Annotated in this window: 103 protein-coding genes and 4 pseudogenes (2 of these 107 running past the window's edge); 63 read left to right on the plus strand and 44 right to left on the minus strand. The window is 57.3% G+C overall.

The window, feature by feature from the left end:
• Positions 1-105, minus strand: the 5' portion of a protein-coding gene (locus F568_RS22680; RefSeq protein WP_019018695.1) for an ATP-binding protein. The gene continues 2,295 nt to the left of window position 1, outside the view; only the first 105 of its 2,400 coding nucleotides appear in the window; it begins with the start codon at positions 103-105; its stop codon lies beyond the left edge, outside the window.
• 56 nt (positions 106-161) lie between these two features.
• Entirely contained in the window at positions 162-416 is a 255-nt protein-coding gene (locus F568_RS23900) for a hypothetical protein (RefSeq protein WP_019018696.1), read from the minus strand.
• Positions 417-577: 161 nt separating this feature from the next.
• Between F568_RS23900 and cysM the strand changes: the two genes are divergently transcribed.
• The 5 genes from cysM to ppc are packed head-to-tail and all read left to right on the plus strand — an operon-like array spanning position 578 to position 8,695.
• The gene (gene cysM / locus F568_RS0110585; RefSeq protein WP_019018697.1) at positions 578-1,474 is read left to right on the plus strand and encodes a cysteine synthase CysM; all 897 of its coding nucleotides are present in this window, start codon (positions 578-580) and stop codon (positions 1,472-1,474) included.
• Positions 1,475-1,476: 2 nt separating this feature from the next.
• On the plus strand, positions 1,477-2,835 hold the full coding sequence (locus F568_RS0110590; protein ID WP_026300476.1) for a 23S rRNA (uracil(1939)-C(5))-methyltransferase: 1,359 nt from the start codon (positions 1,477-1,479) through the stop codon (positions 2,833-2,835).
• Between the two features lie 51 nt (positions 2,836-2,886).
• On the plus strand, positions 2,887-5,148 hold the full coding sequence (relA, locus tag F568_RS0110595) for a GTP diphosphokinase (protein WP_019018699.1): 2,262 nt from the start codon (positions 2,887-2,889) through the stop codon (positions 5,146-5,148).
• Positions 5,145-5,987, plus strand: a complete 843-nt coding sequence (gene mazG, locus F568_RS0110600) for a nucleoside triphosphate pyrophosphohydrolase (RefSeq protein ID WP_019018700.1) — start codon at positions 5,145-5,147, stop codon at positions 5,985-5,987. The genes relA and mazG overlap by 4 nt, the downstream gene beginning before the upstream one ends.
• Before the next feature lie 59 nt (positions 5,988-6,046).
• Positions 6,047-8,695 (plus strand): phosphoenolpyruvate carboxylase, encoded by a 2,649-nt coding sequence (ppc, locus tag F568_RS0110605; RefSeq protein ID WP_019018701.1) that lies wholly within the window; start codon positions 6,047-6,049, stop codon positions 8,693-8,695.
• A 44-nt stretch (positions 8,696-8,739) separates the two neighbouring features.
• Here ppc and F568_RS0110610 read toward each other — a convergent pair whose 3' ends face one another.
• From F568_RS0110610 to F568_RS0110620, 3 genes are read right to left on the minus strand one after another with little or no spacing between them, the layout of a single operon-like run.
• Entirely contained in the window at positions 8,740-9,624 is an 885-nt protein-coding gene (locus F568_RS0110610) for a ketopantoate reductase family protein (RefSeq protein ID WP_019018702.1), read from the minus strand.
• Positions 9,621-11,564 (minus strand): DNA topoisomerase III, encoded by a 1,944-nt coding sequence (locus F568_RS0110615; protein WP_019018703.1) that lies wholly within the window; start codon positions 11,562-11,564, stop codon positions 9,621-9,623. The genes F568_RS0110610 and F568_RS0110615 overlap by 4 nt, the downstream gene beginning before the upstream one ends.
• Before the next feature lie 57 nt (positions 11,565-11,621).
• Positions 11,622-13,532: a hypothetical protein gene (locus tag F568_RS0110620; protein WP_019018704.1), complete on the minus strand. Its 1,911-nt coding sequence runs from the start codon at positions 13,530-13,532 to the stop codon at positions 11,622-11,624.
• Positions 13,533-13,671: 139 nt separating this feature from the next.
• Between F568_RS0110620 and F568_RS0110625 the strand changes: the two genes are divergently transcribed.
• Positions 13,672-15,495: an SEC-C domain-containing protein gene (locus tag F568_RS0110625; protein ID WP_019018705.1), complete on the plus strand. Its 1,824-nt coding sequence runs from the start codon at positions 13,672-13,674 to the stop codon at positions 15,493-15,495.
• A 25-nt stretch (positions 15,496-15,520) separates the two neighbouring features.
• Here F568_RS0110625 and F568_RS0110630 read toward each other — a convergent pair whose 3' ends face one another.
• Positions 15,521-16,891: an AmpG family muropeptide MFS transporter gene (locus tag F568_RS0110630; protein ID WP_019018706.1), complete on the minus strand. Its 1,371-nt coding sequence runs from the start codon at positions 16,889-16,891 to the stop codon at positions 15,521-15,523.
• A gap of 164 nt (positions 16,892-17,055) precedes the next feature.
• Between F568_RS0110630 and rfaH the strand changes: the two genes are divergently transcribed.
• Positions 17,056-17,598 carry a transcription/translation regulatory transformer protein RfaH gene (gene rfaH, locus F568_RS0110635; protein WP_156817407.1) on the plus strand — a complete coding sequence of 181 codons (543 nt, stop codon included), beginning with the start codon at positions 17,056-17,058 and terminating at the stop codon, positions 17,596-17,598.
• Between the two features lie 60 nt (positions 17,599-17,658).
• The gene (locus F568_RS0110640; protein WP_019018708.1) at positions 17,659-18,168 is read left to right on the plus strand and encodes an FKBP-type peptidyl-prolyl cis-trans isomerase; all 510 of its coding nucleotides are present in this window, start codon (positions 17,659-17,661) and stop codon (positions 18,166-18,168) included.
• A 237-nt stretch (positions 18,169-18,405) separates the two neighbouring features.
• On the opposite strand, the gene F568_RS23905 is transcribed toward F568_RS0110640, so the two are convergent.
• The 7 genes from F568_RS23905 to F568_RS0110675 form a co-directional block, all read right to left on the minus strand.
• Complete coding sequence (locus tag F568_RS23905) at positions 18,406-20,499, minus strand: putative bifunctional diguanylate cyclase/phosphodiesterase (protein ID WP_019018709.1); 2,094 nt, start codon at positions 20,497-20,499, stop codon at positions 18,406-18,408.
• Between the two features lie 138 nt (positions 20,500-20,637).
• A complete protein-coding gene (locus F568_RS22690) occupies positions 20,638-22,128 on the minus strand; it encodes a putative bifunctional diguanylate cyclase/phosphodiesterase (protein WP_019018710.1) in 1,491 nt (496 codons plus the stop codon).
• Positions 22,129-22,318: 190 nt separating this feature from the next.
• Positions 22,319-22,882, minus strand: a complete 564-nt coding sequence (locus tag F568_RS0110655) for a lytic transglycosylase domain-containing protein (RefSeq protein WP_156817409.1) — start codon at positions 22,880-22,882, stop codon at positions 22,319-22,321.
• Between the two features lie 25 nt (positions 22,883-22,907).
• Positions 22,908-24,629: a proline--tRNA ligase gene (locus F568_RS0110660; protein ID WP_019018712.1), complete on the minus strand. Its 1,722-nt coding sequence runs from the start codon at positions 24,627-24,629 to the stop codon at positions 22,908-22,910.
• A gap of 84 nt (positions 24,630-24,713) precedes the next feature.
• A complete protein-coding gene (locus tag F568_RS0110665; protein ID WP_019018713.1) occupies positions 24,714-25,610 on the minus strand; it encodes a carbon-nitrogen hydrolase family protein in 897 nt (298 codons plus the stop codon).
• Positions 25,610-26,209, minus strand: coding sequence for a GNAT family N-acetyltransferase (locus F568_RS0110670; RefSeq protein ID WP_019018714.1), 600 nt, complete (start codon positions 26,207-26,209; stop codon positions 25,610-25,612). The genes F568_RS0110665 and F568_RS0110670 overlap by 1 nt, the downstream gene beginning before the upstream one ends.
• Before the next feature lie 180 nt (positions 26,210-26,389).
• Positions 26,390-27,595, minus strand: a complete 1,206-nt coding sequence (locus F568_RS0110675; protein WP_019018715.1) for a benzoate/H(+) symporter BenE family transporter — start codon at positions 27,593-27,595, stop codon at positions 26,390-26,392.
• Between the two features lie 99 nt (positions 27,596-27,694).
• Here F568_RS0110675 and F568_RS0110680 point away from each other — a divergent pair, with 99 nt between their 5' ends.
• Complete coding sequence (locus F568_RS0110680) at positions 27,695-28,264, plus strand: helix-turn-helix domain-containing protein (protein ID WP_019018716.1); 570 nt, start codon at positions 27,695-27,697, stop codon at positions 28,262-28,264.
• 11 nt (positions 28,265-28,275) lie between these two features.
• Here the strand turns inward: F568_RS0110680 and F568_RS0110685 are convergent, their stop codons facing one another.
• The 4 genes from F568_RS0110685 to F568_RS0110700 all read right to left on the minus strand — a co-directional run bounded on the left by F568_RS0110685 (position 28,276) and on the right by F568_RS0110700 (position 32,928).
• On the minus strand, positions 28,276-29,019 hold the full coding sequence (locus F568_RS0110685; protein WP_019018717.1) for a DUF3307 domain-containing protein: 744 nt from the start codon (positions 29,017-29,019) through the stop codon (positions 28,276-28,278).
• Complete coding sequence (locus tag F568_RS0110690) at positions 29,016-29,657, minus strand: hypothetical protein (RefSeq protein WP_019018718.1); 642 nt, start codon at positions 29,655-29,657, stop codon at positions 29,016-29,018. Before F568_RS0110690 ends, F568_RS0110685 begins: the two co-directional genes overlap by 4 nt.
• Before the next feature lie 407 nt (positions 29,658-30,064).
• A complete protein-coding gene (locus tag F568_RS23910) occupies positions 30,065-31,000 on the minus strand; it encodes a GGDEF domain-containing protein (RefSeq protein WP_019018719.1) in 936 nt (311 codons plus the stop codon).
• A 113-nt stretch (positions 31,001-31,113) separates the two neighbouring features.
• Entirely contained in the window at positions 31,114-32,928 is a 1,815-nt protein-coding gene (locus F568_RS0110700) for an ABC transporter transmembrane domain-containing protein (protein WP_019018720.1), read from the minus strand.
• Positions 32,929-33,143: 215 nt separating this feature from the next.
• On the opposite strand from F568_RS0110700, the gene F568_RS0110705 reads away from it, so the two are divergent.
• From F568_RS0110705 to F568_RS0110725, 5 genes are all read left to right on the plus strand, one after another.
• Positions 33,144-33,575, plus strand: a complete 432-nt coding sequence (locus tag F568_RS0110705) for a DUF4383 domain-containing protein (protein ID WP_019018721.1) — start codon at positions 33,144-33,146, stop codon at positions 33,573-33,575.
• A gap of 67 nt (positions 33,576-33,642) precedes the next feature.
• On the plus strand, positions 33,643-34,086 hold the full coding sequence (gene trxC / locus F568_RS0110710; protein WP_026300478.1) for a thioredoxin TrxC: 444 nt from the start codon (positions 33,643-33,645) through the stop codon (positions 34,084-34,086).
• Between the two features lie 151 nt (positions 34,087-34,237).
• Positions 34,238-35,440 carry a nicotinate phosphoribosyltransferase gene (gene pncB, locus F568_RS0110715; RefSeq protein ID WP_019018723.1) on the plus strand — a complete coding sequence of 401 codons (1,203 nt, stop codon included), beginning with the start codon at positions 34,238-34,240 and terminating at the stop codon, positions 35,438-35,440.
• Between the two features lie 26 nt (positions 35,441-35,466).
• Positions 35,467-36,351, plus strand: coding sequence for an FRG domain-containing protein (locus F568_RS22700; RefSeq protein ID WP_019018724.1), 885 nt, complete (start codon positions 35,467-35,469; stop codon positions 36,349-36,351).
• Positions 36,352-36,430: 79 nt separating this feature from the next.
• The gene (locus F568_RS0110725) at positions 36,431-37,177 is read left to right on the plus strand and encodes an SDR family oxidoreductase (protein ID WP_019018725.1); all 747 of its coding nucleotides are present in this window, start codon (positions 36,431-36,433) and stop codon (positions 37,175-37,177) included.
• A gap of 90 nt (positions 37,178-37,267) precedes the next feature.
• Here F568_RS0110725 and F568_RS0110730 read toward each other — a convergent pair whose 3' ends face one another.
• Complete coding sequence (locus F568_RS0110730) at positions 37,268-38,239, minus strand: helix-turn-helix domain-containing protein (RefSeq protein WP_019018726.1); 972 nt, start codon at positions 38,237-38,239, stop codon at positions 37,268-37,270.
• A gap of 218 nt (positions 38,240-38,457) precedes the next feature.
• Between F568_RS0110730 and F568_RS22705 the strand changes: the two genes are divergently transcribed.
• The gene (locus F568_RS22705) at positions 38,458-38,910 is read left to right on the plus strand and encodes a 2,4'-dihydroxyacetophenone dioxygenase family protein (RefSeq protein WP_019018727.1); all 453 of its coding nucleotides are present in this window, start codon (positions 38,458-38,460) and stop codon (positions 38,908-38,910) included.
• A 67-nt stretch (positions 38,911-38,977) separates the two neighbouring features.
• On the opposite strand, the gene F568_RS0110740 is transcribed toward F568_RS22705, so the two are convergent.
• Positions 38,978-40,282, minus strand: a complete 1,305-nt coding sequence (locus F568_RS0110740) for a glycerophosphodiester phosphodiesterase family protein (RefSeq protein ID WP_019018728.1) — start codon at positions 40,280-40,282, stop codon at positions 38,978-38,980.
• Between the two features lie 107 nt (positions 40,283-40,389).
• Positions 40,390-41,295, minus strand: coding sequence for a cation diffusion facilitator family transporter (locus F568_RS0110745; protein WP_019018729.1), 906 nt, complete (start codon positions 41,293-41,295; stop codon positions 40,390-40,392).
• Positions 41,296-41,420: 125 nt separating this feature from the next.
• On the opposite strand from F568_RS0110745, the gene F568_RS0110750 reads away from it, so the two are divergent.
• The 9 genes from F568_RS0110750 (at position 41,421) to F568_RS0110790 (ending at position 48,908) form a co-directional block, all read left to right on the plus strand.
• Positions 41,421-41,960 (plus strand): O-acetyl-ADP-ribose deacetylase, encoded by a 540-nt coding sequence (locus tag F568_RS0110750; RefSeq protein WP_019018730.1) that lies wholly within the window; start codon positions 41,421-41,423, stop codon positions 41,958-41,960.
• Positions 41,961-42,099: 139 nt separating this feature from the next.
• Complete coding sequence (locus tag F568_RS0110755; protein ID WP_019018731.1) at positions 42,100-42,417, plus strand: antibiotic biosynthesis monooxygenase family protein; 318 nt, start codon at positions 42,100-42,102, stop codon at positions 42,415-42,417.
• Positions 42,418-42,508: 91 nt separating this feature from the next.
• Positions 42,509-42,859 (plus strand): VOC family protein, encoded by a 351-nt coding sequence (locus F568_RS0110760; protein WP_019018732.1) that lies wholly within the window; start codon positions 42,509-42,511, stop codon positions 42,857-42,859.
• 154 nt (positions 42,860-43,013) lie between these two features.
• Positions 43,014-45,206: an OsmC domain/YcaO domain-containing protein gene (locus F568_RS0110765; protein WP_019018733.1), complete on the plus strand. Its 2,193-nt coding sequence runs from the start codon at positions 43,014-43,016 to the stop codon at positions 45,204-45,206.
• Positions 45,207-45,278: 72 nt separating this feature from the next.
• Positions 45,279-45,818 (plus strand): GNAT family N-acetyltransferase, encoded by a 540-nt coding sequence (locus F568_RS0110770; protein WP_229804107.1) that lies wholly within the window; start codon positions 45,279-45,281, stop codon positions 45,816-45,818.
• Between the two features lie 142 nt (positions 45,819-45,960).
• Positions 45,961-46,233 carry a GNAT family N-acetyltransferase gene (locus tag F568_RS22710; protein ID WP_229804142.1) on the plus strand — a complete coding sequence of 91 codons (273 nt, stop codon included), beginning with the start codon at positions 45,961-45,963 and terminating at the stop codon, positions 46,231-46,233.
• Positions 46,234-46,254: 21 nt separating this feature from the next.
• Positions 46,255-46,866 (plus strand): class I SAM-dependent methyltransferase, encoded by a 612-nt coding sequence (locus F568_RS0110780; RefSeq protein WP_019018736.1) that lies wholly within the window; start codon positions 46,255-46,257, stop codon positions 46,864-46,866.
• 283 nt (positions 46,867-47,149) lie between these two features.
• Positions 47,150-48,037 carry a hypothetical protein gene (locus F568_RS25410; protein ID WP_019018737.1) on the plus strand — a complete coding sequence of 296 codons (888 nt, stop codon included), beginning with the start codon at positions 47,150-47,152 and terminating at the stop codon, positions 48,035-48,037.
• 232 nt (positions 48,038-48,269) lie between these two features.
• Positions 48,270-48,908, plus strand: a complete 639-nt coding sequence (locus F568_RS0110790) for a glutathione S-transferase family protein (RefSeq protein WP_019018738.1) — start codon at positions 48,270-48,272, stop codon at positions 48,906-48,908.
• Between the two features lie 26 nt (positions 48,909-48,934).
• On the opposite strand, the gene F568_RS26080 is transcribed toward F568_RS0110790, so the two are convergent.
• Positions 48,935-49,495 carry a bactofilin family protein gene (locus F568_RS26080; RefSeq protein ID WP_019018739.1) on the minus strand — a complete coding sequence of 187 codons (561 nt, stop codon included), beginning with the start codon at positions 49,493-49,495 and terminating at the stop codon, positions 48,935-48,937.
• A gap of 173 nt (positions 49,496-49,668) precedes the next feature.
• On the opposite strand from F568_RS26080, the gene F568_RS22725 reads away from it, so the two are divergent.
• On the plus strand, positions 49,669-50,244 hold the full coding sequence (locus tag F568_RS22725; RefSeq protein WP_019018740.1) for a bactofilin family protein: 576 nt from the start codon (positions 49,669-49,671) through the stop codon (positions 50,242-50,244).
• A 125-nt stretch (positions 50,245-50,369) separates the two neighbouring features.
• Here the strand turns inward: F568_RS22725 and fabF are convergent, their stop codons facing one another.
• Complete coding sequence (gene fabF / locus F568_RS0110805) at positions 50,370-51,635, minus strand: beta-ketoacyl-ACP synthase II (protein ID WP_019018741.1); 1,266 nt, start codon at positions 51,633-51,635, stop codon at positions 50,370-50,372.
• 90 nt (positions 51,636-51,725) lie between these two features.
• On the opposite strand from fabF, the gene F568_RS0110810 reads away from it, so the two are divergent.
• The 7 genes from F568_RS0110810 (at position 51,726) to F568_RS24950 (ending at position 58,936) form a co-directional block, all read left to right on the plus strand.
• Complete coding sequence (locus F568_RS0110810; RefSeq protein WP_019018742.1) at positions 51,726-52,388, plus strand: TetR/AcrR family transcriptional regulator; 663 nt, start codon at positions 51,726-51,728, stop codon at positions 52,386-52,388.
• Between the two features lie 119 nt (positions 52,389-52,507).
• Positions 52,508-53,191, plus strand: coding sequence for a DNA-3-methyladenine glycosylase I (locus F568_RS0110815; protein WP_019018743.1), 684 nt, complete (start codon positions 52,508-52,510; stop codon positions 53,189-53,191).
• An 875-nt stretch (positions 53,192-54,066) separates the two neighbouring features.
• A complete protein-coding gene (locus F568_RS0110820) occupies positions 54,067-56,244 on the plus strand; it encodes a KAP family P-loop NTPase fold protein (RefSeq protein ID WP_019018744.1) in 2,178 nt (725 codons plus the stop codon).
• Positions 56,245-56,656: 412 nt separating this feature from the next.
• A complete protein-coding gene (locus F568_RS0110825; protein ID WP_019018745.1) occupies positions 56,657-57,346 on the plus strand; it encodes a hypothetical protein in 690 nt (229 codons plus the stop codon).
• Positions 57,347-57,400: 54 nt separating this feature from the next.
• A complete protein-coding gene (locus F568_RS0110830; protein ID WP_019018746.1) occupies positions 57,401-57,787 on the plus strand; it encodes a hypothetical protein in 387 nt (128 codons plus the stop codon).
• On the plus strand, positions 57,784-58,101 hold the full coding sequence (locus tag F568_RS0110835; protein WP_019018747.1) for a hypothetical protein: 318 nt from the start codon (positions 57,784-57,786) through the stop codon (positions 58,099-58,101). Before F568_RS0110830 ends, F568_RS0110835 begins: the two co-directional genes overlap by 4 nt.
• Before the next feature lie 79 nt (positions 58,102-58,180).
• Complete coding sequence (locus tag F568_RS24950; RefSeq protein ID WP_156817410.1) at positions 58,181-58,936, plus strand: hypothetical protein; 756 nt, start codon at positions 58,181-58,183, stop codon at positions 58,934-58,936.
• Between the two features lie 184 nt (positions 58,937-59,120).
• On the opposite strand, the gene F568_RS0110845 is transcribed toward F568_RS24950, so the two are convergent.
• The 5 genes from F568_RS0110845 to F568_RS0110865 are packed head-to-tail and all read right to left on the minus strand — an operon-like array spanning position 59,121 to position 65,727.
• Positions 59,121-60,020, minus strand: coding sequence for a hydroxymethylglutaryl-CoA lyase (locus F568_RS0110845; protein ID WP_019018749.1), 900 nt, complete (start codon positions 60,018-60,020; stop codon positions 59,121-59,123).
• Positions 60,021-60,040: 20 nt separating this feature from the next.
• On the minus strand, positions 60,041-62,098 hold the full coding sequence (locus F568_RS0110850; protein WP_019018750.1) for an acetyl/propionyl/methylcrotonyl-CoA carboxylase subunit alpha: 2,058 nt from the start codon (positions 62,096-62,098) through the stop codon (positions 60,041-60,043).
• Positions 62,095-62,925, minus strand: coding sequence for an enoyl-CoA hydratase-related protein (locus tag F568_RS0110855; RefSeq protein WP_019018751.1), 831 nt, complete (start codon positions 62,923-62,925; stop codon positions 62,095-62,097). Before F568_RS0110855 ends, F568_RS0110850 begins: the two co-directional genes overlap by 4 nt.
• Positions 62,926-62,937: 12 nt before the next feature.
• Positions 62,938-64,545 (minus strand): carboxyl transferase domain-containing protein, encoded by a 1,608-nt coding sequence (locus F568_RS0110860; RefSeq protein WP_019018752.1) that lies wholly within the window; start codon positions 64,543-64,545, stop codon positions 62,938-62,940.
• 12 nt (positions 64,546-64,557) lie between these two features.
• The gene (locus F568_RS0110865) at positions 64,558-65,727 is read right to left on the minus strand and encodes an isovaleryl-CoA dehydrogenase (protein WP_019018753.1); all 1,170 of its coding nucleotides are present in this window, start codon (positions 65,725-65,727) and stop codon (positions 64,558-64,560) included.
• Between the two features lie 302 nt (positions 65,728-66,029).
• Between F568_RS0110865 and F568_RS0110870 the strand changes: the two genes are divergently transcribed.
• Together F568_RS0110870 and F568_RS0110875 are read left to right on the plus strand one after the other, a co-directional pair.
• Positions 66,030-66,662 carry a DUF1326 domain-containing protein gene (locus F568_RS0110870; RefSeq protein ID WP_019018754.1) on the plus strand — a complete coding sequence of 211 codons (633 nt, stop codon included), beginning with the start codon at positions 66,030-66,032 and terminating at the stop codon, positions 66,660-66,662.
• A 131-nt stretch (positions 66,663-66,793) separates the two neighbouring features.
• Entirely contained in the window at positions 66,794-67,462 is a 669-nt protein-coding gene (locus F568_RS0110875) for a DUF2182 domain-containing protein (protein ID WP_229804104.1), read from the plus strand.
• A 69-nt stretch (positions 67,463-67,531) separates the two neighbouring features.
• Here the strand turns inward: F568_RS0110875 and F568_RS0110880 are convergent, their stop codons facing one another.
• Both F568_RS0110880 and F568_RS0110885 read right to left on the minus strand, forming a co-directional pair.
• A complete protein-coding gene (locus F568_RS0110880) occupies positions 67,532-68,881 on the minus strand; it encodes a uracil-xanthine permease family protein (protein WP_019018756.1) in 1,350 nt (449 codons plus the stop codon).
• Between the two features lie 77 nt (positions 68,882-68,958).
• Complete coding sequence (locus F568_RS0110885; RefSeq protein WP_019018757.1) at positions 68,959-70,314, minus strand: 8-oxoguanine deaminase; 1,356 nt, start codon at positions 70,312-70,314, stop codon at positions 68,959-68,961.
• A gap of 241 nt (positions 70,315-70,555) precedes the next feature.
• Between F568_RS0110885 and F568_RS0110890 the strand changes: the two genes are divergently transcribed.
• The 11 genes from F568_RS0110890 (at position 70,556) to F568_RS0110940 (ending at position 80,691) form a co-directional block, all read left to right on the plus strand.
• Positions 70,556-70,756, plus strand: coding sequence for a hypothetical protein (locus F568_RS0110890; protein ID WP_019018758.1), 201 nt, complete (start codon positions 70,556-70,558; stop codon positions 70,754-70,756).
• A gap of 108 nt (positions 70,757-70,864) precedes the next feature.
• On the plus strand, positions 70,865-71,641 hold the full coding sequence (locus F568_RS0110895; RefSeq protein ID WP_019018759.1) for an AraC family transcriptional regulator: 777 nt from the start codon (positions 70,865-70,867) through the stop codon (positions 71,639-71,641).
• Between the two features lie 149 nt (positions 71,642-71,790).
• Positions 71,791-72,870 (plus strand): TRAP transporter substrate-binding protein DctP, encoded by a 1,080-nt coding sequence (gene dctP / locus F568_RS0110900; RefSeq protein ID WP_019018760.1) that lies wholly within the window; start codon positions 71,791-71,793, stop codon positions 72,868-72,870.
• 78 nt (positions 72,871-72,948) lie between these two features.
• On the plus strand, positions 72,949-73,521 hold the full coding sequence (locus F568_RS0110905) for a TRAP transporter small permease (RefSeq protein WP_019018761.1): 573 nt from the start codon (positions 72,949-72,951) through the stop codon (positions 73,519-73,521).
• A complete protein-coding gene (locus F568_RS0110910; protein ID WP_019018762.1) occupies positions 73,518-74,795 on the plus strand; it encodes a TRAP transporter large permease in 1,278 nt (425 codons plus the stop codon). The genes F568_RS0110905 and F568_RS0110910 overlap by 4 nt, the downstream gene beginning before the upstream one ends.
• Before the next feature lie 7 nt (positions 74,796-74,802).
• Positions 74,803-75,831 (plus strand): histone deacetylase family protein, encoded by a 1,029-nt coding sequence (locus F568_RS0110915; protein ID WP_019018763.1) that lies wholly within the window; start codon positions 74,803-74,805, stop codon positions 75,829-75,831.
• A 57-nt stretch (positions 75,832-75,888) separates the two neighbouring features.
• On the plus strand, positions 75,889-76,248 hold the full coding sequence (locus tag F568_RS0110920) for a RidA family protein (RefSeq protein ID WP_019018764.1): 360 nt from the start codon (positions 75,889-75,891) through the stop codon (positions 76,246-76,248).
• Position 76,249: 1 nt separating this feature from the next.
• Complete coding sequence (gene lhpI / locus F568_RS0110925) at positions 76,250-77,233, plus strand: bifunctional Delta(1)-pyrroline-2-carboxylate/Delta(1)-piperideine-2-carboxylate reductase (RefSeq protein WP_019018765.1); 984 nt, start codon at positions 76,250-76,252, stop codon at positions 77,231-77,233.
• Positions 77,230-78,405 carry a histone deacetylase-like amidohydrolase gene (locus F568_RS22730; RefSeq protein ID WP_019018766.1) on the plus strand — a complete coding sequence of 392 codons (1,176 nt, stop codon included), beginning with the start codon at positions 77,230-77,232 and terminating at the stop codon, positions 78,403-78,405. Before lhpI ends, F568_RS22730 begins: the two co-directional genes overlap by 4 nt.
• A 16-nt stretch (positions 78,406-78,421) precedes the next feature.
• Positions 78,422-79,726, plus strand: coding sequence for a D-amino acid dehydrogenase (locus F568_RS0110935; RefSeq protein WP_019018767.1), 1,305 nt, complete (start codon positions 78,422-78,424; stop codon positions 79,724-79,726).
• A gap of 26 nt (positions 79,727-79,752) precedes the next feature.
• Positions 79,753-80,691 (plus strand): branched-chain amino acid transaminase, encoded by a 939-nt coding sequence (locus F568_RS0110940; RefSeq protein WP_019018768.1) that lies wholly within the window; start codon positions 79,753-79,755, stop codon positions 80,689-80,691.
• 312 nt (positions 80,692-81,003) lie between these two features.
• Here the strand turns inward: F568_RS0110940 and bioA are convergent, their stop codons facing one another.
• Positions 81,004-82,281, minus strand: coding sequence for an adenosylmethionine--8-amino-7-oxononanoate transaminase (gene bioA / locus F568_RS0110945; protein WP_026300479.1), 1,278 nt, complete (start codon positions 82,279-82,281; stop codon positions 81,004-81,006).
• 174 nt (positions 82,282-82,455) lie between these two features.
• Here bioA and F568_RS0110950 point away from each other — a divergent pair, with 174 nt between their 5' ends.
• The 12 genes from F568_RS0110950 (at position 82,456) to F568_RS24390 (ending at position 93,736) form a co-directional block, all read left to right on the plus strand.
• On the plus strand, positions 82,456-82,836 hold the full coding sequence (locus F568_RS0110950; RefSeq protein WP_019018770.1) for a histone-like nucleoid-structuring protein, MvaT/MvaU family: 381 nt from the start codon (positions 82,456-82,458) through the stop codon (positions 82,834-82,836).
• A 358-nt stretch (positions 82,837-83,194) separates the two neighbouring features.
• On the plus strand, positions 83,195-83,464 hold the full coding sequence (locus F568_RS0110955; RefSeq protein WP_229804099.1) for a hypothetical protein: 270 nt from the start codon (positions 83,195-83,197) through the stop codon (positions 83,462-83,464).
• Between the two features lie 189 nt (positions 83,465-83,653).
• Positions 83,654-84,397, plus strand: coding sequence for a Wzz/FepE/Etk N-terminal domain-containing protein (locus F568_RS0110960; RefSeq protein WP_019018772.1), 744 nt, complete (start codon positions 83,654-83,656; stop codon positions 84,395-84,397).
• A 317-nt stretch (positions 84,398-84,714) separates the two neighbouring features.
• A complete protein-coding gene (locus F568_RS0110965; protein WP_019018773.1) occupies positions 84,715-85,509 on the plus strand; it encodes a Wzz/FepE/Etk N-terminal domain-containing protein in 795 nt (264 codons plus the stop codon).
• On the plus strand, positions 85,506-86,837 hold the full coding sequence (locus F568_RS0110970; protein WP_019018774.1) for a UDP-glucose dehydrogenase family protein: 1,332 nt from the start codon (positions 85,506-85,508) through the stop codon (positions 86,835-86,837). The genes F568_RS0110965 and F568_RS0110970 overlap by 4 nt, the downstream gene beginning before the upstream one ends.
• A gap of 435 nt (positions 86,838-87,272) precedes the next feature.
• Positions 87,273-88,337 carry a dTDP-glucose 4,6-dehydratase gene (gene rfbB / locus F568_RS0110975; RefSeq protein ID WP_019018775.1) on the plus strand — a complete coding sequence of 355 codons (1,065 nt, stop codon included), beginning with the start codon at positions 87,273-87,275 and terminating at the stop codon, positions 88,335-88,337.
• Entirely contained in the window at positions 88,334-89,248 is a 915-nt protein-coding gene (rfbD, locus tag F568_RS0110980; RefSeq protein ID WP_019018776.1) for a dTDP-4-dehydrorhamnose reductase, read from the plus strand. The genes rfbB and rfbD overlap by 4 nt, the downstream gene beginning before the upstream one ends.
• A gap of 13 nt (positions 89,249-89,261) precedes the next feature.
• On the plus strand, positions 89,262-90,140 hold the full coding sequence (gene rfbA / locus F568_RS0110985) for a glucose-1-phosphate thymidylyltransferase RfbA (RefSeq protein WP_019018777.1): 879 nt from the start codon (positions 89,262-89,264) through the stop codon (positions 90,138-90,140).
• Positions 90,141-90,686 carry a dTDP-4-dehydrorhamnose 3,5-epimerase gene (gene rfbC, locus F568_RS0110990; RefSeq protein ID WP_019018778.1) on the plus strand — a complete coding sequence of 182 codons (546 nt, stop codon included), beginning with the start codon at positions 90,141-90,143 and terminating at the stop codon, positions 90,684-90,686.
• Positions 90,674-92,017 (plus strand): oligosaccharide flippase family protein, encoded by a 1,344-nt coding sequence (locus tag F568_RS0110995; protein WP_019018779.1) that lies wholly within the window; start codon positions 90,674-90,676, stop codon positions 92,015-92,017. The genes rfbC and F568_RS0110995 overlap by 13 nt, the downstream gene beginning before the upstream one ends.
• Positions 92,018-92,028: 11 nt before the next feature.
• On the plus strand, positions 92,029-92,850 hold the full coding sequence (locus F568_RS24385; protein WP_083933019.1) for a sulfotransferase family protein: 822 nt from the start codon (positions 92,029-92,031) through the stop codon (positions 92,848-92,850).
• 22 nt (positions 92,851-92,872) lie between these two features.
• Positions 92,873-93,736 carry a sulfotransferase gene (locus tag F568_RS24390; protein WP_156817411.1) on the plus strand — a complete coding sequence of 288 codons (864 nt, stop codon included), beginning with the start codon at positions 92,873-92,875 and terminating at the stop codon, positions 93,734-93,736.
• Positions 93,737-94,007: 271 nt separating this feature from the next.
• Here F568_RS24390 and F568_RS24955 read toward each other — a convergent pair whose 3' ends face one another.
• Both F568_RS24955 and F568_RS26350 read right to left on the minus strand, forming a co-directional pair.
• Positions 94,008-94,154 (minus strand): hypothetical protein, encoded by a 147-nt coding sequence (locus F568_RS24955; protein ID WP_156817412.1) that lies wholly within the window; start codon positions 94,152-94,154, stop codon positions 94,008-94,010.
• 1,056 nt (positions 94,155-95,210) lie between these two features.
• Positions 95,211-95,438, minus strand: coding sequence for a DDE-type integrase/transposase/recombinase (locus F568_RS26350; protein ID WP_083933021.1), 228 nt, complete (start codon positions 95,436-95,438; stop codon positions 95,211-95,213).
• A gap of 340 nt (positions 95,439-95,778) precedes the next feature.
• Here F568_RS26350 and F568_RS24960 point away from each other — a divergent pair, with 340 nt between their 5' ends.
• Positions 95,779-96,918, plus strand: coding sequence for a hypothetical protein (locus tag F568_RS24960; protein WP_156817413.1), 1,140 nt, complete (start codon positions 95,779-95,781; stop codon positions 96,916-96,918).
• Positions 96,812-97,675: a glycosyltransferase family 2 protein gene (locus tag F568_RS22735; protein ID WP_040476174.1), complete on the plus strand. Its 864-nt coding sequence runs from the start codon at positions 96,812-96,814 to the stop codon at positions 97,673-97,675. The genes F568_RS24960 and F568_RS22735 overlap by 107 nt, the downstream gene beginning before the upstream one ends.
• 2 nt (positions 97,676-97,677) lie before the next feature.
• On the opposite strand, the gene F568_RS24965 is transcribed toward F568_RS22735, so the two are convergent.
• Together F568_RS24965 and F568_RS24970 are read right to left on the minus strand one after the other, a co-directional pair.
• The gene (locus F568_RS24965) at positions 97,678-98,001 is read right to left on the minus strand and encodes a hypothetical protein (protein ID WP_019018787.1); all 324 of its coding nucleotides are present in this window, start codon (positions 97,999-98,001) and stop codon (positions 97,678-97,680) included.
• A gap of 51 nt (positions 98,002-98,052) precedes the next feature.
• Complete coding sequence (locus F568_RS24970; RefSeq protein ID WP_156817414.1) at positions 98,053-98,286, minus strand: helix-turn-helix domain-containing protein; 234 nt, start codon at positions 98,284-98,286, stop codon at positions 98,053-98,055.
• A gap of 188 nt (positions 98,287-98,474) precedes the next feature.
• Between F568_RS24970 and F568_RS0111040 the strand changes: the two genes are divergently transcribed.
• From F568_RS0111040 to F568_RS0111055, 3 genes are all read left to right on the plus strand, one after another.
• Positions 98,475-99,278 (plus strand): glycosyltransferase, encoded by an 804-nt coding sequence (locus tag F568_RS0111040; RefSeq protein ID WP_019018789.1) that lies wholly within the window; start codon positions 98,475-98,477, stop codon positions 99,276-99,278.
• Between the two features lie 745 nt (positions 99,279-100,023).
• Positions 100,024-100,974 carry an NAD-dependent epimerase/dehydratase family protein gene (locus tag F568_RS22740; RefSeq protein WP_051087957.1) on the plus strand — a complete coding sequence of 317 codons (951 nt, stop codon included), beginning with the start codon at positions 100,024-100,026 and terminating at the stop codon, positions 100,972-100,974.
• Positions 100,971-101,537: a sugar transferase gene (locus tag F568_RS0111055; protein ID WP_019018791.1), complete on the plus strand. Its 567-nt coding sequence runs from the start codon at positions 100,971-100,973 to the stop codon at positions 101,535-101,537. The genes F568_RS22740 and F568_RS0111055 overlap by 4 nt, the downstream gene beginning before the upstream one ends.
• Positions 101,538-101,827: 290 nt before the next feature.
• Here F568_RS0111055 and F568_RS24405 read toward each other — a convergent pair.
• From F568_RS24405 to F568_RS22755, 7 genes and pseudogenes are all read right to left on the minus strand, one after another.
• A pseudogene (locus F568_RS24405) lies at positions 101,828-102,765 on the minus strand (integrase core domain-containing protein).
• A gap of 29 nt (positions 102,766-102,794) precedes the next feature.
• Positions 102,795-103,228 (minus strand): annotated as a pseudogene (locus F568_RS24410) (IS5 family transposase); the annotation flags it as partial.
• A gap of 353 nt (positions 103,229-103,581) precedes the next feature.
• Positions 103,582-103,685: pseudogene (locus F568_RS26355) on the minus strand (IS5/IS1182 family transposase); the annotation flags it as partial.
• Positions 103,684-103,830 (minus strand): annotated as a pseudogene (locus F568_RS26360) (IS5/IS1182 family transposase); the annotation flags it as partial. The pseudogenes F568_RS26360 and F568_RS26355, both read right to left, overlap by 2 nt.
• A 129-nt stretch (positions 103,831-103,959) precedes the next feature.
• The gene (cysN, locus tag F568_RS0111085) at positions 103,960-105,864 is read right to left on the minus strand and encodes a sulfate adenylyltransferase subunit CysN (protein ID WP_019018796.1); all 1,905 of its coding nucleotides are present in this window, start codon (positions 105,862-105,864) and stop codon (positions 103,960-103,962) included.
• A complete protein-coding gene (cysD, locus tag F568_RS0111090) occupies positions 105,864-106,766 on the minus strand; it encodes a sulfate adenylyltransferase subunit CysD (protein WP_019018797.1) in 903 nt (300 codons plus the stop codon). Before cysD ends, cysN begins: the two co-directional genes overlap by 1 nt.
• A 40-nt stretch (positions 106,767-106,806) precedes the next feature.
• A complete protein-coding gene (locus F568_RS22755) occupies positions 106,807-107,595 on the minus strand; it encodes a helix-turn-helix domain-containing protein (protein ID WP_169338673.1) in 789 nt (262 codons plus the stop codon).
• Positions 107,596-107,731: 136 nt separating this feature from the next.
• Here F568_RS22755 and F568_RS0111100 point away from each other — a divergent pair, with 136 nt between their 5' ends.
• Positions 107,732-109,459, plus strand: a complete 1,728-nt coding sequence (locus F568_RS0111100) for an SLC13 family permease (protein ID WP_019018799.1) — start codon at positions 107,732-107,734, stop codon at positions 109,457-109,459.
• A 520-nt stretch (positions 109,460-109,979) separates the two neighbouring features.
• On the opposite strand, the gene F568_RS0111105 is transcribed toward F568_RS0111100, so the two are convergent.
• The 3 genes in view from F568_RS0111105 to F568_RS0111115 are tightly spaced (each overlapping or abutting the next) and all read right to left on the minus strand, a layout consistent with a single transcriptional unit that may run on beyond the window.
• Entirely contained in the window at positions 109,980-112,319 is a 2,340-nt protein-coding gene (locus F568_RS0111105; RefSeq protein ID WP_019018800.1) for a tyrosine-type recombinase/integrase, read from the minus strand.
• A complete protein-coding gene (locus F568_RS0111110) occupies positions 112,307-114,679 on the minus strand; it encodes a hypothetical protein (RefSeq protein WP_019018801.1) in 2,373 nt (790 codons plus the stop codon). The genes F568_RS0111105 and F568_RS0111110 overlap by 13 nt, the downstream gene beginning before the upstream one ends.
• On the minus strand, positions 114,679-115,343 hold the 3' portion of the coding sequence (locus tag F568_RS0111115; protein ID WP_019018802.1) for a hypothetical protein. 139 nt of this gene lie beyond the right edge of the window; 665 of the gene's 804 nt are visible here — the last part of the coding sequence; the start codon falls outside the window, past its right edge; its stop codon occupies positions 114,679-114,681. The genes F568_RS0111110 and F568_RS0111115 overlap by 1 nt, the downstream gene beginning before the upstream one ends.

A 115,343-nucleotide genomic window follows, 5' to 3' on the forward strand; every position in this document is an offset into this window, starting at 1 on the left:
ATTGCTGCGTACACCACGCGAATCACCTTGCGGCGTAATCGCTGGCAGTGGCTTGATAAATCGCCAGCTTTTCTCAACATCCATCAAGACGGGGTGTTCAGGCATTGGCAACTCAGGGGCTGATTGCGTCGTACCCATATGCAGCAAGGGAGCCCCGGATTTCATCCTGAGAGTGACGGACTGGATCCCCTGAAGGTCGAGGAGGCTTGCGTGAGATCTTCAAGGGAGGCGCGGTCGCCGGTATTAAGCGCACTGGCCAGGGACGGTGAGAGGAGGTCGATGGCCTCTTCCATTCGCGTCTGGAGCATGGTGGAACGCTGCTGACTGTCCTGCACCAGCAGATAGCCGGTATACAGGAGTGTCAACAGCAGTGGGACACCAAGAGTGAGCGCGAACAGGCGGTTTTTCAAGGCCATGGGAGATCCAGCGACGATAATCAGGGCAACAGTATGCCACAGAGTTCAAGCCCTCCTGTCCAGTGCAGGGTGGCATGGATATAATGTCGGCAATGAATTTATCTGCCCAGTCGCCGTTTTTTCGAGAGGCCTCTGGCCTCTCGGTTAGTAAGGATAAGCCCATGCAGTTTCCCACACTTGAGGATGTCGTCGGTAATACGCCCCTGGTGCGTCTGCAGCGTATCGGCGCTGGCCGCAACAATACCATTCTGGCCAAGCTCGAGGGCAACAATCCGGCAGGTTCGGTCAAGGATCGTCCGGCACTGTCCATGATTGGAGAAGCTGAGGCGCGCGGTGAAATTGTGCCGGGCGACACTCTGATCGAGGCGACCTCGGGCAACACCGGTATCGCCATGGCCATGGCGGCTGCCATCAAGGGGTATCGAATGGTGCTTGTCATGCCGGACAATGCTTCGAGCGAACGCAAGCAGGCCATGGCGGCCTATGGCGCCGAGCTGATTACCGTGACCAAACAACAGGGCATGGAAGGGGCTCGCGATCTTGCACAGGCGATGATCGATCGGGGAGAAGGCAAGCCGCTCAATCAGTTCGCCAATCCTGACAATCCGATGGCGCATTACCGGACGACCGGTCCCGAGTTGTGGCAACAGACCGAAGGGACTTTAACTCACTTCGTCAGTTCGATGGGAACCACCGGCACGATCATGGGTGTTTCCCGCTTTCTCAAGGAGCGTAATCCGGCCATTCAGATTGTCGGGCTGCAGCCGGAAGATGGAGCCAGCATCGCCGGCATTCGTCGTTGGCCCAAGGAATATCTGCCGAGTATCTTCGACGCCAGCCGAGTCGATCAGGTGCTTGATATCGGCCAACCCGAAGCCGAAGAACATATGCGGCGCTTGGCCAGGGAGGAAGGCATTCTGGCTGGCGTCTCTTCCGGTGGGGCACTGGCTGGAGCCTTGAGAATCGCCGAGCAGGTCGAGAATGCCGTGATCGTGTTTATTGTCTGTGACCGCGGTGACCGATACCTCTCCACTGGCCTCTTCGCCCCGGAAATTTGAGCATGGCCATGTTAGGTAAGCGCCGCCCGGCCAATCCGAAAAAATTGCCTAAGCGCCATTCTTCCCCCGTATCTCCTTCTGACGAGCCGGGCGTCATGGTGACGCGCCTGGCCCATGATGGGCGGGGTGTTGCTCGCGATGCCGAGGGGAAGACGTTGTTCATCGATCGTGCGCTGCCTGGGGAGCGGGTAAGTGTCGCCGTTCACCGAAGCCGCAAGCGTTTCGACGAGGCGCATGTTCGGGAATGGCTGGTCACCTCGCCCGAACGGAACGCTCCGGCCTGCCCTCACTATGAGCGCTGTGGTGGCTGCAACCTGCAGCACCTAGCCTTGGACGCACAACGACGACACAAGAGCGAGGTGCTTGTCGACCAATTGGCGCGCCAAGGATTGTCCTTGCCGGGTGAGCCCATGATTCTCGCCTCAGAGAGCTTGGGTTATCGCAGGCGTGCACGCATCGGCGTCAAGGTCGATGCACAGGGGCGGGTGCATCTGGGGTTTCGTGAGCGCAACAGCCACCATCTCGTCGATATCGCTACCTGTCCGGTGTTGGTGCCCGAGCTGAATGAACTGTTGCCTTCGTTACTCGAGTGCCTGGGGCAGCTCCAGTCGCCGCGCCTGGTTGGGCATGTGGAAGTGGTAGCCGGTGATACGCAGGCGGCGGTCGTCATCCGCCAGTTGCGCGACGATCCGGTGGACTGGCTGCGATGGCAGAGGTGGGCCGATGTCCGGAACGTTGCCATGGGCCGGCTTGTCGGGCGTGACGATCCTCGACTCGAGTGGTACGGCAGTACGCCTGACCTAGGTTACACACTTATAAGCAGAGACCATCGTCTGCGACTGGCCTTTTCTCCGGGTGACTTTCTTCAGGTCAATGCTGAGGTCAATCAGCAAATGGTGTCGTTGGCACTCGACTGGTTGCAGCCGGCCTCTACCGATCGGGTAATTGATTTGTTTGCGGGGGTAGGGAACTTTACGCTGGCGCTGGCGCCACATGTGGCGGAAGTCATTGGCATCGAAGGCAGCCCGGATATGGTGGCGCGTCTGAAAGGCAATGCGCAGGACAACGGTTTGAACAATATTGAGGCAAGGCAAGCCGATCTGGGACAGGCGCTGGAACTTGGATCGCTTCCCGACCTTGTGGTGATGGATCCGCCGCGTGATGGCGCCGAAGCGGTTTGTCAGACGCTTGGGGGGCAACCGGTACCGCGTATTCTCTATGTGTCATGCGATCCAGCGACACTAGCCCGCGATGCGGCACATCTGGTGCATGCCGGTTACCACATCACGCGCGCAGCCGTCGCCGACATGTTTGTTCAAACGGCGCATCTTGAGTCCATGCTCCTGTTCGAGCGTGGGTAGGGTTTGCAATGTTCCAGCCAAGACGGGCAGGAACAGGAGGGGTCCAATAACATGGTCAAGGTTCGCGAAGACCAGCCATTGACCGCCACGGGCGGTGTCGATATCGGGGTTTGGCTTGATCGCTTGAATGCCGATGTCTCCCTGCGTGACGTCGACGAGATGCGTGCAGCGTGCGATCTTGCCGAGCGCTTGGCGAGCGAGGCGGAGAAACCCCACAAGGCCTGGCTCGAGGATGGCTCCAGCTTCCGGACCGGGCTGGAAATGGCCGATATTCTCAGCGACTTGAAGCTAGACCAGGAGGCACTTGAAGCCGCCGTGCTGTACCGGGCTGTGCGTGAAGGGCGGATCTCTCTACAGGCGGTGGAAAAACGCTTTGGTGGGGGGGTGGCCCGGCTCATCGAAGGCGTGCTCAATATGGCGGCAATCAGCCAGCAGCAGGCGCCGAGTCATGGCATGTCCCAGCATAACCAGCAGGACAACCTGCGCAAGATGCTGGTCACCATGATCGACGATGTACGGGTTGCCCTGATCAAGATTGCCGAGCGGACCTGTGCCCTGCGGCAAGTTCGAGAAGCGCCTCGCGACAAGCGCCTGCGGGTGGCCCGCGAAGTGTTCGATATCTATGCGCCGTTGGCGCATCGCCTCGGTATCGGTCAGTTGAAGTGGGAGTTGGAAGATCTTTCCTTCCGTTACCTGCACGAGGACGATTACAAAACGATTGCCAAGCTTCTGGCCGAGAAGCGTCTGGATCGCGATCATTACATTCAGGATGTCGTTTCCCGACTAGAGCACTTGCTTGAAGAGCACGGCATCTCCCGCTACCAGGTCGATGGCCGGGCCAAGCATATCTATTCCATCTGGCGCAAAATGAAGCGCAAGCGCATCGATTTCTCGCAAGTCTACGATGTGCGTGCTGTGCGTATCCTTGTCCCGGAAGTGACTGATTGCTACACCGCGCTGGGCATCGTGCACTCCCAGTGGCGCCACGTGCCCAACGAATTCGACGACTATATCGCCAACCCCAAGAAAAACGGTTACCAATCGCTGCACACGGCACTGATAGGCCCTGAGAATAAGGTACTGGAAATTCAGATTCGCACCTTCGCCATGCACGAAGAAGCGGAGTTGGGGGTCTGTGCCCACTGGCGTTACAAGGGGCATGACATTAACGCCAAGAGTCGGGGCTACGAAGAAAAAATCGCCTGGTTGCGGCAGGTACTCGAGTGGCAGGATGAAGTCGGTGACCTGGGGGACCTCAAGGTGGGGTTGTCCAGCGATGTGGCGCCGGATCGTATCTACGTGTTTACCCCTGATGGTCATGTCATTGACCTGCCGCGGGTTGCGACGCCCATCGACTTTGCCTACCGGGTGCATACCGAGATTGGACACCGCTGCCGTGGGGCCAAGATCAATGGCCGTATTGTACCACTGACCTACAAGCTAAAGACCGGCCAGCAGATTGAGATTCTGACTGCTACCAAGGGGGGGCCCAGTCGCGACTGGCTCAACCCCTCACTGGGCTTCGTCAAGACTTCGCGTGCACGTGCCAAGATCCAGGCCTGGTTCAAACACCAGGCACGGGACCAGAATCTCGAGGAAGGACGGGTTCTGTTCGAAAAGGAATTTCGACGCCTGGACCTCGAAGGCTTCGATCTCGATACGCTGGCCAAGTCGGTCAATTATCAATCGCCAGATGACATGTACGCTGCCATCGGCGCAGGCGATCTGCGTATCGGTCAGGTACTTCATCAGGCCCAGCAGCTCTTTGGAGATACCGAGGACGAAGATCAGCTCGATCGACTGCTGACAAAACCCCGGCGCAGCGGGAAGGTCAAGGATGACGGTATCACCGTGCTTGGTGTCGGCAACCTCAAGACAGCGATGGCCAATTGCTGTCACCCCGTGCCCGGCGATCAGATCGTCGGCTATATCACTCAAGGGCGCGGCGTCACCATACACCGGCAGGATTGTCCAAATATCCTGCAACTTCGCGCCGAAGAGCCGAGGCGTATCGTCGATGTGGAGTGGGGGACGCAAGCGCATACGCAATATCCGGTCGACATCGAGATCGATGCATGGGATCGGTCGGGCCTGCTGCGCGATGTAACCAGTGTACTCACCCATGAGCGCGTCAATGTGCTGGCGGTCAATACGGTGACGAACACGACCGATAACATCGCCCGCTTGAAGATTACCCTTGAGGTTGATGGACTGGAGTCGTTGGGTCGTATCTTCTCACGCATCCAGCAACTGCCCAACGTCATCGACGTCAAGCGCTTGCGTAGTGGCGTCAGCAAAAAGGCCGCTTCATGAGCGACACGTCACGTTATTCGTTACAAGATCTATTGGCCCTCATGGCCGTGCTTCGTGACCCTGAGCAGGGCTGCCCGTGGGATATCAGGCAAGACTGGGGCTCCATCGTTCCGCATACTATCGAGGAAGCCTACGAAGTAGCAGATGCCATTGAGCGTCGGGCCTATGATGAGCTTCCTGGCGAACTGGGCGATCTGTTGTTCCAGGTGATTTATTACAGCCAGTTCGCCAAGGAAGAAGGGCGCTTCGACTTTCATGACGTGGTTGACGCCCTGACCACGAAAATGATTGCACGACATCCACACGTATTTCCAGATGGTACGCTGACATCGCGTCGGCAGGGCATCGATGCTGCTCAGGTCGAGACAGCTCAGGTGAATTCCCGGTGGGAAGCGCTAAAGGCCGAGGAGCGTCAGGCGCGTGATGCAGTATCGGTGCTCGATGACGTACCTCGGGCCCTGCCGGCGCTGTCACGCGCCGCCAAGCTGACCAAGCGGGCCTCAAGGGTCGGCTTCGATTGGCCCGATACCCGTGGGATACTGGATAAGATTCGCGAAGAACTCGACGAAGTCGAGGAGGCGTTGGCAGCGGATGATGACGTTCATGCCCGAGAGGAAGTCGGTGATCTGCTGTTTGCTGTCGTCAACCTGGCACGGCGACTCAAGGCCGATCCCGAACAGGCCCTTCGCGCTACCAATGCCAAGTTCGAGCGCCGTTTTCGGTACGTGGAAAAGGCACTGGCGCAGTCGGGGCGGGCGCCTTCTGATGCCAGCCTGGAAGATATGGATGCCCATTGGAATGACGCCAAACGTCTCGAGAACCACTCAGGAAACGATTAGGCGTTCCCGCTGTAGCGGTATCGGTCCAGTGATGAAGCTACCAGTCCAAGGAGAGCTGCATGAGTGATGACCTACATGAATCGCTTCGCGAAAATGTCCGCGTTCTGGGCGACAGTCTAGGACATACCATCGCCGACGATTTGGGCGATGCTTTCGTCGACAAGATCGAGACTATTCGCGCCTATGCCAAACGTGGCAGGCAAGGTGATGCACAAGCACAGCGCGAACTCAAAGATTACCTGCGTGGTTTGCCCGATCAAGATCTGCTGCCTGTAACACGGGCCTTCAACCAGTTCCTCAACCTCGCCAACATCGCTGAGCAGCACTACCGCGCACGCTTTCGCCGCGTAGAGGACTACAAGCCCGGTTTTCAGCCGGTGCTTGGCGAATTGTTGAACCGAATCCGCGAATCCGGGCATAGTCCGAGGCATATCGTTGAAACTCTGGCGGGCATGCGGGTCGAGCTGGTGCTTACCGCGCATCCAACCGAGGTCATTCGACGCACGCTGATTCAAAAATACGATGCAATCGATGAATGCCTGACACTCATGGAGAGCGCGGCGGACTATCCCGAGAAGGCGACACGAGCACATGCCCGGCTGAACGAGCTGATCGCTCAGGCCTGGCATACCGATGAGATTCGCCATGAGCGCCCCACTCCCGTGGACGAAGCTAAATGGGGCTTTGCTGTCATCGAGAACTCGCTCTGGGAAGCCGTGCCCAACTTTCACCGAGACCTGGACAATCTGCTGCTCGAAACCGCCGGTGAACGTTTGCCCTTGGATGCTGCTCCGTTGCGTTTTGCGTCCTGGATGGGCGGGGATCGGGATGGCAACCCCAACGTGACAGCAAAGGTGACGCGCGAGGTGCTCCTGCTGGGACGTTGGATGGCCGCCGATCTCTATCTGCGCGATCTGGAACAGCTCAAGGGCGAGCTGTCGATGTGGAAAGCCAACAGTGCACTAAAGGCTGAGGTAGGCGATGACCCTGAGCCTTACCGGGCATTGCTCAAGCGCTTGGTGATGCGTGTCGAGGCGACCCGGGACTGGGCGCAAGCCACCCTCGACGGCGAGAAATACGATGGTGGCCCTATCATCGAGACCCGCGATCAGCTCTATGCGCCGCTACTGGCCTGTTATCGCTCGCTGTGCGATGTAGGCCTCGACTCGATTGCCAATGGCGCGCTACTCGATACGCTGCGGCGTATCGCCGTCTTCGGTGTCACCCTGGCCAAGCTCGACATTCGTCAGGAAGCGGGCCGCCATGCCCTGGTCTTCGATGAGCTCTGCTCTTATCTAGGCTTGGGGCATTACCATGAGTGGGATGAAGAAAAGCGGCAAGCATTCCTGCTGGCGGAGCTCGAGTCCCCACGTCCATTGATTCCGCGTCGCTGGGAATGCTCCACCGAAACGCGCGAGGTCATCGATACCTTCCGCGTAATTGCCAATGAGCAACGAGAAGCGTTGGGGACTTACATTATATCGATGGCGGCGCAGCCATCCGATGTGTTGGCCGTGGCCCTGTTGATGAGGGAGGTAGGGGGCGACGTACGCCTGCCGATCGCACCGTTATTCGAAACTCTCGACGATCTCGATCACGCCAGTGAGGCTATCGATAAGCTGCTGTCGTTGCCCGGCTACCGGCGGCTCATCGGTGATCGTCAGGAAGTCATGATCGGCTATTCAGACTCCGCCAAGGATGCCGGCCAGTTGGCTGCCGCCTGGGCGCAATACCGGGCGCAAGAAACCCTTGTCGAGGTCTGTCGCAAGCATGGTGTCGACTTCACGCTTTTCCATGGCCGTGGAGGTACCGTGGGGCGCGGCGGCGGTCCGGCGCATGCCGCTATCCTTTCCCAGCCGCCAGGCTCGGTCAACGGTAGTCTGCGTGTGACCGAGCAGGGCGAGATGATCCGCTTCAAGTTCGGTCAGCCGGATATCGCCCTGCGTTCGATGGAAATCTATACCAGTGCCGTGCTCGAGGCGACACTCCTGCCGCCTCCATCACCCCAGCCGGAATGGCGCGAAGAAATGAACCGGCTAGCCAGCATTGCGCATAAGGGCTATGTCGGTGTGGTACGCGAAAATCCGGATTTCGTACCCTATTTCCGGGCTGTGACCCCGGAAGAGGCGCTGGGTCGCTTGCCGCTCGGGTCACGCCCTGCCAAGCGCCGTCAGGAAGGCGGCGTCGAATCTCTGCGGGCAATTCCATGGATCTTCGCCTGGACTCAGATCCGCCTGATGCTGCCGGCCTGGCTGGGCAGTGGCGAGGCCTTCGCCACCCGGATGGAAGAAGAAAGCGGTCTCGAGCGGCTGCGGGAGATGCGGCAGCGCTGGCCGTTCTTCGGTACCTATCTCGACATGTTGGAAATGCTGCTAGCGAAGGCGGACATCGAGATTGCCGCCTACTATGAGCATCGTCTGGTCGATGAACCTTCGCTGAAGGCGTTGGGCCAGCAGCTTCGGGATCGGCTGGTGCGCCTGCATGGGGTTCTACTGGAAATCCTGGACCAGCGCGAATTGCTCGAGGGCACGCCGTTGATCCGACAAGCGATTGAAGTGCGTAATCCTTATATCGACCCATTGCATGGTCTACAGGCCGAGCTATTGCAGCGCAACCGAGACGCGGACGGTGCCATCAGCCCAGCGCTGTCACGGGCGCTGATGGTGACTATGGCGGGGATCGCCGCCGGTCTTCGCAACACCGGTTAAGACACGCTATGTGCACGTCGAACCTTTCGAACGCCGGGTATAAGCTATCCCGGCGTGTTCTGGTAAAGCGCTGTCAGGGCCGGCGTGTCGATTCGATGGCGTTTCGCGGCGTCGATCAAAGGACCAAGGATGGCGTCGCGCTCGGTGGGGCGGCCAGCGATCACGTCTTGCAGCATTGAGGCGCGGTTATTGGCAGTGGCTTCGATCACGTTCCAGACTTGGCGCGGCCATCCGATATCCGGGGCATCGATTCCCTCGGCGGCCATTAGCGTAACGAGATCATCGATGATGGCATCGACCATGGGCCGGAAAGGGCGGTCGCGTAATTGACCGTTCAGGATGCGGTAGCGGGACACGAGCGGGTTGATAGCGGCATTGACGGCGAGCTTGTGCCAGAGTCTACGACGTATGTCATGACAGGGTTCGGTGGATAGATCTGCGACGGTGAGGGTGGTCGCAACATGTTCGGCGAGGTCGTAGTAACGCCCGTCCAAATGGCCGATATAGGTATGGCCATGGCCGGCATGCACCACACTATCGGAGCCCACAGTGTAAGCGCCTTCGCTGGTAGTGGCGCACAGCACCGGACCGCGCCATCGGCGCGTGATAGGTTCCTGGATTTGGAAACCGTTCTGCCACAGTACGATTGGCGTGTCGTCGGCAATCCGCTGTGCAAGGTGCTCCAAGGCCTCGTTAGCAGCATAGGTCTTGGTAGTGAGATGCACCATGCGCGGGCGCTCCGGGGCCTGCTCGACGGTGATGCGCGGCACATAGCGGATTCGGCTTCCACCCTCGGGCGTGCTCTGCATGAACGGCTGTTCACTAGCCTGGCGTCCAATCACGGCCAGTGGCACGTGCCCTGAGAGGTGAGCAGCCAGCAAGCGTCCCAGAGCGCCGGGGCCGAGGATCAGCCAAGTACCGTTGCTCATGCCTCCTCCTTGTGCTTGCTGCGGGTTCGTTTCGTGGCGCGCCGCTTTGTCGAAAACCCTTTGGTGCCGCTTCGCCCTGCCTTGCGCGCCTTGGGCCTGGTCGGAGCCTCGAATCCCTTAGCGCTGCTCAGCGCCTGACGCATACGACCTGCGTCGGCACTGGCTAGCAGAGTGCGTAGGTCACCAAGCAGGGCGTCGAGAAAGGGGGCGGCCTGATCGGTACCTTCGGCAATGGCACGCAGCCGTTGCTCCCACAGGGCGGTGCGCTCAGGACGCGTCGCGGCTTCTGGCAAGGCGGCGATCAATGCCTGGCCTGTGCGGGTGGCGCGCAGTGCGCTGCTCTGGCGAACGATGAAGCCGCGGTCGAGTAGGGTTTCGATGGTGCCGGCGCGGGTAGCTTCGGTGCCCAGCCCGTCGGTATCGCGCAATGTGCGCTTGACTGCGTCATCTTCCACATAGCGGGCAATGTTCATCATTGCCTTGATAAGGCTAGCATCTGTGAACGGTTCTGGAGCGCGCGTCTGCTTGTTTTCTACCGCATGCCCGACGACGCGTGCCGCTTCTCCCTGGCGCAGTGGTGGTAGCGGTGGTGCCTCGTCGCGGGTCGTGAACAGGGGTTTCCAGCCTGGCACTAGGATTTCACGCCCTTGGGCACGAAAACGCTCGTCGAGTACCGCGAAGTCGGCTTTGACTTCACGTGCTTCCAAGTGCGGATAGAACTGTGCAAGGACATTGCGCACGACGAGACGAAAAACGTTGGCCTCGGTAGCGGACAGGCGTGAAAAGTCTGGGCGTGCACCGGTCGGTGCCAGAGCATGGTGGGCACCGACCTGCTTGTCATTCCAAGCCTTGGAGCGCAGCGAAAAATCAGCGCCTCCAAGCCATCCGGCTAACTGGTCGTCGCCGTGGCAGGCGCCTTCCAGGGTGCGGCGGGCCTCAGCCAGATGGCCTTGGGGAAGGTAGCGGCAATCCGAACGTGGGTAGGTAATCAAGCGATGGCGCTCATACAGTGCCTGGCAGGTATCGAGCACGGTTTTCGCAGAAAGCTTATAACGCCGAGCGGCATCGACCTGAAGTGCCGAAAGAGAATAAGGCAAAGGAGCAGCCTGACGTTTCTTTTGGGCATCAAGGGCGGTCACGTTGCCTATGGCACCAGGCAGGCGTGATGCCAGCTCATCGGCGGGTTCGCGCTTGAGTAGACGGCCCTGGTCGTCGAGGGGCTGGCTGTCGTCGGGTTGCCACCAGGCACGTACCTTTCCGTGCTCGACCTGAAAATCGGCCCAAAGGACATGGAATGGTCGTGGAACGAAGTCAGCGATCTCGCGGTCACGCCTTGCCACCAAGCCCAGTACGGGCGTCTGCACGCGGCCGACCGAGAACACTCCGTCATGGCCGGCCTGGCGTCCTGTCAGGGTCCAGGCACGCGAAAGGTTGATGCCATAGAGCCAATCGGCCCGGGAGCGTGCCTCTGCAGCGTGATACAGCGTCTGATATGCCTGGTTGTCTTCCACCCTCTCGAGCGCGCGCTGTACGGCAGGCCGGTTGAGGTCGCTGATCAACAGCCGGGCGATTGGGCCACGCCAGCCGAGATAGTCGATGACTTCCTGAACGAGCAACTGTCCTTCGCGATCAGGATCGCCAGCATGTATGACACTGTCGGCCTGCTTGAGTAGCGAGCGCAATACCTTGATCTGGCCACGAGCGTTATGCCGAGGCGTAAGCATCCAGCGCTCGGGCACGATCGGTAGATGATCCAGCCGCCATTGCTTGTAACGCGGATCGTAGGCATCCGGGGTTGCCTGTTCAAGCAGGTGGCCCAGGCACCAGCTGACCTGAGTGTCCCCGACACGGAGCGAGCCTTCCTCGCGGGCAACAGGCCCGGGCAGGGCGTCGGCAATAGCGCGGGCGAGGCTGGGTTTCTCGGCAATGATCAGACGCATGGCAAACTCATCCGCAAACGATCTGTATATTCTTCCAGTCTTTGCTCTTCTTGCCAATTAGCGCAATACACGACGAGCTTTGACCAAGGCGCGATACCAGTCGCGCTGGGGGGCGCTCACCAGCGGCGGACGTTGGCTCAGGTAACTGACAGGCCGGGTAGGGTTGCGTGATTGCTGAGACAGGTAGTTGGAGAGCATGTTGAGAGTCGCCTCGCGCGCGCCGTAGTGGTTGATGAGAAAGTCCTTGGCGGCCGGGTCGAGGTCGACACGGTAATGCCTGACCAGAGCCAAGGCTAACGACTCGGCCGGACGTGAGAGGTCGACATCTATCTCCTTGACCATGGCCGCCCCTAGGGCGGCCTTGGCGGCGGCGGAAAGGTTGAGTTCCAACTGGCCGAAGTCGGCGGCATTGGTACTGTTGATGGCGCGCTGTACTTCTGGCCGGGAAAGCTGAATGTGCGGTTCCAGTGCCAGGGCGATCTCGATCGCCAGACGCTTGGCCGCATCTATGCCCATTGTCAGCAGGCGATCATGCTCGATCCGTGAGCCATTACGGAGGTAGTCCACATCACCGTCCACTTCGCCCAGATACTTGGCCAAGTGCTTGCAGACTTCGGCCTTGGCAGCATCATCCAGCGCGATGACATGCTCGCGTATGCGCAGCCCTCGACGCCCTGGTCCCAGGCGCAGGCGCGTCTTGCTATCGGTTAGGCCTGCGGTCACGTTTTCCCAGCGCTGAGCCGCCTTGAGCACCTGAGCGTGATCGCGCCCGACCTGGGCGTAGGCATTGTAAGCCGTGCGGTACAGGCGGATGGCGTTGGCCAACTGGTCGGCCTTATGACGTAGCTGGCCCTTACGATCGATCTGGCCGTTGGCTATCGCGTGGGCCAAATGCTGGGTCTGTTCAGCCAGTGCGTCGATTGCCTGAACAGCGCGCTGTTCAAGGATTTCGGCACGAAGGCCTGTGGCGGCATCCTCAATCAGAGTACCAGACTGTTCGGCAAGATAGGCGGTCAGCGCCTTCAAGCGCGAAAGCCCCGTTGCCTGGGCGATACGATAGCGTGCACGTGCATTTTCGAGTGCGTCCAGCGCTTGGGCCAGACGCCAGCGGCCGCGGTATTCGAAGGTCAGCATGGGGATGCGACGCCCGCTGATCAGCTCGAACGCCAACACGATCATTTCCTCAACATCCTGTAGCGTCATCAACAGCTCGTCGTCCTGCTCGATGGCGGCGAGAACGCGTTCGATAAAGTTGTCGTCGCGCACCACGCCGTGACGAATATTTGGCGCCTGGCCTTCGAAGCGTTGACGCAACAGGATCGTGGCATCGGGGGCTATTTCGGCCAGCTCGGCAAACTGGGGGTCGAGCGTGTCCTGATACAGACCCATCAGGTCACGGATACGTGCTTGTAATCCAACTCGGCGATAGATCTCGATCTGAGCGATAACGCGAGCGCTATCGCGATCATCGAGCAACTCGATGGCGGCCAGCTCCACGCCCTCCGGCGAGAGATCCTGCTTGCGCAACAGCATGGCGGCGGCCTCACGGCGCCTGGCATCTCCTTCAAGACTTTCGACGATCAGGTTGCGGGTGACCAGCAGAAGCTCGGGCAAGCTGCTGATGACTCTCTCTATCTTGAGTGCGGTACGTTCCGCCTTGCGCCCGCCGGCCAGGTTATGAGCCAGGTTGGCGATGATACCCGCCGCCCCGGTGATGACCGTATAGGAAATAAAGAAGATATAGTTCTCGGCCGTGGGGGCCTTGCCGTAGCCCAGCAGGTAACCGCCCCAGGCGCCGAGCAAAGTAACCGGGCCTGCGGTCCAAAGTATCTGCAGCAGGCTGACGGTCCATGGCACTTTTTCGACCGCTGAGGTGATGCGACGGATTTCGTCACGCCCTTCACGCTCGAGGCGCACCTGAGGGGTTTCTGAATGAGATCGGGCAGGGCGACGAAACGGCAGGTGCAACTGGCTGATCCTTGTACGATACGACGGCAGGGAAGGCCCTAACCTAGCATCGCCGAGAGATGGCCGCCAGCGCTGCGGCGTGGTGAGTGCTGACCGGTCGGCATGCTAGACTATGGCGGTTTTCATGAGGAGGGGTGCGATGCTGGCAATGTGGGTTGAGCAATTGCTGGGGTATGCCGCAGGCGCGCTCGAAACGATTCGTAGCGACGAATATTACCCAGAGCTAATGGCCTGGGCGCGGGGCGAGGGTGTAAAGCATTTGGGCGGGAACCTGGCCTTGGCGCAAGCGCTGGCCCCGGAGTTGTGGAATCAGACACCACTGGAACGGCTCGATTTCGATTACGAGGCGTTAGCGTTGCCTGGCCGGAATGAACCTTGTTGGTGCGATTCTGGCCGCAAGACCAAGCAGTGCTGTGGCGCCGTGACGCTTCCTGGCCCGATACCGCCACATTTGATGTGGATGCTTTCGCTGCGTGAATGGAAAGGTGACACATTGAAAGCGGCGCTGGAAAGCGGGCGCGCGCCTGCTCAGGCATTGCTCGAAGCCGGGCTGATCGCTGCCGAGGGCGGTCAGCGTGGCCGTGCCCAGCAGATTCTCGAGGCATTATTCGATACCAGCGATTGGAGCCGGCTGCCAGAGCAGACCGAACCAGCCTTCGAACTGCTCACCGATATTTATCAGGAGCGCGGTTTTCATCGCAAGAAGGCGGCACTGCTCGATGCGATCCTAGAGAGGGGACCGCTCTTCTTGCGTGGCGTGGCGCTTGAACGCCTATGTCTGATGCATCTCGACAGCGACGACCTGGCCAGTGCGCGCGAAGCCTTTGTACGGGCCCAACAGACCCTGCCCGACTCCCCGACACTCGCCTACATCGAGGCCATGCTGCTGCTGCATGAAGGCCACGCCGAAGAAGCGCGCGAGCGGGCTCGATTCTGGTTCCGACGGCTGGCTCGTCGCGGCGACCTCGATCCCGAGCAGCTGCAGTTTCTGGCCGATCTGGCGGAAAACCCGGGCGCGACCCTGGCTGAGCAGATGGTCAATTCCGAAGAGGCGCTAGCCGAGCCCTTGACCGGTCTCCAGGCCCTGCTTGAAGCCTTGTCCGGCGCGCCGCGTCTAACCTTCAAGCATGCTGCCGATGGGCGCCTCGAGTATCGTACTTCGGCGCGCGAGGATACCTTGTTCGCCGCTTGGCAGAATCATTTCAATGCGCTGGTCGATGAAGAGGCAGCGTTGGGCTTTCAAGAGGATCCCTGGCCTTATGCCGGCGATTGGTTGCCGGAGCTCTGCGCGCATCCGGAGTGGTTGGATTCCCCTCAGGTAGTCCAGACCCTGGCGATGGCTTTGGCCAGCCGCTTCGGCAGCCTGCCGTGGATGGCAGATACCTTCTTCGCGCCGTTGGCGGGACGCTTCGAGCGCTGGCTGACGCAAGTCGAAGCGGAGGGTGGACGCTTTGCCTGGGACGATGCCGACAATGCCTTGCTGCTGAGGACGGGCCTGGCGCTGGTGGTCGGGATGGAGCGTGGGGATCGCCAGCGTTCACGCCAACTTGCCGAGCGCCTGCTGGTACTGGATGACGAGGACAGCCTTGGCCTGCGTGAACTGGTACTCGACCAGCTACTGCGCGAAGGTCGTGAAGAAGAGGCCCTGCAACTCAGTGACCAGGCGGAGCCGGGTGGCCAAGCCCCTCTGCTGGGTGTGCTCATGGGCCGTGTACTTGCCCTTTATCGCCTCGAGCGACTGAGCGAAGCCCAGGCGACATTGCGTGAGGTCCATGAACTGAATATCCATGCCATCGCCATGATGTGTGCCGAGAATCCCCGGCCGGTACCGTTGGCCCTGGAAGTTCCAGAGCCGGGCACCAAGGCCGAGGCCTGGCAATACCGCGCCTTGATGCGCGACCAATGGGCGGCGACGCAAGGCGCACTGGGCTGGTTGGCGGAGCAACGCCGTCAGCTCATCTAGGCGTATCACCGCATGAGCAGTCGCGTTATGTGTCACTAACGGCGTTGCCTGCAGGTACTAGCGTGCGATCACGAGCGATGTACCAAGCCAGTACGATGGCAGGCAAGCCAAGCAGCGAGGCCAGCAGAAAGAAAGTCACGTAGCCCTGACTGGCTACGACGATGCCCGAGAAGCCGCCGATGAACTTTCCCGGAAGGGTCATCAATGACGAAAACAGTGCGTACTGGGTTGCCGTGTAGGCACGCGAGGTCAGGCTCGATAGAAAAGCGATGAACACCGTACTGGCCAGTCCATTGGCCAGGTTATCGCCCATGATGGTTACGATCAGCATTGGCAACTCTGCGCCAACCGACGCCAGGACGGCAAAAAGAAGATTGGTCAGCGCTACGATCAGTGCCCCGGCAACCAGCATCGGCCCGATGCCGTAGCGCACCACGAGCAGGCCGCCCAGTATCCCACCGGAAACACTCATCAGGATGCCGAATACCTTGGTCACGTTGGCAATCTGGGAAAGCGAGAAGCCCAGATCGATATACAGCGGATTGGCCATGGCAGCCATCGACAGGTCGCTGATGCGATAGAGTCCCACCAGCAGCAACAGCAACAGCGCCTTGCGTCCATAGCGGCGAAAGAAATCCGTGAACGGACAGACTATTGCACCGATGGTCCACGCACCCACGCGTCGCCATAGGCGTGGCTGTCCTCGTGTCGTACGTAAAAAAGCGCGAACCTGGGGCTCATGTATCAGCTGGACTCCCAGCGATGACCGGGGAGGTTCGGGACGCAGCAACACGGTCAGCATGCCGACACCGACCAGCATGGCCATGGTCAGGTAGGCCCAGTACCATGAGGCCAGGTCGGCCACATAGAGCGCACCGGCTCCCGCTGCCAACAAGCCGCCCCGGTAGCCAATGATATATGTCGATGCCATGGCTGCCTGGATCTCTTCGGCGGCGGACTCGATGCGAAACGCATCGATGACGATATCCTGGGTTGCTGAGCCGAATGCCACTAGCAACGCAAAGCCGGCGACTGCCGCCAAGCTCGCCGTGGGGTCGACATGCGCCAACCCAACCAGACCGCCCGCGATGGTCCCCTGAGCAAGAAGCATCCAGCCACGGCGCTGCCCGAGCAGACGAGTCAGGCCGGGCAGGGGCAGCCGATCGACCACTGGCGCCCAGAAGAACTTGATCGAGTAAAGCATACCGATCCAAGAGAAGAAGCCGATCGCAGCCACCTCGACATTGACGTCGCGAAGCCAGGCGGTCAATGTCGAGAACACCAGCAGGAAGGGGAGGCCCGCCGAGAACCCCAAGAACAGCATGGCGATGACAGGTGCCTTGAAGTAGACGAGCAAGGCGTCTAGCCAGGACCGGGATTGGGGGCGGTTAATCAAGAAGTTTCTCCTACCCGAAAAGGCGTGAATGCTGCATGCCGATAATGCAGGTTGCAATGGTAAACTGCGGGGTAACTTACGTTGTTCATCCCGGGCAATTCAATGCCATGCCGTTGTCAGTCTGCTGGCAATGGGCCATGAAGCCATGACATTTGCGGAGCATTATGAGTGATCAGATGGATGATCGCAGCCTGAAAGGACAAGACGCGATCCCGAGATGGTATGTGATTCAGTGCAAGGGGGGAGAATCCTTTCGTGCCGCAGAGCATCTGGGTAACCAGGGCTACCAGGTTTTTCACCCCGTTCTTCAAGTTCAGAAGAAGCGGCGCGGCAAGCTCTGCTGGAGTGAAGAACCGCTGTTTCCGTACTATCTTTTCATTCGCCTGGATCGTGTCGCCAGTAACTGGCGTCCGATCCGTTCCACTCGAGGCGTGCTCAAACTGGTCGGTTTCGGTGACGATCCGCTACCGGTCGAAGACCTTCTGGTCGATGTCCTGCTCGAAAAAGCCAGTCGAGAAGCGGGGACTCACGAGACCAACGTTTATTTCCGGGCCGGTGAAATCGTCGAGATCACCGAGGGGCCATTCCGGGCGCTTCAGGCGGTCTTCGAGAGTCAGAAAGGCGAGGAGCGCGCCATTGTCCTGCTGAATATGCTGCATCAGCAACAGCGCCTGGAAGTTCCGGTCGGCGATCTTCGCCGGTGTTAACCCGATCCGGTCACTTGTGCCGAGTCCTGATATCTCATGTTTGTGACTAACGAGGAATCCATGTCGATAGCCCCCCAGCAGGTCGTGACCCTGCATTACACGCTTCGTGACGATGAGGGACATGTACTCGACGATTCGCGGCAACGCGATACGCCGCTGAGCTACCTGCATGGCCATGACAATATTGTGCCCGGTCTGGAAAAGGCGCTGGCCGGGGCTCAGAGCGGAACACACCTGACAGTAACGCTTGACCCCGAGCAGGCCTATGGCAAACGTGACGAGGCCTTGGTGCGTCGTGTTTCGCGTAGTGCATTCAGCGGTGTATCCGATTTGAAGTCTGGCATGCGCTTTCAGGCGCAAGGGCCCGATGGTCCGCACACCGTAACGATAGTCGAGGCCGACGATACCCAGGTTACGGTGGACGCCAATCATCCCTTGGCTGGACAGACTCTGCGCTATGACGTTGAGATCCTGGCAGTAAGAGAGGCAACCCGCGCTGAACTCGCCAAAGGGCATCCGCTTGACGAGGATGTCGATCACACCCAAGTGGAAGACCGCAAACATTTGTGAATGTCTGTTTGAATCAACCTGATGGAACGTCTTACCGCCCGCAGGGTAGAGTTTGAGCTGGGCCAGTAGGCCTGCGTTCTCTTCCAGCTACGTTGATCAACCTCGGTTCCTTTGTCGTTCATGACAACATGCGCAGCTTAGGAATCCGCTCGTTATGCACCCGTCGTCCCAGGTTATCATCAAGGGAAAGGGGCTGGACTTCGGGCCGGCATTATTGATGCTGCCCCTTCTAGACGGTCATTCCGAAGCTATCGGAAAGGATTGCAGCTCTGGCCGGGCAAGGAATGTCATGACCGGCTCAGGGTAGGCTAGATAATACCCTTGCATCATGTTGGCTTGCTGCTGGCGCAGAAACTCAAGCTGGCTGGCCGTTTCCACGCCTTCAGCCACCAGGCGAAGATGTAGCGTACGCGCCAGCGCGATGATGGATCTGGCCAAAGGAGCATCAGCTCCGTGCTGCACGGGATCGATAAATGCCTTGTCGAGTTTGATCTCGTCGACAGGGAATTCCTGCAGATAACGCAACGAGGAGTAGCCGGTGCCGAAGTCGTCCAGGGCAAGCTGCACGCCTAATTGGCGTAACGCACGTAGCGTCATAGCCATGCCGGGTGTGGCCAGCAGCGACTCGACGATTTCCAGCACCAGACGACGTGGTGCAAAACCTCCTTTGTCCAATAACGACTCGATACGGGGAAGAAAATCATCGTCACTGAGCTGCTGGACCGACACATTGACCGAGAGCGTCGTGTCGGTCTCGGCCAGCGGGCCACGCAACAACTCAACAGCCTGTTCCAGCACCCAATAGCCTATCGGACGAATCATTCCGCTGCGTTCGGCATGGTCGATAAAATAGCCGGGTGCCACTAGTCCATGCTCCGGGTGCTGCCAACGTAGCAGTACCTCCGCACCGCGTAGGTCGCCGGCCAGCGTGAACTGAGGTTGCAAGTAAAGCCGGAGCTGGTCCGTGTCGAGTGCCAGTCTCAATTCTCTCTCGATCTGGATTTGCTGGCGCTCCCATTCGCCGAGCCCTGAGTCGTATTGGATGAGAACCGGTGTGGCTTGCTGCCGGGCATGCTTCAAGGCTAGCTCGGCACGCTGCAAGACGAGCTGCAGGTCGTTTCCATCACTTGGGAAATGCGCCATGCCTGCCGAGAAACGCAATTGGCAGGGCTGGGCCTGGACCTGCCAGGTTCTATCCGTCAGCTTGGACAGCATTTCACCAAGGCGGTGCTGAAGCCAGGTATCGAGGCCAATACCCGGAAGGATAATAGCCAACTGGTTGCCTGGCAGGCGCACCAGTCGAGGAAAGCGGCGATGAGGCAGAAGGTAGCCGCGTATTTCCTTGGCTACCTGTCTTAAGGCTTCGTCTCCGCCGCTCTGGCCAAGTAGTGTGTTGATGTGACCAAGGCCACGCACACGTACAAGAACCAGGTGAAACGCCTGCATGCGACTTGCAGTACGTTCGATCGTCTCGTTCAGGGCGTGGATCGTTGGCAACCCGGTAACATCGTCATAGTGGATATGCTGGTAGAGGTCGTGCTCGACTTCGCGCCGTCGAAGCGATTCGGCAAATTGCGACAGTAGCCCTGACACCCCCATGACGCTATTGACCTCGTCGGCGCGCCATTCGCGGGGCTGTGTCGATTCGCAGCAGAGGGTACCGCGTAATTCCCCTCCGACGAAAATGCCCACCTCCAAGGTGGATGTTACGCCATGCTCGGCAAAATAATGGCGTAATGCCTCCAGCCTAGGATCTTGCTGAGAACGGGGCGTGGCCAGGCAAGGGGCGCGGTGGAGCGCTTCGATATACCTGCCGAGTGAAGCCATATCGATCTGGAAGCCAACAAGCGACGCAACCAGGCTACTGCGGCAGGTCATGGTGCCCGGGGGATCGTCGAAAAACCATAAAGAGATGCGGGGAACGTCCAGCAGATCGCGAAGCGCGACCTGGACTGCCTGCAGGAAATCCTCTTCGGGAATTTCCTGATGGTAGAGATCACGCAGGTGCTGCCAGATCTGTTGCTGCTGGCGCAGCCGCGCTTGCGTGTCACGAAGCTCATCATTCTGTCGAGACAGAGTGCGGCCATGGTGAGACAAATAGCGGTAACAGAGAAGCGCAACGATTCCGAGCAGGCCCAGGCTAACCAGGACGACAGCCAGTAGCTGAAGAAACAGACTGTCAGGAGAGGAGTCGGCCTGCTGCCGGGTTACCCATACGACAATGAGGGTGGCTGCCAGGAAGTTGCCAAACAAGAGCGTGGTCAACAGGAACTGGGCCCGGCGGTAACCGTAGCTAAATCGGAGAACGTATTTTCGGACTTCTTTCGTCATGCCAAGTATCAGCCCCTGATGGGGACCTCAGGGCTGCGGCAGCAAGCGCCAAGTCGGAGCAGTGTGACAACTCGCTGCGTTGACCGTCAACATCGTCTTTATCAACTCACGTGATGAAAGGCGAGTACCAGGCTAGCGCTAGGAAAGGCGAATATTGGTTTCAGAGGCGGGCTTCGTATGTGCGGCCCGATACTCTTCCACCCATGGGAGGACCTTGTCGGCGCTCAAGGGACGAGAAAACAGGAATCCCTGGGCCTGATCACATCCGGCTTCGGCGAGCAGCGAGAGGTGCTGTTGAGTTTCCACGCCTTCGGCGATGACTTGTAGCCCAAAATTGTGGGCCAGCATGACGCTGGCTCGCACGATCACAGCATCTTCAGGCTGCTGAGGCAAATCGAGCACGAAGGATTTGTCTATCTTGAGGGCGTCGAGAGGAAGGCGGCGCAACTGGGCTAATGAAGAGTACCCCGTACCGAAATCGTCAATTGCGACACGTATACCCTCGACGCGGAGTTCGCTTAACAGACGGGCCGCCAAGGCAGGGTCGCGCATGACGGCCTGCTCGGTAATCTCAAGCATCAACTGCCGAGGGGGAACGCCATGCGCGTCCAGGTCGTGCAACAGTCGCTTTGGAAGCTGGCTATCCTCGAGATCATCGGCCGTGAGGTTGACGGCAACGTATTGGGGGGCTCCCCGGCGCTGCCAGTCGGCCAGTTGCTGAATGACCTGGCTCAGCATCCAATCGCTGATCAACGCCATATGTCCCGACTGCGCGGCGAGAGGAAGAAACTCATCGGGTTGAAGCAGGCCAAAGGCAGGGTGATGCCATTGCAGCAGCGCCTCGAAGCCCTCGATCGCCTCATTGGTGATACCAATCTTGGGTTGATATACCAGTTGCAATTGCTGGTCGCGAACAGCCCTGACTAAATCACGCAGAAGCAATCGATTCCGCTCATAATGCTGATCTTGTCCACTCTGGTAGGCATAGTAGCCTTCGTTGGCATCACGGGCGAGCCCCAGTGCGATGGCCGAACGCCTCAATAAGCGCCGGGGCTCATGACCGTGCTCAGGGCTTCTCAGGTCGGCGATCGACAATGCCGGTACCAAGGCGGTCCCGTCCAGCTCGAGCGGTACGCAAAGGTGCTCGCGCAGCCGGTTGGTCACAGCCTCATACGCTTCTGGCTGGGTGACCAGCATCAGGAATTCATTGCCACCCAAGCGGTAAAGCCTGCCGCGGTGGTAGTCCAGGGCCAGCAGGCGCTGGGTCAGAGCGACCAGAAACTGATCGCCCAAGGCGTGGCCCAGTGTCTTGTTGATCTGCTTGACATTATCGACACTCAGGCGAATCAGAGTGAACGCAACGTTACCCGTTACCAGCCGATCGATTTCCTGCAGTGCGTTCTCGTGGGTGCCTAAACCGGTCAAGGGGTCGAGACGCCCGGTATGCAGCGGGGACTGCCACGCCAGCAGGCGTCCTTGCAATCGGTTGAGCAGGCTTTGCTGACGGCTCACGAGCGGTGATGGGGGACAACGGACCGAAGCGGGAAGCAGGAGCAGCGCCAAGTGACTCGCACCCAGCGCCAAGCCTAGCAGTAACAGTCCGAGACAGCGTCGAAGGTTGGCTAGCATCACGATGAAGAGTCACTGTGCAAAGGGGAGGGCCGAATGGATACGCTTCTATTTGACATTCATGCCGACGTTCTTGGCTCCTGGGGACGCCAACTCTTGATTGGCACGTTTATGGTAATTGTAAATGCAATGTTACTGCCTCTGACCACGGCCACGCAGAAAAGTGCGCACAACAAATCTTCTTTTAATCCTAGTAAGACGTCCACCAATAATCGACCCAAGCCTGCATGACTCGCTCGGGATACCACGTCTTTCCCAGGCTGCCGTTATAGCGTGCCAAGGCACGGGTGAGATCGCCATTCTCCAAATCCAGATAATAGGCAAGTATCGTACAGCCATAGCGCAAGTTCAGGCCGGGATCGAGAAGATTGTCATCAGAGCGGCCAATAACCTCTTTCCAGAACGGCATCACTTGCATCAATCCTTGGGCACCGGCTGATGAGAGGGCATGAGGATCGAAGCCACTCTCGACGTGAATGACCGCCATGACAATGTCCGGCGAAAGGCCGGCCAGTGCAGCTTCAGCCTGAATCCTGGCAAGCAGGGTGTGGCGTAGTTCTGCCTGAGGGACAAAGCGAGCTAGTTGGTCATTGCGATGGGCAAGCCAATCGTGCGTAGTGGCGCCACGTTCGGTATCTAAGGGAGACGCCGCCGCTTCAGCCAAGGTGTCGACCAGCGTGGAAGGCAATGCCTCGGGTACCTGGGCGGCGGCTAAGGCTGGGGTGGGGGAGGTAGAATGCAGAAAAGTCGCCATGAGCAGGCTCATGGCGACTCGAGACTTACCCTTGCAGACGTTCACGCAGGAAAGCGGCCACATCGTCGGCCGGAATCATGGTATTGGCCTCGTCACGGCGACCCTTGTATTCGAGTTCGCCATTGTCCAGACCGCGATCGCCGATGACGATGCGGTGGGGAATCCCGATTAGTTCCTGATCGGCGAACTTGACGCCGGGGCGCAGGTCACGGTCATCGAGCAGAACGTCGAAACCTTGAGCCGTAAGGTCGGCATAGAGACGTTCGGCGGTTTCCCTGACGCGCTCGGACTTGTGCGCATTCATCGGTACCAGGACGACCTCGAAGGGGGCGATCGTATTGGGCCAGATGATCCCGTTAGCATCGTGATTCTGTTCGATGGCCGCAGCGACGATGCGGGTCACGCCGATGCCGTAGCAGCCCATCCAAAGCGTGGCAGCCTTGCCGTTCTCGCCGAGCACGGTGGCGTTCATGGCTTCGGAATACTTCTTGCCGAGCTGGAAGATGTGGCCCACCTCGATGCCGCGTTTGATGGATAGGGTGCCTTTGCCGTCCGGGGACGGATCGCCCTCTACCACGTTACGGATGTCGGCCACCTTGGGCAGGGCGACATCGCGCTCCCAATTGATGCCGAAGTAATGCTTGCCATCGATGTTAGCGCCAGCGCCAAAGTCACTCATCAACGCCACGCTGCGGTCGATGACGATCGGCATGTCGAGGTTGACCGGACCCAGTGAGCCGGGGCCAGCCCCTACGCTATTGCGAATCTCTTCTTCGCTGGCCATGGTCAGGGGGGCCTTGACCTCAGGCAAGTTCTCGGCCTTGATTTCGTTAAGCTCGTGATCGCCACGCACCAGCAAGGCGATCAGACCGCCTTCTGCGGCATGGACCATCAACGTCTTGATGGTCTTCTCGATGGGCAGGCCATGCTGCTCGACCAGAGTGGCGATGGTCTTGGCGTGCGGCGTGTCGACCAGACGCAGTTCCTCGCTGGGCTGAGCGCGCTCGGTGCTCGCTCCCTGCGGGGCCGGCAATGCCTCGGCTTTTTCTATATTGGCGGCATAATCGGAGTCGCTGGAGAACACGATGTCGTCCTCGCCGGAATCCGCAAGGACATGAAACTCATGTGAGCCGGTGCCACCGATGGCGCCGTTGTCAGCCAATACGGGGCGGAAATCCAGGCCCAGACGCGTAAAGATGCGCACATAGGCATCGTACATGACCTGATAGCCTTCCTTCAGCGAGTCTTCATCGACATGGAAGGAGTAGGCATCCTTCATGATGAATTCTCGCGAGCGCATTACTCCGAAGCGCGGGCGGATCTCGTCGCGGAACTTGGTCTGGATTTGGTAGAAATTACTCGGCAACTGCTTGTAGCTGTTGATTTCGCGGCGCACCAGGTCGGTAATGACCTCTTCGTGCGTCGGCCCGAAGCAGTAGTCGCGCTGGTGACGATCAATGATGCGCAGCAGCTCAGGGCCGTACTGTTCCCAGCGCCCCGACTCCTGCCACAGCTCCGACGGCTGAACGGCAGTCATCAGGATTTCCTGGGCACCGGCGCGATCCATCTCCTCGCGGACGATGCGCTCGACCTTGCGCAAGGTACGCAAGCCTACCGGTAGCCAGGTGTACAGCCCCGAAGTCAGTCGGCGGATCATGCCGGCCCGCAGCATCAACTGGTGGCTGACGACCTCGGCATCGGCGGGTGTTTCCTTGAGGGTGGCGATCAACAATTGACTGGCGCGCATGTGTCCGGCGATTCCTTCATAAGGGTAAACGTGCTTGGGTGCATTGTACGGCCAAGCGTGAGCGGCGGCAAAAGCCCCCGTTGTTCAGCGCAGGGACTGGCGTTTTACCGCCCGGTCGAGTCGTTCGTGCTGTAGCGCCCAATCATCATGATTGTTGACCTGACCGGAATGGCGCAGTTCACGAATGGCTTCCAGGTCGAGACGGGCAAATTGCCAACCGGGTGTGCTGTCACCTGCCCTCGTGAGCACGCCATCCGGCGGAAAGCCGTGGTCACAAGGCGTATAGACGGCGGCTCGACCGATGTTGATATCCACGGCCGGTGACCATAACGCTTCACCGATCGTGGGCGAATGGATTACTGCCACTTGCTGTTCAATGGCACGGGCCTGGGCGCACCAACGTACGCGATGGTAGCCGGCATCGGTGTCGGTGCAACTAGGTACCAGCAGGAGCTCGGCGCCAGCTTCCACCAAGGCTCGGGCGAGCAAGGGAAACTCGCTGTCATAGCAGATCAGTATGCCGATTCTACCGGCAGAAGTATCGAACACCTTGAGGTCCTGACCGGGGCTGATACCCCATGGTCCGTTCTCAAAGCGGGTCATGATCTGCTTGTCCTGAAAATCGATGCCTGCCGGAGTGCACAGCCAGGCACGATTGACGAAGCGGCCGTCATCTAGCTGCCAGGGTATGGACGGGGCGAGCAGGGTAATGCCGTGGCGCCGTGCGAGGTCCCGCCAAGTGTCCACCACGTCGTCTCGCATGGGCTGCAAGGCACTGACTTGGGCATGCAGATCGTCCCGGATGGGCTCCGGTAACAACGATGCCAGTTCCATGCTGCCATATTCGGGTAGGACCAGCAGCTGCGAGCCATGATTGACAGCATCCTGAACCCAGCGTGCCGCTTTGGCCTGAAAATCCGCGAAGGCGCAGAAGGTGTCGATCGGATATTGTGCGGTGGCGACTTCTAGCGTACGAGCCATCAAGCGAGTTCCTCATTGAGTGACTTGAGCCAGAATGTCATGGGTTTTTCACTCTCACTGGCCTCTCCCAGATCCTTCCAGGCGAAACGCGTCTTCAGTTCCGGATGGCGGACATAGCCTCGGCTCTTCCAGAAACCATTGAGTGGCTGATAGCCCGCCGGGCGGGCGGGGTGGTCCTCGTCGCGCTGGACGGCGCAGAATGCGACTAAATCGTAGCCAGCTTGTCTTGCATGTCGTTCCCGTTCGGCCATGAATGCCTTGCCGATACCTTGGCCACGAAATTCAGGTAAAAGGACGGACTCCCCATAATAAAAAATGCGCCCGATGTCGTAATGATGCGCTTCGAACGGAGCCCGAAACTCATCGCACTCATCGCGTAACGGCATGCCGGTGGCCGCGCCGATCAGGGACTCTTCGGCGAAGGCCAGCACGAACAGGCTATCGGGGCACTCGGCATAACGGCGCAGGTAATCCGCTTCATAATCATGGTCGCCGTCGTAGAGATAAGGAAAATCGCGGAACACGCGTATACGCAGTGTGGCCAGCGCATCGAGATATGGAGCGATAGCGTTACCCTGTAAACATCTTATATCGGCCATGGGGATCTCGAGATGACAAAGGAATGAAAAGCACCCTACCAAGTGCCTTGATTGTAGGCCAGCCGGCGTTGCGTCTTGGCCGCGCCACACTGCCTGACTGAGGCACTTCGCCGGTACATTCGCCCTCTATCTCTATATCGTCTCGGGATGGCGGTGACTGGTGGTAACTGACTCGTGAGCTTAGCCCGTGGAGCGACGCCCTACGGCCAGCGCGGCCAGCCCCGCCAGCAAGCCCCAGAATGCCGAGCCGATTCCCAGCATGCCAATGCCTGAGGCGGTTACCAGGAACGTAATCAGGGCGGCCTCGCGGTGCGTTTCTTCCCTGACAGCCGTGGCCAGGCCTGAACCGATGGTGGCCAGTAGGGCAAGCCCTGCAATGGCCATGATCAGTTCGCGGGGAAAGGCGGTGAACAGGGCCGTGACCGTCGCGCCGAGCAGGCCCGTGAGCAGATAGAACACACCCGCACTGACCGCAGCGGTATAGCGCCTGGCGGGCTGGTCGTGCGCTTCCGGCCCCATGCATATGGCCGCGGTGATGGCAGCCAGATTAAAGGCGAAGCCGCCGAACGGGGCCAACGCCAGGGTAACGGCACCCGTCCAACCGATCAGTGGCGAGAGGGGAGGGGAGTAGCCTGAAGCACGGATCACGGCGATTCCCGGCAGGTTTTGCGAGGCCATGGTCACCACGAACAAAGGGATTCCCACCCCGATCAGTGTCGATAGCGAGAAGCTCGGCATCGTGAAGATCGGCACCGCCAGGGCCGGTTCGATGCTCTCGATATCCAACAAGCCCTGCATCATGGCGACAGCGATGCCCACGGCCAGTACGCAGACGATGGCATAGCGAGGCCGCAGTCGCTTGGCGAGCAGGTAGGTGATGAACATGCTCAACGGCAGCAGCCAGCGCGACTCCATGGCAATGAAGATATCCAGCCCGAAACGCAGCAGCACACCGGCCAGCATCGCCGATGCGATCGCTTGGGGGATGCGATGCATAATCCGCTCGAAGAGACCGGTCACGCCACACAAGGTGATCAGCAAGGCAGAGAACAGGAAAGCGCCGATGGCTTCGCTCATGGGAATGCCTGGCAGGCTGGTGGCAAGCAGGGCAGCCCCCGGTGTCGACCAGGCCGTGAGCAGGGGCATGCGATAACGCAACGAGAAACCCAGCGTGGTCAGTCCCGTGCCGATGCCCAGCGCCCATAGCCAGGAACTGATCTGCGCCTGGCTGGCGCCGGCCGCTTCCGCCGCCTGGAAAATGATCGCCGCCGAACTGGTGTAACCCACAAGTACGGCGACGAACCCCGACACCACACTGGATGCGGCCATGTCGCGCAGTAACGAGGGTTGTCGTTGCGACTGGGTAGGCGTGGCGTCCTGATTCATGAGAATGTTGCTCCAGGCTGTGCGTTATAACGCACGAGAGCGTGGAACATACCATCGGACGTTATGACGTACAATGGCTGCTTGCGTTTGGAGTCCTACATGCAGGAAATCGCCCAGCACATCGCCATTACCTTGAAAACACTGCGACAGGCACGCGGCTGGAGCCTGGATCGAACCGCCCGGGAGACTGGTGTCAGCAAGGCCATGCTGGGACAGATCGAGCGTCATGAATCGAGCCCCACCGTGGCTACGCTTTGGAAGATCGCCAGCGGACTCGGTGTGTCGTTTTCTCGGTTTCTCGAAACCCCGATCGTCGCGGAAGGCACGCTGTTACGCCATGGCCAGGAATCGGCACTGATCGAACGCGAGCCGGGCATGCACGTCGTGCCCCTATTCCCGTTCGAGCCCGATCTGGGCTTCGAACTATTCGTGATCGATCTGGCCCCCGGGGCGCTCAGCGAATCTGCACCGCATGCCAAGGGCGTGGTGGAACACATCGTGGTCGTCGAAGGAGAGATGGAAGTCTGCGTTGAAGGCGTCTGGCAGCCTCTAAAACCCGGCGAAGGACTACGCTTTGCGGCCGATAGATCGCATGGCTATCGCAACCGACAGCGTAGCGCTGCACGTTTTCATGACGTCATTCATTATCCGCGCCGGCTCGACGTCTGACGCGATCGCGATCATTGCGTGGCATCCAGAACGGTACGTAGACCGAGGCCGAGCATCAGGGTCAACGAAAAGCTGAGCATGGTGCCAAGCAGGACGTATTCGGTCAGTTTGCGGTCGCGGTCTTCCCGCAAGTCGCCGAACCTGAGCACCGACTTGGCGGCCAGCAGAAAGCCGATTGGCGTCCATTCACCTGCCAGCACGAACGTCAGCACCAGGAATCTCTCCAGCATGCCGATACGCGCCCCTGCATCGGCCAAGGTACTGGTGTTGTCGACCTGGGCGCTCCAGCGCCGCATGACGAGGGCAATGAGGATCGACAGGGGACGGGTGATCACCAGGTAAGCCAGCAGCGTAAGTAGCGTTTCGGGGCGCAGCAGCCACTCACCGAGCGCCATCAGTGCTGCCCAAGGTTGGCTCAGCCACAGCCAGACCAGCAGCACCACGAGCAGATGAAACAACTGATCGAGCAGAAAATAGCCCAGGCGATCGGCAAGATGACTTTTGGCTATGTCGATACCCAGATGCGTCACGCCGATCACAAGGGCGCCGGCCATGGCTGCCCCCCACGCTTGATGGGTAATCAGTAGTGCCAAAAGGCTTAGCAGGGCATGCACACCAGCATGCTTGTAGAGGGCGGGGGAGCGGTGTTGCAGGCTCTTCTTGCTTTGCACCCAGGCCTTTCCCTGCAGCAGGAAATCACCGCCCAGATGGGCCATTAGCAAGGCCAGCAACGTACTGATCGAGTCCGTCATCATGCCGAAACGCCTCCCAACGCCTTTTGCATGTACTCGAGATAATCGCGAATCAGTGGCCAACGGGCCGCTACCAGACGGCGATTGATGGTCGGCTGAGCTCGTCCCAGACGCTTGGCTAATTGTTGCTGAGACTCCTGATACAGCAGGCTGAGCGAGACTACCTCGGCAGAGAAGCGCGACCAGTGGCTGACAACGTCATCGGCGAAACGCGTCAACAAGGCAAGATGGTCATCGTCGTCCTGTGCAGAGGTGACGATGGCCAGGCGATCGGGGCTGTCACCCAAAAGATCGAGGCGACGCCCCGAGAGAACGAAGGCTTCTTCCTGTGCATCGGAAAAATGATTGGTGACAGGCAGACGACCCTCGCCAATGGCCACGGCAATGCGTGCATCCCAGAGGTCCGAACGTGACGGCGAGTGGCGGATCAACGCGGCCCGCATCAGGATTGCGGCCAGCATGGCCTGGCTGGGGTCTGGAACGGCAATCTGAAAACCATCGCCGCGATAGCGATCGCTACGCGCACCCAGCGCCTTTTGCAACAGACTCAGGCCCTCATCCAACGCGTGGCTGAGCGCTTGTTTGTCTTCGATGCGTTGAGAGCCAACCACATCGCCGGTCAAGACACTGATGTTGGCCATAGCGGGTTCCTTGTGCGTTTTCTATAGGCTAAAAAAGCTATAAGTAAGAAAAATAGCCCAATAAGGCTATTATAGATAGTAGGTTTGTAGATACTGTATATATATACAGTATATAACTGCTTGCTGGATATTGCAGGCATGAGTTGTGTTGGTATGTAACCGGTTGGCGCGGTTGGATATTTCAACGCACCAGCTTGCGGGCTGCTTGATCGAGCCCGTGTACGCTCAGGGGGTACATCCGGTCGCCGATCAGCTCACGTATCAAACGGATGGAAAGGTGTATTTCTACTGCTGTCTCGGTGCCGGATTGAGTCAGGCAAGACGGGGATATCTTCGAGTCAGGCGTTGCAGCCAGACGGCACTTGGCTCGTCATTGAAAGCCTCGGGGTTGCTCAACATCCCCTTGGTCAGGTCGTGGAGAGCTGCATGCTTTCCAGCATGTGTTTATCAACGATGGAGCTGACACTACAGTTACGCCCCTTTGCCTTGCACTGGTAAAGCGCCGAGTCGGCGCAGGCAATCAGGCTCTCGACATCGATAGGGGTGCCGGGAAGAGCGGTAGCGACCCCGATACTGACGGTGACCACCGGAGCGGCACTGGATTTCTCGTGGGGAATGCCGACGGCCTGCAGCATGCTACGCATGGCTTCAGCCAATCTCATGGCTTCATCAAGGCCGACATCGAGCAGTACCACCAGAAACTCCTCGCCGCCCAGGCGAACCACGATATCGGTTTCACGGCGAAAGGTATCGCGCAGTACGTTGGCAATCTCGACCAGGCATTCATCGCCGGCAGGGTGGCCGTAGTGATCGTTGTAATCCTTGAAATGATCGACATCGACCATCAATGCCGACAGTGGCGCCATACGACGCCGGCTCAGCGGTAGAGCGATCTCCAGGCGTTGCTCCAGCAAGCGGCGGTTGCCCAGACCGGTCAGGGGGTCGTTAAGGGTCTGCTCCAGCAGTCGCTCGTTCTGCTTACGAAGCGTATCCAGGAGCCCTTGTATCTCATTGGTCAGTAGGCCGATATCGTCATTCCGCTCACGCAGCGACTTGGGAGGGGCAGCATCGTTACCATTTCGCTGTTGTCTGACGTATTCGACCAGATCATGGACCGGATGCGTGAAACTGCGCTTGAGAAACAGGACCGTCGCAGCCAAGGCCGCAAGCAGGACCATGCCGGACAAGGCCAGGCGTAGCGGTACGTGAGCCTCTTTCAAAAGATCGAACTGGCGCGTGTCGTGAGCGATCCCCCATATCAGCGTGCACGACACCAGAAGCAGGGCCGCGAATACGACAAGGAAACGCCGGTGAGTCGGTTTATTGTGCTTCGTGGGCTGCATGGCTCAGTGCTGGTGCGGGGCGTCGCGGAAGCACCGCATGGGCACGTCCGAAGGCCGGGTTTCTGAAGTCTCCTTCCTCACGTTTATCGGCCGACGATAGGTATCCTTTAAGATTAATTAAGGTTAGATGTGCTGGCGCTGTCACGGTCCGCGGGTGTCGGTGAGCCGGTCCCGAACTGCAGACTGGCCAAGTGACGATACAGCGTGTTGGTTTCCAGCAACTGCTGGTGTGGGCCGTCGCCAATCAGACGGCCGTGGTCGAAGACCAGTAGCCGGTCGGCAGAAACCACTGTCGAAAGCCGGTGGGCGACTACCAGGGTAGTGCGCCCTTCCATGAGACGGTTCAGAGCCTCTTGAACCAGTCGCTCGCTTTCCGCATCGAGCGCACTCGTCGCTTCGTCGAGCAACAGCACGCGCGGATTGCGCAGCAGAGCCCGGGCAATGGCGAGGCGCTGACGTTGGCCACCGGATAACTGGATGCCGCCGGGCCCCAGGTGGCTGTCAAAGCCATGAGGTAGCGCCTCGATGAAAGTCAGGGCATTGGCGTCTTGTGCCGCGGCGCGAACCTCGGCGTCGCTGGCTTCGGGGGCGCCGTAGCGAATGTTATCGGCAGCCGTGCCAGTAAACAGGACCGGCTCCTGAGCGACCATACCAATGACCGAGCGCAGTTGTGCCGGATCAAGGTCGCGCAGATCCACACCATCGAGGCATAGCCGACCGTTATCGGGATCGTAGAAGCGCAATAACAGCTGCAGCAGAGTGCTTTTGCCAGCACCCGATGGGCCGACCAGGGCGATTCGCTCGCCTGGGCGAATATGTATCGATACACCATCCAGCGCTGGTGTGTGGCGTCGGCTGGGGTAGGCGAAGGAAACGTGCTCGATATCGATGGCGCCTTGCAGTGGCGAAGGCAAGGGTATCGGCTGGTCAGGCGGACGGATACTGGCCCGGGCATCGAGCAGTTCCAGTAAACGCTCGGCCGCGCCAGCGGCACGCTGCACGTCGCCGGCCACCTCCGACAGAGCGGCTACCGCACCAGCGGCCAGCACGGCATAGAACACGAACGCGGAGAGTTCGCCGGCACTCATGTTTCCGGCCAGTACCGCGTGACCGCCTTGCCAAAGCATCAGGCCAACGGCAGCAAAGATAACCAACATGGCGATCCCGGTCAGCCAGGCCCGCTGGCGGGTACGGGCCACGGCCACCCCGAACGCTGCCTCGGCATGCCGGGCATAGTGACGGCGATCGGTGGCTTCGTGGCCGAAGGCCTGGACGGTGCGAATACCGGTCAAGGTTTCGCCGGCATACCGCCCCAGTTCGGCAACCTGATCCTGGCTGTGTCTGGATAGACGGCGTACGCGGCGACCGAACCAAAGAATTGGCAGCACGGTCGCGGGAATACCAATCAGCACCAAGGCGCTAAGCCACGGCTGCGTTACCAGCATCAGAATGGCAGCCCCGATGAGCATCAGCAGATTGCGAAGCGCCACTGACAGCGAGGAGCCGAACAGGCTCTGCAGCACGCTGGTATCCGCGGTCAGCCGCGACTGTATCTCGCCAGCACCCTGGTTGTGACTGCCGTTCTCGAAAAAGGCTGGGTCGAGAGTTAGCAGGTGGTCGAAGACGAGACGGCGCAGGTCGGCTGCCAGGCGCTCGCCGATCCAGGTCACCAAGTAATAACGCAACGCGGAGGCCCCAGCCAGAACGCCGACAACACACAACATGGCAAGCAGTGCCCGATTGAGATCGCTGGCGTCTCGGTCCATGAACCCCTGATCGATGGCCAGGCGAAGCCCTTGACCCAACAGCAACACGCTGCCAGAGGCAACCAGCAGCGATGCACCCGCAAACGCCAGGCGGATCCGATAAGGGCGCAACAGGCCGAGCAGGCGCAACAAAACGCGCGGGTGTGTTCCAGGTTGGCTCATTGCGGGCTCGTCGATAGTTGGTTTACTCCTATGTGGCATATTATCGGGGTGTGATTGGGTTGCAGTGTGTCACTCTAGTTGGTGGCCAGGTAAAGTATTGTAAAATCTCGCATTATTTGATCGCTCACTGCACTTGTAGAGGTGACGAGAGGCCAAGAATTGCTAGCCTGTTGAACGTAAGGAATGCAACTTCAATCCATGAGGAGGGAACCGATATGGTTAAGAAATTCGCACTCGTGTTCGGTATTGTCTACACGCTGGTCGGCATCATGGGGTTCATCCCCGGGCTGGTTACTGCGCCGGAAATGACAGGCGACCTTGCCGCCGACACAGGGCATGGCAGGCTATTGGGCATATTCCCCGTCAACCTTTGGCACAACCTGGTTCACTTGGCCATCGGTATATGGGGTATTGCGTCTTACAAACGCTTCAGTGCTGCTGTGCTCTATGCGCGGGCCAATACCGTTATCTTCGGTGCGCTGGTTATTCTAGGCTTGATACCGGCCACCGATACCCTTTTCGGGTTGGCACCGATCTATGGTAACGACATATGGCTGCATCTGCTGAATACAGTGGCTGCCGGCTATTTCGGCTTTGGGCCGCCTGCACGCCAGAATACAGAGACAATGAACCATCGTCCCCAGTGATCGGTTGGCTTGATCTTGTGCAGAGGCGCCAGCATATTCACGACAAACCCAAGGTTTGGAGTGACCGATGAGTGAGGCTTTATTGCTGGCGTGTCCGCACTGTCTTTCAATGAACCGCATCCAACGGGCGCGTCTTGATGACGCGCCCAGTTGCGGTAAATGCAAGCAGCCCTTGTTCACGAAGACGCCTGCCGACCTGACGGCGGCCAACTACGACGCCATCGTCAATCGCAGCGAGTTGCCGGTCGTGGTGGACTTTGGGGCGAGCTGGTGCGGTCCGTGCAAGATGATGGCACCAATCTTTGCGCAAGCCGCCAGTGAGCTGGAACCGCGCATGCGTTTCGCCAAGCTGGATACCGAGTCCGAACAGGCCTTGGCGGGTCGCTTTGGCATCCGCAGCATTCCAACATTGATAATCTTCAGGAATGGGCAAGAGGTGGCCCGGCAAGCGGGGGCAATGCAGGGCTCGCAACTCAAGAGCTGGCTGGCACCCCATTTACTTGTCACCTGAGAAATGTCACTCCCTTATTGTTACCTTGCCTGAGTATCGTCGCCGATTTTCAGGCAAAGGCTGGTTTGAGCTCACATTGACCCTGTACGGAAGCGTTAGCGCAGGACGTGTACACTCATAGAGACTATGGATTGCATATTGGGAGACGACGTTGACTGCGACTTACCGTACTCAGGGACCCATCATCAGTTCCTTGCTGGATACCGACTGGTACAAGCTGACCATGATGCAGGGAGTGCATCATAAGTACCCCAATGCCAGCGTGACGTGGGAATTTCGCAGCCGGAATGCCGAGGACCTGGAACCGTATATCGATGAGATTCGCGAGCAGATCGACCATCTGGCGATGTTGCGTCTGACATCTGCCGAGTCGGCGTATCTCAGCACGTTCCCCTACATGTCGCCTGACTTCATTCGCTTTCTCGAGCTGTTCCGATTTCGTCCGGAATATGTCGACGTATACATGGAAGGCAGCGAGCTATGCATCGTTATCGATGGTCCTTGGTCGCATAGCATACTGTTCGAGATCGTGATCCTGGCAATTGTCAGCGAGGTGCGCAATCGCGCCCTGTACCCTGATGTCACCATCGACCAGGCAGTCGGACAGTTGCGTCGCAAGCTCGATGGCTTGCGCAGTGAGTATACGCCTCAGCAATTGGCGGGATTCAATCTTGCGGATTTTGGTACGCGCCGGCGCCTTTCCCAGCCCGTTCAAGAAGCCATCGTCGAGGTACTGGCGGAGGAATTCCCGGGTAACTTCGTCGGCACCAGCAATGTGGACATTGCCCGTCGCCACGATATCTGCCCGATGGGCACCATGGCACATGAATGGGTCATGGCCCACCAGCAGTTGGGCAGTCGACTTATCGATAGCCAGCGAGCGGCGCTGGAAGCCTGGGTGCAGGAGTACCGCGGCCACCTTGGCATTGCCCTGACCGACACCATTACCCTGGATGCCTTCCTGCACGATTTTGATCTCTACTTTGCCAAGTTGTTCGATGGCTTGCGCCACGATAGTGGCGACCCGATGGTGTTTGCCGAAAAGTGCATCCGCCACTATCAGTCACTGGGTATCGATCCGATGACCAAGACATTGATCTTCAGCGACGCGCTGACCTTCGATAAATCCATGGGCATCAAACTGGCGTTGGACGGGCGCATCAAGAACAGCTTTGGAATCGGGACCAACCTGACGTGCGACGTTCCCGGTGTTCAACCGATGAACATTGTCATCAAGATGATGTCGTGCAACGGCCAGCCCGTCGCCAAGATTTCCGACGAACCAGGCAAAGCCTCTTCCAGGGACGAGAGTTACGTGAATTACCTCAAGAAGGTTTTTCAGGTCGAGCATTAGCGCAAGGTTGAATAGGTGAGTCAGGGATGACGAAACCAAAAGTGATTGAGCACGACAGCGTGGATAGTTTGCTCGGTGCGCTGATGGCAAGTACGACCGTGACCAAAGCATATCGTGGGCATGGGGATTGCCGATGGCGCCTGGAGCCTTATATCGTTCGTAACCAGCGCTACAAGTACAGGAAATGGCAGGCCGAGCAGGAAGGTAAGTACGATTCCGTGCCGTTGGAAAACCACTTTCTCCAATCGTTTGTCAGCGCCTGTGACAAGGCGGGGCTCAACGTTTCGGGGGATAGTGAAAAGCTGCGGAATTACCTCGACGACCCCACCATGGTAGTTGCGCATAGCGAGGGAGAATCCGGCAGTAACAGCCATTGGCCGGGAGACAGTAACGAGATGCTTTCGTTGATGTCCCAAGCCCAGCATCATGGCGTACCGACACGCCTGCTCGACTGGACGACGGCGCCGCTGGTTGCTGCCTATTTTGCCGGCTCGTCAGCACTCAAGGAATGGCTACGCAATCCGTACGACGACTTCGATGAAAGAAAGTTGTGCCTCTGGGAGCTCGATATCGATGCCTCCCAGTCTTACAAGCGCCGATTCGAGATCAAGCGCGCCCCTGGGAGTGTCAGTTCGAACCTTCCGGCGCAACGCGGCCTTTTTACGCTGCTGAAAGGCGACGCGATACCCAGTCTACGCCTGGAGGATCATCCAAACGCTGGCCAGTTCCTGACCAAGCATAACCTGCCAGTCCGGCATATTCCCGACCTCATGCGCGAGTGCGACAGGCACGGTCATTCAGCCGCCACGCTCTTCCCCGGCTATGAAGGGGCAGCCAAGCATGCCGAAGAGCTCTTTCTTATCGATGAGCTGAAGGAAGCCTGCCAGATCGGGGGAGTCGTCTCGCGTTAGTCTGGCCCTGACGAAGCGACACGCAGCCAGGCGGAAATTGGCGTAGCCTGACTCGAATGCAACAAAGAGGAGCCGGTCGATGCAACAAGTCATGATTGTCACTGGCGGCAGCCGGGGGATTGGAGCCGCCACGGCCAGATTGGGCGCCGCCGCTGGGTATCGTATTGGCTTGACCTACCGGGGCAATGATGCGGCGGCTCAGGCGGTCGTCGAGGAGATTGAGCGGGGCGGCGGCGTTGCCATCGCGGTGGCGGCCGATGTCGGCAACGAAGCCGATATTGTGCGTCTTTTCAATACGGTAGACGAACGCTTGGGTCCGGTTACGGCGCTGGTCAACAATGCGGGCATTCTCGAGCGCCAGATGCGTGTCGAAGGCATGGACGCCGAACGCCTGTCACGTATCCTCGCGGTGAACGTTACCGGCAGTATTCTCTGTGCACGTGAGGCCATTCGGCGCATGTCGACGGCTCACGGTGGTCAGGGCGGTGCCATTGTCAATCTATCTTCCGTCGCTGCACGCTTGGGCGCGCCGAATGAATATGTCGACTACGCAGCGACCAAGGGGGCCATCGATACCTTTACGGTGGGACTGGCCAAGGAGGTTGCCGCCGAGGGCATCCGCGTCAATGCCGTCAGGCCAGGCATCATTTATACCGATATCCACACCAGCGGCGGTGAGCCCGGCCGAGTAGACCGGCTCAAGGAAACAGTGCCAATGAAACGCGGAGGACAGCCCGAAGAAGTGGCCCAGGCAATTCTCTGGCTGCTTTCCGATACAGCGTCGTATACCACCGGTACAATCATCGACGTTACCGGTGGGCGCTGACCGGTCCGTCAGTAGGCTCCTCGGCCAATTTGGTAGAGCTTGCCGTTCATCGTCTCGACCTGGCCATCCCGGTCTTTCGCAAGAGCATCCTCAATCAATACGAATGGATGACACCATTCGCCGGGCTTCTCTGGCTGTCATGCCGAAGTGCGCTTTGTAGGCACGAGAAAAGTGGGCCTGATTCACGAAACCCCACGAGTAGGCGAGTTCGGCAATGCTCATGTGCCGATATTTTTCATCGCCTAGCATCTTACGCACCCTGTCGAGACGTTTCGCCATGATGAGCTTGGCAACGCTCTGATCCCGCCGGGCGAATAGTCGATTGAGGTGGCGCACCGAAATGCCGGCAGCAGCGGCTATGCGCATACCATCGAGTTCCGGGTCATGTAGGTGGTCCTCGATGTACTGCCCGGCGACAAGCAGATACGCCGTATCCAGTGGCCTCGCCGGGCGTCGCTCGTTCTGTAGCATCAGCTGCAGCAGTTCGCGTATGTCTCCTTGCAATGTATTGCCACTCTCTAGGTCAGGGTGAGCCAAGGATCTAAACAGGCGTTGCCGAAAGGTACGCAGCAAGAGCCGCTCGCTGCCTGAGACGGGAGCGATCTTGATAGGTGAGGCCAAGCCCGTCTTGCCTCGTAACTCTTGCAGGCAAGCTTTCGGAAGGTCGACGAGCAACTGGCGCATCGGGCGGGTGAAGCCATACAGATAGGGGACATCCGTATCGTAGACGATCAGCTCGCCGGGGCTGACATTGACACAACGGTGCCCCTGGTAAAAAAACGCCTCGCTATTCAGTAACAAGCAGGCAAAGATGGCGTCCTTTCCGCTTCTTTTTACCAGTTCCGGTGTGCGCTCGATGACATGCTCATTGCCTCGGATATCGCTTAGCCCCAGCCCCTCAGGTGTCTTCAGGTTGAGCTGCTCTGCATCCAGGCCTGCCTCGGCAAACGAGGAACAGCGCAGTCCGACGATGGTTTCGCACGCCGATGCTTCCCAATATGTCAGCCGCTGTTCCTGAGGAACATCGCGTGTCGATATACGGCGGAGTGATGGCAGAGACATATGTCTCTCCTTGATGAAGGCATGTCCTGCAGAATCAAATGTTCGGTCCGGCTGGGTCAATTCGGCCTTTGGTTGAGTTGTTAAGGTCTAGCTACGGCAGTAGCCGAATGACAACGACAACACTGAGGAGAGCACCCATGCCTAACCAGGCGACAACCGAATTCTGAAAGGATCTCCAGCCCATTGCCGACAGCTTCAAGCCGGATACCTTGCCTGAAGTGCACATTGCCAACGCGCCCACCGATGACGAGCGTTACTACGTGCCGTTCAGCGATACGGTATCTTCGCGCCCGTTATGGATCTCGCCATCACAGAACCGCTGGTGCGATGTATTGATGGCCAAGGGAGCGGGACTGGTAAATCGCCATTATCATCCCAACGAAGTCTTTGCCTACACGATTTCCGGCAAGTGGGGCTATCTGGAGCATGACTGGATCGCCACGGCGGGGGACTTCGTCTACGAGACACCCGGCGAAGGACATACCCTGGTCGCCTATGATCATCCGGACCCGATGCGAGTGTTCTTCATCGTTAAAGGGCCCTTGATCTGGCTGGATGAGAAGGGAGAGGCCGACGGTTATTTCGATGTGCACGATTATATTGCGCTATGTCGCGAGCATTACGAGAAGGTAGGTATCGGTGCGAGCCACGTCGACACACTGTTCCGCTAACGTGCCCAAATAACCAAAAAGCGCCTCATCCATTGCGGATGAGGCGCTTTTTTATCGGCAGTAGGGTTCAGGTGCCGGCTTTCATGCAGTTGTCGTAGAACGTCACGGTCGCCGGCCAGTCGGAGAACAGGCCTTTCACGCCGACATCCTGAGCCAGTACATCCAGCGTCAGCATCTTGTCGCCGTCGTTGTCGATCACGTCATCCGTCGAGCGGTGATACCACTGGCCATCCTCGGTCAGCGGACCTGAGCGCTCAAAGCTCCAGGCGATGATGTCGAGTCCTGCCTGCTTGGCATGCTCGGCGTAGACAGACGGCACGATGCGGCTATCGGATTCGCCAGCCTGAGGGTTGGAGGCCAACAACATCCACAGCGGTGGGGCGATGATATTTACGCCTTCGTCGGCCAGTGCCTGCATGTCGGGATCCCAGGTGTCGGGATTGGCGTGATCGAAGCCCTCCTCATCATAGCGGTCATCGAGATATACAGCCTGCTTGCCGAACTCAGGCGTATTCTCGATCCAGTAGCGCACATCCTCCAGCTCGAACGACTGCGGATAGACGTCACTCGGCGGGATGTTAGCCGCCTGGTATTCATCTATCAGTTTCTGCGCATAGTCGGCCTGCGACATGCCGTTGAAGGGCATGGACACGCTGGGCGCCTTGAGTTCCGGCGTCATCTTCACGCCTAACGCCTTGAACAGTTCGATGCTCTCGGCATGAGTCATCAACGTGCCGCGTTGGGCATACAGGTCGGTTCGCCAGGCAGGCGTGCCATCGAGATAGGCTTCGATGCTACGTGCCTCGGTGTTGGCGCCTTCCATCTTGCCCTCGAGCGTCTTGAACTCGGCCAACGTGACATCGCTGGCACAACACTGAACTTCCGAGGCGTTGGTTAGTTCACCGCTCTGCGGGTCGAACTTGGGCGGTACGCTGCATTTCTGCGCCAGGTCCGTTGCCAGGATATTCGTGGTGGAGTGCAGGTCGCACTGCGAGTGGCGGCAGACGAGTTCCTTGTCGGCGGTGAAGGTTACGTCGCATTCGAGAATCCCAGCGCCCATCTGCGCCCCGGCGATATACGCCTCCCGTGTATGCTCGGGAAACTGTAGCGGCGCCCCGCGATGAGCAATTGAGAAATCCGTGCGTTGCCACTTACTTTGCTGGGCGGCGCAATTGAGCAGCTTGGTCTTGAGTTCACGCGAGCGCTGGGTGTCCTCGTCCATGTCCTGAACCAGAAACAAGGGGCGAGGACCTAGAGTGACATTCTTGGCTGCGTCGATGGCTCCTTCTTCGTTACTTGCAGCCCAGGTGGGCGTTAAGGCAAGCATTGATAAGAGACACAGGGCAGGGGTAAGGGTCTTGTTATTTTGCATGGTATGACTCGCTGTCTTCTTCCTGAAAACGGGTGCAGAGCTGAGTATGGACCACGTTGTGTTACGGTGCGGCGACACTGTGGTGATAGCGGTGAGTCACCGTTTTATCAGGCCCAGCGTGGATCGGCGGTAAAAGCCACGGTGAACCAGCGATGCTGCGGCGGAATGCTCAGGTGAGCGGCTATCTCTGCACGAATCTCGTCGAGTTCGACCATGCCGCGCTGCGACGCAAAGTCTTCGTGGGTAATGATATGGATTTCGATGAAGTGGCCGCGCCCGGTCTTGGCCACGTGGCTGTGGTAGGCGAGAAGGCCATCGCGCTGCATGACCCGCTGCATGGCATCGTGAACCTCGCGATCGATATGGCTCGGCGCGATCAGGAAAACTTCCTTCATGGCACGACGTACGATGCCGAGAGGCACCGGCAGGAAGCAGACCGTCAGCACCGCCAGCAGCAGCGAATCCACATAGGGTGTCCAATGGTCGAGGGCAGTGCCTTCTAGCAACGACGCGATGACGAAGGCGGCCAATAGCGCGGAAGTGATCAAGGCTGCCATCAGCCAGCTTTGTGTATCGATACGCAGGAACTCGGAATCCGCCTCGCGATTGACGCCCTTCTCGAAGATATACATACCGAAGCAGACGCAGGTGACCACGACCGCATAGGCGGTGGCCACGCCGAAGGCGAGGTCGCGTCCGCCTTCCAATAATCCTTGGACGGCGTTCAGGAACGCGTAGAAACAAAGCAGCGTCAGCACGGCGCCGTTAAAGGCCGCTACCATCGGCTCGAAGTGCCAGTAGCCATGCTGAAATCGCTGGCTGGCCTCACGCACGGCCAGGCGCGACACCAGCAGCGCGAGTCCTGACATGGCCGCGTCGATGGTGGAGAACATCCCATCGAAGAGAATGGACTGCGAGCCGGCCAGCAGGCCCAGGGCGACACCCAAGCCGGCGACGACCAGCGTCATGGCGATGGAGATTTTCAGCGCGCGCTGTTCTAAGTGGGATTGCATAAGCGAGCCATCGCTTGATCAAAACCGCTAATAGTAAGGTCTCCCTGTCATGAGTTACCAGCAGCCTCTCGGCGTCGCAGTTGCTACGCTCAAGAACGAGACCAGCATTCTGCCGAGGAGGAGCAATGGACAAGGACCTGTTCGCACGGAGGGTCAGCGTGATCACTGGCGACATCACCCAACTCGAGGTGGACGTCATCGTTAACGCCGCCAACCACTCGCTGATGGGCGGTGGGGGTGTGGACGGGGCCATCCACCGCGCCGCCGGCCCCGAGCTCAAGCAGGCCTGCCAGCGCCTACGCGACACCGACTGGCCCGACGGCCTGCCGGACGGGAAGGTCGCGCTGACCGACGGCTTTAACTTGCCGGCGCGCTACGTGATTCACACCGTGGGCCCGGTCTACGCCAAGACCAAGGACAAGTCGCACCTGCTTGCCAACTGCTACCGCAATGCCCTGGCGCTGGCCGACGAGCGGGGCTGCCGCAGCATTGCCTTTCCGGCGATCTCCACCGGCATCTACGGTTACCCATTCGACGAAGCGGCGCGGGTGGTGCTCAACGTGCTGGACGAAGCGTTGCCGCGCCACGAACTGGACGTGACCCTGTGCTTCTTCAGCGACAAGGATGCCGAAGCCTTTGCAACGGTCATGCAAGAGGTTCTCTAAGGTCTGGTACGCGCCACGTGACATGGCCGTCTCCGCGCCTTGAGTATCGAAATTACGCTTCAGTTGCGAGGTGTAGAGCTGTCATTATCGACGTTCTGTATTGATCACCTAAGCCCTACACCTATAGATAATAGATGCCATGTCGACGATCGCCAGCACCCCTAAACCGCCACACTACGCCGTTATCTTCAGCAGCCATCGAACTGAAGGCGACCATGGCTATGCAGCCATGGCCGAACGCATGGTGGAACTAGCAGCGACGCAGCCGGGTTTTCTCGGTATTGAGTCTGCCCGGGAGGGCCTGGGTATCACCGTGTCGTATTGGGAAAACCTGGAAGCCATTCAGAACTGGAAGCGACACGCTGAGCATGTTGAAGCGCAACGGTTGGGACGCCGGCAGTTGTATAGCGAGTTTCGGGTTCGCATCGCCAAGGTAGAGCGCGAATACGGGATGTAGGGCAAGCCAGGCACCACGAGCTGGACGAGTTAACTCTGAATTCAGACGTAAAGGCCGGCAGCGATTCGTTGACAATCGGAGAACCGGAATCATGCAGATAGGGTATCTGGAAATTGTGACAGGAGACGTAGATGCAGTATGCACTGCGTACATTTCCGCGAGCGGCGTGCAATTTGGTGGGCCTATTCCTGAACTTGGCAATGCACGCACGGCCAAACTGGAAGGCGGCGGCTTGGTAGGGGTGCGCGCACCACTGCGTGAGAACGAAGCGCCGGTAGTGCGCCCCTATTGGCTGGTGCAAGACATCGAAGCCGCTCTTGCCGCTGCAGCCGAAGCAGGCGGCGAGGTCGCTCATCCACCCATGGAGATACCCGGACATGGCACATTTGCCATCTACCTCCAAGGCGGCAATGATCATGGGCTTTGGCAGCTGGACCATTAGCGCAGCGGTTTAGCAGTGATCGCTGCACGACGTCGGCATTCGGTGCGCCATACAGGATTTTCTATCCAGAGCCCAAGACGCCGAGCGGCAAAATCAGGATAATGGCCGGCCATATCTCCCGACTCTCCGAAAGTCACCAATCCGGCTCCCGCTTATGGAAATCAAGGTCAACTATCTCGAGAACCTGCGTCAGGAAGCCAGGTTCGACGATTTTACAGTCATTACCGATCAGCCGATTCGTTACAAAGGCGACGGCTCCGCGCCGGGACCGTTCGACTACTTTCTGGCCTCGTCGGCGCTCTGCGCGGCCTACTTCGTGCGGGTGTACTGCAATGCGCGGGACATTCCCACCGAGAACATCCGGTTGTCGCAGAACAACATCGTCGACCCGGAGAATCGCTACAATCAGATCTTTCGCATTCAGGTAGAGCTGCCGAATGATCTGTCCGAGAAAGATCGCACCGGCATTCTGCGTTCTATCGAACGCTGCTCGGTCAAACGGGTAATCCAGAACAACCCCGAATTCCAGATCGAGGTGGTCGATAACATCGATGAAGATGCGCAAGCACTTCTGATGGGCGGCACCGTCGAGGGCGAAAACACCTGGATCGAGGGCAAGGATCTGCCGCTGGAGCAGACCATCGCCAACATGACCGGCATCCTTGAGAATCTCGGCATGAAGATCGAGATCGCCTCGTGGCGCAACATTGTGCCGCACGTGTGGTCCCTGCATATTCGCGATGCCGCTTCGCCGATGTGCTTCACCAACGGCAAGGGCGCCACCAAGGAAGCCGCGCTGTGTTCTGCGCTGGGCGAGTTTATCGAGCGCCTGAGCTGCAACTTCTTCTACAACGATCAGTTTTTCGGCGAGGAGATCGCCAACAGCGAGTTCGTTCACTACCCGAACGAGCAGTGGTTCCAGCCGGGGCCGAGCGATGAACTGCCGGAAGGCATCCTGGACGATCATTGCCGGGCGATTTTTGATCCCGACGGCGAACTGCGCGGCTCGCACCTGATCGACACCAACTCCGGCCGGACGGATCGCGGCATCGTCTCCTTGCCCTTTGTGCGCCAGTCGGATGGTGAGACGGTCTACTTCCCCTCGAACCTGATCGAGAACCTTTACCTCAGCAACGGCATGAGCGCCGGCAATACGCTGCACGAAGCACAGGTGCAATGCCTGTCGGAGATCTTCGAGCGGGCGGTGAAGAAGCAGATCATCGAAGAAGAGATTGTGCTGCCTGACGTGCCACAGACGGTGCTGGCGAAATACCCCGGCATTGTTGAGGGCATCGAGGCGCTAGAGGCGCAGGGCTTCCCGGTGCTGGTCAAGGACGCCTCGCTCGGCGGACAGTTCCCGGTGGCCTGCGTCACCCTGATGAACCCGAGGACCGGCGGGGTCTTCGCGTCGTTCGGCGCGCATCCCAGCTTCGAGGTGGCGCTGGAACGCAGCCTCACCGAGCTGCTCCAAGGGCGCAGCTTCGAGGGCCTGAACGATCTGCCGCAACCCACCTTCAATTCCCAGGCGGTGGCCGAGCCGAACAACTTCGTCGAGCACTTCATCGACTCGTCCGGGGTGATCTCCTGGCGCTTCTTCAGTTCCCGCGCTGATGTCGAGTTCTGCGAGTGGGACTTCTCCGGCACCAACAAAGAGGAAGCGGACAGCCTGTTCGGCATCCTCGCGGACCTGGGGCTGGAAGCCTACATGGCGGTTTATGAGGAACTGGGCGCGCCGGTGTGCCGCATCCTGGTGCCTGGTTACTCCGAGGTGTATCCCGTGGAGGACCTGATCTGGGACAACACCAACATGGCGCTGGAATTCCGCGAGGACATCCTCAACCTGCATTCTCTGGATGATGCGCAGCTAGGCGATCTGCTCGAGCGCCTGGAGGAAAGTGAGCTCGACGAGCACATGAAAATCGTGACGCTCATCGGCATCGAGTTCGACGACAACACGGTCTGGTCCGAGCTCACCATCCTTGAGCTGAAGCTGCTGATCAGCCTGGCGTTGCAACAGCATGAAGAGGCGCTGGAGCGGGTAGAGATGTTCCTGCAGTTCAACGACAACACCGTTGCGCGGGGACTGTTCTATCAGGCGGTGCAGGCGGTACTGGAAATCACTCTGGATGACGAGTTGTCTCTGAGCGATTACCTCTACAACCTGCGGCGCATGTTCGGCGAAGAAACCTTGAATGCCGTGGTCGGCTCGGTAAGCGGTGAGGTGCGTTTCCACGGCCTGACGCCCACCAGCATGAAGCTGGAAGGAATAGACAGGCACCAGCGCCTGATCGAGAGCTACAAGAAGCTGCACGCAGCGCGTGCTGCCAGAGCGGCTGTGACGGCATAGCAGAGCCGCTGTTAACGGCGGCGTGTGTTGATTGAGCTCCATCGAACTGGGTGCCGGTGTGTAAGACAAGGCATGAAGCAGATGCGACCAGAAATCACCATTCGGGATGAGTTGGCGGCTGATATCGGCGCGATACACGACGTGACTGCTGCCGCCTTCGAGACGATGGCGTTCAGCAGCCACACGGAGCAGTACATCGTGGCTGGTCTTCGCACCGCCGAAGCCCTGACGCTATCACTGGTGGCGGAATGCGATGGCCGGGTGGTAGGGCATATCGCCTTCTCCCCCGTGACCATTTCAGACGGCAGCCAGGGTTGGTATGGGCTGGGGCCTGTTTCGGTGCTTCCCGGCTACCAGCGGCAGGGCATCGGCAAGGCGCTGGTGAAGGAGGGGCTGGTACGTTTGGAGCGTATGGGGGCACGCGGATGCTGTCTTGTCGGGCATCCGGACTACTACCGGAAATTTGGGTTCCGGCATGTCCCGGAGCTTGTTTATGAAGGGGCGCCGCCCGAATACTTCTTCGTATTTCCTTTTGGTGATCAACTCCCGCAGGGCAACGTCACTTTTCACGAGGCGTTTCTCGCAGACCAGCCCAGTGGGGATAGCGTATGAACATTAGACCGTACCGAGAATCGGACAAGAACGCGGTCATCTCACTCTGGCGCGCGTGCGGCCTGGTTCGTCCCTGGAATGACCCAAGAAAGACATCGAAAGAAAGCTATCGGTACAGCCCGAACTGTTCTTCGTAGGTGAACTGGGAAGCAACGTCATCGCTTCAGCGATGGCGGGATTCGATGGGCATCGTGGCTCCGTTTTTTACCTGGCCATCGATCCTGAATCCCAGCATCTGGGGTACGGACGGCAGCTGATGACACACATCGAGGAGGCCCTGCACGCCATGGGCTGTCCGAAGATGAATATCCTGGTTCGTGCTACGAACGACGAGGTCCTGGCTTTCTACCGTAAGCTCGGCTATTCGGTTGACGATGCCGTCAGTATCGGCAAACGCTTGATACCAGACGATTGACCGAGTCGGCAAGGAGCCGTAATGCGCAGTTTCATCTACGACACCCTTATCCTCAGGCTCACGTCCCGGTGGTACGCAGAAGTGCTGCAGCGCGTACCTGAGGGTGCCGTCGTGCTGGATGTTGGCATTGGGACAGCAGGCGCGCTGTTGGCCAATGCCAAGCTGGTGAAGCGTAAGCGCCTGCATGTGACGGGCATCGATATCGATGCCGATTACATGGCGCGCGCCCGGCAACGGCTTGAGGCTTCCGCTTTGGCTAACCATGCCGAGGTTCGTCTAGAGTCCGTCTATGATCACCAAGATGGGCCGTATGACGCCATTTATTTTTCGGCAAGCTTCATGCTCCTGCCCGAACCTGAGCAGGCACTACGGCATTGCTGCGAGCTTTTGCGCTCGGATGGCCGGATATTCTTCACGCAAACCATCCAGAAACGGCCCGTCCGTTGGATGGAAACCCTCAAGCCCGTACTGAAGCGGTTCACCAGCATCGATTTCGGGCACGTGACTTACGAAGAAGACTTCAAAGCCCAGCTTCGCGCGGCCGGCCTGGAGCTGGAGGAGTTCACTTTCTTGGCTCACCACGGCAGCAGAGCGTCGTGTCTTGCCGTGGCTAGACTGGCTAGCGTGCACTAAGCGTTTTTTTTCAAAACCTGCCTGTAACCTGTTCAGGCAATCAGTGAGCACCCCAACAGCGTGAAGCCGCAATGAAATGTCTATCCGCCGCTAATAACGTGTGCGGATTGGAGCTATCAATTAGTGGTGATAGTTAATTATCTATTTTAGTGAAAAGATAAAAAGGCGAGTGGTTTTTCTCAGTATGGGTAATTTATATTGCAATGCAGCACGACCTTTGTCATATTGCACTGCAACAAGGGGCGCGGCGCCTCCAACTCGATACCGACGGAGAATCACCCCCATGAACAAAGCTACCACCAAACAAGCTACCCAACAGTTTCAGTCCATGTTTTTCAACCCGGCGCGCACCTATGTCGAGATGACCCTGGACTACAGCGAAAAGCTGTTGGCCACCCAGCAGGAAGCCTTCAAGGCGTATTCCGCCATCGCACTGGGTCAGGCCCGCGCCATGCTCGAGATCAAGAACGTTGAAGACCTGCGCGCCTACACCGAAAGCCAGCAGCAGGCTGTCAAAGATCTGAGTAAGCGCGTCAAGGAAGATGGCCAGAAGATCGTTTCGATCAACCAGGAATTCTTCCAGAAGGGCCAGACGCTGGCCAAGGAAAAGACGCAAGAAGGTCAGAAGCTGGCCGAAGAAAACCCCCAGAAGGCTCAAGCAGAAACCTCCAAGGTAGCTGATAAGGCTCCCAGGGTGGCCAACACCAAGGCCAACGCTGCCAAGGCCAACGCCGCCAAGACCAGCGACGCCAAGGCCAGCGACGCCAAGACCAGCGACACCAAGGCCAGCGATACCAAGGCCAACGACGCCAAGACCAGCGACACCAAGACCAGCGACGCCAAGACCAGCGACGCCAAGGCTAGCGACACCAAGGCCAACGACGCCAAGACCAGCGACGCCAAGGCTAGCGACACCAAGGCCAACGCTAAGACCAGCGACGCCAAGGCTAGCGACACCAAGGCCAACGCTAAGACCAGCGACGCCAAGACCAACGACGCCAAGGCTAGCGACACCAAGGCCAGCGACGCCAAGACCAGCGACACCAAGACCAGCGACACCAAGGCCAACGCCGCCAAGACCAGCGACGACAAGGCCAGCGATGCCAAGGCCAGCCACACCAAGGTCAACGACACCCAGGCAATTGACTCCAAGTCTACCAAGACCAAGTAAGTCGTTACCGCGCCTGGCACATGCTGCAATAGCAACGAGCCGTTCCCAGTGGGAGCGGCTCGTTTCTATATAAAGTCACCAATTATTCTGAACGGTCCCGCAGCCTCACCACGTGAGCCGAGCGTCAGGTCTTGCCGTGGCTAGACCGGCTAGTGCCTACTAATTTATTAAGAAAATCGAAGCCTGTTCTGCTTGGCGCAGGTTATCCGCATCGGACTTAAAGGAAGCGGCAATGGCCGATCTGATCCTCACGACCTTCGACTGGGTTCCCGAAACGCCAAGGGGCTTTGTGCGTGACTTACGTGTGCGTTGGGCGTTGGAGGAGGCCGGATGGTCCTACCGCGTCGAGAGCGTGCCGTTTCGCGCTAGGGATGCCGAGCATTTTTCGCACCAGCCCTTCGGCCAGGTACCGTGGTTGACCGATGGAGATATCTCGATCTTCGAGAGCGGCGCGATTCTGCTTCATCTGGCCGAGCGCAGTGACGTACTGATGCCTGACGATCCGCGCGCTCGCAGCGAAGTTATCGAATGGCTGTTCGCGGCGCTCAATTCCGTCGAGATGGCGAGCCTGCCCTGGTCCTTATATAGGTTCACTGGCGATACCGAAGAAACGCCGGGTCGGGAAATGCTGGACAAGTTTCTCGACACCAGACTCCAGCACTTGGAGGCGGTCCTGGCTGGACGCGAATGGCTAGCCGGGGCCTTCTCCGTCGCCGATATACTCATGGCGGATGTACTGCGCCTTGTCGAACGTTTCGATGGGCTGGCGAATTACCCGGCTTGTCGAGGCTACGTTGCACGCGCCACGGTTCGCCCGTCCTTCGTGAAGGCGCATTCAGATCAGATGGCGCATTTCGCCGCGGCAGACTGAGCACATCTTCAACGAAGACACAGGGCCTAGTGTGAAGTAGCCCCGACGGCAACCTTGAGCCAAGCACCGCTTTCACACTTGAGACGTTTCGCATCGACGCTGCCATTGACCCGCGCGCTGGCCAGCAATATAGCCTGATCAGTGGCGATTAGCCGTCCTGTGACGCTCCCCGCGACGCTAATGACCCGTGCCTCGATGGACTGGGATACGCGCCCCGAAGCGGCGACGGTTACGCCATGCTCCTTGGCCGTCACGCTACCCTCGATGGTGCCGTGGATGGCCAGCGATTCACCAGAGTTCACTTTCCCTTTGATAAGCAATGATGGTCCGATCCTGCTTCCTGACTGAGTCGGGAGCACATGAGCGAGCGCTGCGACGGGAAGTGCTGGCACGGGAGGATTGATCTGGTTATCCGTTTGGTTTGGCAGACTGGTGGACTCGTGGGGTAGGGCTGCTCGATCCTGGGTAGGTTCCACAGCAGCTGGCTGGAGCGCCAGGGCACGCTTTTTGATGCGTCGTTTTCCGTCCAGTATAAGGATAATGAGCGCCACAACGCTCAAGATGAACACTACGTCTCCGCCCCCCATAGTAACCTCTTGATCGATGTGGGATTCCCATCGTCAGTATAAGTGGAGCGCCTAACACTGAAAAATGACGACTAACCGGCCTTTTCGCTGGCTAATCCACGCTTTGATCCGATGCATGATAGGCAACATCCGTTAGTGTGCGATTTCCCTCATGCGACCCGGAGCCCTTACCCATGTTCAGCAAGCACAAGCCCGCCAGTGACCCTGCCGACCCAGCGGCGTTGCCGCCCGCACGGCCACAGCGTACCTCTAGTGCGGATGAGTTGCGTGGTAACGGAGTGCGACCCGCCATCATCGGCGCTCACACCCGCATTGAGGGCAGTGTCATTGGGAACGAAGAGCTGATCATCGATGGCGAGGTAACAGGCACGGTGGAGTTCAAGCGCAACAGCGTCAGCATCGGCAAAACCGGGCGAGTTGAGGGGGATGTCTATGCACAGACACTGCATGTTGCCGGTAATGTCGAAGGGCGTTTGATAGCCTCGGAGAAAGTCACCGTGCACCGCTCGGCGCATATTGTAGGCACGATCATCACCCCTTGCCTGGCGCTGGAAGACGGCGCTGTCTTTCGCGGTGACATCGACATGAATAGCGAGAACGAGGTATTGATCTCTGCATTCAAGGCGGTCGATAGCGAAGAGGCTACCCAGGCTGTGGATCGTGAGGACGAGGCGTCAACTCCCATCGATCAGGAAGAGCAGGAAGAGACAGTGGCTGAGATAGAAATGCCTCGTGAAGATAAGGCCTGACTCATAGCGAATCGCCCGGGCTATTCCTACACCCGTCATGCTCTGTAAATAATGCCTCGCAAACCCCGAGCCAATCCTTTGGCTCGGGGTTTGTCATTTATAATCCGGTGAGTGTCTGTGTGCCGCTACACCTTGCTGACGATCAGTGCAGCATTCACCCCGCCAAAGCCAAAACCGTTGCACAGCACATGCCGGGTCGAATGCTCGCGTGCCGAGCCCGAGACGAAGTCCAGGTCCTGAATATCCTCATCGACGTTTTCCAGATTCAGGGTCGGGGGCAGTCGGTCGTGCATTGCCGCCAAGGCGGAGAAGATGCTCTCCACGCCACCGGCCGCCCCGAGCAGATGGCCGGTAGCCGACTTGGTCGCGGAAATCGGGATGCCTGCAAGGGCGTCGCCGAAGGCATTGCGCAAGGATGCGATTTCGGCGCGGTCGCCGACCGGCGTCGAGGTCGCGTGAGCATTGATATGATCGATCGACTCGGGAGCTAGCCCCGCCATTTTCAGCGCTGCGCGAATGGCCGCCGCAGCACCGGCGCCGTCTTCCGGGCCGGCGGTGATGTGGTAGGCATCGGCGCTGGTGCCATAGCCGCTAAGCATGGCCAGCGGCGTTGCCCCGCGTGCCTCGGCGTGGGCCAGGGTTTCGATCACCAGCAGCCCCGCGCCTTCCCCCATGACGAAGCCGTTGCGTGCCTGATCAAAAGGGCGCGACGCCTTGATGGGGTCATCCTGCTCGGTGGAGAGTGCCTTCATGGCGTGAAAGCCGGCCAGCGCGAGCGGGTCGATGCAGGCCTCGGCGCCGCCCACCAGGGCCACCTCGGCCTCACCGCTGCGTATCAGGCGCATGCCGTCGCCGATGGCCTGCACACCCGCCGCACAGGCAGTGACAGGGCAGCCCAGCGGACCGCGAAAGCCATAGCGAATCGACACATTGCCCGCCGCCAGGTTGGCCAGGAAGGCCGGCACGGTGAAAGGGGAGAGCCGACGGTGGCCGCGCGTCGACAGGGTGTTCTGCGCCTGGGTGATGGTGGGGAAGCCGCCGATACCGGAGCCCACGATGGTGGCGGTGGCCAAGCGGTCCGCATCGCTGGTTGGGAACCAGTTGGCCTGGGCCAACGCTTCTTCGGCGGCGGCCATGGCGTAGAGACTAAACAGCTCCAGCTTGCGCCGCTCCTTGGCATCAATCACGCGGTCCGGGTCGAGGCCGGCTTCCGGATCATCGGCTATGTCGGGCACCGACCCCGCGACCTTGATCGGCAGGTCACCGGTATCGAACCGAGTAATCGGGGAGATGCCGGAGCGGCCGGCAAGCAGGCGCTCCCAGACTGCCTTGACGCCGCAACCGAGCGGACTGATCATGCCCATGCCGGTGATGACGAGCGGTGATTGCATGGTAGTTTCCTGAACGATTTAGGGTTGTGCCACGCTAGCACCGGGCTTTATATGATCAAGGTAATATTCAGCGTGGGAGTGTGAGTCGCCATGCCCTACTCGACGAACCACAAGGCCAAATCGCGGGAGCGCATCCTCAAGTCCGCTATCGAGCTGTTCAGTCGCAAAGGCTTCGAGAAGGTCTCTATCGGGCAGATCATGAAGCTGGCCAAGATGACCCACGGTGCCTTCTACGCGCACTTTGCCTCGAAGGAAGCACTCTATCACGCCTCGGTGCGCGAAACCCTGGAGAGCAGCCGCGCGGCCAGGCTGGTCAAGGGGCCGCTCTCGGTGAAGCACCTGACGGAGCTGGTATCCAATTGCTGGAACCTCCAGGAGCTGGAACGCAAGCACAAGCCGGGCCCGGAGTCGGTGCTGTTCAACGAGATCGGTAACGAGAATGCCGAGATCCGCACGTTGTTCGAAGCCTCTTACCTGCGCATGAAGAAGATGCTGGAAACCCGCCTCATTGCCTTGAGCCGCCTCAAGAAGCTGCCCTTCGAACCCGACCGCGACGTTATCGCCGACAAGTCCCGCGTCATTCTCGCCTCCCTGGTCGGCGCTGTTGCCATCGCCAAGAGCCTGCCCGGCGAACAGGAGCGACAGCACATCCTCAACGCTGCACAGCGCAACATCCTGCAGATGCTCGGCGTCAACGAGAGTGAGCTGGAAAGCATGCTGGGCGACGTTGGACAGGAACAGAGCCCCGCGTAGCGCCTGCTTGATGGCTCTGCCAACTCTCACCAGCGCTACCAGAAACTGGACGCCGTTCGTGCCGTTGGAGCAGGGCGCGCATAGAAAATACTGATTCCATTACTCCCATTGAGGCAAGCATGAAACTTGACTACCGTTGGCTTTACGACACCGTACGAAGGCGTTTTGAATCTGACGAGGCCATGGAGGCTTTCCTGCCCAAAGCGCTTGCTTCCGACGAGTTGAAGCAGAAGGGAGATGATCGTTACCTTTCCGCCATGAGCCAGCGGGTCTTTCGGGCCGGTATGCAGCACTCGGTGGTCGACGCCAAGTGGCCTGCCTTTGAAGAAGCGTTCTGGGGTTTTGTACCTGAGAAATTGGTGTTGCTCAGCCCGGAGCAAATCGAAGGCTATATGAAAAACGATCGAATCATCCGCCACCGCACCAAACTGCAGACCATCCCCAAGAACGCCCAGTTCATACTGGATATTCGCCAGGAGCAAGGCAGTAGTTTCGGCGAGTTCATTGCCAACTGGCCGAGCACTGACATCATCGGCTTATGGCGTTTACTGGCCAAACGCGGCGCACGCCTGGGCGGGCGCTCGGCTGCCGCATTTTTACGCTTGGCCGGAAAGGATACGTTCCTGTTGACCAGCGATGTGGTCGCACGCCTGATGGCCGCGGGCATTGTTGACCAAACCCCCACCAGCCAACGCGATATGCGAGTCGTACAGGGCGCGTTCAACGAGTTGCAGCAGAGCTCAGGAAGGCCGTTGTGTCAGTTATCGGCCATGCTGTCGTTGAGTATCAATCCAAGGTTTTAAGGCACGCGGCTCAGTCACTAGGGCTTCGAGAAGGAGCAGAAGTGGACCGCGACCCGCGTCGCCCTCATCTACGGCTCCAACTCGCAGCTACGCTCCATCACGGAGGAATACGCCGCCAACGGTGGCGAGGAGCGGATGATCGGCCGCTTCGTGAAAGGGAGGGTCAAGGTCATGGAGAACGACCGCTTCGACCTGCACCGCTGAGCGTTAAGTCCGTAGTGGAAAAGCCTCCCGCAAGTGAACGAACACCGAAGGTTGGATGCCAGCCTTCGGGGTTTTTCATTTTGCAGACACAGATCAAGAGACGCTGATTAGTGGCGCCTAATGCTTTCGTTGGCGTTGTTCTCAACGTTACGGCTGGTTACCGTAAGGCAAAGGTCACTTAAGATGGCCCGCTAGCCAAGATACGCAGGGACTACCGCATGGATGGCAGACGGCCAACGTTGCATGCACAGGTAGGGGCGGTAGCGTCTCTTGAGTACGGGCCTCGGCTCAGCAAGTGTCGAAGGGCTGGGCCATGAAAACAAATGAAATAGCATACCCAGTAGGCAAACCAGTTTCTCGGTTCGATGTCTTTAGCGCCTCATCGAATGGTGGCTTTTACCCGGTCCATGAGTTTTGTGGGCGGTTGTGCGAGTCCATTCGGGCTACCTCTGGATGCTGTATGTTATACAGAATTATTGGCACTGGCAAAATGTGCAAGCACGCGAATTCTGCATAGATTACCGAATTATAGTTAGTGGCTGTAAAATCAATGTGTTAGACAAAAAATGGTAAGCTAAATAATATTCTTGAACCCGCATGCGCGTTCAAGTGAATAAACGAGCATGCAACCCAATACCTGTTAGGCCTCCCGAGTGCTCCAAGGAAAGATTATGGAAGATAAAAACTACTCCTCTGACTCACCGATACACGAGCAAGGGCAAGATAGATTTTCTCGCTGGAGCTTCTCAGAGAGGGTGGCCCAAGTAATATCAAAACGAAGTGATCCAAGTAGTATTGTTATTGGACTTTACGGGATATGGGGTGATGGTAAGACATCTGTACTCAACTTTATCGAAAAGTCACTTGAAAGTGATAAGAAAGTAATATGTATAAAATTTAACCCGTGGCGTTTCGGTACAGAAGATGAGTTACTAACCGGCTTTTTTTTTGATATAGCAGAAGCACTAGATGCAGAACTAATTAAAACAGGGGATAAGCTCAAGGATTTCGTTAAAAAAGCAGCTCCTGGTGCTGGCGCTATAATGGGTGCAAAGGGGGCGGGCGAAGTTCTTGGCTCATTTATCTCAGGGCCAGACATAAATGAACTTAAGAAAAGAATAGAATGTGAGTTAGAGTCAGCCAAAAGACGAGTTCTTATACTAATAGATGATGTGGATAGGCTGGAAAAGGCTGAAATACAAGCACTGTTCAGATTGGTTAAGTTAACAGCAGACTTTAAATATACATCATACATCTTGGCATTCGATAAAGATGTTGTCGCTGCATCTTTGCAAGATCGCTATTCTAGTGCTGCGGAGAATTCTGGTGAGGCATTTTTAGAGAAAATTATTCAGGTCCCCCTACATTTACCAGCAGTTGAAAAACAAGTGCTTCGAGAGTTTTGCTTTCAAGGAGTGGATGAAGCAATAAACATTGCAGGTATTTCGCTTTCCGAACAACAAGTGCAGGAATTTGTTCGAGACTTTAGCGCCGCTTTTGATGATTGCTTAACGACTCCACGAAAAGCCAAGCTCTATGGAAATATACTGATGTTCTCTTTGCCAATCCTGCAAGGAGAGGTAAACCCAGTTGACCTGATGCTTTTGGAGGGAATAAGAACCTTTTGCCCATCTTTGTATGAGGTGCTGAGAATAAATAAGGGGCTATTTACTGGCTCTTTCAGAGATAGCTATTATTCGAACAATGATGACGAAAAGGAACAAATAAGAAATCTTTTAGATGACGCTCTTAGTCGCGGCAAGAATATCAACAAAGCGGGATTTATTGACCTCTTAAAGAATATGTTTCCAAAGCTTCAATCAGTTTATGGAAATATGAGCTATGGATCCGATTGGTATGAGAAATGGAATAACGGCCAGAGAATTTGCTCAGAAAATTATTTCTCTAGATATTTCACATACGCAATACCAAAGGGAGACATATCAGATAAGGTGATTCAGGAGTTATTTAATGAAAGTGAGAAATGGAGTGAACCCTTCGGTTTCGAAAGCAATCCGTTAAATGAAATTTTAAACGATTCTTCAGCTGAAGCATTAATTAAAAAAATGAGGCATCAGGCAGGAAAAATAAATGCTGATGCGTCGTTAGCATTGGCTGTTGCTATTGCACAAAAGAGCGATGATATCCCTAATCCTGAAGTATTTTATAGCTGGATGACTCCATTTTCTCAGGCATCGATGCTGGTTAGCGATTTGATTCAGAACGTACAGAAACCTGACCGAGTTGCTTTGGCAAAAAAATGCATCGAATTATCAGCTTCACTGGAGTTTAAACTCGAGATTTTTAGATGGTTAAAACGTGAGGATGAAAATAAACCCGAGAAGGATGCTTTTTCTGAAGCCTGTATAGATGAGATCGGAAAGCACTTGGGAAAAATCATAAATGATAAAATTGAAGGGAGGGGAGATCTAACCAAGCTGGTACCTAAATCCATACCAACAATATTTTATACATTAAATAAATATGTGCGTAATGAGTATGTGAATGATTATGTGGCAGGGTTGATTTCGAATGATTCAGAAGCTCTTGTTAGAATACTTGACTCTTATGTTCCAATTGCTTGGGGTATGGAATCATGCATTTCGCACAAGTCGGATTTCGAAAGAGAGCAGTACAATAGTCTAACTGGGCAATTAGATGCCTCAATAGTTTTAAACGCAATCCAAGATCATTTTCATCAGGCAATGGATGTCTCTGATGACTTTCCAAGGGTGTACGATGATGATGTAGAAAAAGGGGTTCTATTCTTGGAGCAATTTGTCTGGTTGCATCAATACGTGCTGCGTGAATGGGAATCTGAAGAGGAATCACATGATAGTGAAGAATAGGCCTAACAAAGCGCTGCTGTCGGACAAATTTGCCGCTGCGCTCCAAATTTGCCGCAGAGCGCGGCGTTAATGCCATTAAGTTTCTATATGGAGCTGTGGAAACAAATAGAATTTTTATAGGCTTAGTGGCGCCTGTCGGCGTTCTTTTGGCATCGTCGTCTGGAGCGATAGTTGCCTACCTTCACAACAGCGGTTTCTCTTCGCTTACCGATGAAGATTTAGGTATTGGTTACCTTGTATTTGCAGTTTTCGCGCTAACCCTCGAAAGGAATTGGAATCAAAAGGCGTCGAAACGGCACTAAATTAGTGCATAGAATGTATTAACAATCTGCTGTTGCCGGACAATTTCTCCACCGCTTTGCGGCTCCGAAATTGCCGCAAAGCTCTGCGTTAGTTGATGATAGAGAATCGCATGGAAGTAGATAATATAAAGCTATACATAGATGGCCGTTGGGAACTCACTGACCTGAATGTTCTAACCAGAGTCTATATTCAGCTCTACGGTTTGCTCTATTCCCTTGATGTGGCTGATGATTATCTAGACGATGAAATTCAGTATATCTATGGGAAGTACCCTTGGCGTGGTGGGTTCAGCGCCGTTAACTTCTATCAAAACCTATTCGCTAAAATGCCGCGCGAATACAAGCCAAGCATTAAATCAATTCAGTATGCTTCTCCTGGATTTATAGAACTATCCCAGATAGTAGAAGTAGCAAAAGATGTGGCTCAAATTGTTGGGTATGTCTCTGCCGCGCTTCTTGCAGGAAACAAAACTTACAGTGTTATTCACAAAGGAATGAGCGAAAGAAAACTAATGCGGCTTAACCTCCGAAGTGAGGAACTTAGCCTTTTAGAAAAGGAAAAGATATTCATTCAAAGTTCAGTTGTGGAAATATCAAATATAATGGGTGTAAAAAAAGAAACACTCGAAAAGCTGTATTTTCGCAACGAAAATAATGAACTTGCTGTTTTAAAAATACTTGCCTCAGTGTATCGGCGCGCGCGAGATTTGGCGAAATTGCAAAACAAACAGAAGCTAGACTTGCAGCGAGCCCATCGCGAACGGTCATCAACTTACAATCAAAGCCAGTCGGACGCGTAAACGTGCCGCTGCTTTGGGCGTTAAATTGAGCACAGAGCTAAGGAAGTCCATCGAGTGGAAGAGTTCTTTTTAAGAAATCCATGGGTAAGAGCTTTCTTGCCTCTATTGCTTATGGCGGGTTCTAGTGTATTTGCTAGCTCTTTGGTTGTAGAAATAGCCAGTGGTTCTGACATTGAATGGAATCTAGTCAGTGAAAAGCCGTCATTCTATCTTCTCCTGATCTGCACAATCCTGCTTTGCTTTTATCAAGTTGCTTTGTCACGCCATGACCGGCTTCTGATAAGAGGGTTAACCCCTAAGCAGTACGAAGCAAGTCTAAGAAATAGAGTTGCGGAAGAAAGCGCAAAAAGAGCTCGAAAGCTAATAAAAGAGGGTAATGTTGAGCAACTTGAAAAAGAAACGGAGTCGTTTAAAAAACTGTTCGGGGAGGGTGCACAGTGAAAATTCTAATCACCGAGCAGTTCAACAAAGCAGTTAAAAAACTGAATCAGGAAGACCAGAAGTCTGTCTTTGCTTTGTTTGCTCGCCTAGAGGCGACAACAAAAGAGGAACTTTTTAGCTCTGGTAAGCTTATAAAAATTTCTTCTCCAGACGAAAAGATATTCGTGATTAGAAGTAAATTTATAAGAGTGTTCTGCACTTTTGAAACTGCAAAGGAAGAAGAAGACCTGATACTACTAGATGTTATTCGTAAAAACAGTAGTCGCCTAAAAATGCCTTTCAATTTAACAAGGCCAGGCAGCAGGACGCGCTAACGCGCGCCTCTGCTGGCAGCGTTATGCGTCTAACCCGCATTATTGGTAAAAGTAAATAGTTTAAATAAGGATTTATGAATTGAAAAATATTATTGAAATAACACAGGACGCCGCTGGAGTTATTGAATCCGGCAGTTGTGAGTATTACGGCTTTTACACTGGTGGTATACAGTCATGTTTGATTTCTGTTTATGAGTGCAACGACGCTTGTGTTTTAGTTCATGATTCTGGGCAATTAAAAATTAGTGATATTACCAAGCTAGTTAAAAAATATGGTGATGTTAAAAGAGTCACAGTAGCTTTTGGGCCAGAACTTAATAGGAGGCATCATCAAGTTAGATTAGACAAAATATTATTAGATGTTGGTTGCGTTGATAGAAATGTCGATCTGATGGAGCGCAATAAAAGCAATTTTGCATTTTTATTTCCGATTAACGGGGATGCTTCTACTATTGAAAACATGCGACCAGAAACAGTTCAAGCTATCCCGGATAAAGATAAAAGAATGTCTATGGTTGAGTTGAATAACTTTTTCTTGAAGCCTAATTCACAAAAGCTAAGGCTTGAAGTTCAATTTGCAAAAGGAAAATACAATCCTCCTCGGGGGTTAGACCTTTCTTTGAAAGATATGCTCAAAATAGTAAAGAAACAGCCTGATTTTTTCTTTGCCAATTTGGATTTCTTAGAAAAAGCACATAAAGCAGAGGTCATTTCTCTTCCAAAAGCGCTTTTGGAAGTCGCGAAAATTTTTAATGTTTCAGAATTTATGTATCGACAATTGCTACCAGAAGAAAGGCGGCAGCAAAATATTGAGTTTCGAAAGTTCATAAATTAGTCACGCATAACAAGACGCTGCAATAGACCTCGCGATGCCACGCATTTTGCAGAGCAAAATGACGCGCCAATGCTCGGCTATTGAGCTTAGCGTTAACCACTATCAACCCCCGAAGGTCGGATGGGGGCCCAACTTTCGGGGTGCAGTTAAGCTCACTGACTTGGTTTATTTGATTCAGGTGCGCTTACTTCGCCGCCAGCGCCACGCCCACCTTCGACCGGTTCGGCCGCCCAATCGCTTGGGTGATCCAAGTGCCGGTTCCCGCCAGCTCGTCCAAATCGATTCCCGTCTCGATTCTCAACCCATCGAGCAGATACACCACATCCTCGCTTGCCACGTTACCGGAAGCGCCTTTGGCGTAGGGGCAGCCGCCGAGGCCGGCGACGGAGCTATCGATCACGGCGATGCCTTCTTCCAGCACGGCGTAGAGGTTGGCGAGTGCTTGACCGTAGGTGTCGTGAAAGTGGGCGGCGAGCTTCTCTATGGGAATGTCGCGGCTTACGGCTTCGATCATGCGCTTGGCCTTGAGTGGGGTACCGGTGCCGATGGTGTCGCCGAGGGAGACTTCATAGCAGCCCATCTCATACAGCGCTTTCGAGACGTCGGCGACCTTGGTCGGCTCGATCTCGCCTTCGTAGGGGCAGCCGAGCACGCAGGAGACGTAACCGCGCACGCGCACGTTGGCGGCCTTGGCGCGTTCCAGTACCGGTTCGAAGCGTTGCAGTGATTCGGCAATCGAGCAGTTGATGTTCTTCTGCGAGAAGGCTTCACTGGCGGCGCCGAACACGGCGACTTCCTCGACGCCGCATTCCAGTGCTGCTTCCAGCCCCTTGAGGTTGGGAGTGAGGGCGGAGTAGACCACGCCGGGCCGGTGGGTGAGGCCGGTTATCACCTCGCGGTGGTCGGCCATCTGCGGCACCCACTTGGGCGAGACGAAGCTGGCGGCTTCGATATGCCGGATGCCTGCCGCGCCGAGGCGGTCGATCAGCTCCAGCTTGGTGGCGGTGCTGATCGGCTCGGGTTCGTTTTGCAGGCCGTCGCGGGGGCCAACCTCAACCAGCCTGACGGAATGGGGGAAAGCCATATTCGTCTCCTTTCCTCGCGTTATTCACCTGCCTGAAATTCCAGCAGCACATCTCCCTGTCCCACCGTATCGCCTGAGTTGAAGTGGAAGCTCTCCACATGGCCATCGGCGGGGGCGTTGAGGGTGTGCTCCATCTTCATCGCTTCCATGACCATCAGCGGTGTGCCTTTCTCGACGGCCTGGCCGGGCTCGACGAGCAGCGCCACTACGGTGCCGTGCATGGGCGCAGTGAGAGTGGCGTCGACTTCGTGATGGCCGTGATCTACGGCATCGAGGCGGCGCCAGAACAGGCGGGTCTCGCCCTGGGCGTCGCCCAGGATGAGGATATCACCATGGATGGTACGCTCGATTCGGGCCAGCAGGCGGCGGCGGTGCCCGTCCAGGGTGATCGCCACGGCGTCGCCTTTCAGGCGTTGCAGGCGGCCGGTCAGGGTGTCGCCGCCAATGCGCAGGCGCCAGTCGTTGTCGGTGATCGGTCGCTCGGCCAGCACGGTGACGATGGCGTCACTGTCGGCATCGTCGCTGGCATGGGCCGGGTCGGTGAGGGCGATGCGGATGGCTGCCGGGGCGTTGAGCCGCCAGCCGTCGCGGCGTGCCCAGGGGGAGTCGGCGCTGGCCTCGTTCTGCAGCCGGTCGATAGCCACCAGTGCCGCTGCCGCATAGGCCTGGGCATCGAGACGCGGGGCGGCGAACAGGCTGTCGTGGTGATGCTCGATGAAGCGGGTGTCGAGCTCGGCCTGCTTGAACGCGGGGTGGCTGGCCAGGCGCTGCAGGAAGGCGCGGTTGGTAATTACGCCGGCCACGTCGAGCGCGCTCAGCGCACGGTTGAGGGTGGCCAGGGCCTGGTCGCGGTCGTCGCCATGCACGATCAGCTTGGCGAGCATCGGGTCGTAGTGCATCGAGACCGCATCGCCTGCCTCGACGCCGCTGTCGAGCCGCACGCGTTCGGCGTCCAGCCCCGCGCCGGTCAGGTCAAGCCCAAAGCGCTCGAGCGTGCCCGTGGCGGGCAGGAAGTCCTGCTCGGGGTCCTCGGCGTAGAGGCGTGCCTCGAAGGCATGGCCGCTGATCGTCAGTGCATCCTGCGCCTTGGGTAGCGGCAGGCCGGCGGCCACGCGCAGTTGCCATTCGACCAGGTCCTCGCCGGTGATCATTTCAGTGACCGGGTGCTCGACCTGCAGGCGGGTGTTCATTTCCATGAAGTAGAAGCGACCATCGGCATCCAAAAGAAACTCGACGGTACCGGCACCCACGTAGCCAATTTCCTTGGCGGCACGCACTGCGGCCTCGCCCATCTCGCGGCGCAGGGCCTCGCTCATGCCCGGAGCGGGGGCTTCTTCGAGTACCTTCTGGTGGCGGCGCTGCACCGAGCAGTCGCGCTCGAACAGGTAGACGCCGTTGCCCTGGCTGTCGCAGAACACCTGTACCTCGACGTGGCGTGGCTGGGTCAGGTATTTCTCGATCAGCATGCGGTCGTCACCGAACGCGGCCCGGGACTCGCGGCGGCAGCCGTCGAGGGCGGCCTGGAAGTCCTCGCCACGCTCGACCACGCGCATGCCCTTGCCGCCGCCGCCGGCGCTGGCCTTGAGCAGGGCCGGGTAGCCGATGCGATTGGCCTCGGCTTTCAGATAATCATCCGCCTGGTTATCGCCGTGGTAGCCGGGCACCAGCGGGACGCCGGCGGATTCCATGCGTGCCTTGGCGGCGGACTTGTCGCCCATGGCGGCAATCGCGCTGGCCGACGGGCCGACAAAGATGATACCGGCCTGCTCGCAGGCGGCGACAAAGGTGGCGTTCTCGGAGAGGAAGCCGTAGCCGGGGTGGATGGCGTCGGCGCCGGTGCGCCGGGCCGCTTCGATCACGGCATCAATGTTCAGGTAACTCTCGCGTGCCGGGGCCGGGCCCAGGCGTACGGCCTCGTCGGCCTCGCGCACGTGGCGGGCGTCGGCATCGGCGTCGGAATAGACCGCCACGCTCTTGAGGCCCAGGCGGCGGGCAGTGCGGATCACGCGGCAGGCGATCTCGCCGCGGTTGGCGACGAGGACCGTCGCAAGCGACTTGGGGGCGTTGGCGAGGCTCATGCACCCGGCTCCTTGTCGTTGTCTTGGTGGGGCGTCCAGGCGGGCGGGCGCTTGTCGAAGAACGCGCCCAGGCCTTCCTGGCCTTCCGCGCTGACGCGCAGCTCGCTGATGACCTGGCAGCAGCGCTCGCGGGTCGCTTCGCTGTCGGGAGCGCGGGCCACCTCGGCGAGCAGGGCCTTGGTCGCACGGCTGGCCTGCGGCGAGGCGTCGAGCAGGGTGTTCACGTACACCGCGACGCGCTTGTCGAGTTCTTCCTTGCCGGTCACTTCATGGACCAGCCCCAGCGTTTGGGCGGTGGTCACGTCCATGACCTCGGCGGTCAGCGCATAGCGGCGCATCTGACGCTGGCCGATGGCGCGCTGCACGTAGGGACTGATGACTGCTGGCGACAGGCCGATCCTGACCTCGGAGAGGCAGAAGCGCGCCGCTTCGGAAGCGATGACCAGGTCGCAGCCCGCCGCCAGCCCGACGGCGCCGCCGTAGGCTGCGCCTTGCACGCGACACACGGTCGGGCAGGGCAGGGTGTCGAGGCGGTGCATCATGCGCGACAGTTCGCGGGAATCGTCGAGGTTGGCATCGACGCTGTACTCGATCATGCGCTTCATCCAGTTCAGGTCGGCCCCGGCGGAGAAGTGCTTGCCTTCCGAGCCCAGCACCACCACACGTACTTCGCCACGCCCGGCGGCGTCGTGCAGGCGGTCGAGATGCCGATTGAGTTCGGCAATCAGCGCATCGTCGAAGGCGTTGTGCACGTCGGGGCGCGCCAGGGTCAGCCAGGCGACGCCGCGCTCGTCGATGTTCAGCCGACAAAAGGAATCGTTAGCCATGTCGGGTGCTCCTTACATTCTGAACACGCCGAAGCGCGTTTCTTCGATTTCTGCATTCATGGCAGCATCCAATGCCAGCCCCAGCACATCGCGGGTCTGCAGCGGGTCAATCACGCCGTCATCCCACAGCCGGGCACTGGCGTAGTAGGGGTGACCCTGATGCTCGTACTGCTCGCGAATCGGCGCCTTGAAGGCGGCTTCGTCGTCGGCACTCCAGTCGGTGCCGCTGCGCTCATGCTGTTCGCGCTTGACCTGAGCCAGCACGTTGGCGGCCTGGTCGCCGCCCATCACCGAAATGCGTGCGTTGGGCCACATGAACAGCAGGTTGGGTTCGTAGGCGCGTCCGCACATGCCGTAGTTGCCGGCACCGAAGCTGCCACCGATCAGCACCGTGAACTTGGGCACCTTGGCGCAGGCCACCGCAGTGACCAGTTTGGCGCCGTGCTTGGCGATGCCTTCCTGCTCGTACTTCGAACCGACCATGAAGCCGGTGATGTTCTGCAGGAATACCAGCGGAATCTTGCGCTGTGCACACAGCTCGATGAAGTGCGCACCCTTGACCGCGGACTCCGAGAACAGCACGCCGTTGTTGGCGATGATCCCCACCGGGTGGCCGTGCAAATGCGCGAAGCCGGTGACCAGGGTGTCGCCGTAGTAGCGCTTGAACTCGTCGAAGTCGGAGTCGTCGACCAGCCGGGCGATGATCTCGCGTACGTCGTAGGGCTTCTTGAGGTCGGTGCCGACGATGCCGTAGATCTCTCGGGGATCGAGGCGCGGCGGCTTGGGGGCCTTCATCGCCAGTTGGCCGCGCTTCTGCCAGTTGAGGCGTGACACGGCGCGCCGTGCCAGTTGCAGGGCGTGGGCGTCGTTGTCGGCATAATGATCGGCCACACCGCTGACCTTGGCATGCACATCGGCGCCGCCCAGGTCCTCGGCGCTGATCGTCTCGCCGGTGGCGGCCTTCACCAGCGGCGGGCCGCCGAGGAAGATGGTGCCCTGGTTACGCACGATGATCGATTCATCGGCCATCGCCGGAACGTAGGCGCCGCCGGCGGTGCACGAGCCCATCACCACGGCGATCTGTGGAATGCCTTCGGCAGAGAGCGTGGCCTGGTTGTAGAAGATACGCCCGAAGTGGTCGCGGTCGGGGAACACCTCGTCCTGGTGGGGCAGGTGCGCGCCGCCGGAGTCGACCAGGTAGATGCACGGCAGGCGGTGCTTGCGGGCGATTTCCTGGGCGCGAAGGTGCTTCTTCACGGTCAGCGGGAAGTAGGTGCCGCCCTTGACCGTGGCGTCGTTGGCGACGATGACGCACTCGACGCCGCTCACCCGGCCGATACCGGCCACCACGCCGGCAGCAGGCACCTCGGTGCCATAAACCTCGTGGGCGGCCAGGGCGCCGATTTCCAGAAACGGTGCACCCTCGTCGAGCAGGTGTTCGATGCGGTCGCGCACGAACAACTTGCCGCGCGATTCGTGGCGTTCGCGAGCCTTGTCGCCGCCGCCCCGGGCGATGCTCGCGGTCAATGCGTGCAGCCGCTCGACCTCGGCACGCATCACGGCCTCGTTGGCCTGGAAGGCCTCGGTGCGCGGATTGATCTGGGTCGTCAGAATAGCCATGTTTCGTCGCCCTTATGCCGACTCATTAAAGAGTTCGCGCCCAATCAGCATGCGTCGAATCTCGCTGGTGCCGGCGCCGATCTCGTACAGCTTGGCGTCACGCAGCAGGCGTCCGGTGGGGTACTCGTTGATATAGCCGTTGCCGCCAAGCAACTGGATGGCGTCGAGCGCGACCTGGGTGGCCTTCTCGGCGCAGTAGAGGATCACACCGGCGGCGTCCTTGCGTGAGGTCCGGCCGCGGTCGCAGGCGCCGGCCACGGCATACAGGTAGGCGCGGCAGGCGTTCAGCGTGGTGTACATATCGGCCACCTTGCCCTGCACGAGTTGGAACTCGCCTATGGCCTGGTTGAACTGCTTGCGCTCGTGAATGTAGGGCACCACCACGTCCATGGCCGCCTGCATGATGCCGATGGGGCCGGCAGCGAGCACGGTACGCTCGTAATCCAGCCCGCTCATCAGCACCTTGGCGCCGCGGTTCTCCTCGCCGAGGATGTTCTCCGCCGGTACCTCGCAATCCTCGAACACCAGTTCGCAGGTATTGGAGCCACGCATGCCCAGCTTGTCGAGCTTCTGGGCGGTGGAGAAGCCGGGGAAATCCTTCTCGATAACGAACGCCGTGATGCCCTTGGAACCTGCCTCGGGATCGGTCTTGGCATAGACCACCAACACATGGGCATCCGGGCCGTTGGTGATCCACATCTTGTTGCCGTTGAGCACGTACGTATCGCCGCGCTTCTCGGCGCGCAGCTTCATGGAGACCACGTCGGAGCCGGCGCCGGGTTCGGACATCGCCAGTGCGCCGACATGCTCACCGCTGATCAGCTTGGGCAGGTACTTGGCCTTCTGCTCGGCACTGCCGTTGAGCTTGATCTGGTTGACGCACAGGTTGGAATGCGCGCCGTACGACAGCCCCACCGAGGCGCTGGCACGCGAGATCTCCTCCATGGCAATACAGTGGGCGAGATAGCCCATGCCGCTGCCGCCGTCCTCGTCGGGCACGGTAATGCCGAGCAGGCCCATGTCGCCGAATTTCTGCCACAGGTCGTTGGGAAAGACGTTGTCCTGGTCGATCTGCGCGGCCCGTGGGGCGATCTCGTCGCGGGCAAAGGCGCTGACGTGATCACGCAGCATGGTCAGCTCGTCGGGAAGGCCGAAATCGAGGGGTGTGTAGGGGGCGTGCATGACTGAGCTCCTGAATATTGTGTTTCGCAAGCCGAGTTGTCGCAGAGGATGCGGTTCTCGCGATTATTTATGAGGAGCAGCATAGGAAGGGTTTACGTTAACGTAAAGTAGAGCTTTGGTCGCAACTATGCAGAATCTCCGGCGCAGCGATGGCCAGAATTGGCATGTCCGGGTCGCTCAGGGAGGAGGGGGCGGAGCTATACTCACAATGATGGGTGCAAGGCTCATCGATCCTGACAACAACATGCTCCGACCGCGCCGAGTGTTGGCGACTCGACCCTGCGTCGGGGGAGGTTTCGATCATGGCACAAGTAGATTGGCGTCTCGAAGGGGAGTGGCTCAAGAACTGCAACTGCGCGTTCGGTTGCCCATGCGACTTCAACGCTCGACCGACGAACGGTGAATGCAAAGGTCTGCTGGGTATGCATATCACCAAGGGTCACTACGAAAATACTCACCTGAACGATCTGAGTTTCTTCGTGGTCGTGCAATTCCCCGGGCCGCTACATGAGGGAAACGGCCAGGCACAACCGATCATCGATGAACGCGCCAGCCCGGAACAGCGTGAGGCGTTGTTCGAGATCATGTCGGGAAAGCACTCGGCGGAAGGGACTCTGTTTCATATCTTCAGTCTCATCGTGAACAAGATGCACGATCCGATCTTCGCCCCCGTGACGTTCGAGTTCGATGAATCAGCGCGAACTGCAAGCCTGTCTATTCCCGGGGTACTCGAAAGCGACGTGGAGCCGATCAGGAACCCAGTGACCGACAAGCCCCACCGTATCCGGGTCGTCATGCCGGAAGGGTTCGAGCACATCACGGGCGAGATCGCTTGCGCCACCACCCAGAGCAGTGGAGCGATTGCGTTCTCCACGCAGGGGTCGCATAGCACGCTTGCGCATGTGGTGCAGACGCCCGAGGGGGTTGAAGCATAATGTAAGCGAGATCGGTAATGGCGGTTCCAGTATTCGAAAGAGCGCTACGACACGATCGGGTCCTCTTCACATCCGCGCTATTGATCACCGTCGTCCTGTGCTGGGCCTACCTGTTGGCAGGAGCAGGCGTCATGACGGGAATGACAGGCGATGCGGGCGAGATGGCCATGCCTCCTTCAGCGTGGACGCCGGCTCATGCGCTGATGATGTTCCTGATGTGGTCCATCATGATGGTGGCGATGATGTTGCCTGGCGCTGCGCCCATGCTGCTGCTATTCGCCACCATTGCCGGGGCGCGGCAGACCCCTGCGCGGCGCATGGTTGTATCGGGTACGTTTGCGCTGGGGTATATCTCGGTCTGGACAGCATTCAGCCTGGCCGCTGTCGCGCTGCAGTTCGCCTTGGAAAGGGCGGCGCTGCTCTCACCGATGATGCAGGCAACCAGCACGGCCATGGCGGGCACGGTACTGGTCGCTGCCGGTATCTACCAGTGGACGCCGCTCAAGCATGCCTGTCTCAGGCATTGCCGCTCACCCCTGGACTTCGTGCTCATGCACTGGCGTGAGGGGCTGCATGGCGCGTTCACGATGGGGTTGCGACACGGCGTGTACTGTCTCGGGTGCTGCTGGATGCTCATGCTGTTGCTATTCGTCGGCGGGGTCATGAACCTGGCGTGGATCGCCGGGCTAGCGCTGCTGGTCCTGGCGGAAAAGATGATACCCGCCGGGCATTGGGTGGGGCGGGTCATCGGCGCTGTATTGGTGACGTGGGGTAGCGTCATCCTGTTGACGCTTTACTGAGTTGCTTTCAAGGCGTCGCAGTTGGCCCCGGTGCGTGCAACCGGGGCCTGGGCATTGGCAGGAGGGTTATCAGACGTCGCTGCGCATCACCTTTTCGCTATGCGGCAGGATCAGGTTGAGTACGATGGCGACCAGCGCCCCCGGTATCAGGCCGGACTCGATGATGGCCTTGATGTTGTCGGAATATCCGGCGTAAAGGCCTTCCTGTGCCGGCAGGCCGAGGGCGGTAGCCAGCGCCAGAGCCAGGATCAGCATATTGCGCTTGTTGAAGTCGATGCCGCTAAGCATCTTGATGCCGGCGCTCGCAATCATGCCGAACATGATCAGCACTGCACCGCCCAGCACGGCGTTGGGAATGCCGGAGATTAATCCGCCCAGCTTGGGGAACAGGCCGGCGATGACCAGGAAAGCACCACCGATGGCGACCACGTAGCGGCTGACGACGCCGGTCAGAGCCACGATGCCCACGTTTTGGCTGAAGCTGATCTGCGGGAAGGCATTGAAGATCGCTGCGAAGACACTGGCCAGGCCATCGGCCATTACGCCGCCGGAGAGTTCCTTTTCGGTAGGCTCGCGGTTCGCGCCGCCCACCGTGGTGCCGACGATATCACCGATCGACTCGGCACAGGTCACCACGGCAAGCAGCACCACCGGCAGGATGGCGCTCAGGTGGAACTCCACGCCTATGGCGAAGGGCACCGGCAGCGAGAACCAGGCAGCCTTGCCCACGCTGGAGAAATCCACGTAGCCGAACACCACGGCAACAATAAAGCCTATCACCAGGCCGATTAGCGGTGCGGTTTCCGACCAGATGCCGCGCCCGAACTGATGCAGGCCAATGGTGATCGCCATGACCAGCCCGGCCAGCAACAGGTGGTGCGGGGCGCCGAAATCCGGCGCCCCGAAGCCACCACCAACATAGGCAAAGCCCACCGGCATGAGCAGGGCGCCGATCATGATCACGAACGCGCCGGTCACCACCGGGGGGAACAGGAAGCGCACGTAGGGCAGGAACAGCCCCACCAGGGCCATCGCAATCCCTCCACACAAGGCGGCCCCCAACGCGGCCGGAACGCCCATGCCCACGGCAATGGGAATTAGCACCGGTACGAAACCGAAACTGGTGCCCATGACGATCGGCAGGCGTGCGCCGATCGGGCCGAGGCCCAGCGATTGCACCAGCGTGGCGACCCCGGCGACGAACATCGCCGCCTGGATCATCATCGTTGTCTGGGCCTCCGACAGGCCCGCCGCGCCGGCAATGATGATCGGCACGGTGACGTTACTGACGAACATCGCCAAGACATGCTGGATCCCCAGCGGGACGGCACGCCTCAGGGGCGGCATGGCATTGACGTCGTGGGTACTGCGGACCCGAGGGGGATCGGCCTGCAACTGCTCGGATGCGGGAGTGGACATCGTGGCTCTCCATTGTTGTTTTCAAAGCGTTGTTGTTGAAGCTGGTCGCGATGCAATATTCAGGCCACATCGCGAAACTACAGAGCGGCGCGCAATCGGCGTGCCGCCTCGTCATGCCTGGCCATCAATGCCTCGAGATCCACATCGCAGGGCAGGGCGTCGACGACACGCCAGCGCCCGGCGACCATTACCCGGTCGGCACGATGCGCACCGCAAAGCAGCAGCGCAGCCAAGGGATTCTCGGCGCCCGAGAAACGCAGCTCGTCCAGTCTGAACAGTGCCAGGTCGGCCTGCTGCCCGGGCTCCAGTCCACCGATGTCGTCACGCCCCAGACAACGGGCGGAACCGCGCGTGGCCCAACGAATCACGGCATCGTGAGTGAGCTCGCTTGGTGAGTAGCGCAGGCGGCCGAGCAGCATGGCCTGACGCATCTCCCCGGCGAGGTTGGAGTGGTCATTGGAGGCCGAGCCGTCCACGGCCAGCCCCACCGGCGCACCGGCGGCCTCGAGCTCCAGTGTGCGGCACATGCCCGAGCCCAGCACCATGTTCGACGACGGGCAATGGGCGATACCGGTGCCCGCCCGGCCCAGGCGCTGAACCTCATCGTCATTGAAGTGAATGCCGTGGGCCAACCAGCTCCGGTTCGAGAGCCAGCCGCAATCCTCCAGGTAATCCAGCGGGCGCATGCCGAACAGGCGCTGGCAGTAATCGGTTTCGTCCTCGGTTTCCGCCAGGTGGGTATGCAGGCGGACGTCATGCATCTCGGCCAGGCGAGCGCTTTCCTGCATCAGCTCACGGCTGACCGAAAACGGCGAGCAGGGCGCCAAGGCCAGGGTGACCATGGCGCCGTCACCGCGCTCATGATAGCGCTCGATCAGGCGCTGGCTGTCGTCGATGATCGTCTGCTCGTCCTGCACGACCGATTGGGGCGGGAGCCCGCCGTCATCACGACCGACGCTCATCGAGCCGCGGGTCAGGGCAGCGCGTACGCCCAGCCGGCGGGCAGTCTCGACTTGCTGGTCGATGGCATTGAGCAGCGCGCCGGAGAAGACGTAATGGTGATCGGCCACCGTCGTACAACCGGACATGAGCAGTTCCACCATGGCCAGCTCGCTGGCCAGCGCCAGCTGCGACTCGTCCAGGTTGGCCCACACGTCGTAGAGGGTGGTCAGCCAGGGGAAAAGCTCCTTGTTCAGGGCGGGAGAGTACGCGCGGGTCAGCGTCTGATAGAAATGGTGGTGCGTGTTGACCAGTCCCGGCAACAAGACGTGTCGTGAGGCATCGAAGGTTTCGTCCACCGCCTGGCTGGGCTGACCACCGGCGGGAACGGCTTCCACGATGCGTGTCCCGGCAATCACCACTCCGCCGGCGGCGCGTTCATCGGCGCAGGCCAGCGGGTGGCGGATCCACAGGGTACGTGCAGTCTCGGTCATGGTGTCTCCTCGGCGATTGGGCACCTCCTTGTTGCCTTCAACGTCGAAGGGTTACCCGCATTGTTGCGGTTCAGGTGCCTTGCTTTTCTGCCGGAGGTGTTTTTTGTGTACTGAAGTTGTATACCAAAATTGTCCATCACAGTGTCGATTGTCAAGCGATGTGGGTCATTTACCGATGCAACTTACGTAGGGTGCTCTTTTTCATTAAGCTTCACGACTGACTAAGAAGAAGGAGGAGCCAATGCGCCCACTTTTACTGATTTCCGCCGTCCTTTCCCTGGGTGTGGTCGTGGGTGGTTGCAGCTATACCCCGGCGCGTATCGATCCCGAGCCGATCATCGAGGTGGGCGACGGTCATCATGACCACGATCATCGTGATCATCGCGATCACGACAAGGGCAAGTTCTGCCCACCGGGGCAGGCCAAGAAAGGGCGTTGCTGAGGTCGTTCGGGGCGGCAGCGCCTGCCGCCCCACGCGAGGCTTCCAGATCTTGCTGACCAGGGGTATGGTGAAGGACGTATCCCAACGGCTACCGATAACAACAAGACCATGTCCTTCTTCAATTTGCGTACCTGCACGCTGATGCAGCAGTACATCGCCCATGAGCATTCTTATCACCAGCTGGTCCTGGCGACATCGGGTGTCACGGAGCTGCAGATCGAGGGACGGGGGGAGCGCATCACGCGTGAGCGGGGTTGCCTGATACCCTCGACCTACCATCACGAATACGTGGGTGATGGTGCCAACCGTACCTTGGTAATGGATATCCCACTGGCCAATCTGGGGCTGACTTCCTGCGCCGACGAGGTGGGCCGTCTCTTCGAGCGCCCACGCTTCTTCGAAGTCCCGGTGGCGCTCTATCAACTGGCGAATGGTCTTCTCCCCCAGGTAGAACAGAACATGGCGTTGCATACCGAGATCGCGACGCTGATTCTGAGAGCTATCTACCTCAATCTGCACGACGAGGTGCTACCTGCCTCACCGCTTCAGGCGCGTGCACGCTCCCGGCTTGACCTCAAGCGCCTGGACAACTTCATCGACACGCACCTCGGCGAGGCAATTCTGGTCGATGACCTGGCGAGCCTATGCGCTCTGAGCCCCGGCCATTTTCATGCCTGTTTTCGTGAGCATACCGGCATGACACCGCTGGCATATGTGCAGCAGCGACGTCTGGCTCATGCCCGTGAGCTGATTGAAACCAGTGGCCAACGCCTGGGGCAGATTGCCACGTTAGTCGGCTTTCGCGATCAGGGAAGCTTCTCCCGCGCATACCGGCGCGCCTTCGGCGTGGCGCCTTCCACGCAGCGTCGCGGTCTCGATCATTGAATGCACGATGTGCCTGTGAGATGTGGGCATGAAATGCCGAGTATCGGGCAAAACTTTCCTAGCCTGGGGCAAGCGCCCCAGCCCCAATCGCCATATCCTCAGAAGAATGCTGCTTTAATCCTCTCACAACGATAAGTAAGGAAAGGCACATGCATATCAAGAAGCTCCTTACGGTCACTGCCGTCGCGGCAGCGCTGCCGATGGCCTTTGGCGTCGCCGATGCCGAGGCCCAGGAATACGAGATGGCCGTCGCCACCCTGATTCCTGAAAACCTCACCAACAACAGCATCTATCCGGCATTGGTCCACTTCAAGAATCTGGTCGAGTCACGTACCGACGGTGATGTCGTGGTGAGCATCTTCGGCGGTGGGCAGTTGGGTTCCGAAGTGGAAACCGGCTCGCAGGTACAGGATGGCGGAAGGGCACTGCAATCGACCATCCTGACGTCCGGGGCCATGTCCTCGTTCTATCAGGACTATCAGGCCGTCACGGCACCGTTCCTGTTCGACAACTGGCGTCAGGCCTGGGCCTTCTTCGACGGAGAATGGTTCGCCGACTTCATGCAGGGCACCGTCGATGCCGCCAATATGCGTTACCTGGGCACGTTCGACGACGGTGGCGGCTTCGTGGCCTTTACCAACAATGAACACCTGATCAAGACTGTCGATGACCTTCAGGGTCTCAACATCCGTACCGAGGAGAACCCGGCTCACGTCGCCACCATGCGCGCACTCGGCGCCTCCGCCACACCGCTACCGTGGGGCGAGCTGATTACGGCATTGGAGACGGGCCTGGCCGACGGGCAGTTTAACGCCCCGGTGATCAATACTACCTACGGCCTGGACGAGGTAACCGACTACACCACGCTGACCGGACATGTCTACAACAGCGCCAGTTGGGTGGTCAGCGAGGACTGGTACCAGTCACTGCCCGAGGAATACCGGCGCGTGATCACCGAATCCGCACGCGAGGCCATCGCGCTCAGCCACGGGGCCTCGGGGGCACTGGCGACGGCAAGCTGGCAAAAATCCTGCGAGCTTTTCGAGGAATGCTACATCATGCCTGCCGACGAGCGCGCCAAGATGGCCGAGATAGCCCGGCCGGCCTGGCAGGAGTGGATCGTCAACGAGTTCGGCATGGATGAGCAACTGGTCAATGACCTGCTAGCCGAAGTGCAGACCCTGCGCGAAACGCTGCCCGAGCAGGCCTACCAGCGCTACGGCCAGTAACAGCGTTGTCCGTCATGCCGCCCGGCATGACGGGGCTGGCTAGCTGCTTTGCTTTTTTAGCCACTCCAGGACCAAGCCATGTCGCTATTAAGTGCTGCCCGCCGGGTGAGTGATGGCGTGAACCGGGCCGCCATCGTGCTATGCGTCGCCTGTGTACTGGCCATGTTGGCCATCTCGTTTACTGGGTTCCTCTATACCCTGTTCACCGGCGATGCCTTGAGCTGGACTTACTCACTGGCGCGGCTGTTCCTGCCGTGGATCGGGCTGGTGTCGACCACCATCGCGCTGCGCTCCGGCGAGCATGTGGCCATGACACTGCTGGTGCGGCTGCTGCCTGCGTCACTGGTCAAGCTGGCCGCCATCGCCACGCTACTCGTAATGGCGGGCTTCGCGCTGCTGATGATCTGGTATGGCTGGAGCTTTTTTCTGAATGCCACCCAGGTTTACATGGTGTCGGACACCATTCAGATATCCCATCACTGGACGGCGATTACCGTGCCGTTGACCGGGGCGATCTTCCTGCTTCATCTGGTCTACGGTTTCGATCTGCTCGAGCATTTCAGCGATGAAAATGCGCTGATCGATGAAGCACTGGATGATCCGGGAATCGATGACTCCGTATTGGATAGCAAAAGCGAGGTCCGGCCATGAGTGTTGCGATCGTCGCCTTCGTGGTGGTGTTGCTGATCGGCGCGCCGGTCGCCGTGGTCATGGCCATCTCGGGTGTCGCTGGGGTCTATTCGCTGGGCGGCGAACGCCTGGTTGGCATCATTGCCGACCGCATGTTCTCCGGCGTGTCCGGCTATATGCTGATCGCCGTGCCGTACTTCATCTTCACGGCCGAACTGATGAACCAGGGCGGCCTGACCCAGAAGCTGATCACGTTCAATAACGCCTTGCTGGGGCGCGTACGGGGCGCACTGAGTCACGTCAATGTGACCGTATCGCTGTTCTTTGCCGGCCTGACCGGGGCGGCGATCACGGACACCGTGGCCATCGGCAAGATCATGATCCCCGAGATGAAGAAGCAGGGCTACGACGCCGAGTATGCCGCCGCCGTGACCGCCTGCTCATCGATCATCGGACCGATCATACCGCCCAGCGTGGTGATGGTCGTCTATGCCACGCTGTTGCGCGATATTTCAGTCATCGATCTGTTTGCCGGTGGCATCCTGCCGGGGCTATTGATGGCGCTGACGCTGTTGGTGACCAGCATGGTCCTGGCCTGGGTGCGCGGTTATCCGAAGCAGGGCGCAACGCCGATCAAGATCGCGGTAATGGCGTTCTTTTCGGCGCTGCCGGCACTGCTCGTGCCGCTGATCATCCTGGGGGGCATTCTGTCCGGCATGACCACGATCACCGAGGCCTCGGGCTTCGCAGCAGTCTATGCAATCTTCATCGGCTTCGTCTTCTACAAGAACCTGACGCTGCGCAAGGTGTGGGAAGCACTGGTAACCACGGTGCGCTTTTCGGGTGTGGTGTTCTTTCTGCTTGCCACCTCTGCGGTGCTCGGCTGGTTCGTTACACGCTCGGGCATTGCCCGAGACGCGGCAGAACTGATCACGACCGTCAGCGACGTAGCGTTCATCCAGATCATGCTGGTGTGCCTGCTGCTGATTATCATCGGTACGGTCATGGATGTGCTACCGGCACTGGTCGTCATCGGGCCGGTCGTTGTGCCGGCCATGGTCAGCCTGGGGTTTGACCCCCTGCATTTTGCCATCGTCATGATCGTCACCCTGAACATCGCCAACGTGACACCGCCAGTGGGCATGACGCTCATGACCGCGGCACGTATCGCCCAGGTGCCCTACGAGCGAGCGATCATCGCCTCGCTGCCGTTCTATTTCGCTTTCCTCGCGGTCATCGTGCTGCTGGCGCTGTTCCCGGCACTGTCGACCTGGATTCCCGGCCTGCTGGATTGAGGTTCGCATGCAATGCTTTTATTCCCCGGCGCAGGACCGACACGCGCCGCCGACATTCCTGCTTCGTGGCGCGCCGGCTCCCTCGCCGGAGCGCCCGGAGCGTGCCGAGCGCCTGGCCGATGCGCTGACTGAACTGGGGCTGAGGCTCGAGTCGCCGACGTCTATCGATAGTCCTGGGTTGCGCCGACGGCTGGAGACAATCCATACCCCGCGCTACCTCCATTTTCTCGAGACCATCCACGCCCGCTGGCGTGCGATGCCCGGCGCCGCCGAACTGGTCGCGCCCAATGTGCATCCCACCGGCGGTGGTCACCATTACCCCGAGCATCCGGTCGGGCAGGCGGGGTGGCATCTGCACGACATGGCGTGTCCGATCGGGGCGGGTAGCTTCGCCGGAATCCTTGCCAGTGCGGCATCCGCCGAAGCGGCGGCTGATGCCGTGCTGGCCGGCGAACGCTCGGCCTATGCCTTGTGCCGGCCGCCGGGCCATCATGCCGGTCCAGAGCGGGCCGGTGGCTTCTGCTTCCTCAACAACTCTGCACTGGCCGCCAGCATCCTTCGCGAGGCGTTCGCCCGCGTTGCCATCATCGATGTCGACCTGCATCACGGCAACGGCACCCAGGACATTTTCTATACCCGTGGCGATGTGTGGACCGGCTCGCTGCATGCCGACCCTAGCGAGTTTTATCCTTTCTTCTGGGGTGGTGCCGACGAGCGCGGTAGCGGTGATGGCGAAGGCGCCAATCTAAATATACCGTTATCTATCGGTAGCAATGGGGTACGGTTCAATGAGGCGCTTGAGCAGCTTCTTGAGAGCATGAAGGCATTCCGGCCCGAGGCGGTGGTCGTCGCGCTGGGGCTGGATGCGCACAAGGATGACCCATTGGCCGGGTTAACGCTGGAAACCGAGGACTTCACGCCGATCGGGGCGCGGCTGAAGGCGCTCGACCTGCCGACTGTACTGGTACAGGAAGGTGGCTATCCCACCGTCAGCCTGGGCAAGAATTTGGCCGCCTTCATGAAAGGGTTTCGCTGATCGGGCTGCGCTTGCTCAGCGATTCAGGAACAGTAATGACAGAAGGAGAACCATGACATGAGCGATATCCGCTACACCGACGCCGGCAAACGCATGAGCCAGGTAACCGTGCATAACGGCACCGTCTACCTGGCAGGCCAGGTGCCCCATGACACGAGCGCCGACATGCAGGGCCAGACGCAGCAGGTGCTCGAGTCGATCGATCGTCTTCTCTCTCAGGCCGGGTCGGGCAAGGATCATTTGCTGTCGGCCACGATCTGGGTTACCGACATGGCCGAGTTCGATGCCATGAATGCTGCCTGGGATGCCTGGGTCGCACCCGGTCGCCCGCCGGTACGCGCCTGTGTCGAGGCTCGCCTGGCCAAGCCGGAGTGGAAAGTCGAAATCATGGTGGTGGCAGCGTTGCGGGAGGCCTGATATGCGCATTGTTACCGCGGAAGAGGTGGCAGCGTCGCTGCCCTGGCCGTCACTGGTCAATCGCATTGGAGATGTCTTTCGGCAGGGTGTGGAAGCACCGCCACGCCATCATCATGCCATGCAGCGTGATGATGGCGAGGCAACCATGCTGTTGATGCCCGCATGGGAACCGGGTGGCTATATCGGCATGAAGATGGTCAATGTCTTTCCGCAGAATGCCGAGCATGGCCTGCCGGCAATATCGGGGCTTTATGTACTCTGCGAAGGGAGACACGGGCGTCCGCTGGCCTGTATCGAGGGCAGCGAGCTGACACGTCGGCGCACGGCAGCGGCATCGGCCCTGGCATCGCGAGCCTTGGCCCGTGAGGATGCGGAAACCCTGCTGATGGTAGGCACCGGCAAGCTCGCGCCCATGTTGATCGAGGCCCATGCGGCGGTACGACCGTTACGCCGTGTCAGGATCTGGGGGCGCAATCCCGCCAAGGCTGCGGCTTTGGCCAGGGAGTACGCTGATCGCTTCGATTGTGCGGCGGTCGACGATCTGGAAACCGCCACGGGTGAGGCGGACATTGTCAGTTGCGCCACCCTGTCAAATGAGCCCCTGATCCAAGGGGACTGGCTTCGCCCTGGCACGCACCTGGACTTGGTGGGGGCGTTTCGGCCCGGTATGCGCGAAAGCGATGCGCAATGCCTGGTCCGGGGCGAGGTATTCGTCGATACCTATGCCGGGGCGCGCGGTGAGGCAGGCGACATTCACCAGGCCATCGAAGAAGGGCGATTCGACTTCGACGCGATTCGCGCCGAGCTGGCCGAACTGATGCGTGGCGAGCGGCCTGGCCGGCAGGATGCCCAGAGCATCACGGTCTTCAAGTCGGTAGGTGCCTCGCTGGAGGATCTGGCAGCCGCTATCGAGGTCTGGGAAAGGCTACAGGACAAGGACAAGGACAAGGGCAAGGGCAAGGGCAAGGGCAAGGTAACGGAATGACGACACCGCACGGCTGTGGCTTCTACTGGCACGAGCGCTGTTTCTGGCATGATCCCGGTGCCATCGGGGTTTTCTCCGCGCCGGGCGAGTACCTTCAGCCCCAGCCGGCATCCGAGAGCCCGGAAAGCAAGCGGCGCCTGAAGAACCTGCTCGAAGTGTCTGGGCTCATCGACGAGCTGGTGGTCAGCAAGCCACCGGCCGCGACCCGTAACGATCTGGCGTGCTTTCATACCTCGCGCTACCTCGATGAGCTGGAAGCCGGCAGTCAGCGGGGCTGGGGCGACGCCGGGGAAGGGGCGCCGTACACGGCGGGCAGTCTCGCGGCGGCGCAACAGTCCGTAGGGTTGGCCATTGCCGCAATCGAAGACGTCGCCGCCGGGCGCCGCCGCAATGCCTATGCGCTTTGCCGACCGCCAGGCCATCACGCCGAGGCCGATCGTGGGCGGGGTTTCTGCTTGCTGGGTAATATTCCTATTGCCTTGCAGCGCCTGAGAAAGCGTAGCGAGGTGACATCGCCGAGACGCATCGTCGTCATCGACTGGGACGTGCACCATGGCAACGGAACCCAGGCGGCATTCTACGACGATCCCGAGATATTCAGCGTGTCGATGCATCAGGCCGGCAATTATCCGCTGGAAACGGGGGCGTTCGAGGAGCAGGGAGAGGGCGAGGCCATCGGCACCAACCTCAACCTGCCGTTGCCGCCCGGCTGCGGGCTAGGCGCCTATCGATACGCCATGCAGCGCCTGGTACTGCCGGCTGTAGCTGCCTTCCGCCCCGAGATGATCGTTGTCGCCTGTGGCTACGACGCCTGCGGCAAGGACCCGTTAGGCAAAATGCTGCTCAATAGCGCCGCCTTCGCTGAAATGACCGCTCAGGTCCAGGCGCTGGCGGACAGGCTGTGCCAAGGGCGGCTGGTCATGATTCATGAAGGCGGCTATTCGGAAGGCTACGTACCGCTGTGCGGTCATGCCGTCATCGCCACCCTGGCCGGTAGTCGGATTCATGTTCACGATCCCCAGAACGACGAGATTGCGGGGTGGGGATATCAATCCCTGCAACCGCATCAGCGTGAGCTGATCGATGCCTGGCGACAGGGCTGGGAGCGTTTCGGTGCCTTGGACGAGGCCGACGCATTGGTCGCATCATGTCTTCCCATGGAAACTCGTTGACCCAGAGGGACACCTTATGCGGATTGCCGTGATCGGGGCAGGCGTGGTGGGCGTTACCACGGCGTTTTCCCTGGCCCGTCGAGGCCATGACGTGATCGTTATCGAGCGCCACGCTGCCTCGGCTGAGGAAACCAGCCGGGGCAATGCCGGCCAGCGCTCCTACGGCTATGTGTATCCCTGGGCTTCGCCGGCCATGCTCAAGAAGGCGCTGCCCTGGCTGGTCAAGGCCGATGGCCCACTGAAGATGTCTCTTCCTCCCTCGCCCTGGACCCTGCAGTTCCTGTTGGCGACGTGGCGCCTGGCCAAGACGCCGGGTCTGTTCGAGGCCAACAAGCGAGCCATGTTGAGGTTGGGGGCCTACAGCCGTCAGTGCTTCCTTGACCTGGAAGAGAGTCTCTCGCTGGATTTCGATGGGGACCACGCCGGCCTGATCGATCTCGCCAGCGATGCCGCCACTGCGGATGGGCTCAAGGCGAGTACCGGTCTACTCGACGAGTTGGGCATCGATGCCCAGTGGCTCTCTCCCGCGCAGGTATACGACTACGAGCCTGGACTGCAGGGCGATGCACCGCTCTTCGGCGCGTTGCGCATGGCCCATGATGGGACGGGGGACTGCCAACAATTCACGCGCGCGCTCGTTGAGCAGTGCCGGGTCCGGGGCGTCGAGTTTCGCTGGCATACCGAAGTCACTTCGGCAGTGTCGGATAGTGGACGCGTGCGCCACGTGACGATCAGGCCCGCAACGCAGGCCGTTGCTCAGATCAAGGGAGCCTCGGATGAGCAAGAGGAAACGCTCGAAGCCGATGCCTTCGTGCTTTGTGCAGGGTGTGAATCGCGTACGTTAGGCGAGCGGCTGGGCCTGCGACTGCCGATCTATCCCGTCAAAGGGTATTCCCTGACCGCCCCAATCGTGGACGCCGCAAAGGCACCGCGGTCTACCGTGATCGATGACCGTTACAAGGTTGTGGCGACTCGCCTGGGCAATCGCCTGCGTGCGACCGGGTTCGTCGAGCTGGCAGAGTTCGATAGGAATATACCGTTATCTCGTTTGACTACCATTCGTAAAGCTATCGAATCGCGTTTTCCGGGTGTTGCAGACCTCGAACAGGCTAAATCATGGACGGGCTTTCGGCCCATGATGCCTGATGGCCCACCGGCTATCGGTAGGGCAAGGCAGCAAAACCTGTTCATCAATACGGGGCACGGTACCTTCGGTTGGACCCTGTCCGCCGCCAGCGCGGAACTGACCGGTCAGTTGATCGACGGGGAAAGGCCCGCCGTCGACCTGGCCGCCTTTCGTCCGTTGCGGTTCGAGCGGTGAAACTCGTAAAACGATAGGGAGGCGACATGGACTCGATCAGCGATCGGGATGGCTGGTTCTGGCTGAACGGTGAGTTCATTCCCTGGCGCGACGCCAAGGGACACTTGCTGACGCACACCCTGCACTACGGCATGGGGTGCTTTGAAGGCGTACGGGCCTATGACGGGCCCCATGGCCCCCATCTTTTCCGGGCCGAGGCGCATACCCGACGTCTGCTCGACAGCGCCCACTCCCTGGATATGGGGCTGGAGTACACTGCCGATGCCCTGATCGAAGCCCAGTGCGAGGCCCTGAGGCGCAACGGCCTCCGCAATGCCTATCTCAAGCCGACCGTGTTCTTCGGTGCCGAGGGTATGGGGCTGCGCGCCCAGGGGCTCAGTGTGAACGTGATGGTTCCCGCCTGGTTTCTGGATCATTACATCTCGCCAGACGCCGCCGATCAGGGGCTGCGGGTGCTGACCTCGTCGTGGAGTCGCCATCACGTCAATATCAGCCTGTGCCGGGCCAAGACCAACGGCCATTACGTCAACTCGATGCTGGCGCTGAACACGGCCGTGAAGGCAGGTTTCGATGAAACACTCATGCTTGATCCTGAAGGCTATGTCGCCGAGGGCTCGGCGGAAAATATATTTTTGGTCCGCGATGGGGTATTGCATACCCCCGAGGTGACATCGTGCCTGCAGGGAATCACCCGAGATACGGTGATCGTGCTGGCGCGTGAACGACTAGGCATGAAAGTAAAGGAGCGCCGCATCACCCGTGACGAAGTCTATACTGCTGATGAAGCCTTCTTTACAGGTACCGCAGCGGAAATCCTGCCGATTCGTGAATTGGATGGACGGCAAATCGGCAGGGGCGGGGAACGCCCCGTCACGCGGGAAATCCAGCGCCTTTACCGCAGCCTGGTTTGCGGTGAGCGCGACAACGGTCTGGCGGCTTATGCGGACTGGCTGCATCCTGTTTGACCGGAGCAGGGTAGCGCAACAAAAGAAACGCCATGGAGGGGCTCCATGGCGAAATTCTTCATCATCCTTGGTCAGCGTCCTGCTGTTTGGCCTGCGGTCTATCATCCCTGAGCACGTCCTGTGCCTGCCTTCCCCTCTTTCTTGCCCTCTTCGTGTCCCTACACGCTGAACGACATTATCCGTTGTCTTGAGGGGGTGAACGGTCGCCCGTCAGTGCTAACCGGCATGCTCAGCGTGACGTTTTCGCATGACAGCGCTGTGAAGGTTGGATGAAGAAATCGTACATGGCGCCTGGAAGTTTTTCGCTAGTTCCTATCGCAGGAACCAAGCCTTCATTACTGACGTGATCCGGCGCATCTCATCGGGGGTAGTGACATAGGCTGGCATGGTGTATAGCCAACGCCCGAATGGACGCAGCCATACGCCGCGCTCACGGGCGAAATCCTGCACGCCGGTCAATTGTTCTGGCGTTTTGGCTTCGATGACTGCGGTCGCTCCTAACACGCGTACGTCATCCACGTGCGGATGCTGGTGAAGGGCAGTGTCTTCGAAAAGCTCATGGCGCAGCACAGCGTTCAGCGTGGCGATCTTGCCCAGGTAATCCTCCTCTTCGAAGATGGCCAGACTTTCCAACGCCACTCGGCAGGCCAGAGGATTCCCCATGAATGTGGGGCCGTGCATGAAGGCATGGCCCGGGTCGTCGCTCAGAAAGGTTTCATAAACATGGCTCGTCGCCAGTGTCGCAGCATGCCCCAGATACCCGCCGGTCAGCCCTTTGGAGAGGACCATGATATCCGGTGTGACCTCGGCGTGCTCGGCGGCGAACAACTTGCCGGTGCGCCCGAAGCCGGTCGCGACCTCATCGAAGACCAGTAGTACATTGAACTCGTCACACAGTTCCCGAGCGGCACGCACGTAGTAGGGCGAGGTCATGTTGAGCCCACCGGCTGCCTGTAGCAGGGGCTCCATCAGTAATGCGGCGATCTCTTGATGATGTTGCTCAAAGACCTGGTGTAGGGCCGCGATATCGCCCTCGACCGCTTCAGGCGAGGCTTCGAAAGGCGCGGTGGGGGCCGGGGCAAAATGGTGGCGGGGCAAAAATCCGGAGAACAACGAATGCATGCCTTCCTCGGGATCGCATACCGCCATGCACCCCGTAGTATCGCCATGGTAAGCGCGCATCAACGAGAGCATTTTATGCTTTTCGGGCCGGCCGCACTGCACCTGGTACTGCACCGCCATCTTCATGGCGACTTCCATGCCTACCGAACCACTGTCCGAAAAGAACACATGATCAAGGCCTTTAGGCGTGACACGCACCAAGGCATCGGCAAGCTGCTGGGCGGGATCATGCGTCAGTCCGCCCAGCATGACATGGCAGAGCGTGTCCGCCTGGGCCTTGAGCGCATGAACGAGGCGAGGGTGGCCATAGCCGTGAATCATGCACCACCACGAGCAGGTGGCGTCCAGTAGGGCCTCGCCGCCTTCGAGGTGAAGCCAGGCCCCCTGGCCACCAACAACTCGCGGCGCCTTCGGCTGTGTCTTCATCTGAGCGTAAGGGTGCCATAACGTCTGAGTAGGAAGGGGCATGGCAGGACCACTCTGTTAACCTTGTGTTCAACAAAAGGTTAACATGAGGCGTCGATGGGTAGACACCCTGCGGCCACTCGCAACAGGGTTTCTCACACAGTTTCCTTGGCAGGGTGCGCTACTACGCCAATAATGGATCACGGCTTCCCCTTTATTACCAAAGGCAATAATCGCATGTCTCTGCTAAGCGAGTACCTCATCAAGGAACAGCAGCTCAAGCAGCTAAGCGACGAGCTCAAGCAACTGGAAAATGATCAGCAGCTCCAATCCGACCTGACCTTCAAGGCTCGGCTGGATACGCTCATGGAAGAGTTCGATAAGCGCGTTCCCGACGTGGTCAAGCTACTCGAGGCCCTGCCTGTGATACAGGCGTCATCGACAAGCCATGAGGCAGTGAACGCCTCCGATGGCCGCCGTAAGCGCAGGTTAAAGGTCTATGAACATCCCGATACCGGCGAGCGCATCGAGACGCGTGGTGGCAATCACAAAACGCTCAAGGCGTGGAGGGAGGAATATGGCGCTGACACCGTGGAGTCCTGGGTACGCTCCGATTGAAGGTGGCAGCGTCTTCTGAGGGTTGGGAAGTGTGCAAAATGTAATTGAATGTTACAGAATGTAATGTAAGATAGCTTTGATATCTGATTCCAGCATGAATCCGGTATTTCCCTGTTTTTTATGCCCGGTCGTCTAGGCCGGGCTTTTTTATTTCCGCCGTGTATCTTGACGAACACAGACAGATTGAGTTTCCATTCACTTGCTGCATAAAAACACAGCAGCCCCGCGTTCAATGGATACGTTATCGTAACCGTGTACCAAGCACTTTCGGGGCAGGTCCCGCAATGGGGCCTCTTTCTGGCCAGTTCCCAGCGGCCTTATTACAGTTTCGTTGAATAACCCGTGGTCTTCTTGATACATGAAATCTTCCAAGCCGCATTCTCGTCAGATGGACGAGAGAGAAAAGCTACGCAAGTTCCGAGAGCTTGATGACGCCTTTGCCCAAGCCCTGAGAGAACTCGACAAAACCAGCCGCAAACCCGAGCCTGAAGAAGTACAGCCACCGCTCGAGGACGACCCTCACGAGTTCGAACAGCGGCTGCGTGCACTGATGACCGACTACCAGCAGACCGACACCAGCGTCGATACGTTGCTGCGTACCATGCTGAAGCTTGGCAAGATCGCTTGACAGCAAGCGCGATAAAAAAAGCTAAGTCCTGAATTTTTCAGATTTTTCCCTGCTAGCGTTAAGTTTTATGAGCTAGTGCCGATAGGTCCCTTGTATTACAATCGTGTAACAGTACGGAGGTAGTACCGTACTATTTAGTTAACCACTAGAAAGGCGTCGCTATGACGACGCGCTGTGCAGGGACCGTGGATGAATCATCATACCTCTTCGCCCAGCGATGAAGTTTCGCTGGTGGATCTCGCTGTGCTTCTCGTCAGGCGTTGGAAGCTCATGCTTGCCATCTTCCTCGCCATTGCCTTGGTCGCGATCGCTGTGGCGTTCATGCAATCGGCCACCTATACCTACACTTCGCTCTATTCCATTGCCGAGGCTCAAGATGCCGAGGGGGAGCCCGTGCCTTTGGAAGCGCCCAGTGCGCTACTTGCCCGGTTGCGATTGCAGATACAGCCCAGCGAAGTTCGTGAATTCTTGCAGGCTAACCAATGGGGCAATTTACCTTTCGATCTGGTATTCAGCCAACCCCAGGGTACGGACCTGATTGCTTTGACGTCGAACGCACCGGAGGACTTGCAGACCAACGTAGAGAACTTGCACAGGGCAATCATGAAAGTCTTGGCTCAAACTCAGTTGGACTTGGTCGAACGCACCGAACAGTCATTGGACTATCGGCTAGAGGGACTGCGTTCAGCCATTCGGCAGGTCGGTGTCGTAGACGGCAATCTGTCAGTGGAAGTCAACCAACTCGAGGCACGACTGGCGGCAATACGTCCGGGAGGAGTATCTCAGCTTGCGGTGCGTAGTCTGGAGCCTAAAGGCATCGCGCCTTGGGCGCTTGTGCTTATAAGTGCTGTGGCGGGTCTGGTGCTGGCTATACTTGCTGCGTTCAGCAGTCATTTTGCCTTTGCCGTCAGGCAGCGTCTTGCAACCGGCTAACCTGTCGCTTACACGCGACGCAGTGCACACAAAATTCATACGCCGGAAACCTAGAGGAGGGCAGAGCCCTCCTCTAGAATACCCGCTTGGCTAAATAACAGCGTGTAACAGAACGATTGCGCCTTACCAACGGTGTAGGTGAGTGAGCTAAGGACGGGTTACTACAGTGTAAGCGCATGCGTGGTAGTGTTTCCGCCCGGCTTCTCCTTACGACCCGGTCATGGCGCTCCAAAACTACAGGGCCTTGGGAAGTTGCCCGGAACAATCCCCGGGCGGTAGCGTGCCTGAGTATTTCTGCGTTAAAGGATAACGCCTCTATGACCCCGCAAGACAGCACCTCTTACCGTCAATACGACGACGAGATCTCATTGGTTGATCTGGCTACTATCCTGGTTCGCCGTTGGAAAGCCATGGCCGTTATTTTCGTCGTCATCGTTGCGTTGGCTCTTGCCTATGCTCTTTTGGTGCCTCGGACCTATAGCTATTCCTCCATCTATAATGTCGCTGAAAAGGCACCAGGCGTACCGCTAGAGACGCCCGAATCATTGGTTGCCAAGGCACAAAACCTTTATTTGGGACCAGTTACAAGAGAGCTCCTCGCTAAGACGGGGCTCGTTAGCCTGCCTTTCGAGGTGCGTATCGAAAACCCGAAAGAAACGCTGCTGGTCACTTTGTCATCCCAGGCCAGTGAAGCAGATCAGGAAATTGTCGCCCATTTGCATGAAGGAGTGTTGACTCGCTTGCAGGAAGGGCAACAAGCCATGGTGGAACGGCACAGTGAGGCATTGGAGCGCCAACTGACGAGCGCCAGGCAGTCGTTGGAAACGGTACGAGAATCCGACAGCCTAGGCGCTGCTGAAGTCACGGCAAGTATCATGGGTCGTATTGCGAACCTTGAAGCAAGTCTTGAAGAATTAACTGCTGGAGAAGTGGGTCAAATAGCGGTACAGAGCCTAAAGCCCACAGGAACGAGCCGTAGCCTTATCATGGCACTAGCGATTGTACTTGGAGGTATTCTAGCCGTCATTGGTGCGTTCATCTTGCAGTTCACCTCCTTGGTTCGATCCAGCTTAAAAGAAAACGAAAAATCAAAGGCAGAAAGCAAGCAATGAACGTGACTGTATTCGGGACCGGTTATGTCGGCTTGGTACAAGGAGCCGTTCTGGCCAATGCTGGCCATCAGGTTGTCTGTGTCGATGTCGATAGCCATAAGATTGAGCGGCTCAAGGAAGGACATATTCCTATCTACGAGCCCGGGCTCGAGTCCTTGGTCAAGGAAAACTTCGCTGAGGGCCGTCTCGATTTCACGAACGATGCCGTAGCAGCCGTTGCCCACGGCGACATCCAGTTCATCGCCGTCGGTACGCCGCCGGACGAGGATGGTTCCGCCGACCTCAAGTACGTGCTGGCCGTTGCCGAAACCATTGCCCAGCATATGGATCGCCATCAGATCGTTATCAACAAATCGACCGTTCCTGTAGGGACGGCAGACAAGGTCAAGGCAAGGATTACCGAGACGCTGGCGGCAAGAGGGCGCAGCGACCTCACCTTCGATGTGGTCTCAAATCCGGAGTTCCTCAAGGAGGGCTCCGCCGTTGCCGATTGCCAAAAGCCTGACCGTATCGTCATCGGTACAGATAGTGAACACGCTGAAGAGGTAATGCGTGAACTCTACGCGCCATTTAATCGTATCCATGAAAAGATCATTATTATGGACGTGCGTAGCGCAGAACTGACCAAGTACGCCGCCAACTGCATGCTGGCGACCAAGATCAGCTTCATGAACGAAATGGCCAACCTGGCTGAACGATTGGGTGCGGATATAGAGATGGTCCGCCAAGGTATTGGGTCGGATCCGCGTATCGGCTACCACTTCATCTATCCAGGCGTTGGGTATGGCGGCTCCTGCTTTCCCAAAGACGTCCAGGCACTGATTCGTACCGCCGATGGCATCGAGTTTGACGCAAAGGTGCTCAAGGCCGTGGAAGCCCGCAACTACGAGCAGAAGACCAGTCTGTTCCAGAAGATAAATCGTCACTACGAAAGCGATCTGCAGGGCAAGACCTTCGCGCTGTGGGGCCTAGCCTTTAAGCCTAATACTGACGATATGCGTGAGGCGCCCAGTCGCGTGCTGATGGAAGCGCTCTGGATGGCCGGTGCCAAGGTCCAAGCCTACGATCCCGAGGCTATGGAAGAAACTCAGCGAATCTACGGCAACCGCGATGACCTAGCGCTTTGCGGCACAAAGGAAGCCGCGCTTAAAGGCGCGGATGCCTTGATTATCGTGACCGAATGGAAATCCTTCCGTGCACCTGATTTTGAATTGATAAAGCAGCAGCTAAGCCAGCCGATCATTTTCGATGGGCGTAACTTGTACGAGCCCAAGCGAATGAGCAAGAAGGACTTTATTTATTACTCGGTAGGGCGCTCTGCTGAGTGAGCAAAGTAAGCTAACGATAACCCCCGCCTTATCGGTAATTCTGTTATAAATCAAAGGGTTACATAGACAGCCGCTGCAGGCCTGCAGCGGTACACTGCAAAACTGCAGTTTTTCTGGCGAAATGCCAAAATCTGCAAAATTGCAGGATTCCATAAGGAAAAGGCGTTGAGCAGCGCCACCTAATTCATAGCCATGCATTGTCATGTGGCAAAAATGCAGAGGGACTGGCAAAGCGCAAATAGCTGCAAATTTACCGGGTTTACCATTCCTGAGAACCCATTAGCCCGTCGATCAGCACGCTGATCAGCCATGAATTGCCGGTGCCGGGCTTTAGCCAAGCCCGATAGCGAGCGAGGAAGCTTTTGGCGCTTGAGCACGTAAAACCTTGCTCGCATCTTGCTGATAGTCAACTTTCCGAATTTTCGAGCCTAACCTATGAAACTCCTTATTACTGGCGGCGCGGGCTTTATCGGCTCAGCCGTGATTCGTCATGTTATTGCCAACACTGCTGATAGTGTAATCATTGTCGACAAGCTCACCTATGCAGGCAATTTGGAATCATTGGCCGAGGTCAGCGATAGCGAGCGCTATCATTTCGAGCAGGTCGATATCTGCGACCGCGCCGAGCTTGAGCGGGTGTTCAAGCAGCATCAACCGGAGGCGGTCATGCATCTGGCCGCAGAAAGCCACGTGGACCGTTCGATCGATGGCCCCGCTGCATTTATCGAGACCAACATCGTCGGTACCTATACGCTGCTGGAAGTTGCACGTAGCTATTGGCGTGAGTTAGATGAAAAGCGCAAGAGCCGCTTCCGCTTTCATCATATATCTACTGACGAGGTCTTCGGTGATCTGGATGGTCCGGAAGCGCTTTTTACCGAGCAGACCCCCTATGCCCCCAGCTCGCCGTATTCTGCCAGCAAGGCCAGTTCCGACCATCTAGTGCGTGCCTGGCGGCGTACCTACGGCCTACCCACGTTGATCACCAACTGCTCGAATAATTATGGGCCGTATCATTTTCCCGAAAAGCTCATACCGTTAATGATCCTCAATGCGCTGGAAGGCAAACCGCTGCCGGTGTACGGCAAGGGGGAACAAATTCGCGACTGGTTGCACGTCGAAGATCATGCTCGCGCTTTGTATAGGGTTGTCACCGAAGGCAAAGTCGGCGAGACCTACAATATCGGCGGCCACAACGAGAAGCAGAACATCGAAGTGGTTCATACCATTTGCGCCTTGCTGGAGGAATTGGTTCCATCGTCTTCCCCTTATACCTCACTTATTACTTACGTCGCTGATCGGCCTGGCCATGATCTGCGTTATGCCATCGATGCTGGCAAGATTCAGCGCGAACTCGGCTGGGTGCCACAAGAGACCTTTGACTCCGGTATTCGCAAAACGGTGCTGTGGTACTTGGAGAATCAGGAATGGTGCCGGCGGGTGCAGGATGGTAGTTATCAGCGTGAGCGTCTGGGCATGGCTAATGAGGTGGATGTATGAGAATCCTGCTGCTGGGCAAGAACGGCCAGGTGGGCTGGGAACTGCAACGCTCGCTGGCTCCGCTGGGCGAGGTGATAGCACTCGACCGGCAAGGAGAGCACAAGGAGGGCAAGCTTAGCGGGGATCTGACCGATCTGGATGGACTGCGCCAGACGCTCCGAACTGTAAAGCCGCAGGTTATTGTCAACGCGGCGGCCTATACTGCCGTGGACCGTGCCGAGGAAGAGCGTGAGTTGGCCACGACGATCAACGCCTCGGCCCCCGGCGTACTGGCCGACGAAGCCAAATCATTGAATTCGCTGCTGGTACATTATTCCACTGACTATGTTTTCAATGGCAGCGGCAACACGCCTTGGAAAGAAACGGATACCCCAGAACCGCTTAATCACTATGGCGCCAGCAAGCTGGCTGGCGAACATGCCATTCAGGCCAGTGGTTGCCGCCATCTAATATTCCGCACCAGTTGGGTCTATGCTGCGCGTGGGCGGAATTTCTTGGCGACCATGGCTAAGCTGATTCGTGAGCGCGAGGTGCTAAAAGTCGTTAGCGACCAGATCGGCGCGCCTACGGGAGCGGAGTTAATTGCAGACGTGACGGCTCGGGCCCTCACGCAGATCGGTCAGAACGATCCATCGGAAGGGCTTTATCATTTAGTAGCCAGTGGCGAAACCAGTTGGCACGGCTATGCCACTTTTATCGCCGAATGGTTCCGAGCGCAGGGTTTTACTGTTCAGGCCATGCCTAAATGCATAGAGGCGCTACCTACCAGTAAGTATCCGACTCCGGCAATGCGTCCGCTCAACTCACGTCTGGAAACCAGCAAACTGCAACGTGACTTCAAGCTGAGACTGCCGGATTGGCACGAAGGCGTGTCTCGCGCCCTGGGTGAGCACATCGCAACGAGCATTTAATAAGGTGGAAACTATGTCACGCAAGGGAATCATTCTGGCTGGGGGCAGTGGCACCCGGCTTTACCCTATAACCAAAGGACTATCGAAGCAGCTGCTGCCGATCTATGACAAGCCGATGATCTACTATCCGCTATCGGTGCTGATGCTGGCGGGGATTCAGGAGATCTTGGTAATTACCACGCCGGAAGACCAAGCAGGCTTCCAGCGTCTGTTGGGCGATGGCAGCCAGTTCGGCATTTCGCTCACCTACGCTGTACAGCCGAGTCCCGATGGGCTAGCACAGGCATTTATCATTGGTGAAAAGTTTATCGGCGATGATTCGGTATGCCTTGTGCTAGGCGATAATATTTACCATGGTCCTGGCTTGAGTAAGCTGTTGCAGCAGGCCAGTGCGCGTGTAAGCGGTGCTACGGTATTTGGCTATCGAGTGACCGATCCTGAGCGTTTCGGGGTGGTAGAGTTCGATGAAAATAAACGCGCTATTTCCATTGAGGAGAAGCCTGCCAACCCCAAATCTCACTATGCAGTGACCGGATTGTATTTTTACGATAATGATGTGATCGAAATTGCCAAAGCGGTTAAACCTTCACATCGTGGTGAGTTGGAAATTACCAGTGTCAACCAAGCGTACTTGGAACGCGGCGATCTGAATGTCGAACTCCTTGGGCGTGGCTATGCTTGGCTGGATACCGGCACTTTCGACTCGCTTCACGAGGCATCCGGCTATATTGAAACACTTGAAAAGCGTCAGGGGCTAAAGGTGGCCTGCCTAGAGGAGGTGGCCTATCGAATGGGCTATATCGATCAGCACCAGTTGCTATTGCAGGCCGAAGAACTAAAGAAGAATAGTTATGGTGAGTATTTAAAACAACTGGCTGCGCAGGAGAGTTAAATGGAGATCACCCCCACCCGTCTTCCCGAAGTCAAGCTTATCAAGCCCAAAGTCTTCGGCGATGAGCGAGGCTTCTTCATGGAAACTTGGAATGAACGAATCTTTCAAGAGGCGGGAATCAATGCTCGCTTTGTGCAGGACAATCACAGCCGCTCGATAAAAAATACTTTGCGTGGCCTCCATTACCAATTGTCGCCCCATGCCCAAGGCAAGTTAGTACGCGTCACAATGGGCGAAGTATTTGATGTGGCTGTGGATATTCGCAAAAGCTCGCCTACCTTCGGACATTGGGTGGGGGTGTATCTATCCAGTGATAATAAACACCAGCTCTGGATCCCACCTGGTTTCGCCCATGGTTTTTTGGCGACCAGCGATGTTGCGGAATTTCAGTATAAGTGTACCGATTTCTACGCGCCCGATTGCGAGGCTAGCATTCACTGGGATGACGTCGAGCTGAACATAGACTGGCCAGTCAAGAGCCAACCGCTGGTCTCGGACAAGGACAAGCAGGCTCTGTCTTTTCGTGATGCGGAGTGCTTCAGCTGAAACTCGATAGGTTCGGTCGCTGGGTCGCCATGGTACGTGGTGATGGATTGCCTGCCCAGTTGATGCGCGGCGCCTTGGGAGTGGGTGGGCTCAATCTGCTTGCCTTGCCGCTGGTGCTAGCGTCTTCCATCCTGCTTGCTCGCGGGTTAGGGCCGGAGGGGTTTGGTAGGTATACATTCGTGATCACTCTGATTACGACCCTTTCTATTCCGCTGGCCCCGGCGCTGATGCAACTCACTACACGTGAAACCGCCGGCATGCACCTTACTGGTGATAACAGCCGAATTCGCGCGCTCTTGCAATGGGCCAATCACTACGTCCTGCTTGGCAGTGTTATGGTCATCACCGTAGTGGGTGGGGTTGCCCTCTGGAATGCCGACTGGCGAGACGACGACCGCTGGACATTGTTGTTGCTGGGCCTGATGGCCCTGCCGCTTCTGGGGCTTAATGCTGTTCGGGCGGGTGTGTTAGCGGGTTTACGACGGGTAGTGCAGGGGCAGTTTCCCGATTTGTTCGTCCGGCCACTGGTTCTTCTGCTGGCTGCCGTAACCATGCTGGTGGCAGGTGCCCTGACCCCGTTGACCGCCGTGGTTTCATTTCTTGCTGGGGCGGTGATGGCCTTCGCCGTTGGAGCCGCGCTTTTGAAGCGCACGATTCCTGAAAGTGAAGAAGAATCCGTGCCAAAGGACTCCGTGCAGAACAGGCAATGGCTGCGTGCCTGGCTGCCGTTCACACTACTGGCCGCCGCCAGCACCCTGAACGCACAGATCGGTATCCTCCTTTTAGGCTGGCTGAGCACGGATGACCAAGTGGCCGCCATGCAGGTCGCCGAGCGGGGCGCGATGCTGGTGGTGATGTCCCTGACCGTGATGAACTTGGTCATTGGTCCGCACATCACCCAAGTATACCGTTCCGGCGATCGCAAAAGGCTCCAGGCGCTCAGTCGCCAGTCTGCACGGATGGCGTTGGTGGTGGCATTGCCCATCGCGCTGCCGCTGATCTTTTTTGGCGGGCCGATTATAAGCATCGTATTTGGTGCGAATTATGCGGAGATAGCAACCTTACCGTTGGCAATCCTTGCGGTCGGCCAACTTATCAATGTTGTTTTTGGATCAGTTGGCAGACTTCTCGTGATGAGCGGTTATGAAAAACATTCTTTAATTGCTCAATTTATTGCACTAGTTGTGGCTGTGGCAGGGTGTTTTGCTTTAATACCTAATTATGGTGCTGTCGGAGCTGCTTCTGCAATTTCTTTTGGGCTTATGGTTTGGAATTTAATGTTGTCTTACAAGGTCTATAAGATACTTGGCATTCGCCCTGGCGCCGTCTGAGGTTAGAAAAAATGTATTTGGGAAAAACGGTAAGAGCGATAAGTAAGTCTGCCTGCCGCGCGTATTGTATGCTTGGCGAATACTTTTCTAATTCAGGTCGTCAAGTTGACTTTATAGTTGGGGGTGTGCAAAAAGGAGGTACCAGTGCGCTTGACTGGTACCTTCGAAAACACCCCCAAATATGTATGGCAGGCCGCAAAGAAGTACATTTTTTTGATAATGAGATTGTACAAAAACTTCCCTCCCGGATTCGACTGTCTTACTACCGCTCTTTTTTTAATTCTTGCGAATGTAGCAAGGTCTTAGGGGAAGCTACTCCTATATATATATGGTGGCCGAAATCCTTGGAAAGGATTAAGGCTTATAACCCTAATATTAAATTGATCTTTGTGTTTCGCGATCCTGTTTATAGGGCATATAGCCACTGGAATATGGAGCGTCAGCGTGGCTTCGAGAAGGATTCGTTTTCAAATTCTATTCGACGCGAAGGTGCCGATAAGGATCAATCGAGGATATCGTCTTATGTCTCTCGTGGTTTTTATTCCAGCCAGATAAAACATGCAAAAAGCTTGTTTTCAGGGGAGCAATTGCTTTTTATTAAGCAGGAAGAACTCTTAGATGAGCCAGGTTCAGCCCTGCAAAGGGTGACTAACTTCCTTGGGTTGTCAGCGATGGGAGATGTGCAGTATAAGCGGGTTCATTCTCGGGAATATGAATATCCTATAAGCTTTGAAGATGAAAGGTTTCTAAGGGATCTGTTTCGTTCTGATATTGAGGAAGTTGAGCGTGAGGTAGGATGGGATTTGAGCGATTGGAAGAAAATCAGCGATTAATTGCGGAGTGAAGGGGTTCGTTTTGAGTGATCCTATAGTATTTATTGGTATGCACAGATCTGGCACTAGCCTGCTAGGCCGCCTGCTTGAAAAATTGGGCCTGTTTGTTGGAGAAAATAAAGATGAAAATAATGAAGCGCTCTTTTTTCTTGAAATAAATAACTGGTTGATGGCTCAATGCGGTGCGCGTTGGGACCAGCCTGAACCGATTAGCAATTTATGGGAAGAAAATTCTGCGCAGGTACTAGAATCTTCAAAGGACTACGTGAGGAGCCTGATGCACTCTCCGCGTGCTGTTCGTTATCTGGGCTTGCAACGTTATCTCCGATCTCGGGCAATTCCAAAACTTAATGCTCCCTGGGGATGGAAGGATCCTAGAAACACTTACACGCTTCCATTCTGGTTAGGGTTATTCCCTGAGGCACGAGTGATTTTTATTGAAAGACATGGTGTAGATGTGGCTCAGAGCTTGCGCGTGCGAGCTGGTCGATCTATTGAAACAACAGCCACTAAATACGAGAAGTTTAAGTCAATTGCATGGGTTAGGCCGAAGCGGGGTGGCTTTTGTGAGTCACCTCGCTGCTTGTCTCTTGAAGGTGGTTTTTCATTATGGGAAACCTATAATAAGCAGGCTCAAGTGCAGTTGAAGGATGTTCCAAATGATAGAGTATTTCGTGTGCGTTACGAGGAGTTGCTTGCAGACCCTGAAACTATTTTAAACGATGCAGCAATTTTTTGCGGTTTGTCAGTAAGCAAAGAAAGAATAAAATCGGTAGCTAGGTCAATTAATTTTAATCGCGCGTACTCGTATCGAAATGATAAAGAATTATTGAAGTTTGCCGACTTAAATAAGGATCGGTTAGGGTGTTGGCGCTACTATTCATAATAACTGCTAACTGATCTGGGCAGGTAAGTGCCTATGCGTAAATTCTTGCGTACCATCAGTGTAAAGGAATCTAACATGAATGGTACCATGGCGAGGCACTTCGTTACCCTTCTCACCGAATCTGATCGGCAAGCGTTGATAGCAGCCTATCATTATGGGGAAAGGGGACCTTGCTCCATCGTTATCATGCCTTATGCTGAGTCATTCCGTGTTTGGTCTCGAGAACAATGGTTCGGGTCGTCATAACCTCTAGGGCTCTTTTTGCCATTGTTCATGGATAAAACCAATCGGGGTTTTTGCCCTTGAGCGCCCGGAGTGGCCGGGCACTGTTATAAGCCCACAGATAATATTGCGGATGGATTTGCAACTTCACCAGCGAGGTGTTGTGCAACGCTCCGGTTGTCGCCTCCTTGATCATGCGATTATCCGCCCCATCTGCCCGTTGGTATAAGGATAGGCTTCGTTAGCCGATGCTCGATTCTATGTCAGTAGCAGACCACAGCGACTTATAGGCTTCTGCCCCGGCCTCGTAGTACCTTCGGTACAACCTAGCCAGAGGCAGCCATTGAGACTCAAGAGGTCTTTGTATTACTCTCATCATTGCAAGGAAGACCGACTATGCCTGCCTCCCCTCAGCTTATGTCAGATACCGTTTGTGTCGCGGTCGATATTACAAAGCGATACCAAGATGTGTTGGTTCGCTGGCCCGATGGTCGTGAAAAGGTGCTTGATGCCTAATAGGCGCATTAGGCACGACGAGCTGATTCGGTTCATGAAGCACAGGTAGCCCCTGCTGGCCGTTCTGGAGCGCGCGGTGGATTGCCATCGGGCCCTTGCCCTCATCCTTGGCAGGGGCTCGGGTTCGAGAGGCGCTGTATTCCTCATGTGACAAACATGACCGAAAGGGTGCACGGGTTCTGATGTATCTGCTGACCCAAGGCATAACGCATCCTTTTCATGATCCTCTCCGAGAGGGATATTTCGACCTTCAGAAGATTTCGAATGCCTACCAGCATATCGCTAGGGCCCGAACGCGTTGCCAGCATAGCCTAGTCAACCACTACTTGGCGCTGTACCTCCCGGGCGTGGAACGCTACCTCAGTGCGTCCCGGGCCCATTGGTTCTGTCATTTCCTTCTGGCGTTTCCCACCCCGGCACTGCATTGAATCGCGCGGCGTTTGTCGAGGCCGCCTAGGTAAGGGGAGGGCGCTAGGTGATTAAGCAGCAGTTTCTGGATAGTATCTGCGTGTAAGAGGCCGGATGATAGATTAAGCCGTAGGGCCGCAAGGACCTCGTAGATAATGGTTGAGCCTGCCCGCCAGGATGTCATGAGTCTCTGTTAAGCTCTCTCGAGCCTAATATTTTGGTTCGGACCTATGCAACTATGGACCCACCGATCCGGAGATGGCGGGCTGGAAGGAATGACTTGCCTTACTGATGTCTGAGCTATGCTGATCGGAAAGAAACTTTTTGATCATGAGGACTCTTCTATCGCAAGTACCCCATTGTCCGTCAGGACCGTATGGACGCGATAAGACAGGGCCTGCAGCGTCTCTACGAGGAAGTCGGCGGCGATGTGCCTCGTGATTTGTCGATACAGTTGGGCATGAACGAACCTGGAGGTCCGATCCACGGCGACGAATAGGTAGGCCTTGCCCTCACCCGAGCGGATTACACAGATATCGATGTGCAGGTAGCCGATCGGGCAACATTGAAGAGTTTCAGTTCACGCGTCGGCTCGTTGCAGGTTCGATCGGGTGAACGAGGAAATCTCTCGCTAGAGCGCGTCAAGGCAGTATCGAGGGGTAACAGCTCTTTCTTATGCCGAAAGGGGACAGCAGCGGCTCATACTCTACGGGACCTCACACGTGGTTTGTTCCGTCGGGATATTCATGAGTATCTTATATTGAGATATTTAGCTAATGAAATTTAGTATTTCGAGATTCCATGAGTTAGTATTGCTTAGTTTATGGGCGATTGTTTTACTGTTTCTAACGAGACAGTTTCCCTTCAGCAGTTACTCGGTTCTAATGAACCTGTCCTTGCTTGCTTTTTTTGTTTTAAGCTTTAGGGGCATTTGTAGAGTTTGCAGGAAAAATATAGGAGCATGCCTTCTGCTTTTTCTAGGTTTGCTTATAGTTACATTTCATGTTTTTTATTCGGTTACGTTAGGAAATGACCTTTTTTTGATCATTAGGTTTGCCCTTATTGCTTCCCTTTTGCTTATATGTTATTTCGTTATTCCTCATACCAACTACATCAACCTTTTTTTGTTCTTTTTGACTCTTCAAGCTGTTTTTTTGATTGCTTTTGAAATTTATATGGTTTGGAATTATTTTTCTCAAGATTACTCTGAGGTCAGAAATTTTTTTCGAGTTAACGAGTGGGGGGATGTATATACTTTTAATGGCTACTTTTGGAAAATCCAACTAAAAGGAAATGCGTTAATACCTTTTGCCTTGTTTGTTTCCTTGATATATTTCCAAGGAAAAAAAAGATTTGCTTATTCCGTGCTATTTATTTTGGCAATCATAGTTGCTGGTAACTTCGCTTTTGTTCTCGGCACGGCATTGTTTCTGGTTTTGTTTTATTTTCTTAAGAATAGACTAACCTTGATTGATCTAACGAATAAAATGACCCTTATGTCTATATTGTTTTTGGTTTTTCTTATTCCGGTATCATCCTATCTGGCGGAAGTTGTACAAATTAAATCTTCCCATTCAAACCCTGTAAGGATTGATCAAGCGGTTGTATTGATGGAGAATGTGGGTCAACAACCGTTTCTAGGTATGGGGTTTGGTAATTTGGTCAATAAAGCAACTGAGTTTAGGGACTATTCGGGTAGTATATATTACGAACTACAAGCTCTTTACTTTATTAACCAAATGGGAATATTGTTTTTCAGCTTTTTTGCAGTATTACATGCTGCTTTTACACTATTGTTTATTAGATACAAGTTATTAATTGCAAGCTATCTTAGTTACATTTTGTATTCTTTATTTAATCCGTATTTATTGGATACTAACCATATTGTTGTTATTGTCGTTTTGGTGAGTTTGAAGAAGGTGATGGATGATGGCAGAAGTTTACTCAATACTAGTGTCTTACAACCCAAATATATCCGAGTTGAACCAAGCAGTAGACCGGCTCTTATTGCAGACAAAGCGAGTGATAGTTTGTAATAACTCTGATTTTTCAGTTGAATTTAATCATCAGCGCGTCAAGGTTTTTAACTTCTATGAGAACTTAGGCATTGCAAAGGCTCAAAATATTGGTATGAAATGGGCGTTCGAAAATGGTGCTGAATTTATATTGCAAATTGATCAAGATAGTATCCCTGATAGTCGGTTAGTGAAAAATCTTTTAGCCTGTCATGAAACGCTGACTAAATTAGGATATAAAATTGGTTTGGTTGGCTCGCAAGATTATGACAAAGATACAAATGAGCTTAGTGTCGCTAAGGTAAAAAAAGGGAGGGTTATTGAAGGGACTTCATATATTAAAGTTGACCAAGTTCTGAGCTCGGGAAGCTTGATCCCTTTTTCAACATACAATTGCGTTGGCGGTATGGATGATGGCTTATTTATAGATGCTGTTGATTCTGAATACTGTTGGCGGACAGCAAAATTTGGTTATTTGGTTGTAAAAGATCCAAGTTCATTGATGGCACATAAGCTGGGAGAGGGAAAAAAGAAAATTCTCGGGTTTGCTTATGTTGGCGTTCCTGCGCCTGTCAGACATTATTACCAAGTCAGAAATTTTTTTCTATTATGCCGTAGAGATTATGCTCCTTTATACTGGAAAGCATCTAATGCATTTAAGCTTGTCTTCAAGCTTGTTTTCTACCCTTTTGTGTTGAGTGATGGTAAGAGGCGGTTCTATTACATGCTTAAAGGTGTTAAACATGGATTTTCGGCAAGGGTGGGTAGGTTTGAATAATTTTAAATGATCAGCTGATCAAAGATTCCGAGTTTTGTAAGGTGGTGAAAAAGCTGAATGCCCACCCCCAGTAAGCGACTAGCATGGAGCACCGTGTCGCCTTCCCAATAGCCAAATAACAAGCGGTCTTCCACCTCGGCAGGGCGATGCTCGATACTCATATGATGAGGGATCTTACCGAGGCCGGCTGGTATGACCAGATGACGATCACAACGCTGCTCAGGTTGCCGCAGAACCTGCCAGAAATCACCGCCACGGATCTTGTCGTTCAGGATCAGTGAGTTGATGCATTCATGGCTTAGTCGGATGCCATTGGCCTTTGCCATCAAGCCGCTGATGTATACAGGACCCCATTCGTCCCGCAGCTGTCGGGCTACTTAGCGGACGAGGTTGGGCAAGTGCTTGGCCGCCTTCCAGGCAAGCCGGCGTCGCCGGTCGCTGAGGGCGTGCTCCTGATCATATCCCTGACAACTGGTATTGTGACGGATCTCTTGGCTGATCGTGCTGCTGTGAATGCCTTGTTCGCTGGCGATCTGGCGCTGGCTTGTCCCGGACTCAATACGGGGGAATATCTGATATCGTTGCTTCTGGGTCAGTTGTCGATTTTCCATGCTCTGCTTCACTTTGGTCAGTAAGACAGGCAAAGTACAAGCGCTGGTCCTCCTGCCTCTACCTTGTGGCACTAAAGTGCTGCGGCTATTCTATGAATCCAGAGTTTCCTTGGTAGAATTAATAGGAAGCCCTTCCACATAGTAGTTGCTCCGCTCGTTACTTTAATTATATTCTGAGGTTTCGAAAAATGTTTTGTGTACTGCTTTCCGTTTACAAGAAAGAGAAGCCAGAATATTTTCATGAGGCTTTTTCTAGCATTTGGTTTAACCAACAGTTGAAGCCAGACCAAATAGTTTTGGTAAAAGATGGTCCCCTTACGCCAGAGCTTAATGCAGTAATCATGCGGTGGAAAGAAATTCTGGGTGACGTGATTACTATTGTTAACCTGTCAAAAAACGCTGGTCTGGGGGCGGCTCTTAATGCAGGGATTAAGTTATGCAAGTACGAATTGATTGCGAGAATGGATACAGATGACGTAGCTTTTCCGGATCGCTTTGAAAAACAGGTGTCCTTCATGATAGAGCATCCTGAAATTGCAGTTTCTAGTGGCCAAATTGAAGAGTGGGATCAGGGGTTATGTAAGAAGTTGTATGAAAGACACCTTCCGCTGAAACACGAAGATATCGTTATTTTTGCCAAAAAACGTTCTCCAATTAGCCATCCTGCTGTTATATTCCGTAAATCTGCTGTGCAAGAAGTTAATGGCTATCCAAAAATATACCCTGAAGATTTTCCTTTGTGGGTCAGCATGATTGTGGCAGGATACAAATTTGCTAATTTGCCAGATTTCGTTCTAAAAATGCGAGTGGGTGATGCTTTAATGAAGCGCAGGGGGAGGGGGTTTTTAAAAGGTGAGGTTTCGGTTTTTCGACACATGCTGAGATTGGGGTTTATTGATAAGCCACAGTTTATTTATAATGTTGCAAGTAGGGCCGCTGTAAGGCTATCTCCATGGTTTGCAAAAAAAATATTTTATAGGTCTTTTCGCTAACTCATATATGCCGATGCCGTCTCTTGACATTACTTTTTCAATTTTTTAATTTCTCCTGCGCGAATTTGGTTTGAACCAGTAAAAGCAGCACCTGTGGTTTTCTATCTTGTATGTCGGTCCAATGAGCAAGTTCAACACCTGACTTATCAGGTACAGTATTGCCCGCCTTAGCGTTATCGGCATCTCATCGCTGAAGGCCGAGCCGCCATCATCATGATGCGTGCCACATAAGATCTTGGCCATCGCGGTTACCTGGACCCTGCCCAAAGTCCCGAGCCGCGAGAACTCACTCGCCGCTCTGCCAGTCTCGCCACAAGCTACGATGCCAACCTGGCAGGTCCAGGTTTGGTTGGCACACTATCGCCCTTGTCGGCTCCCTAAGCTATATCCCGACGGGGAGCTGTTCAAACAGTTGATCTATTTACTGCGCAAGTACTGGTTCGATCAGCATCCACATGCGACCACACAATACCGAGGATCGCCTGATGCCCGGCCATTGGAAGGGCGATATGACCATAGATGCCAATAACCGGTCGCCGCCGGCACGCTGGGTAAGCGCATCACTTGGTTGGTACCTCTGGCGTAGCTGTTGGCACTACCATTACGCTGCCATCGGGTCAGTGATAAGCTGAAAGAGGACCGCGATTCATGCTTCTCTCTATGATTTACGAGCAAGGCAAAGAAATGATGATGCACGCCGAAATTACCAAGCAGACCGGCACTTTTACCAACTGAATGGGTCGAGATGAATATATTAATTACAGGCGCAAGTGGCTTTGTTGGAAGACGGTTGCTTGCAACACTCGCCGCTCAGGAAGGGGTATTTGCCCAAGGGGCCTCTCGCCGCGCCTCCAGAGCTTCTGGTCAAGATATTGTCCGTTGCGGAAACCTTTCGGCTACATGCGAATGGCAACATCTTCTGAACGGTATGGACGTTGTCGTACACTGTGCAGCCCGAGCTCATGTGCTCAATGACTCTACTAATGATCCGTGGGCAGCATTTTACCAAGCTAATGTACAGGGCACCCTGAGTCTAGCCAGCCAGGCCGTACAAGCAGGCGTCAAGCGGTTCGTGTTCATAAGCACAATCGGAGTCAACGGCAGCAAGAACACTATACCCTTCACTGAACATCATCTCCCCCAGCCGGTTGACCCTTATGCCCGCTCCAAGTGGCAGGCAGAAGTGGGACTGAAAGATATTGCAAAAAAAACGGGCTTGGAGTTGGTAATCGTCCGGCCACCTTTAATCTATGGGCCAGATGCCCCCGGCAATTTCGGCTTGCTCTCTACGGTGGCTACCAAGGGCCTACCACTGCCCTTGGCAGGCATCAATAACCGCCGCTCCTTCGTATCGGTGTGGAATCTCGTAGATTTCATCATGCATTGTATCAATCATCCCAATGCGTCTGGAGAAACTTTTTTGGTGGCGGATGGGGAGGATGTCTCTACGTCTGAATTATTATACAAACTTGCGCGTGCTGCAGGTAGGCCATCGCGCTTGTTCTGGCTACCCGCTTCATGGCTGAAAGCGGGAGCGACGGCTTTGGGTAAGCGCGGCGTCTATGATCGGTTGTTCGATTCCTTGCAGGTTGACGCCAGTCATGCAAGACGCACGCTAGGTTGGGTGCCACCCTTGAGCCTTGATGATGGGCTTGAGCGCTGTTTTCTCCATCAGGATGAAGGCTGTATTTCATGATTCGATTCCTAGACGTGGTTTTTTCCGCTCTCGGCCTGCTGTTCGGCTTGCCGGCGATGGTGGTGCTTTATGTGATTGGCTATTTTGATACCGGCTCGCCGCTCTTTTGTCAGGAGCGGGTAGGGCGATTTAAGAAGCCTTTCGTTCTGGTGAAGTTTCGAACCATGAATCCAAATACAGCATCGGTGGCTTCGCACTTGGCCGATGTTTCCTCTATTACCCCATTCGGTAGCTTTTTGAGACGTACCAAACTTGATGAGCTGCCCCAGCTCTGGAATGTGTTTAAAGGAGATATGAGCTTGGTGGGGCCGCGCCCCTGCCTGTTTAACCAGCAGGAGTTGATCGATGCGCGGGAACTGTGCAATATTTATGACGCTCGGCCCGGTATTACCGGCTTGGCGCAGGTCAAGGGTATTGACATGTCTACGCCACAGCTGCTTGCCGAAACAGATCAGCGGATGCTAAGCGAGCTGACGGTGCCGGCGTACTTCCGCTACATCCTGCTAACATTGTCAGGCAAAGGCGCAGGGGATCGAGTTAGGCCGAGTGGCAAATTTGACTAATCCCGAGTTGTCTGAAGTGGTCAAATTGAAGCAAGCACCAGTGTGAGAGATCTGAAGCCTCGATCCGCCACTATAAGTAATTGAGTCGATGAATGTTCTGCCACTCAAGGAGAGATCCATTGTGGCTAGGCGGCCGCCCCAGCTTGTTGAAGAACACCCGCTGGCAACACTTAGCGAGCTCACGGACGCCTTTTCCGGCGGAAAGGCCTCTCCGTGCATCACATGACCATACGCAGGCGCCTGGAAGTAATGGGCATCCGGCGTGAACGCGCGGCAACACTTCCTGCCCGCTAGGTGTTTGGTCCCGTGAAGTAATGGTTCGGGTCGTCGTAAAACCTTTCGGGCTCTTTCTGGCATTGCTCAAGCATAAATCCAATCGGTGATTTGCCCCTGAGCGCCCTGAGTGGCCGGGCACTGTTATAGGCCCATAGGTAATCATCCAGGTGGGACTGGAGCTGACCCAGCGAGGTGTAATGGAACGCCCGGGTCGTTGCTGCCTTGATGGTGCGGTTCATACGTTCCACCCGTCCGTTGGTCCAGGGGTGGAAGGGCTTCGTCAGCCGATGCTCGATACCGTGGCGGTAACAGACGACATCGAAGATATGTGGCTTACAGGCTTCTGTCCCGGCCTTCGCACCCCATTGTCCTTAGCACCGTATGGACGCGGTAAGGCAAGGCCTGCAGCGTGTCTTCGAGGAAGTCGGCGGCGATTTGCCTCGTCATTTGTCGATACAGCTGGGCATAACGAACTTGGAGGTCCGGTCCACGGCGACGAATAGGTAAGCCTTGCCCTCACCCGTGCGGATCTCACTGATATCGACGTACAGGTAGCCGATCGGGTAACGCTTGAACGGCTTCTTCTCACGTTTCTGGTCGCCAGCCCTTGGCAACTGGCTGATGCCGTGCCGTTGGTAGAGCCGATGCAGGCTTGAGCGGGTTAGGGAAGGGATCTCTCGCTGAAGCGCATGAAGACAATCATCGAGGGTAACAGGGTCTTCTGCCGGAAGGTGACGGCCGCTGCTTCCTCCAGGGACGTCAGCGACGTGGAGCGAGGCAACCTGGTTCCCATCCGGGTGTCTTCGACGGTATCTCGGCTGCGCCACTTCCATACGGTCTTGGGGTTGATACCGAAGCGACGGCTCAACGTCGCGGTCGACTCCGTCGATCGCTGTATCTCTGCTCGGATGGCGTGCGTGGTCGTGGCGCGTTTATGAAGAATCTGAGCCATGGGTCATCCTCCGATAATGGTTCGTAAGATAGACCATTACTCTTCGGGACCACACGCTTAGGATGAGCCTGGATGGTCAGGCCGCCTCGGCTTCGCCCAAGCGCATGGTCTACCGGTTCCCGAGAGCCTCTTTTTTACCACCGCCAGCGGCAGAGCGAGTCGCTCGAACGAGGTGGAATCGGCCATCAAGGTATCGAACTCCATGTAGCAATCTTCTCAGAGCTTCAGGTGTGGGCGTGACAGATGCTTTTGAGTGTGCCGTCATCTCGCCACCGCCGAAATCGCTGGTAGACCGTCTTCCAAGGGCTGAAGCGCTCGGGCAGATCCCGCCACTGGCGCCAGAGCAGAGGATCCAGAAGATGCCGTTTAGCATCTGCCGGTCATCGTGTCGTGGGCGCCCACGCCCGGCGGGCGTGTCAGGCAAAACGATATCTTCAAACAATGCCCAACCCTGATCGGACATCTCGTAACGTCACTACCGAGACAACCCTCCAAGCCTGATGGAGGAAAGGCTAGCAAGACGTCATTTTCAGACAAAGCGTAGTAGCACGAAATTTCGAAACTCCACACTTAGGAACCACTGAACAACCCAGTCAGGTAACCTGAAACAAGGTGCTCGACCTTGGTGTGGATGCTGGCCTTGAGCATCTCGATCTCCAACCGCAGCGTTCAGCGGGACGTTATCCATCGTCTTGGTGATGTTGCGCTTGGCCACGACGCAGCACTGGGAATCCGGATCGTCCTTCTCTTCGTCCAGGTATTTTCCGATGCCGGTGTAGTCGGCATTGTCGTACATCCGCTCGTCATTATCACGCACGAGGTGACGAAAACACTATGGGCCAGTCTGGTGACGGCATCGACACCGATATAGGTCTTCATGCCGAAAACCCCTGGTTGCCCTTCTTGGTCTGCTTCATCTTGCTTCCCCGCTGAGCCCGGGAAACAGGAAGGCGACAGCGCCTCGATCAGCCATTGCCAAGGAACCAAGATGCCCATCTGGGCCAGAAACCGTTCGCGGCGGGCAATCTTCTTCTTGTCCGAGTGCTCAGCCTGAGCGAGCAAGATCTACTTCATTGGCTGGCTCTGTCAGACAATGGCAGAAAGGCCTCATTCTACTCCATCGGTGGCTACCCGGCAGCTACGGTGGGATTAATGCAGCGTCTCCCTAACAGCTCCTGAACCGACGAGACCGGGTCAGGCGATAACTTGCCGCTCGCGCAACAACGCAATGATGGCATCCGCGGCATCCTCACTGCTCATCTCAGCGGTATTGATGTGCAGGTCAGGGTTCTCCGGGGCTTCGTAGGTGGAATCGATGCCGGTGAAATTCTTCAGCTCACCGCGGCGGGCTTTTTTGTAGAGCCCCTTGGGGTCGCGCTCTTCAGCCACGTCGAGAGGAGTGTCGATGAAAATCTCGACGAACTCGCCTTCTGCAACTAGGTCGCGGGCCAGTTGACGCTCGCTGCGGAACGGCGAGATGAAAGCGGTCAGTACGAGCAGGCCGGCGTCGACCATCAGCTTGGCCACTTCGCCTACGCGGCGGATATTTTCCACTCGGTCAGCGTCGGTGAAGCCCAAGTCGCGATTGAGACCATGGCGTACATTGTCGCCATCCAGCAGATAGGTATGCTGGCCGGCTGCGTGCAGCTTCTTCTCCACTAGGTTGGCAATGGTCGACTTACCAGCGCCGGAGAGGCCAGTGAACCACAATACCGCAGGCCGCTGGCCTTTGGAGAGTGCACGTGCCTGCTTGTCGATGTCCACATGCTGCATGTGAAGGTTCTGACTACGGCGCAGGGCAAAGTGCAGCATGCCAGCCCCCACAGTATTGTTGCTCATCCGATCAATCAGGATGAACCCGCCGGTATCGGCGTTTTCACGGTAGGCATCGAACGCCACCGGCTTGTTCAGGCTTAGAGTACAGATGCCGATGCCGTTCAGGTCGAGCTGCTTGGCCGCGGTGTGCTCCAAGGTATTGACGTTCACTTGGTATTTGATTTCTGTGATGGAGGCAGATACCGTCTGGGTGCCTAGCTTCATCAGGTAGGGGCGGCCCGGTAGCAGCGGCTGCTCGTGCATCCACACCAAGGTGGTCTCAAACTGGTCGGCCGTCTGGGCCGGCTGCTCCACACCGGAAATCACATCGCCGCGTGAGATATCGATCTCGTCTTCCAGCAACAGGGTCACAGACTGCCCAGCAATCGCTCGCTCCAGATCGCCGTCAAAGGTGTAGATGCGTGAAACCTTGCTGGTCCTGCCCGAGGGCTGGACGCGGATGGCATCGCCTGGAGCCACGCTACCGCTGGCTACCATGCCGGCGAAACCGCGGAAGTCCAAGTTAGGGCGATTGACCCACTGCACCGGCATACGGAAGGGCGCGCGCTGCAAGCGCTCCTCATCAACTTCTATGGTCTCTAGATAGGCCATCAGAGTAGGCCCGTGATACCACGGCATGTGGTGTCCATGTTCGATGACATTGTCACCTTTGAGCGCCGACATCGGGATGAAGGTAATGTTCTCCAAGCCCACCTGCTTGGCGAACCGACGATACTCCTCGGCGATCTCGTCGAAGCGTGCCTTCGAGTAATCAACGAGGTCCATCTTGTTGATTGCTACAACGACGTGACTCATGCCGATCAGGGACATAAGGAAACTATGACGGCGGGTCTGGGTCAGGATGGCGTGGCGAGCATCGACCATCAGGATGGCCGCGTCCGCGGTGGAGGCCCCAGTGACCATGTTACGCGTGTACTGCTCGTGCCCCGGCGTATCGGCCACGATGAACTTGCGCTTATCAGTGGAGAAGAAGCGGTAGGCCACGTCAATGGTGATGCCTTGCTCGCGCTCGGCGGCCAAGCCGTCGACCAGCAGTGCAAAGTCCATCTCGCTGCCCTGGGTACCATACTTCTTCGAATCCGCCTCGATGGCCGCCAGCTGATCCTCGAATAGCAGCTTGGATTCGAACAGTAACCGTCCGATCAATGTGCTCTTGCCATCATCAACGCTGCCGCAGGTGATGAAACGCAGCAACCCCTTGTGCTCGTGGGCCTTTAGGTAGCCCTCGATATCGTCGGCGATCATATCGGATGCGTGTGCCATTAGAAGTATCCCTCTTGCTTTTTCTTTTCCATGGAAGCGGCGCTGTCGTGGTCGATCACCCGACCCTGGCGCTCCGAGGTCTTGGTCAGCAGCATTTCCTGGATGATCGCCGGCAGGGTGTCGGCCTCGGATTCGATGGCGCCGGTCAGGGGATAACAGCCCAGAGTGCGAAAGCGCACCTTGCGCATCATCGGCACCTCGCCGGGCTCCAGCGGCATGCGTTCATCGTCGACCATGATCAGCGCACCATCGCGTTCCACGACTGGGCGTTCGGCGGCGTAGTAGAGCGGCACGATGGGGATATCCTGAAGGTAGATGTATTGCCAGATATCCAACTCGGTCCAGTTGGAGAGCGGAAATACACGGATTGACTCACGCTTATGCTTGCGTGTGTTGTAAAGACGCCATAACTCGGGACGCTGATTCTTCGGATCCCAACGGTGCTGGGCGGTACGGAAGGAGAATACTCGCTCCTTGGCACGAGATTTCTCCTCGTCGCGGCGGGCGCCGCCAAAGGCGGCGTCGAAGCCGTGCTTGTCCAGCGCCTGCTTAAGACCCTCGGTCTTCATCACATCGGTATGAATGGCCGAACCGTGGGTGAAAGGATTGATGTCTTTCTCAATTCCTTCAGGGTTGATATGGACCAACAGATCCATGCCCATTTCCTTGGCCATTTTGTCACGGAACTCGTACATGGCGCGGAACTTCCAGCGCGTATCCACATGAAGCAGCGGGAAGGGCGGTGGTGCCGGTGCGAAAGCCTTGCGAGCTAGGTGAAGCATGACCGCGCTGTCCTTTCCTACCGAGTAGAGCATCACTGGATTCTCGGTCTCAGTGACGACTTCTCGCATGATCTGGATGCTCTCGGCCTCCAGCTTCTGAAGATGGGTAAGTGACGTCATGGCATTGGCCTGTCCAGGTAGGTAATTGGTCCAGATCCCGCTAATGGGAAGGCACGTTAATCAGGTGGAACGCCGGATGCTCAACCAGCCACTGGCGAATTTCTGGGCTGGCCTCGAAAAAAGCGCCATGAAAAACCAGAGCGATAGGAGCCCCGTGTTTCTGGCTTAGCATGCGCTGGAACAGCATCAGGTAATCATCGGCCCGGGGCGATGCCGGTAGGCAGCGAGTCAACAATGCGCCGCGCTTGCCGTGGAGATAAAACTGATAGCGTAGCCGCGATGCCGTGGGTACCGCGCCCGGTTTTGCAACTCGCACGCCGCCTTGCCAGGCGCTGCCACCAGTCCGTTGCATCTGCCTCAGCACCGGCTGCACCTGCTGGCGGTACCAGCGTCCGATATGGCTGCGCTGATGAGCCAAGGCTTCCAAAGCCAGAGGCTCAGGCTTGAGGTCTTGGGCCTTCAGCCAGTGTTCGATGGTACGAGGAGAGGGGGATGCTAGGTCGCGCGAGCATCCCTGAATTGCGTTCGCTAACGCTCGGCTGGTCCAGCCAGGGGCACCATCGTCGGGCCAGTCAGCCAAGAACCGGCATAGCGTCCGGCGCTCAACGTCGCCAAGCACGTCTCCCTGGCCCGAGCGCCGCCCCCGAGGCTTGACGTCTATCGCTCCCCAGCCACCTTCACGAAATGCCTTCCAGGCCGCTGACACGGTAGGCGCTGAGAGTTCGGCGTGCCTAGCAGTCTCGGCGACCGTATACCCATCAAGACGCAGGCGGACGGCTTGGCGGCGGCGTTCGTTAAGCATTTCAGGCGACAAATGTTTAGTCGGCATGGTGGCGGTAACGTGATGATTATTAAGTGGAATTAGGCGGGTCCTGTAATGCTGGTAATGCATAATTCGACTTCATCATAAAAGGTTGCGTAGAATCTCACAAGTCGAACTCAAACTTGTGGGGATGCCTCCTGTCATGATGACTTGGACGGTACTGCTTTCTATCGCCGGCCTGTTGGTGATGCTTATCTCAGGCTGGGTACGTCCCGCCGCCGCCTTCGTTAGCCTAGCCGGGGGTTACCTGCTGTTGGGCCTGGTGGATACCGCTATCCTATTGCAGCAATACACCAACCCGGCGCTGGCTACTTTGCTGCTGCTGTTGCTCATCTCGCTGGCCCTGGAACGCACCCCATTATTAGATTGGCTTTCACTGCGGATTGTGAAAGGGGGCGAGCGGACCGCTACGGCACGTCTGATGGGAACCAGTGCAGTATTGTCGGCGTTTCTCAACAATACGGCAGTGGTGGCAGCCTTTTTGGGCGCTATCTCGCGCCAAAGCCATGTCGCACCGTCTCGGCTGCTGATCCCGCTCTCTTACGCCTCGATACTCGGCGGCATGACTACCTTAGTGGGCACGTCCACGAATTTGGTGGTCAGCTCTTTCGCTCTGAGTAGCGGCGGTCCTGAACTGGGTATGTTCCAGTTCAGTTTGGTCGGCGTGCCGGTGGCTCTGCTGTCGTTCGTGGTTCTGCTGTGGCGAGCCCAGCGGCTGCCTCAGCATCAGCCCGAAAATATCACTGAGAAGCTGTCCTACTTTCTGGCCGCCGACCTGGAGCCCGGTTCGGAGTTGGTGGGCAAGAGCATCGAAGCCAACCATCTGCGCAGTCTGGAAGGGCTCTACTTGCTAGAGATAGAGCGAGAAGGGCGATTAATCAGCCCCGTGGGTCCCGAAGAAATTCTCAAGCCTGCCGATACGCTGATATTTACGGGTGAAGTGAGCAAGGTACAGGCGCTGCAGCGCTTCCGGGGGCTGAAGCTATTCGGCCACAAGGCCGACGACCTGTTGGCTACCAACCTGGTGGAAGTTGTGGTGTCGCACGAATCGGAGCTGGCTGGACAAACGCTGCAGGAGGTTGACTTCCGCAGCATGTTCAACGCTGGTGTAGTAGGCATTCGTCGCGGTAACAAGCGATTGGAAGGGCAGTTGGGTCAAATTCCCTTGCGCGTGGGCGACTGTCTGTTATTAGCGGTAGGTAGCGACTTCCGCCAGCACCGCAACATTGAACGCAACTTCCATCTGCTCAGTGGCAGCCTTACGCGGCCGCAGCTCAGCCGTTTGAAAAGCGCGCTCACTCTGGCCGGCTTCGCCTCGGTGATCGGTATGGCCGCCCTGGAACTCTTGCCACTCTTTCATGGACTGCTATTGCTGATGGGCGGGCTGTTGCTGGGGCGTGTGCTCAGTCCCGCTGAGTTGCGTCGGCGCTTTCCATTCGAACTTTGGATGGTTATCGGCTCAGCGTTGGCTATTGCGCAAGGATTGGAGAACTCCGGCGCCGCAGCATTGCTCGCCCAAGGCATGCAGTCACTGTTCTCGGGCCACGGCGTATTCGCAGCATTCGTCGGATGCTATCTGCTCACCATGCTGCTGACCGAAACCGTCACCAACAACGCTGCTGCGGCGCTAGCCTTTCCCGTGGCCTGGAGTACTGCGCAAGCCTTTGGCTCCGACCCCATGCCCTTCATTATGGCTGTTGCCTACGGTGCCAGCGCCTGCTTTCTGATCCCCTACGGTTATCAGACCCACCTGATGGTGTTCTCACCGGGCCGTTACCACATTAGCGACTTTATCAAGACCGGCCTGCCGGTTAGTCTGACTTATTCGGTAGCAGTACTGGCACTGACGCCGCTTGTGTTTCCGTTCTAACTGCTTTGATAACGCACTTCGCGACGGGCTTCAACAGTCAGCATTACGCCTGGCGTCACAGCTTATGGAAGATTGGGCAGCCTATGCCCAGAGCCCAGATTTATCAGCAATCCCAGAGCCTTTCACCATAGCAGCGCCTTTACTGAGCGAAAAAGAGGCGCGGGAATAGAAGCACTACCTGCTGATCTGTCAGCCTTGGGGAAACCGGCCTGAGCGAGCGTTTATGGCGCAACTCTTGATAACAATCTCTGGTATCAAGTGCCCTACACTAGTACGCACAGGCGGGCTCAAAGGTATCTCGGCTAGCAAATCAGGGCACCGGAGACGTTGAGCTCGCCTTGGCATAACGATGGCGGGCCAGAACCACAAGCTTCCCCCTCGTCATTAGCTGACGACAGGCGCTTGGGAAGTCCGGCTGCTACTAGCGCTTGAGCAGCTCATTGGCCGTCGGCAAACGAAGTGCTGCGCATCTAGCCTTGAGATTAGGGCTCAACGTCTGGTCCGAATTTCGGGGACCACCTCAGGGGCAACTCGCAGGGCGTGTTATTGGTGCGAGAATGTCACTGTGCAGCAACCCCAGTACATGGGCATAGTGCTGCAGTAGGGTGCCGGGCTCACGGTGACCAATCCACTTTGTTACCTGGAGCAGCAGGGTGCCTCGCGCTAGGGTGTCGTGCCCCTCGGCACCGCAGAAATATGCCAACGCTATTTTCAGTGCATCCTCGCAGAACATCCAGTGGTGTCGGTGTTGTAGCTTCTCACCGAAGGCAGGGTTCTGAGCTGCATGCAGCCGTAGCAGTGTCCAGGATACCGCGGCATGGCGAAGCCCATGAAAGTCGATATCCTCGCCTAGCACATAGCGCATCCATGTAATGACTGGCGTGATCAGCGATTCTCGCGTGTAGGCCGCCGGCGAATGGCGGGGCCCAAACAGCGCTATCTCGGACAGCTGCCATGCCGAACACTCCCTTCGCCGTTCCTCCACCCAGCCTCGCATCTGCTCGATGACGGATGGCGGCGCCATGACATGCAGCGCCACTCGGCGCCGGGCAGCTTGGGTCTTGCCCCCCAGAATCTCGACCCAGCAGGTCGTCCGTCCCTGTTCATCCTCTGGCCCCACCAGCACGTTATTCAGCGTCAGTGACAGCACCTCGGATGCCCTCAGCCCCCCATAAAAGCCTAGAGCCACGACCAGGCCCATCATCTGGCGGGGATCCCCGTTAGGCACCCGGTCGGTTAATGCATTCCACACGGTCTGCATATGATCGGGCGACAGGATACGAGTCCGCAGCACACTGGGGGCTAGCGTCGAGGCTCCCTTGGGAGGCAAATTGACCCCGTCCAGTTGCCCGTAGCGCTGACAGAACGCTAGAAACTGACGAAACGTCCCATGAAATGCCGCGCGAGTAGCCGTTGCCCAGTGAGCACCTGACGCTGCTGCCTCCTGCAACTCCAGTACCACCTCATCATCCCAATCGGACAAATCCAGCGCGGCCTCGTGCAGCAGCATGGTGATCGGCGTCAGCCGTGACAGCTGCGTGCGAGCCGTACTCAGCGTGTTGCCCTCCATACGTAATTGGTGGTAAAGGAAATGCAGCAACCACTGCGGGTAGCTCCCAGCGTGGCCGATCATCCCGACCAGCTGTCCCTCATACGCTTCCAGTAACTCCTGCATCGGTAGTTCAAGTCGCGCCGAATTGACCTTGTCGCGCCCCAACTGACGCGCGTCGGCCAGGAACTGCTGAAGCATGTTCTTGGCCCGCCGGGACCAGTCAGGGGGCAGATGCACGGTGGCCACCAGCGTCAAGCCAGCCGACTGGGTCTGATCACCTGGCACCGGCACGGTCGAGGTCACGCCTCGCATGGCGCTGCGATCGGGTAGCCGACCGAGTTGCTCCCCGGGCGCATACCAGTGCGCCGTTCCGCTAGTTGATAGCAGGGGCACGGGGGTACACGTCGGCAGGGGATAGTGGCGTAGCAGGCTGGCCCACAGCGGTGGAATACCCCGCATGACCGGTACATGCTGGCTGGCACAGACCAGCGTCGACCAGGTACGTAGACGGGCCCACTTGTTGCTGTCGGGAAGCGCCTTCAGCTCTATCAGACATCGCTTCGCCGCCGTCTTCAGTCGGGCGCGCAGTGTCTGAATGCGCTGTGTGTGGGACAGGTCATGATTCATCGGAACTGCGGCCAGCAGCCATACCGATGACGCACTATCGGCGGTTCGTGCCAGTAACGCTCGCAGCGGTAACCACACATCGTCCGGCAGATACACTCGATAATGACCCCCATCCGGCAGTCGCTCACCGGGGGCCGAGGGGATCGCCAGCCAGCGCTGGCTCTCATGGTCGCGGGTCAGCATCGCCAACGTCCCGAGCATCACCCGCTCGCCCATACCCAGGCGTGTCATCAGCCGGATACTCAATAAAAGCAGCCAGGCATCTTCGGTAGCGGTACGGCGACACCATGCCAGCAACTGTCGATCCAATACCATCATCTGCTCGGCGATATCGAGTGCCCGACCGGTCGGGGGGAGCGCGGTCGGGCGATGGGCCAGAACCGGCTCAGGCATCAGCACCGCCTGCATGCCGGGTACCTGATTCAAATGCTCCAGTACCCGGTTGACGCGTTTTCGCGCTTGCCGATAGGGGATCGGGCGACCACTGGACTGTCGCCACTTGAAAAAGTTGGAGATAAGCAGGCCGACCGCCTCGCGATCCAGGGAGACTCCCTGGGTCAGGGTGCCGCCGAGGGTGGCGTCCAGAATCCATTGTGTGTCTGGCAGGCGCGTGGCCTGAACCAGAGGATGCTTCTCCGCTTGCCACAGCCCGAGTAGCCGGACCGCATTCAGCTGTTCCATGGCAGGCGCTCCCAGGCCAACGGGCGATAGCCGCAGTGGTGCAGCCATTCCGATAGCAGACGGCGCAGTTCGGGCTGTCGACCAATGGCCGTTGCGGCCCGCGGCGAAGCGAGGCTGCGTCCATGGTGCGCATGGCCGAGCAGCGCATCGACTTCGGCATCTGCTGCTCGCTCTCGCAGCCAGCTGGCCAGCGAGTGACGCGCCGCGTTGTTAGCCAGGCCGGTCGAGTGCTGCAGTGGTAAAGACCTGAAGTCAGACCAAACCATATCGCGCAATACCAGCCGGCGTCCCCGCCGTGGAGCCACCAGCCATGCCGGAGTATTCCGTTGGCCGCTGCGCCGATCGTCTAGTGTCAGGCCTTGCGCCTGCAACTGATGGTGTACGGACTCGGTCCAGCGGCGAAGTTGCTTCAGTCCCTTGCGGATCTCGCTGAGCAACGCCACCACGCGTGACTCGATACCGCGAGCCGAAGCCTTGTCACGGATCCATTGAACATGCTCACCAAGACGATTGTGACTGCTGTTGCCGATCGGGCGGGCTCCGGTCGAGAGTTGCCAGGCCAGAAGGTGGTAAGCGGCGACCTGCTGATATAGCTCAGCAAGACTCTCACGCGGGAAGGGAAGGCCAAGCCACCAACTCGCGACCTCTTGGGCGGGGGCGGCCATCGCCTTGCGTAGTTCGGTGAACGACGCAGCAAATACCTCGGGGGGCTGGGCTATAGCGGATCCCATCACGGGGCACCACCCGGTTAGGTCAGACGCGTGATTTTCAGTGCTATCCCACACCGGCAGTACGGTCATCCCCAGGCTCTCCAGCGTAACATCAAAAACCCGCTGGATTTCGTGACGTGAAAGCTGGCGATAGGCCGCCGGTGCGGCGAGCTCTAGGTCGAACTGCCCGGAGAGCGTCGCGGCTGCGACATCGTCCTTGGCATGAGGGCGACGCAATAGCCAACTGGTGGCACTCAACCGATGGGCAGTGGGGGTGATCCCCGGCTGATGACGAAAGTGCCGGGTCAGTCGACGGTTCAAACGGGAGCGAACCCCTCGGAAGGGCCGGCCGCCCGGTGTCGCCACCTCGGGGTCCGACAGAATTTCCGCCAACGGGGCAGGCAACCGAAACCGTACCCACTGCATGTCGACGGTGTCTTTGCGTGCACTGGGGCCATTGAGGAGTCGGTAGCAGAGCTCACTACTCTCGGGATGCCATACCGGTAGATCATCGGATGTCGGCGGCTGTGACGTCGAGCCTGCCTGGCATACGGTGAGAGTCAGCAGCCGACTGACGGGCAGGCCGGTACTCAACAGCAAAAAGGCAAAGGCTCGCTCCAGCGGCGACAAAGCTATCCTCAGTACATTCCGTACCTGCTCGGGTGTCAATCGAGAGAGGTCGCTCACAGAAGCCAGGGAGGTTGTGGCTGCGCTGTTTACCCAGCGCTGGACGAGTCGACGATCATCGTCTAGTGTCAGCGCAGAAGCCACCTTGCGCTGTAGCGTTGGCTGCTCACTGGTCTCTTCGGCATCCGCGGCTACGGTGGGCGTAGCGACATGGCGAAACCCAAGCGCGGACGTTTCGGTGTCTGCCAGCGCATTTGGCGTCTCGCTCCCTCCAGTCTCAGCCACGGTTGTCACCGCTCGACGCCGAGGCGGGGGAGTTTCCACCATTGCCTGCATGCGGGCCTCATGCCAAGCATCGGTTTTCTGACGTCGCGCTCTGGTGGCGTTGCCGCCACCGCTGCGTGAGTTGCGTATCAGTTCGCCGGGGCTGAGATTACCTGAGCTAATCTCGATAAAAACGTCGTACGCTGCCTGAATCGTCAGCCGTTGGCTATACAGCTCGTCGCTTTCGATGGCAGAGCGGAAGAACGCCTCGGGTGATAGTAGATCAACGTCAGTTGCCTCGACCTCCGCCTCAATGACGGACATGAGGACGTGGCGGACAGCCAAGAGATGGTCATAGTATTTGCCGCGAGATGTCCTGGTCTCATTGGACAACGCTGAAAACCAGTCGCTGATCAAGAGTCGTCCCAATGACGCTATCTGGCATGTATCTCGACCGAGCAACCTAGGTTGGGTGATAGCATAATAAACCGGATAAAACGTGCCGACATTGCTGGGCAGCTGTGTCTCTATCAATCCCTGAGAAGCGAGGGCAGCCACGGCTGCTGTAATATCGCACTCCTCATGGTCCAGCCGGTAGAAATCAGCTGCGGTCTGTAGCGCAACTGCGCAGAGCGGGGGCAGGGCGTAATGGACAGTCTGCATCAGCCACTCGGCGTCCTGCGGAGCCAGACTCGCGCGGTCAATCGCCTGCTGCCACTCCTGAACGAGCTCGCGAGGATAGGGCCGTTCGTCTCGCATTAGCAGCCCTCCGTTTCGATGCCGAGCGTAAACTGTTCAGCGCCGCGCTCCGCGGCCTGGCTGATTTTGCTGAGGGCGGCGACCATATCGAATTCTGTTTCCGCGCGACTGGTGAATTCCTTAGGGAAAGGATTAGGGGGCAGGCCAGCGTCGTCTTTTTCGCGGTTTTCCTTTAGATTTTTGCTGCTCACGTCCGAGAAACCATGCGTGGGGATTTTGCGCTTTTTGCGCGGATTGTTCTTATGAGGCGTGTCGCGAATCTTATCGATCACGTGTTCGATTGAACTTTTGCCAATCTGGGATGCGCTCAGCAGTACGAGATAGTGCGCCAGAGCCAGCGCTTCTCCATCGAAAAGGGCATCCTCAAGGGTAGATTTGAGGTGGGGGCTGTTTTCGATTTCACGCATTGCGGCCAACCAACACTTTTCACCATTCTTGCGTTTTTTATAGTAATACATGCTTTGGATGGGGCCGAAAAGGAACTGCCAGAGCAGCGGGGAACCATGCTTCATTGTTTTTGGATCAATGATCCACACACGTAGGCTGGCCGGAACGACCGGTCCCCGTTTTTTCTGGCCGCTTTTTGGGTAGCCTAGCTGGGCGACCACGGCGTCCCGGTTCAATAATTGCTCGCCGCCACCCTCCTGGATCAACAATACCGGGG

Origin of the sequence: Modicisalibacter luteus DSM 23508, assembly GCF_000378505.1 — a bacterium.
GTDB classification, from domain to species: Bacteria; Pseudomonadota; Gammaproteobacteria; order Pseudomonadales; family Halomonadaceae; genus Modicisalibacter; species Modicisalibacter luteus.

Excerpts from the sequence above, each read along its gene's own strand:
- F568_RS23900 (WP_019018696.1), bottom strand. The coding sequence starts at position 416 with ATGGCCTTGAAAAACCGCCTGTTCGCGCTCACTCTTGGTGTCCCACTG.
- cysM (WP_019018697.1), top strand. The coding sequence starts at position 578 with ATGCAGTTTCCCACACTTGAGGATGTCGTCGGTAATACGCCCCTGGTG.
- F568_RS0110590 (WP_026300476.1), top strand. The coding sequence starts at position 1,477 with ATGGCCATGTTAGGTAAGCGCCGCCCGGCCAATCCGAAAAAATTGCCT.
- relA (WP_019018699.1), top strand. The coding sequence starts at position 2,887 with ATGGTCAAGGTTCGCGAAGACCAGCCATTGACCGCCACGGGCGGTGTC.
- mazG (WP_019018700.1), top strand. The coding sequence starts at position 5,145 with ATGAGCGACACGTCACGTTATTCGTTACAAGATCTATTGGCCCTCATG.
- ppc (WP_019018701.1), top strand. The coding sequence starts at position 6,047 with ATGAGTGATGACCTACATGAATCGCTTCGCGAAAATGTCCGCGTTCTG.
- F568_RS0110610 (WP_019018702.1), bottom strand. The coding sequence starts at position 9,624 with ATGAGCAACGGTACTTGGCTGATCCTCGGCCCCGGCGCTCTGGGACGC.
- F568_RS0110615 (WP_019018703.1), bottom strand. The coding sequence starts at position 11,564 with ATGCGTCTGATCATTGCCGAGAAACCCAGCCTCGCCCGCGCTATTGCC.
- F568_RS0110625 (WP_019018705.1), top strand. The coding sequence starts at position 13,672 with ATGCTGGCAATGTGGGTTGAGCAATTGCTGGGGTATGCCGCAGGCGCG.
- rfaH (WP_156817407.1), top strand. The coding sequence starts at position 17,056 with ATGAGTGATCAGATGGATGATCGCAGCCTGAAAGGACAAGACGCGATC.
- F568_RS0110640 (WP_019018708.1), top strand. The coding sequence starts at position 17,659 with ATGTCGATAGCCCCCCAGCAGGTCGTGACCCTGCATTACACGCTTCGT.
- F568_RS23905 (WP_019018709.1), bottom strand. The coding sequence starts at position 20,499 with ATGACGAAAGAAGTCCGAAAATACGTTCTCCGATTTAGCTACGGTTAC.
- F568_RS22690 (WP_019018710.1), bottom strand. The coding sequence starts at position 22,128 with ATGCTAGCCAACCTTCGACGCTGTCTCGGACTGTTACTGCTAGGCTTG.
- F568_RS0110655 (WP_156817409.1), bottom strand. The coding sequence starts at position 22,882 with ATGGCGACTTTTCTGCATTCTACCTCCCCCACCCCAGCCTTAGCCGCC.
- F568_RS0110660 (WP_019018712.1), bottom strand. The coding sequence starts at position 24,629 with ATGCGCGCCAGTCAATTGTTGATCGCCACCCTCAAGGAAACACCCGCC.
- F568_RS0110665 (WP_019018713.1), bottom strand. The coding sequence starts at position 25,610 with ATGGCTCGTACGCTAGAAGTCGCCACCGCACAATATCCGATCGACACC.
- F568_RS0110670 (WP_019018714.1), bottom strand. The coding sequence starts at position 26,209 with ATGGCCGATATAAGATGTTTACAGGGTAACGCTATCGCTCCATATCTC.
- F568_RS0110675 (WP_019018715.1), bottom strand. The coding sequence starts at position 27,595 with ATGAATCAGGACGCCACGCCTACCCAGTCGCAACGACAACCCTCGTTA.
- F568_RS0110680 (WP_019018716.1), top strand. The coding sequence starts at position 27,695 with ATGCAGGAAATCGCCCAGCACATCGCCATTACCTTGAAAACACTGCGA.
- F568_RS0110685 (WP_019018717.1), bottom strand. The coding sequence starts at position 29,019 with ATGATGACGGACTCGATCAGTACGTTGCTGGCCTTGCTAATGGCCCAT.
- F568_RS0110690 (WP_019018718.1), bottom strand. The coding sequence starts at position 29,657 with ATGGCCAACATCAGTGTCTTGACCGGCGATGTGGTTGGCTCTCAACGC.
- F568_RS23910 (WP_019018719.1), bottom strand. The coding sequence starts at position 31,000 with ATGCAGCCCACGAAGCACAATAAACCGACTCACCGGCGTTTCCTTGTC.
- F568_RS0110700 (WP_019018720.1), bottom strand. The coding sequence starts at position 32,928 with ATGAGCCAACCTGGAACACACCCGCGCGTTTTGTTGCGCCTGCTCGGC.
- F568_RS0110705 (WP_019018721.1), top strand. The coding sequence starts at position 33,144 with ATGGTTAAGAAATTCGCACTCGTGTTCGGTATTGTCTACACGCTGGTC.
- trxC (WP_026300478.1), top strand. The coding sequence starts at position 33,643 with ATGAGTGAGGCTTTATTGCTGGCGTGTCCGCACTGTCTTTCAATGAAC.
- F568_RS22700 (WP_019018724.1), top strand. The coding sequence starts at position 35,467 with ATGACGAAACCAAAAGTGATTGAGCACGACAGCGTGGATAGTTTGCTC.
- F568_RS0110725 (WP_019018725.1), top strand. The coding sequence starts at position 36,431 with ATGCAACAAGTCATGATTGTCACTGGCGGCAGCCGGGGGATTGGAGCC.
- F568_RS0110730 (WP_019018726.1), bottom strand. The coding sequence starts at position 38,239 with ATGTCTCTGCCATCACTCCGCCGTATATCGACACGCGATGTTCCTCAG.
- F568_RS0110740 (WP_019018728.1), bottom strand. The coding sequence starts at position 40,282 with ATGCAAAATAACAAGACCCTTACCCCTGCCCTGTGTCTCTTATCAATG.
- F568_RS0110745 (WP_019018729.1), bottom strand. The coding sequence starts at position 41,295 with ATGCAATCCCACTTAGAACAGCGCGCGCTGAAAATCTCCATCGCCATG.
- F568_RS0110750 (WP_019018730.1), top strand. The coding sequence starts at position 41,421 with ATGGACAAGGACCTGTTCGCACGGAGGGTCAGCGTGATCACTGGCGAC.
- F568_RS0110755 (WP_019018731.1), top strand. The coding sequence starts at position 42,100 with ATGTCGACGATCGCCAGCACCCCTAAACCGCCACACTACGCCGTTATC.
- F568_RS0110760 (WP_019018732.1), top strand. The coding sequence starts at position 42,509 with ATGCAGATAGGGTATCTGGAAATTGTGACAGGAGACGTAGATGCAGTA.
- F568_RS0110765 (WP_019018733.1), top strand. The coding sequence starts at position 43,014 with ATGGAAATCAAGGTCAACTATCTCGAGAACCTGCGTCAGGAAGCCAGG.
- F568_RS0110770 (WP_229804107.1), top strand. The coding sequence starts at position 45,279 with ATGAAGCAGATGCGACCAGAAATCACCATTCGGGATGAGTTGGCGGCT.
- F568_RS0110780 (WP_019018736.1), top strand. The coding sequence starts at position 46,255 with ATGCGCAGTTTCATCTACGACACCCTTATCCTCAGGCTCACGTCCCGG.
- F568_RS25410 (WP_019018737.1), top strand. The coding sequence starts at position 47,150 with ATGAACAAAGCTACCACCAAACAAGCTACCCAACAGTTTCAGTCCATG.
- F568_RS0110790 (WP_019018738.1), top strand. The coding sequence starts at position 48,270 with ATGGCCGATCTGATCCTCACGACCTTCGACTGGGTTCCCGAAACGCCA.
- F568_RS26080 (WP_019018739.1), bottom strand. The coding sequence starts at position 49,495 with ATGGGGGGCGGAGACGTAGTGTTCATCTTGAGCGTTGTGGCGCTCATT.
- F568_RS22725 (WP_019018740.1), top strand. The coding sequence starts at position 49,669 with ATGTTCAGCAAGCACAAGCCCGCCAGTGACCCTGCCGACCCAGCGGCG.
- fabF (WP_019018741.1), bottom strand. The coding sequence starts at position 51,635 with ATGCAATCACCGCTCGTCATCACCGGCATGGGCATGATCAGTCCGCTC.
- F568_RS0110810 (WP_019018742.1), top strand. The coding sequence starts at position 51,726 with ATGCCCTACTCGACGAACCACAAGGCCAAATCGCGGGAGCGCATCCTC.
- F568_RS0110815 (WP_019018743.1), top strand. The coding sequence starts at position 52,508 with ATGAAACTTGACTACCGTTGGCTTTACGACACCGTACGAAGGCGTTTT.
- F568_RS0110820 (WP_019018744.1), top strand. The coding sequence starts at position 54,067 with ATGGAAGATAAAAACTACTCCTCTGACTCACCGATACACGAGCAAGGG.
- F568_RS0110825 (WP_019018745.1), top strand. The coding sequence starts at position 56,657 with ATGGAAGTAGATAATATAAAGCTATACATAGATGGCCGTTGGGAACTC.
- F568_RS0110845 (WP_019018749.1), bottom strand. The coding sequence starts at position 60,020 with ATGGCTTTCCCCCATTCCGTCAGGCTGGTTGAGGTTGGCCCCCGCGAC.
- F568_RS0110850 (WP_019018750.1), bottom strand. The coding sequence starts at position 62,098 with ATGAGCCTCGCCAACGCCCCCAAGTCGCTTGCGACGGTCCTCGTCGCC.
- F568_RS0110855 (WP_019018751.1), bottom strand. The coding sequence starts at position 62,925 with ATGGCTAACGATTCCTTTTGTCGGCTGAACATCGACGAGCGCGGCGTC.
- F568_RS0110860 (WP_019018752.1), bottom strand. The coding sequence starts at position 64,545 with ATGGCTATTCTGACGACCCAGATCAATCCGCGCACCGAGGCCTTCCAG.
- F568_RS0110865 (WP_019018753.1), bottom strand. The coding sequence starts at position 65,727 with ATGCACGCCCCCTACACACCCCTCGATTTCGGCCTTCCCGACGAGCTG.
- F568_RS0110870 (WP_019018754.1), top strand. The coding sequence starts at position 66,030 with ATGGCACAAGTAGATTGGCGTCTCGAAGGGGAGTGGCTCAAGAACTGC.
- F568_RS0110875 (WP_229804104.1), top strand. The coding sequence starts at position 66,794 with ATGACGGGAATGACAGGCGATGCGGGCGAGATGGCCATGCCTCCTTCA.
- F568_RS0110880 (WP_019018756.1), bottom strand. The coding sequence starts at position 68,881 with ATGTCCACTCCCGCATCCGAGCAGTTGCAGGCCGATCCCCCTCGGGTC.
- F568_RS0110885 (WP_019018757.1), bottom strand. The coding sequence starts at position 70,314 with ATGACCGAGACTGCACGTACCCTGTGGATCCGCCACCCGCTGGCCTGC.
- F568_RS0110890 (WP_019018758.1), top strand. The coding sequence starts at position 70,556 with ATGCGCCCACTTTTACTGATTTCCGCCGTCCTTTCCCTGGGTGTGGTC.
- F568_RS0110895 (WP_019018759.1), top strand. The coding sequence starts at position 70,865 with ATGTCCTTCTTCAATTTGCGTACCTGCACGCTGATGCAGCAGTACATC.
- dctP (WP_019018760.1), top strand. The coding sequence starts at position 71,791 with ATGCATATCAAGAAGCTCCTTACGGTCACTGCCGTCGCGGCAGCGCTG.
- F568_RS0110905 (WP_019018761.1), top strand. The coding sequence starts at position 72,949 with ATGTCGCTATTAAGTGCTGCCCGCCGGGTGAGTGATGGCGTGAACCGG.
- F568_RS0110910 (WP_019018762.1), top strand. The coding sequence starts at position 73,518 with ATGAGTGTTGCGATCGTCGCCTTCGTGGTGGTGTTGCTGATCGGCGCG.
- F568_RS0110915 (WP_019018763.1), top strand. The coding sequence starts at position 74,803 with ATGCAATGCTTTTATTCCCCGGCGCAGGACCGACACGCGCCGCCGACA.
- F568_RS0110920 (WP_019018764.1), top strand. The coding sequence starts at position 75,889 with ATGAGCGATATCCGCTACACCGACGCCGGCAAACGCATGAGCCAGGTA.
- lhpI (WP_019018765.1), top strand. The coding sequence starts at position 76,250 with ATGCGCATTGTTACCGCGGAAGAGGTGGCAGCGTCGCTGCCCTGGCCG.
- F568_RS22730 (WP_019018766.1), top strand. The coding sequence starts at position 77,230 with ATGACGACACCGCACGGCTGTGGCTTCTACTGGCACGAGCGCTGTTTC.
- F568_RS0110935 (WP_019018767.1), top strand. The coding sequence starts at position 78,422 with ATGCGGATTGCCGTGATCGGGGCAGGCGTGGTGGGCGTTACCACGGCG.
- F568_RS0110940 (WP_019018768.1), top strand. The coding sequence starts at position 79,753 with ATGGACTCGATCAGCGATCGGGATGGCTGGTTCTGGCTGAACGGTGAG.
- bioA (WP_026300479.1), bottom strand. The coding sequence starts at position 82,281 with ATGCCCCTTCCTACTCAGACGTTATGGCACCCTTACGCTCAGATGAAG.
- F568_RS0110950 (WP_019018770.1), top strand. The coding sequence starts at position 82,456 with ATGTCTCTGCTAAGCGAGTACCTCATCAAGGAACAGCAGCTCAAGCAG.
- F568_RS0110955 (WP_229804099.1), top strand. The coding sequence starts at position 83,195 with ATGAAATCTTCCAAGCCGCATTCTCGTCAGATGGACGAGAGAGAAAAG.
- F568_RS0110960 (WP_019018772.1), top strand. The coding sequence starts at position 83,654 with ATGAATCATCATACCTCTTCGCCCAGCGATGAAGTTTCGCTGGTGGAT.
- F568_RS0110965 (WP_019018773.1), top strand. The coding sequence starts at position 84,715 with ATGACCCCGCAAGACAGCACCTCTTACCGTCAATACGACGACGAGATC.
- F568_RS0110970 (WP_019018774.1), top strand. The coding sequence starts at position 85,506 with ATGAACGTGACTGTATTCGGGACCGGTTATGTCGGCTTGGTACAAGGA.
- rfbB (WP_019018775.1), top strand. The coding sequence starts at position 87,273 with ATGAAACTCCTTATTACTGGCGGCGCGGGCTTTATCGGCTCAGCCGTG.
- rfbD (WP_019018776.1), top strand. The coding sequence starts at position 88,334 with ATGAGAATCCTGCTGCTGGGCAAGAACGGCCAGGTGGGCTGGGAACTG.
- rfbA (WP_019018777.1), top strand. The coding sequence starts at position 89,262 with ATGTCACGCAAGGGAATCATTCTGGCTGGGGGCAGTGGCACCCGGCTT.
- rfbC (WP_019018778.1), top strand. The coding sequence starts at position 90,141 with ATGGAGATCACCCCCACCCGTCTTCCCGAAGTCAAGCTTATCAAGCCC.
- F568_RS24385 (WP_083933019.1), top strand. The coding sequence starts at position 92,029 with ATGTATTTGGGAAAAACGGTAAGAGCGATAAGTAAGTCTGCCTGCCGC.
- F568_RS24955 (WP_156817412.1), bottom strand. The coding sequence starts at position 94,154 with ATGATCAAGGAGGCGACAACCGGAGCGTTGCACAACACCTCGCTGGTG.
- F568_RS22735 (WP_040476174.1), top strand. The coding sequence starts at position 96,812 with ATGGCAGAAGTTTACTCAATACTAGTGTCTTACAACCCAAATATATCC.
- F568_RS24965 (WP_019018787.1), bottom strand. The coding sequence starts at position 98,001 with ATGGCAAAGGCCAATGGCATCCGACTAAGCCATGAATGCATCAACTCA.
- F568_RS24970 (WP_156817414.1), bottom strand. The coding sequence starts at position 98,286 with ATGGAAAATCGACAACTGACCCAGAAGCAACGATATCAGATATTCCCC.
- F568_RS0111040 (WP_019018789.1), top strand. The coding sequence starts at position 98,475 with ATGTTTTGTGTACTGCTTTCCGTTTACAAGAAAGAGAAGCCAGAATAT.
- F568_RS22740 (WP_051087957.1), top strand. The coding sequence starts at position 100,024 with ATGAATATATTAATTACAGGCGCAAGTGGCTTTGTTGGAAGACGGTTG.
- F568_RS0111055 (WP_019018791.1), top strand. The coding sequence starts at position 100,971 with ATGATTCGATTCCTAGACGTGGTTTTTTCCGCTCTCGGCCTGCTGTTC.
- cysN (WP_019018796.1), bottom strand. The coding sequence starts at position 105,864 with ATGGCACACGCATCCGATATGATCGCCGACGATATCGAGGGCTACCTA.
- cysD (WP_019018797.1), bottom strand. The coding sequence starts at position 106,766 with ATGACGTCACTTACCCATCTTCAGAAGCTGGAGGCCGAGAGCATCCAG.
- F568_RS22755 (WP_169338673.1), bottom strand. The coding sequence starts at position 107,595 with ATGCCGACTAAACATTTGTCGCCTGAAATGCTTAACGAACGCCGCCGC.
- F568_RS0111100 (WP_019018799.1), top strand. The coding sequence starts at position 107,732 with ATGATGACTTGGACGGTACTGCTTTCTATCGCCGGCCTGTTGGTGATG.
- F568_RS0111105 (WP_019018800.1), bottom strand. The coding sequence starts at position 112,319 with ATGGAACAGCTGAATGCGGTCCGGCTACTCGGGCTGTGGCAAGCGGAG.
- F568_RS0111110 (WP_019018801.1), bottom strand. The coding sequence starts at position 114,679 with ATGCGAGACGAACGGCCCTATCCTCGCGAGCTCGTTCAGGAGTGGCAG.